Raw genomic sequence first — 115343 nt, 5'->3', positions numbered from 1 at the left:
ACCCCGGTGAGCACGCCCGCCAGATCGGAGAATGTGGGATCGTTGGAGCTGATACGCGCCACCCCCGGAGCGAGCGCCCTGTCAAGGTATATGAATCCGTCCGCTTTTGGTTTCATAAAATGGAAATATATTCCTCAAGAGCGCCGACAAAAGAGTCAATGTCCTCCCTTGTGTTATAGGCAAAAAAAGAAAGCCGTATTATATCCTGCACGCCGGCGGCCATAGCGGCGAGGTCGGCGCAATGCCGCCCCGTGCGCAAAGCGATAATCCTGCCTTTCAAAGCATGGTTCAGATAAAGGTTGAAATCAACCGGGGAAAACCCGGGCTTGGCGGAAGCCAGCGGGATTATGGAGCCGAGCCCCAGCCGGGTCCGGTCGCCTTCCACGCGCACGGCCTTGATCGGTAAAAGTCTTTTCAGCCCGTAAGCCACAAGGTCCGCCACGCGCGCCCGTATGGCGGGCATGCCCGCTTTTAAGAGGGTGTCTATGGACGCGGCCAGCGCCACGGCGCCCGCATAATTCTGGACCCCCGGCTCAAAACCCTGGTAGCCGTTCAAATACTCAACGCGAAAGCCGCCGGCCGCTCTTGAAACTTCACGCAAGGTACCGCCGCCCACTTTACCGTGAGCAAGGCGCTCCATCAGCGAGCGCTCGACATAAAGTGCGCCCGTGCCGAACGGCGCGCCCAGTTTATGCCCGGAAAAAGCGCAGGCGTCTGCGCCAACGGAACGGACATTTTCCGCGTGCGTGGGCAGGGATTGGGCGGCGTCTAAAAACACTCTGGCCCCGGATTGCTTTGCAAGCCGCGCGAACGGGACGGTATCGGTGAGCCCGCCGAAAATATTGGAAGCGCGGTTGAGGCATACCAAAGCCGTCTTCGCGGACAGGAGTTTCCGGTAAGCGTCCGGATCAGGCGCCCAGTTTTTGAGCGGGATAACCCTGAGCCGGATCCGGCCGCGCTTTGCCATATTTAAAAGCGGCAGAAAAACGGCATTATGCTCAAGCGGAGAAATTATTACTTCCTTTCGGGAGCCCTCAAAGGGGAACGAAGACAGGAATAGATTGAACGCGTCCGTGGTTCCCGCCGTGAAAATTATCTCCTCCGCCTGGGCCGCGCCCATAAAACGCGCCACGGTCCTGCGGGCCTCAAAGAACGCCTCCTCCACCGCCACCGCCGGCAGATGAGCCGAGCGCTTGCCGCCGCAAAAACCATTTTCAAGCAAAAATGCTTTCTGCGCTTCGGCAGCCGTCCGCATTTTAAGCGCGGTGCAGGCGTTGTCAAGGTACACCAGTTTCTTGCCCCCGAATCTGCCTGTAAGAGCCGGAAATTCTTTTTTAAACGAGGTATTTATTTTTTTCATTTTAATCCGCCGTAAATGTCTATATAGTCTTTTCTGGGTCCGGAACAAATTCCGTAAAACCCGCAGCCGCGGCACTCCGGCAGCTTCATTTTCTCGGCCAGATGGGGGCCGCCGGATCTTGCCTTCATTTTCAGGGCGTCCACGTGCGAAGCGTGATATTTTCCCAGAAAACAGGGCGGGATATGGTCCACCTCGCACTTAAGGCCAGCGGCCCCGCAAACCGCGAGAGCGCGCCGCAGATACGGAGCGGCTGCGGCGTATCGCGGAACTATTTTTTTTGCCAGGGCCGCCCGGCCGACCCCCTTTACAAAACTGAACTGGACCCAGGAAACCCCCTTCAGTTCTTTTACGACAAAAAAAGCGAATTTTTCCAGGCGCGGATAATTGAGCCTGGTGACCACAAAAGTAAGGCGCACACCGGCGCCCAGGGAAAGCATTTTTTTAACCGCTTTAAGGCGCCTTGCGAAAGCGCCGCGCGTCCGCGTAATTTTAAAATCAGCCGCCGGAGTATCGGCGGAGAAATTGACGTTAAAGTAACCGCCGTTCCCGGAAATTGTTTTGATCAGTTTCTGAAGCTCCGCTTCGGAAAACCCGCTAAAAACGCCGGAAGCGTTGGTCTGGATCTCCACCCGGCGGCCCAGGCGCGCGCAGAAGGCCGCGAGCTTGAGCAGGTCCGAAGGTTCGGCCAGGAACGGCTCCCCGCCTGAAATCTGGATAAGCGGGTCTTTTACGCAGGCGGCGGATTTGAGCCAATAAGAAAGTTTTTCCTCTTCCGCCGGGCCGCTTTCCTTTTCCCGCGGATATGAGCAGAAAACGCATTTCTGGCAGCACCTGGCAAAAAGATGCAGCAGCGCCATCAGAGGACCCTCTCTTTTGTTTTAAGCCGCCAATAATAGCGCCCGCGCTCAAAGACGCTTTCCACAAGACCTTTTTGTTCAAGGCTTTGCGCGGCGTTCAGCACGGAGTTGCCGTCGGAGCAATCCCGGCAAAGAACGATATTTTTTGCCAGCTTAAGGACGGTCGCGGTTGAGGCATGACTTTCTATTTTCAATATTTCAATGAGGCAGAGTTCGTTATCGGAAAAAAACACGCGCGGTTTTTCGCGCTTCGGAACCGGCACGGAACGTCTCTTAATAACCGGCTTTCCGCCGAAGGCGGGCCCGCCCCGCCCTTTTGGATTTAAGCTCAGCCCAAAAGGGCGGGGCCCGCCGGGTTGTGCGGCGGTAAAATCCTCAAGACCGAATATCTCCGCGTAATGGGCGTCCACCCCCGCGCAGCGGCGCCTCAAGCGGCAGTTCCGGCAGGCGGGGGCGCGCACCTTGGCCCGGTTGGCGGTAATGTCCAGATCGCTTTTCCCGCCGGCCGGGTCGGTAACCACCGTATTAAAAAGATCCAGCCCTATAGCCAAAGACTCGCGGCCCCTCAAAAAGCAGGGCGGCACGTTCAAAAAAAGGATTTCACGCTCCAGCCCCATTTTTTTCATAAGTTCCGCGGCTTCGGCAAAATATTTTTTACATTCTCCCAGGCTTACGCCCAGCCCGTCCGAATGTTCGGCCATGCCGCCGATATAGACCGGGTAAATAACCACAAAGTTCGTTATTCCCAGGTCCAGGAATGAACGGATTATCTCCGGCAGGCGGTTATAGTTCAGGGCGTTGACCAGGATATTATTGCCAAGGCGTATTTTAAGTTTGCGCAGGTTTTTGACGCCACGGACGGCGGATTTATAGGCGCCGGGCACCCCCAGCAGGCGGTCATGCTCGGCCGGCTTGTCCGAGGTCAGCGAAAATTTGCAGAAAGTAAGCCCGGCGTTCACCAGGCGCCGGCAGAAAGCGGGGTCGGCGAGTTTTATGCCGTTCGTCTGGACCCTGATAAAATCAAACCCGACGGACTTGGCGAGCGCGATAACTTTCAGTATATCCGGGCGGATAAGCGGCTCTCCGCCGGTAAGTCCCAGGCGTCTGTATCCGCTTTTATAAGCCCCGTAGATGTTTTCTGCCGCAAGTTTGAAGTCGGCGTTAAGAGACTTGTCAAAGGAGCCCTGCGAGCAGAACATGCAGCGCGCGTTGCAGTTATAATTCAGTATCAGCTCGTAACACTTTAAATTTTGCTTTTCAGACATATTCGTTTCCCGGCATAGGACCTAGTAGAAAGATTGCCATAAGCTTTACGCCGTAGGACATACGGCTGTTCCAGCCGCGCCATAGGCCGTATGCTTTAGGCCATATGCAAATTAAGGAACTCCTTACAAGCTTATCGCTTACGGCCTACGGCGTATGGCAACAGAAGCGGCAGCTTTTCTTCATATGGCTTATGGCAGTTGTTCTCTCACTTTATCGCCTTCAGTTCCGCGTCGCCGTAATGTTTCAGATACTCGGTCCATAGCCCCTCGCAGGACATGTAAAAAGCGCAGCCCGAACACCTGCGGGTTTTTCTTCTGGCCAGCGCCTGGCGGGAAGCTATGGCGTCGGTATTTTTAAAATCCGGGGCCCAGTGCTCGGTAAAAAAAAGCTCCCGCTCGTTTATTTCGCTTATTTGTTTCTCGTAGCCGCGGAAGTGGCAGACCGGCACGTAGCGCGCGTGCCAATGAGAGAAACCCGCCGCCCGCCCCCTGTCAAGAGCTCTTCTCATTTGCGGGGCGGCCTCGGAGATCTTCGGAACCAGTTCCTCGAAATTATCAAAAGCGCCGCCGTAATTCGGGTCCACAAAAATGTACTCAACGTTCCTTATGCCGCGCTTTATGTAAAAATCAGCTATGCCTTCCAGATCGGCGAGATTGGGACGGACCACCGTGGTATTGCCGTTGATTTTTTTAAAACCGAGCCTCCTCAAATTTTCAATGCCGCGGCAAAGCTCTGAAAAGCTGCCCGGACTTCTGGTAAGCCGGTCGTGCGTTTTGGGGCCGGAGCCGTGCACTGAAAAAATAAGCGAAGTGATCCCTGAATCGACTATTTTTTCGGCGGCGGCCGGATCCGAAAAAATCCGGCCGTTAGTGGCCGCCGCTATGGATTTTATGCCGAGACCCGCGGCGGTTCTCACAAGCAGGGGGAAATCCGGCCTTATGGTCGCCTCCCCGCCTATTATTTCAAGCACATCCGCCCCGAACGCCCTGGCGGAATAAATTTCGCTTATCAGCCTGGCGGTGCTTTTTTCGGGCAGCTCTCGTTTATTTGAATCCACGCAGAAGCGGCAGCGGTTATTGCAGCTGTATCCGGTAAACAAAACGATCTTAAGCATTTTCTTGTTTTTTTTCGTCATTTAAGCAAGCCTGCCAGATTTCTGTTGAGGACGAGCGAGATAACGGCGCCTATGAAGATCCAGAGCGCGAAAGGCCTGCCCCTGACCGTTTCGACCTTTGGCGACTGCACCGGCATTTTTTTCAGCCAATCGCGCAAAAGGTCCGCCTGTTCGGCGCTGAGCCCGTCCCTGAAACAATCATCGAACGCCCCGTTAAAAACCGGGTTTTTTCGCAGTATTGACGTCTCTTTCGTTGACAGTATCACTCCCGGAACGATTTCTTCGTCCGACAGATAGACCGCGTCTTTTTTCTCAAGCAAAAACTCAAAAATAAGCCGCCCAAAAATAAGCAGAAGGCCGAAACGCAGCACATTGGATGCAGCCGCCAGCGTCATGGTCAAAAGCCTGGCCCTGAAAAAAAGCAGGCCGGCTCCCAGGTAAAGCGCGTAAAACGCCGCGCTTACGAAAGCCCAGCGGCGGCTCCCGAAAGCCGAACTCACCTTGTCCCAGAGGAAAAAAAGAAAGAAATACAGCACATCCACCCGCGAGAACAGCCTGGAAAGAAATCCTCTTGACTCGATATTCAGCAGCTGCTGAAGCAGGAATAGCGCGGCCAGGTTCAGGGCGTAGGCGGCGGACCGGACTCCGCCGAGGGAAGAAAACCTTTTTTTGAGGTCCGCGAACATTTCACTAAAAAAATCGGAGGGGGAAGCCTTGGCGAAGCCGGATGCGATAAAACTGCCCACGGCGAAAAAAGCGGCCGAGAGAAAAATATTTATAAGCAGCATCAGAAACAGGTAATGCGGGAAATTGCGCATCTGCGGGTTGATAAGCGGCAGCGCGCCCGCTATCACCATAAAGAACTTGGCGTCTCCGGCCGGCCACACCTCGCTGTACCAGAGGATCATGGACGCAAGCACGCTCCAGAACATGTGCGCGCACCAGAGCGGGTAGAAATTCCAGGTTTGAAAAACCGGGATCCGGCCTTTGTAACCCAGAAAAGTCATTACGGCAAGAAGGAGAACGGCCGCGCCCAGCATTTTAAAGCCCAGGGCTATTTTATCGTTCGGTATTTTTTGGGAAGCCAGATCCTCCCGCACTACCGACAGGCTCCAAACCAAAAAAACCGCCAGAAAAAGATAAGAAATAGTTTGCATAGGCACAGACTGCAAAATACGATACTGCCAAGAAGACAGAATTCAGAATACAGAAGCCAGAATAGTGGAAATTTTCTCTACTCTGTATTCCTCATTCCTTAATGCTGACTCCTGACTACTGACTTCTGAATTCTGACTTCTTCTGCTTTAACGCTTTCAGCTCCCCGCCGCCGAAAGCTTTGTAATATTCGAGCATCAGCCCCAGGCAGCGGGACCGGGCTGAGCAGGAACCGCAGACGGCCGGGTAAAGCCTGTCTTCTTCGGGAAGCGTGACCCGCGCCAGTTTTCTTAAAGAAGGGCTTAAAACACAAAGCGGGAAATGGTATAACTTGAAATTGGCGAACCTGGCAATAAGCCCTTTCGCTCCGGCAACGGCTTTGGCTGAATCTTTAAGTTTTAAAGCCACCAGGCCGTGGTTTTTTTCTGAAACGCCTTCTATCTCGTAATGAATGGCCACGACCGTGTACCGGGCAGTGTCAGGAAACTTTTTAAGCAGCAGCCGCAGGATCCCTTGAAAGGTCCTGACCGTGAGCCTGTGCAGAACCAGCCTTATTTCGATATCTCTTCCGGGAGCCATAGAGAAAAGATTTTCAAGGCCCGTCATGGTTTCGATGAAACTGCCCGTAACCCCGGTAATACCGTCATGGAGAGCCGGGCCGGGGCCATGCACCGGAACTATAAAACCGAAGGGAGGACGGGCTATTTTCAGAAGGCTTGCGAGAAACCTCCGGTCCGCCAGGCGCCGGCCGTTGGTAAGCAGGTTAATGGGTGTTTTAGGCATCCTGCGCCTGAAATAAGCCAGCAGCTTGAAAAATTCAGGGTGGATGGTGGGTTCCCCTCCCGTAAGATTGACATAATCCGCCTTATCCGAGTTTTTCCAATAAATATTGCGCTTCCCCCCAAGGTAACGCTCCAGTTTTTCTATCTGCAGTTTAAGCGAGTATTTATCGATTGAGCTTCGGGCAAAATAGGGCATATTAGTGCACATCACGCACTTATTATTGCACTTGTTCCAGAAAGCGATATCGGGCATATGAAAAAACCAGAAGTCAGAATTCAGTAGTCAGGAGTCAGAATTAGGATGACAGAAAAGAGAAAGTTTCCACTATCCCGGCTTCTGAATTCCGACTCCTGAATCCTGTCTTCCTAAGTAGTAACAAAATTATACTAAATGCCCATACCTGTGGATAAAAAAGGCCAAAACCCGTGATTTAGCCGGAAACATCTGATTGGACACGATTTTTATTTAAATCAGCCGAGACAGGGTGGCAGTACATAATGAAGCGGAATAGAAAATCATGTTTTCATCCGGCGAAATAAAAAAGGCCGGGTTTAGGACCCGGCCTTTTTTATTTTTTCCGATAACTTTTAATGCGCGTCCCTGCAATAGGCCGGCGTCATTCCGCCGCCGACGCATGCGCCGAATCCGGCTTCCGCGCTTTTACAATAGGCGGAATTGAGTCCGGTTTCCACACAGGCGCCGTAACCCGCCTTGGCATCACGGCAGTAGGCGGCATTCAGCCCGCCGTCAACGCAGGCGCCGAACCCGGCTTCGGCATTCTTACAGTAAGCGGGAGTCAGGCCTTTGGCCACACAGGCGCCGTAACCCGCCTTGGCGTCAAGGCAGTAGGCGGCGTTCAGCCCGCCGTCAACGCAGGCGCCGAATCCGGCTTCGGCATTCTTACAGTAAGCGGGAGTCAGGCCTTTGGCCACACAGGCGCCGTAACCCGCCTTGGCGTCTTTACAATAGGAAGCGGTCATGCCGCTTTCAACGCAGGCGGCATAGCCGGAAAGAATTTCATTTAAAGCGGTTTTTCCTGCAACTCCCGGTTTCGCCGGTTCGGCCGCAGGCTGGGGCAGTCCGGCCGGAAAATGCGTTTCAGAGATCTGCTTCGCGGTCAGATAAAACCGTCCCAAAAAAGTGTTTTCGGCCGCCCCCGCCGTTTTTACTCCCGCCGCTATAACTAAGATAAGAGCCGCGATCGTTAAGAGCGGCGCTTTTTTATATCCGTTCATGTAGTCTCCTTGTTCTGTCCCGAGCGAACTTGTTCAAGGATAATGATAGCTAAATACCGGGCTGAGGCGTATGATTCAAAAGTCCTAAAGCAGCCTGGTCTTTGGACCCATGAATCAACATAAGGATATTGTTGCAAAAGCCATATAGCGCGGCATATTTATGTAAAATAGTATTTTACCGGAGAGTTTCCACGTCAAAATGACAAAAAAAACCGATGTATTGATACTTGGCGCCGGAATTACCGGCCTGGCCGCCGCGAAATATCTGAGCGATAACGGGAAAAGTGTTATTGTTATTGAAAAATCTCCGTTCACCGGCGGACTTGCCCGCACCGTAAAGCGCGGGGACTGCTCTTTTGACCTTGGCGGCCACAGACTTTATTTCAGCGACCGCAAACTTGAAAAAGAGGTGGAAAACCTTCTTGGTCCCGAAAACCTGATAAAACAAAAAAGAAAAAGCCGCATACTATTAGGCGGACGCTTCCTCAACTATCCCCCAACGCTTGCCGAAGCGGTTTTTCACCTGTCACCCGAAGTGATATTTTCCGCCATTAAATCCCCGGCCGCGGGATTTACCGGGGGAGCCTCGCTGAAAGACTGGATCATCGGCAATTTCGGCGGCAAAATACACGATATTTATTTCAGGGATTACACAAAAAAGGTCTGGGGGCTTGAAACTTCGGAAATTTCAGCCGCCTGGGCCGAAGCCAGAATAGGCAAAACCAGCATGCTTAAGATGGCGGCGGACCTCCTGCCGGGCCGGGCCCGCGCCAAGGAGAACGCCAGGATTTTCAGTTATCCGCTGAAAGGCATAGGCGAGCTGCCAAAAGCCTTTGTCCGCTCTTTGGAGGGGAAGGCGGAAATTACAACTTCCGCCTGTCCGGTAAAATTCATTAAGCGGGGTTCAAAACTTACCGCCCTTGAGTACACGCATAATAATACGGCCGGCACGGTGGAATTTAATGACGCGATCTCGACAATACCGCTTTGCGACTGCGGCGCGCTGCTCGGCCTTGAAAAAGACCGCGGCTTCCAAAAACTGCGCTACCGCGCCCTTTTAATAGCGTTCGTTCTGCTTGAAAAGCCGGCGGCTTTTGACGATCACTGGCTTTATTTTCCGGACAAAGATATATTTTTTTCTAGGGGCTGTGAACTCTGCAATTGGAGCCCGTATTTTAAAAAAACCGCCTTCTACCCCATGACCTTTGAAATTTTCTGCGACAAAGGCGATGAAACCTGGACCGCACAGGAAAGCCATATAAAGGAACTGCTTCTCTCCTCTTTCAAAAAGATAAAGGGGCTTGAAAAAGCCGCTATAAAATATTTCACCATGGAAAAGCTGGATAACGCCTATCCCCTGCTTTACAGCGGTTACGAAAAAAGCCTGGCCGCCGCGATCGCCGGACCGGCGGCTTACTACAACCTGAAACTCGCCGGCAGAAGCGGAACGCATTCTTACTTTGACCTCGAGGAATGTCTGAAAAGCGCCAAAGCGGCGGCCGAAGCTGTTATTAACCTGAAACCTTCAGTTGACTGAAGGTTTCGGGTTAAATAGTTCCCGCGACTTTCCGAGCTAAATATGAAGATAACCTTTATCCATAACGGCTACGAAAGTCTGGCCATAGAGTCGCTTTCGGCCGCGCTCAAGAAAGAGGGGTTTGAGACCAGTCTTGTAATAGATCCGCTGCTTTTCAATGAACCGGGTTTCTGGCGCATAAAACCTCTGGCGCGCGCCTTTGACCTGCGCCGCGAGGCTATGCTCCGTTTGGAAGCTGACAGACCCGACCTGGTCTGTTTCTCCGTTTTCACAGATACCTTCCAATGGGCGCTGGGCTGGGCCCGGACGGTCAAAAAAGAACTGGGCGTGCCGGTGGTGTTCGGCGGCATACATCCCACCAGCGTGCCGGAAAAAGTCATCACGCGGGACTGCGTGGATTATGTCTGCGTCGGCGAGGGAGACCGCGCCCTGCCCGAACTGGCCGCGGCTCTGGCCTCAGGCCGGGAACCTTCAGTTCCGAATATCTGGCGGAAAAAAAATGGCGCCGTACTGAAGGGGCCGATGGCCGCGCCGGAAAACCCCGACTCGCTGGAATTTCCGGATAAAGAAATCTTTTACGGGCGCTATCCGTTTTTCAACCATGGCTACCTGGCCGCGGCCGGCCGGGGCTGTCCTTTTTCCTGCGCCTACTGCGCCAACAGCGTCTACTCCCGCCTTTACGGGGCAGGCTACGCCAGGAAAAGGAGCCCGGACCGGGTCATAGAAGAACTTTCCATGGCTAAAACCAGCTGGCGGCCGGGCTTCATACATTTTGCGGACGAAGTCTTCAACTGGGACACAGCCTGGCTTGAGACCTTCCTCCCGCGTTACAAAAAAGAGATACACCTGCCGTTCTCCTGCTTTATCTACCCGGACTTGCTGGACGCAAATAGCGCCCGGCTTCTAAAAGAAGCCGGGTGCTTCAAGGTCCAGCTCGGAGTTCAGACCTTCGACGGCGGACGCCGCAGGGAAATACTTAAGCGGACATCGGATAATAAAAAAATAGCCGCCGCCATAGACCTGCTCAGGCGCGAAGGTGTGTACACCGTCTGCGATTCCATTTTAGGCCTGCCGGGAGACACAGGCGAAGATCTGTTGAATCTGGCCGGTTTCTACGCGGAGCACACACCGGACCAGAACGAGGTGTTTTTTCTTAAATATTATCCCGGCACCGAGTTGACCATAAAAGCCTCGGAAGACGGTCTTTTGAAACCAGAAGAGCTCGCGGCGATAGAAGCCGGGGAAGGACCGTCCGGCATCATCAGCCGTCCGGCGGATACGCGGCCGGAGCTCAACAGGTTTTTCAGCCTGCTGCTCATGCTCCCGCTTATCCCCGCCGCCATGAAAAAAAGACTCATCAGAAGCGCTTTTTTAATTAAATTGCTGCCTGGCAATATTCTCCTTAGAATAATGACCCGCCTCCTAAGGCGGCCGGCCTATGATTTCAATACCGGGCAGTTCGTCCGCATATATCGCTATTTCATGGCGCTCAAGTTCAAGGGATTATGGCAGAAACTGTTCTAGTCACCGGAGCCACGGGCTTTATAGGGCGCGCGCTCGCCGCGCGGTTGACGGGCGGCGGCATTAAAGTAAGATGCCTCGCGCGCCGCGGCTCCGATACGCGCGCTCTCAAAGCCGCCGGCATGGAATGCGCGGAGGGAGACCTGCTGGACACGCTTTCGCTGGAAACGGCCGCGGCGGGAGCAAGCGCCGTTTGGCATCTCGGCGCGCTGGTAAGACCAAAGGGATTTCTTGTCTCACGCTTGAAACTCGAGAAAAAATTTCAAACCGTCAACGCTTCCGGAACGGAAAACATGGCCCGCGCGGCGGCCGCGGCCGGGGTCAAACGTTTTATTTACTTCAGCTCCGTCTCGGCGGCCGGCCCCGGCGATAATATAAAGGAAGAAGCCGAACCCCGGCCCCTTACGGCCTACGGCCGCTCAAAACTGGCCGGGGAACTGGCGCTCCGCCGGGCGGCGGCAGAAACCGGTCTGGATTTCATCATCCTGCGCCCGGCCATGGTATACGGGCCCGGCGCAGAAAGATGGACCGCCCTTTTCAAAGCGGTCAAAGCCGGCCTTGTTCCAATGCCCGGCGGAGGGGACAACATCATTTCCATCTGCCGGCTTGAAAGTCTGCTGGACGCGGCGTTCCTGGCGGCGGAAAAAGGCGCTTCCGGCTCCGCTTTCAATATAAGCGAAGGTTCCATAAAACTGAAGGACCTGGCCTCCATTCTGGCCGGGCTCATGGGGACAAAACCCGTTTACCTGCATCTGCCCACTCAATTTCTGGGCGCCGCAGTAAAGCTGGCCGACCTCAGCCTGGGGGCATTGGGACTGGCCCTGCCCCGTCTTAATCTGCTCGCGGACTACCCGTGTTTCAAGGAAGCCTGCTCCAACTGGTCGCACGACACCTCAAAACTGCGGGCGCTGGGCTGGAACCCGCCGGACACCCGGGCCGCTTTGGCCCTGACGCTTAAGGGGGGCGGTTTTATATGATACGGCTTATACCCGTAGACATCAGCCCCGCGTTTCCTGAAAAGGAAGAAGCGGTACCCTACTGCTGCACCCCTGCGTGGGCCGGCCTCTGCCGGGATGTCTTCGGCTACGAAGTAAAAACTTTTTCCATTGAACAGGACTCCGGGCGGATAGGCGGGTTCATGTACGCCGTGGTCCGGTCCCCCATATTCGGGACCAGGCTCGTCTCCATGCCTTTCTCCGACGAAGGGGCGCTTTGGTTCAAGCCGGGCGCGATCCCGGACGCGGACGGCTTGACGACGGTAAGGGATGCCGTCACGGAAGTTCTGGACAAGGCCGCCCGCGAGACCGGAGCGGACTACGCGGAGCTCAGAGGAACGGAAATTCTTTTTCCGGCCGGGGAGAAGGATGAAAGGTTCATCCGCGCTTTGCCTTATACCCGCTTTGTGCTGGATACCTCAGCGCCTTATGCCGCCCTGCGCGAACGTTTCCACATAAACCTCGTCAAGAACCTCAGGAAAGCCGACAAGCATGTCACGGTGACGGATACAAGGGACCCGGCGGAGGTCAAAGCCGTATATGATATTTACGCCCGGCAAATGCGCGAATTCGGCTCTCCGCCGCTCCCGGCTGAATACTTTGGGCGCCTCATGCGCGAAGGGCTGGGACGTCTGTTCATCGCCCGCGTGAACGGCAGAGCGGCGGCCATGCTTTTCACTTTGGAGCACAACGGCGCGCGCTTCGCGGATATCAACGCGGGGCTGCCCGAATTTGAGGAGTTCTTCCCGAAGATAAGGCTCTTCGACGAGACTATCCGCTCCGCCTGCGGCGGAAATTTCAGCGCGTATGATCTTATGCGGACGCGGCCGGGCTCGGGGGTCCATGAGCACAAGAAAAAATGGGGCGGGAAAGAATTTCCTATACGGTATTATTTCAGGCAGTACAAGCCGGGCGCCAACATATCCATGGACCCGGAGCAGAAACGCTTCGCCCCCGCCCGGTTCCTGCTCGCCCACATGCCGCTGCCCCTCCTGAAAAAACTCGGCCCAATCATCCGCCGCCACGCCGGAAAATAATTTAATTAAAAAAAAGAAGCCAGAAGTCAGAATTCAGTAGTCATCTGACTTCTGCAATGAGACACCCTGCAGTTTAAGCGCGATTTGTTGAAAATTTGGCGGGGTGGGTTATATTGGAGTTAAATAAGTCGCGATTCACTATTTGGGTGGCGGGGGAGCTGGGTTAGTAAAAACACATCTTCAGAAGCCAAAACTAACGTGACAGACCGTTGTCGTAGTCCTCTGCTACACTATTTCCACAGCCGCACTTTCACTTGTAAAGTATAAACAAGTCAGTTATTGGTAAAGTGCGGCTGTGTAAATATTTGCGGATTCTGATAAAAGCGCTGTTTGCCGGGGGTGCAGCTATGTTTGCGTGCGGAGCTCCTCATAAAACATTTCACCATTCAGCCGGCGTCTCATTCCCGGCGACACCCGGCTACCGCGCCAGCGATCCGCGCGGCGCAATCCTTAACCGCATCGTCACCGACAACCTCCCGGAGTTTAAACTGTGGATGCGCGACCACCAGCCCGACCGCCGGCCGCGACCGCATCCCGCTGTGATAACCGCAATGGAAAAGTTCACCGAATGCGGGGATATGCGCTTCGGCGCCGTCCGCTTCCGCTGCCCCGACTGCGGCCGCGACATGTTTGTGGCGTTCTCCTGTAAGCGCCGCGGCCTGTGCCCTTCCTGCGACGCCAAGCGGGCCTCCATAATTACGACGGACGCCTCCGACCGCCTGCTTCCCCCCGTCCCCTACCGGCAGTGGGTGCTGGTAGTGCCCAAGCGCCTGCGCTGGTACCTGAATCAGCGCTCCGACCTGCCGGGCGAGCTGTCCCGCGTCTTCGCCAAAGAGATATCCCGTTTCCTGCGCGGCAAGGCGTCGGGCACTCCCATCCAGCTTCATTTCGTTCAGCGCTTCGGCGGGGAGTTGAACCTGCATATCCACATCCACGCGGTGGTTTCGGACGGGGTCTTCAATCCTGGGGAGGACGGCAAACTATGTTATACGCCGGTCTGTGGCCCGACAGAAACGGAACTCGCGGCCATCACCGAGGCAGTGCGCAGGAAAGTTATCAGGCGCTTGCGCAGGATAGGCGGCCTGTGCGCGGAGGCGGCCGAACAGATGCTTTCCTGGAAGAATTCCGGGTTCTCTATACATGAAGAAGTGCGTATAGAGGCCAACGATAAACAAGGGCGCGAACACCTGCTCTATTATTGCGCACGGCCCGCATTGTCGCAGGCGCGGCTTGTTTATTCCGCAAAAAGCAAAACGGTAATTTACCGCACGGACGCGCGGGGCGGCAGGTCCGAACTGCTTACAATGTCGTCGCTGGAATTTCTGCGCCGGTGGGGATTGCTGATGCCCCCGCCCAACAAGAACCTGGTGCGCTATTATGGGGCGCTCGCGCCGCACTCGCCGCTTCGGGGCAAGGTCGTGGCTAAAGCGGCGGATGCGGCGGTAAAGGCGCGTCGGCGTGAAAAGCTGGAAAAAACTGTTGAAGGGGCGAAGAAGAAAGCGCGGTCCTGGGCCGCCTGCTTGGCGCGGGTGTTCGAGGTGTTCCCGCTTATATGTCCCAAATGCCAAAAGGAATTACTGCCGGTGGCGGTGATATTCAACGACCATGAACTTATACGGATTCTAAAGCATTTCGGCTTGCCGACTGATTTCCCCAGGTTCCTGCCGGTTCCCACAGAAATAGCCTGCTCTTTTGCTGAAAGCCCCTTACTCCCGCCAGCCGGCCGCTTTTTTTGATATTATACCTCTAATAACCGCCGCGGCAAAAATTTTGTGCGATTTTAGCGGCTCGACTCCCGATAATATTGCATTATGTTTCCTACATTAACCGCGCGCTCAGCCTGTTCGGCTACAGCTGGGTGATGCCCGCCAGTTTCTTCCAGTCGGTGAACCCGCTGTTCATCCTGATACTGGCGCCGTTCTTCTCCAAGCTGTGGGTGCGGCTCGGAGAGGCGCAGAAGGAGCCGCCGAGCCCGATAAAGTTCGTCTGGGGCCTGGGGCTGCTGGCCATCGGCTTCGTGGTGATGATAGCGGCCGCGGCGGTTTATCAGCAGTCGGGGCCGGTCAGCGTGATGTGGCTTTTAGCGGCCTACTTCTTCCACACGATGGGCGAACTGTGCTTGTCGCCGGTGGGGTTGTCGCTGGTGACGAAGCTCGCGCCGGCGAAATTCGTATCGCTTTTGATGGGAACGTGGTTCCTGGCCAATTTCGCGGCTAATTTCGTGGGCGGCTTTTTCGCGGGGAACTACGACGCGATGAATCACACGCTTTTCTATATGATACCGACGGGGACGGCGGTGGGGGCGGCGGTCCTGCTGCTCCTTATCACGCCGCAGCTGAGGAAATGGATGCACGGAGTGCATTAACGGCAGTGGTCAGTGGCTAGTGGACAGTAGTCAGTAACTGGCAGCTTAACATGGACATCCGGCTAAACGCCGGATGTTTTGTTTTATGCGGGATGTAAAGTCGCACGGGTTCGCGGGGGCGTGCGGCGGGGTTTTGCCGGCGCGCTCTCAATGGGCTTTATGGGGAAACGGCCTGCGCCGTTTCCGCCGGCGATGAACTCGTCGCGCACACAGTGCGCTCCTCAAACATTCATCGCCGGTCGCCTAATGATAGCGACTTCGCTGCAACGGCTTGGCCGAAAGCCCAGGTCGCGCGCCGGCAAAACCCCGCCGCCCGCCCCCGCTCCAATTTCCGCCTGCCGTTTCCCCTCGGAAACGTTCTTATTTATTTTTTTATTTATCCCCGCCCTGGAGATACTTCTTCCCCCACCCTTAAGGTCGCAGCCAACCTGATAAAATATTTTTGCATTCCACGTGCATTAAGCTGACCCATCACGCACTTAATAGCACCGCCCATTATTCCGTTTTAATTAAGAATCGGAAATGCGGGGAACTGTTTTTACACGAACACTTAAAACGCTTCAATAACACATAATCAAATGCCATTACCGGAGATATTTTTTTACTCATTTCAGATAACCGAAGCGCGCTCCCAACACAACTCTTCAACTCATTCGGGTCAAGCACATGCAAGAAAGATTTAGTCTTAATCATGAATGGTTTTAAGACTTCTACTCCGAATTCTGAAACCTCGTCAAGCAGGCTTAAATCCGGGATAAGCACAATGCAATGAATGGGCTGCTTCCGATTAAGTTCTATGTCATTGCCTTTTAAATCTGTAACCCTGTTTCCTGCATGAACGTTCCGACAAGCTCCTTTCAATTGAGAAACTGCCTTCACCAGATGTTTATAAACACCATTTATCAATTTGCACCTATTCGGGACATTATCCCTTGCGAATATCGTCAAGCTCTTTGACTCTACTAAAAAGCAACCCTCCTGATAATTAACCATAATATCAGACAACTCCCGTGGTTTTCCTGACTCATAAACCACTGGATTTTTAACAGCTCCCGATAGGGAAAGATTATCAAGGAACCAGACCCCAATTTCTTCTTGTTGATTCCCCTCTTCTCCAGTAATAATAGACAATCGACTATGACCTCCGCGATTCGTCAGATAATAATTATTGACTTCGTGCCAGGAACACTTCTCCGCAAGTGAAATCACCACCAATTTTGAGGAATCCTGCGCCTGCCCCCTTGAATTATCCAAAATTTTTCCCACCGTTGACTCATATTTTTCCAACATATTCGCAGGGCACAGGTTTATGCCAGATAATAGCCCGCACATTGAATCTTGTTTAAAAACGAACTTAACCGGCGACCAACAGACATTCGCTGTCACCTCATTGAATAAGTAAACCGGACATGCTGAAGCCTGAAGAAATGCGCAAATAGAATCCAATTCTTCTTCCCTTTCAACTATAGACCAGATGACAGCTGGCGCCACAGGATCATCATTAATTTGCACGCCATACATGAGGTGATTATTGGGAGATAGAACCGAGAATACAATTGCAAACTCTTTTTCTCTTATCAAATACTTTAAGATTTGTGAGTTCGCTTTAATAATTAAGGAGGGTTGCAGTTTAGAACCATCTAACTCCGACATGACAAATCTCACAATTGAATGCGCCCCAGAAAACTCTTTGTGATAGTGTGCAGACAAGATATGCATTTATAATTTTTCTCCCGAACTACAGCAGGGCTTTTTGGGCTAGGGCGTGGAGATAGGGGTCGGCTAGGGCTACGAGCTTTTTTCGGACTACGCGGGAAAAATATTCACGCTCGGTCTTGGTCATCTTTTCTTTGTTGAGGCGCTTGTACAGCAGGTCCTTCTGACGCGGGGTCAGCAGAAGCGAGAGGTAATACTCTCTTCTGAAATCTTCGTTCAGGTTCAATTTTTCCTTTTCCGTCATTTGTTTGGCCAGGCGGCTGCCGACCACATACTCTAAAAACGTTTTTTTCAGCCTATCCCAATCAAGCTGCCGGTTCCCGAACGGAAGCGGCTGGTTATTGCGGGTCTTTTCTTGCACCAGGTCCCAGGCTTTCTGATATTTCGGATCGCTGAAACCGCTCCAATTCTTATATCCCAGATCATACAGATCGAACAGATACCGGGAAACTGCGACCAGGGTCCAGAAACGTTCATGGGACTCCGGTTTGGAAAGTAATTTCTCGACAGTTTCCATGTTCAGCCTGGATTCTTTCCCCATGACGCAATGAGCCAAAACGACGGGGAAACCTTCTAGCAGACGCGTGTCTTCGCTTTCCGCTAAAGCGGCCAAGACCTTGTTAGGGTCGGCTTCGCCCTCCGGCTGCAGCAAAGGATAGCCGAACCGGGCTAAGGCCGCGAACAATTCTTCAGGGTTTTCCGGGGGCATAATTATTGACGCTTAACCTGGAAACTTCTGTTGAAGTTTCCCGCCCGCATAGCGGGCGCCCTTCGGGAGGCATACACCTCGTCGGGCCGGGCGCGCATAGCGCTGGGCCCTCCGCCCGCTTCGCGGGGAATTCCTCAGTATAATTATGTTCCTTGATCCTGCCAATGAAAGCCATTCTGAACTGAGGAATTCAGGTTAAGCCGGAGCAGCAATCCTTCCAGGTTTTGCATCATCCTTTCCGGATTAACATCATACTTGGCATGCTCCGCGTATCTATCCTTCAATTTTTTCAAATCAAAGCTTCCAGTCCTGAACTCTATGAGTTTCAGGCAGTCTTCAATGTCCACCGAGGTCCCCCTGAACATTTTAGTGATGATAAGGTCATAATCATTAAGAGCGCCCACAGAGATCTTTTTGAAACTTTTGATAAAAGTATGATTCTCCTGTTTCAGCGGCGGCTCCAGAAGCCCGGTTACATAAACGCGGTCACCCCGGAAAAGATCAAAAACAAAACCGTTTTCCCTGGACCAGCCGGTTCCTGTAGCCTGTTTATAACCCAGTTTTCTCAATGTTTGTACCAAGGCCCTATATTCCTCTTCAACCGGCACTATAAAATCCACATCCTTGGTGGAGGCCTTAATCCCCTGTATCGTTAATGCGGTCCCCCCGCACGCGATCAAATGCACTTTTTGCGGGACATATTCATCCCAGCCTTCCAGAATACCCCACAATTGCTCGTTGCTTATTCTATATTCTATCATACAATATATTGTATACCTAAGTGCACCTTATTGCATATTATAATGCAATATGCTCTATTTGTCAAGACCTATTCCCATCAGAGGTTATCGGGGGCCTAATTTTGATTCCGCCTCACGACGGACACCCTTGCCTTTGGCCGGCGGCAGGTTCTATTGACCCCCGCAGGGAACTTTTCCGCCGGAGGCGGACCCGCTTGCCGCCGGTCGTTTCCGCCAGAAGACGTATCCGCCGGTTTGTTTGGCGGATGGAGGGACGGGCTGCCTGGCGGGCATCCCCAAGCGTGCGCGCGCGCCGCGCGCACCAAATGAAAGCCCCCCCTCTCCAGGGGGGGCTTATGACAAACACTCCGCTTAAAACTTCACCCGTCTGATAACCTGCCGCTGCGTTAGTCGGTCAGGTCGGTGGGGTCCGCGAACCGCTCCCTCATCGCGGTGACGTCGGCCAGCGTTCTGTCGTAGTTGTTGTCGCGGTTGTTGAACATCGAGTAGTTCTGGGTCACATCCGGCTCGCCTTTAACGCGCTTGTCGGAGTGGATGTAGATATCGGAAGAGATGTCCTTGGTGTCCACCATCTGAATGACCACCTTCAGGAAGTCTTCGTACTTCATCTCGCCGCTGGAAGCCACCTTGGCGAGCTGTTCGGACTGGCCTTTCCAGGAGGACTCTTCCCTGACGCTGGAGATCTTCTCGATGAACTTGGTGGCCGCGCGCGCCATGGTGCTGACAATATTCAGGGGATTGGTGGAATCCTGGGAATTATCGAAGGAGCTCACGCCAAGCCGCTTCTGCACGGCCCTGTAATCGTATTTCACTTCGCCCTTATCGCTTACGGTGAACAGGTCCATGACCTTGTCAACGATAGCCGATTCCGTTTCCCGCATGACGTTCATATAGGCTTTCATGATCATCTGGGGCGCGGAGAAGACGATGTCCTGCACCGCTTTATCCGAGAACACCAGCTTGAAGGACATTACCACGGCCTTGTAGGTCTTGGTGGGATCGCTCTGGCTGCCGCCGTCGTAGTTATTGTGTTCGACCGGGGGCAGCGGCGGGAAGAGCACGGCGGCAGGGATCATATTCTCCGCGGTCGTGCCGTCGCCTTTCATGCCGGCGTATTTCAGCACGTTATTGGCGTTGTCCACCAGGCCGCGGGCCCTGTAATCGCCCTCGCCGATCAAGCCCTCGTACTGCTGGTAGAGAAGGGCGGGATTGGTGACCTTGCCGTCCGCCGACTCTTTATTTATCACATACATGTTCTTCTCTGAATTATGCTTGATCTGCGTTCCGACGAAGGGGATGTTCAGGGTCTCGCCGTTGGAAACGCGGGTCGCCTGCTGGACATGCACGGTGTCGCCGCCGTTCTTAAGCGTCTGGTAGCGGTGGTATACCGTAGCCCAGCTTTTCTGATGGTTGTGTATGACCGGGATGTTGATATTGAAGTTATCGGTATGCCCGTTGTAATGGTCCGAACCGGCGAAAGTGGCGGTCGCGGTTATTATCGAGCCGGTCTGGGCCGCCATGTCCTCCAACTCGCCCACGCCGGCGCGGCCGTCGGCTTCTTCTGCGAAGGAATCGAACTTAAGGCCCATGGCGATGAACTTGCGGATAGAATCGAAATCGCCCTGCAGGAACTGCACCACCTGCTCCACCTGCCCGGCGTCGTTGGGGTTCACGTTGAACTCAAGCAGCAGCTTCTGCCCGGTGGTCCTGACATGGCTGTAGGCCAGTTTGAAAGCTATCATCTTGTTGATCTGGCTGGCCAGCGAGCGGTCCACGGCCTTGGAGAGAATATCCTCGCCTTTCAGCAATCCGATATCCCCGGCCGGGATCTCGTACGTGTTCGCGGAGACGCCCACGCTCTTCACGGTCACGTGGTCTATCCTCAGGCGCAGCCTTATATTGTTCTCGTCTATCCTGTAGAGGCTGACGGAGGGCCGGCGCTCTTTGGTCTCGCCCGCGCCTATGGAAATATTTACCACCTCGTTCACGTTAGCCCCGATGCCTGCGCTGATGCCGTAGCGCACGGTCACGGGCAGCTTCCAGATCTCGCCGATCTCCATTTTGGAGATCCGTTTGGCGGTTACGGGGAGGACCGTTTTCATTTCATAAAGCTTTACGAGGGTCGTCAGCTGTTTGCAGTAGCGGTTGTCCTCAAGAGGCCTGACCACCATCGATCTGCCTTCCACGCCGCCGCTGACGGAAACCCCGAAGGAACCGACATTGGGCACCTGAAGCACTTCATGTCCTATGGTCGCGCTGAGCTTGACCTCTACCTGGTCTATCAGTGCCAGGCGCTGGTCGGGATACTGCTTCAGCTGCCGCTTGATGCCGCCGCCTATGCCGATCACGTTAACGAGCGTGGTGTTCTTATCAAGCTGGATCTGCGCGCTCTTGCAGAGCTTTTCTATTCCGCTCGTGCTGAGGTTGGACCAGAACGTAGTGAGTTCGTTGGAAACAGGGACCGTGGAAGCGACCGGTGTCCGCTCATCGGTGGAACTCTTGGCCTGGTCCATCAGTTCCTGCGCCGAGAAACCGCCGCCGCGGGAACCGTCGAACGAGAGGTCAGAGGCGTATGCCCCGAGGTTGGTGAAGAGTGAGATCAGAACCGCTGCGCTGAGTATGGGGAGTTTTGTCATGCAAATAGTATACAGCGCCGGCCGGAGTTCCATCAGTGGCTTAGGGCCTACTTTCGCGGAATTTTACAGCCCATGCGGTCTAGGCCCCGCCGGCTAGGCCTTTCTGGGCCCTTCGGTCCAGAACCCGCGTAAAGCAAGGGATATATTAAATAGGGGGTTCCATATGATAACAGCGTATTTATATGAATGGCGCAATGAGAACTTTCAGTTGAAAGGTTCGGCAGGCTCCCTAAATTCCAGTCGAAGGATTCCCGGAGCATAGTCCCGGCGCGGCCCGGCCGGAAGGCCGGGGAAATAGATCTCATACGGAATTGGGGGTTCCGTCGTCATACGGCGGTAATTTTAGAACTCCCGGTTCAGACTATTGACGCGCCCGCCCCGGCCGACTGAACTCCCTCCACCGCCACGCCTTGACCTGGGTTTTCCCCCGCCCGGCCGCCGCTCTTTTGCTGAAAGCCCCTTACTCCCGCCAGCCGGCCGCTTTTTTTGATATTATACCTCTAATAACCGCCGCGGCAAAAATTTTGTGCGATTTTAGCGGCTCGACTCCCGATAATATTGCATTATGTTTCCTACATTAATAAAAATGCAACGTCACACATAGCAACGATGTAGCTATTTTTTAAGGAGTCTATATGAATAAACTTATTATTGCTTTTGTTTTTATTACTGTCGGTATGAATTGTCCGATTGCGGCGCAATTACCGAGCGGAGACAATAGCAGTGGAAAAGACAAGCTAGAGAGTGAAGTAAATGAATCAACAGAAACGATAAAGCAGGAGTATATAGAAATCACCGGCGGGGAAACGGAAAATCAACGGAAAAGCGAAGTGAAATTTATCTCTTCCCAAGGCAAATTAATAAAAAGCATAAAACCCAGTTCTTCTGTTAAAAAGCAAAAAGACAAATGGCTGAATGAATATGAGGAAATCAGGGATGCGCAAAAAGAGACGGGGTTGGTGATGATTAACAGAACCAGGCAGCTTATGCCTTATGACCCCAGAAAGGAAACATACGGCAGGGATAGCGCGTACAAAGGGGAATATTGGGACAAGGAAATAGAAACTTTAAACGCAAAAGGGGAAAGTCTTTTTAAAAAATCTTTCCGGACATACCCCGGCGCCGATTTAATGACCACTACTTACTGGCGGAATGCTTTTGCCGGGGATACCAGCCACTTTTTTGTCTATTACCGCGACGAGAAAGGCGGCGGGAACATAGAGATTTACAAGGCCACCGGAGAACTGGTGGCGCATGGCAGGGCAGAGCATGATATAGACAAAATAGAAATATCCCCCGACGGCAGTATGGCGGCAGGATATGTTGATATGTACGACCAGGAGGGAGAACCTAAATATATTTTCCTTCTGGATGTGAAAACAGGAACAACTAAACTCGCAAAAGCTAGCGGGAAAATTAATGGCAGACAATGGGATTCATCCTTTTATTTCAACCCTAACTTCAAATCTAAAGCATGTATTAATGTTTGGATTGTGCCAAATTATCCGAATGAGAAAGTTAATGGTTGGGATGGGTACTTGGTTTTCAATGAAATCCCTGAAAATCTTTCTATTCTTATGAAGCAGGAGAATACAAAATGAAGCGGATTTTTGTTTGTCTTGTTTTTGGCCTTATCGCCAATGGGGTTGCTCAATCTTTAGAGCCGCCTGTCAACTATGACATAACATCGGACTATGGTCCGCGTGATGTGACAAACGGCACCTGGTTTCATGAAGCAATTGACTATGCCGCGCCCATGTGGACGCCGGTTGAGGCTGTGGAAGAGGGAAACATATCGGACATAGGCTATCAAACCCCGCCGGAAAACGGATCATCCGGCGGCTGGTATATAAAAGTCAGCACCGGAGCCAGGACCTGGGCATATCTACACTTGTCCACAGATGTGGCAAATGATAATCCCATATCACCGGATACCCAGTTTGAGATAAAATTTGTCACTTTAGAAAACGCCGCTAATCCAGTAGACATTAAACACCAGTACGTATTTATATTTTGGTTTAACCGGGGTCTTAAGAAAGCTCAAAAAGTATTAGCTTTTTTAGAACCAAATAAAACTTGGTATGTTTATTGACGCGCCCGCCCCGGCCGACTGAACTCCCTCCACCGCCACGCCTTGACCTGGGTTTTCCCCCGCCCGGGCCGCGGCAAAAATTTTGTGCGATTTTAGCGGCTCGACTCCCGATAATATTGCATTATGTTTCCTACATTAACCCAGCCGCGTGCCATACGCTCATGATATTGGCGGGTTATCTCCTGCTCGGTCTTATTGGAAGAGTCAAGAAACTTGGTTTCACCATGTTTGCGGATATAGTCTACACCGCCGCGTTGCTTTATATCAGCCAGGACTTTCTTTAATTCTTTGTTGCGTGTCTTGTCGGTGGTGGTAGCGGCCTCAGTTTTAATGTCGAGCAACACCTGCTTCGGGTCGGCGGTGGCCCATTGCCGTAGTGTTTCAAAATCTTTTTTTGTTACCTCATCGGCCTGGCCGGTTTTAATAAAATCGTGTACCTGGGTAAAATAGTTGTGGATCAATTCATGGATAACGGTGGATGCGTCGGCATCGGGGCCAAGAGTGATAAGGCGCTGAATGGGGTCGTAAGAACCGCGGTAATTATTACCTGGGGCCCCCTTGCCGATAACATTTTTTTCTGTTATACTATTAGTGCCTTCCGGATGACTGGCAATGGCTTCCAGCGGCACCGAGGTTCCCTCGGGAGCATGGATGGTGGAACTACCGCCCACCCCGGAAGGTTTCTTTTTTTCCCATACAACTTTAAGATTCATTAACAGAATGAGGACGTCGATTGAGAAAGTTCCCACCATTCTGAATTCTGGCTGCTGAATTCTGTCTTCCTGATTATTAATTTACGGCTTCTTCCAGATGAGGTAGGCGAAGATGCCGTGGCGGACTTCGGTGACCGCGCCGGGTAAAAGAGCCGCGTAGCGGCGGCGGAATTCGTCAAAAGAGAGCGGGATTTCGCGCCTCTTGTGGCGCGCTACGCGCGTGTTTAAAAAGAAGGCCTTCAAAAATGCCCGGAAGAGCCGCAGCGGGTTGTGGCGGAAAAGCATTTCCAGGTAATACCGGAGTGCGGTAAGTTTGGGCTGGTCGGCGACGGCGTCTATTATCACCAGCGTTCCGCCCGGCGCCATGCTGTCGACAATGTTCCTCACCGCCGCCTCCGCGTCACGGACATGGTGCATCACCGAGACCGCGATAACCGCGTCAAACTCCCCTTTTGGAAGCCCGCCCTTCTCGATATCCAGCTCAAGAACTTCGGCCTGCGGCATTATGGAAAGCGTTTCTTTGGCCGCTTTGGCCATGCCTTTGGAAGAATCCACCGCCACAAGTTTAGCGGCCTTGCCGAAAAGAGCCCTGGCTCTGCGCCCGGTCCCGCAGCCCGCGTCCAGAACTTTTTTGCCTTCGGCAGGGAGCAGTTCCAGCAGGTCCCTGTTGTGTATCTCTTCCACCCAGTCCACATCCCGGCCGTAATCGCCGGCCCATTCGTCCCATTCTTCGGGGTCGTTGGGGGACGACGCCAGTTCGGCCGGATGCGGCCCGGGGCCGGGCCTCGCAAGAACGGGGCCGAAAACCTCGCGGAACCGCGGAGAGTTCATCGGGCAATCCACACTGGAATCAAGGGAGGAGAACATCGCCGACCCCCACATCCTTTTAACGATGCGCCGCATGGGCTCCTCGCGCACGTTCCCAAAGGAAAGCGGCATATAACAGCAGGGCTGCACGTCGCCGTACGGCGACACGTAAAAATGCGTGCGCCTGGCACAGCTGCACATGAAAGCGCGTTCGGGCGATGTCAGGAAAACGGATTCCCAGTAAACATCCTCGGACAGGCGCGAGCGCAGAAGGGCGACATCCTCGGGCCCCAGGCCGACATCGTCCCGTTTGAGCCAGCGGCCAGCGCGCAAGGGCGAAAGCACCCTGGTCCTGACCTTGAGCGAGCGGGCGATGGCAAGAATGCGGTCAAGGCCGCCGTCGCGCAGGCTTGAGCCCGTGGCGTAGGTGGAAAGGGACACGTCTATGCCGGCGTCCCGGCAAAATTCTATCGCGTTCAGGGCGGCGCGATAGACCCCCGGCGTCCGGCGGAGGCGGTCGTGCTCGGCCTCATCGGCGCTGTCAATGCTCACGCCTATGCGGTCGAGCCCGGCGCCTGCCAAGCTGCGAGCCATTTCCCTGTCTATCAGTATGCCGTTCGTGTCCAAAGTCACCAGTAAACCCAGCGACTTGGCGGCCTCCACCATTTCTAAAAGTCCTTTTGCCAGCAGAGGTTCCCCGCCGAAAAAATAAACCCCTCCGGCGCCGAGCGCCCCCGCCTGCCTGATAAGCTCAAGAACTTCTTCCTCGCTTATTTCCTTCCGTTCCAGGTCGCGGTAGGCGGTGGTGCCGCAGTGCACACAGCGGCACTGACATTTGTAGGTAAGGCCGATCATCACGGTAGCGCCGAAGAGAGGATAAACGCGGCGTACGACGGGCTGCAGCCAGCGCTGATAAGCCTCTATGAGGGCCATTACCGCCCCGTTGTTCAAGTGTGGGCGCAAACGCGCTCCGACCTGTTTTTTGACAAGGCGGTTGAAGGCTGTGGCGATGGAAAATGATGTTTTCATGTGCGGAAGGCCGGTCGGCCCGTTTATTTTATCATTAATGCCGGCGGCCTCATTTTTCCGGGAGAGTATTCACGGCAAAAAACAGAATTTTCCGGAAGCCGGTATTTTAAATCTTTCAGCCTGCCTGAAGCTGTAATCCTCTTTTTCAAGGCCAAGCCTGTCCGCTATATCCGCGGCCGTCGCTTCGTCCCCCCGCGCATTCCCGCCGCATAATAATATCTCTTTTTTTCTTTCTTTTTCTGCGATGACCTGAAAAAAAGGCAGGTCGGCCGGGAAAGTCCGGTCTATCACGTCCGCCTCATAGAGTCTCTCTCCCCGCCCGTTCCCGATAAATTTATCCTTTCTGCCGGATATTTTAAGCATCGATCCGCGCCGGCCGCAGGCGCAGGCCCTCAGCGCGGTTTCGCCGATATCTCCGGTACCGTAGCGGAGCATGGGCATAAGCCGGTTGTTGAAATCGGTCGCAATTATTTCTTTTTCCCCGCCCGTTTCCACCAGGTAATCGGCTTCGTTGATATGCAGCCAGCCTCCGGAACCGGCGCAGCCGAGCGCCGCATAGCCGAGTTCGGTGGAGGCGTACATATTGAAAACTTCGGCGCCGAATTTTTCCCGCGCCTCTTTACGCACCGTTTCGCCCAGAACCGTGCCCACGGTCAGCACCGCTTTCAGGCGTTTGAAGACAGGCGCGGGACGGCCCCGCAGGATCTTGAGGACGGCCATCAGCGCGTCGGGCCTGGTTATTATCAGCACGGGGTTTTCATTCAGCGCTTTTTCAAGCAGGGCGCGGGGCGCGCCGGGTTCGTAGAATATGAGGCCGTCATAATATAGATTTTTTCTGTTATGGAACAGCCGGTAAAGGACATACTGCTGGAAGAACTCAAAAAATATTTTTGAAAAAGCCCGGCTTTTGAACATTGCGCCCAGGTTATTGAAATAGCCGTATTCCGCCGGGTGAAAGGCAACGGTCTTCTCCCCCATGCGCCAGCCTGTTGTTTTCAGGACTGCCAGCAAAACCGCGTATCTTTTTACCACCGCTTTCAGATCCAGCGCGGTCTCAACCTTTCCGGCGCGCCCGGTGCCGCCGCTTTCAAGACGGGCCATAGGGCGTCTGTTGCCGAGAAGATTCATTTTTCCGGCCAGGTCTCCGCGGCCGAGGCGGGGCAGCTTACCGAGCTCATCCAGCGAGGCAAGTCCGCCGCGCCCGACGCCCGCGGCCGTGCAGGCCGCGTCATACTCCCGCAGATGCCCGCGCGCGTGAATAAGAAGCCTGTTCAGTTTCTCAAGCGGCGCTATCCCCCCTCCGCCGAAAGTCCCGGCTGTTTCCTCAAAATCTGCCGCCAGCAGGCCGCCGGTCTTGAATATAAATTTTTCTCTAAAGTTCATGTTATGCTGACAAGTCCCTGACTGATGAGACACCGCCACGTTGCGCTTTTCCCTTCAATGGCAGCCTGTTAGTAAGAGGGTAAGGGACGCTGCTTCTTAACTTCCTGATTATCACTTCCTGAGGTTATGTCTACAATTCATGAAGATAGTAAACAGCGTCCCCTGATACTGATATGCGGTTTTTCCCCGCCAGGCGGTCACTCACTTACTAAAAATCCGCCAACTCCCGCCGCTGGCCGCTTTTTTTGATATTATACCCTTAATGACCGTCGCGGCAAAAATTTTTGGCGATTTTAGCGGCTCAACTCACTATAATATTGCAATCTGTTCCCTACATTCCAAAAAATGCTTTCCTGTCCTTTTTCACTTTCCGCGCTGATACCCTCCCTGTCTTTCCACCGGCATCTTGCATATGTGCCGGACGGGTTTTCCGTGGTGAGTGCGGCGATTTTTAAAATGTCATAGACAGCACAGGATTTTGCGCTTTTAATATGTTTCAATTGTTTTGGACGGTACAATGAAACTTATTTTCCACCCGCTGTTTTTGAAACATGAACTGGCCGGCCACCCGGAAAAGCCGGAAAGGCTGTCACTATTGAAACTCGACAATTACGTGGCGGCGGAGAACGGTGAAAAGTATCTCTCGCTTGCGCATGAGGCCGCCTACATCAAAAAAATAAAGGGCATGTCGCTCGCAATAGCCGCCGACGCCACGACGCCGCGCAGTGAACCGGGCAAAGCGGAACACCTTGACTCGGACACTTATGTAAGCAGGGACACTTACGAAGCCGCCTGCTATGCGGCCGGCGCGGCGGTACAGGCCGCCGGTACGGGCGGATTCGCGTTAACACGGCCTCCGGGGCATCATGCGCCTTACGGGGGATTCTGCATCTTTAACAACATGGCCATAGCGGTGAAGACGGCAGGTAAACGTACTTTTATAATAGACTGGGACGCGCACCACGGCAACGGCACAGAGGCGTTATTGAAAAATGATAAGAATGTTATGTGTTTCTCTACGCATCAGGCTCCGCTTTATCCCTGGACCGGACTGCGCAGCAGAGGGAACGCCATCAATATCCCTCTGAAAGCCGGCGCCGGCGACGAGGATTATCTGCGGATCGTTGAGAAAAAATTGCGCCCCGCTCTGGAGGCCTTCCAGCCGGAGCTTGTCGGAGTGAGCGCGGGGTTCGACAGCTATTACAAAGACGCCGGTATGTTGACCAATTTGCGGCTTACTCAAAAGAGCTACGAGGCCGTCTGCAAGGCTATAGCCCGCTATAAAGTTTTTTTCCTGCTGGAAGGGGGCTACAATCCCGAAAGCGTAAAAGACGGCGTAGAGACTGTTGTCCGCCAATTCACTTGATCAAAATCCGCCAAAATCCCGAAGGATCAGCCGGCGATCTCTTTTTCAAAGAAGACCGTTGATGTTTCTTTATCATGCGTAACAATAAAATCGCGTTTACGGAAAACTGAAATCATCCTTTGATTTTCGGATGTGGTCTGGGCCACTATTTTTTTAAGTCCCCATTTTTTTGAGATATCAAAGCAGTAATCAGTAAGGATGCCGCCCAGCGCCTTGTTCTGCCATTTATCCGTGACCAAGATAGCGTACTCCACATTTTCATGCTCGATGTTGGCGATAAGCCTGCCGACGCCTACAAGCTTCTTTTTTCCGTCCTCAACGATTTCGGCCACTATAGCTATCTCGCGGTTGTAATCGATATAACAAAACCTGGCGGCCACTTCGTGGGACGCCCAATGGAAAAAATAATTAAACCGCGAATAAATAGATTCCCGCGAACAACCGCTCAGGAATTCAAGCCACATCGGCTCGTCTTCAGGCCTGATAGGGCGGAAGGTCACTTCTTTTCCCCCTATCAGGACCGGCCGGGAAACATACTCCTCCGGGTACGGGACGATAGCCAGGTGGGAATATTTTTCGATATTCATCGCTGTTGAATCCGTCACAATGCGCGCATCAAGGGCAATAAGCCCATCCGGCGCGACAAGCAAAGGGTTAATGTCCAGCTCCACTATTTCCGGGTAATCAGCCGCAAGATATGATAAGCGTATGATCACTTCAATTAACTTATCCAGGTTGACGGGCTTTCGGCCGCGATAGCCGTTCAATAAAGGCCATATCTTAAGCTCCTCAAGCATCCTTCTGGCTAATCGTTCGTTCAAAGGCGGCAGGCCGAGCGAAAGATCGGCGAAAAGTTCCGCGGTGGTACCACCGGCGCCGGCCAGGATCACCGTGCCGAACACCTTGTCTTTTTTGATCCCCAGAATAAGCTCGATCGAATCGGACATCCTGACCATCGGCTGCACCGTAACGCCCTCAATAACAGCTTCAGGCATTTTCTCCGCAACCCCTTTCGTGACCGCATGAAAGGCTTTTTCCGCCTGTTCATCGTTCCGTATATTCAGCATTACCCCGCCGACATCCGATTTATGGCTGATCTGCGGCGAAAGGATCTTAAACACCACAGGATAACCGATGCTGCCGGAGACGGACGCCGCCTGCGCCGCGGTCCGGGCCGTCTGGGGAATAGTCACCGGGATTCCATAGGCTCTTAATAATTTTTTGGAATCCTCTTCGGAAAGCGCCGCCGCCCGGCCTTTCAGGATGGCATCGAATTCTTTGCGGATCTTTTTCCTGTTCAGGGAGAATTCAACGGGAATATCCCTGGGGGTCTCATACAAAGTTTTCAGGTTCCTGGAATAGGAGACCATCGTCATGAACGATCTGACAGCCTGTTCGGGCGTTTTATAAGACGCGACTTTATACTCATTGAGGACCCTGATGCCCTCTTTCATGTGATATCCGCCCAGCCAGCAGGCGAGGACCGGCTTTGCGGTGCCCGCCTGCAGCTCGCCGATCGCTTTCGCGGCAAGCGCCACGTTCGTCATGGCCTGCGGGGTAAGGATGACCAGAACAGCGTCCACGTTCTTGTCTTCCAGCACGATCCGCGCCGCGTTCGCAAGCCGTTTATAGCGGTCATCGCCCAGCACATCCACGGGGTTCCCGCGGGACCACATCGGCGGAAGGAGCTCGTTAAGTCTCGCCATGGTTTCGCCTGAAAATTGCGCGAGGGTCCCTTTGGCCGCGATCAAAGCGTCGGTGGCGATAACACCCGGGCCGCCCGCATTCGTGACTATGCCCAATCTTGCGCCCTGCGGGATCTTGTCCCTGCCTATCAAAGCGGCGCAATCGAATATTTCCCCGAGGTCATAGACCCGCGCGATGCCCGTGCGCTGGAAGACCGCGTTGTATATGTTGTCGGGGGAGGCGAGAGCCCCGGTATGAGAGGCGGCGACGGCGGCGGATTCGGGGAATCTTCCCGCTTTATAGACTATGATGGGTTTGGTCCTTGCGAACGCGCGGGAAGCGGATACGAATTTGCGCGCGTTGGAAATTGACTCAATATAAAGAAGAATGAATTTTGTGGCCTCATCCATTCCCAGGTAATCTATCAGATGGCCGAAATCGACATCTATGGTATTTCCCAAAGAAATGAAGGTTGAAAAACCTATATTTTCATCCCTTGCCCAATCGAGGACCGAGGTGCAAAGAGCCCCCGACTGGGAAATAAAAGCGATATTGCCTTTGTCCGGCATCAAAGGCGCAAAGCTTAAATTCAGGTTTAAAGCGGGCACAATGATTCCAAGGCAGTTAGGGCCGATGATTCTCATCCCTGCATACTGCGAGCGGATAGTTCTTATTTCTTCTTCCAGCTTTATTCCTTCTTCTCCGCTTTCTTTAAATCCCGCGGACATTATGATAATTCCCCTGATGCCGTTTTCGCCGCAAGCCTTCACCCACGCGGGAACCTTTTGGGCGGCGGCGCAGATCACTGCGAGATCGGGCTTTTTAGGAAGGCTTTTAAGGTCCGGGAAACAGGAAATCCCCATTACGGCTTCGCTCGTTTCATTAATGGGATAAACGACCCCTTTAAAACCGCCGCCGACAAGATTTGACAAAACCTTGCCGCTTACGCTGTTTGGATTAATAGAAACGCCTATTAAGGCTATCCTCTTCGGCCTAAAAATACAATCCAGAGTGTGAATACTCATTTAGAATATTATGCGACAATAAGGGGCGGTGAGCAAATTTTCATTGGCACATAGCCGGGAGGACGGGTTACAAAAAGCCGGTTGTTTCAGTTGTAAACCAAGGGCAGGATTTGGTCGCGGGGCCGGTTGCGCCGTCGCTCAACCGGCCCCGCGACCGGGCACCACTCCTGACAGCCATCCGGCAGGAAAAAATGTTTAGGTCATGGGGACGTTGCAAGTTCCCAACTGATAAAACACTACCTTATTTCAAGAGCAGGCGTTTCTTCCGCTTTGTGTTTGTTGAAATTCGATAATCGGGCGGCGCTCAGCGGAAAATCGCCGGAAGTAAACTCGGGGATGTTATAACTTTTAAAAAACCCGTCATAAAAGCCGGGGTCTTCCTGCGGCAGGATAAACGGTTTTGAAGCTTCGCCCCGGCTGCTGAAGTAGGAAAAATACGGCCGGGTAAAAACGCCGTCTTTTCTCCTGCTCGAAAAAACGATCCAGCGCCCGTTGGACGACCACGAATGATAACTCTCGGCCTCGGCGCTGTTAATAGGCGGTTTTTCAACTTTCCGGGTCGCCAGATCCATGAGATAAATGTCCGCTTCCTTATGCCAGATGAAAAAGTTCCCGTAATCGGCCATCGTAAAAAGCAGCCAGCGCCCATCGGGCGAAATCCGCGGCAAAGCGGCGCTTTTATTTATGGCGGAGGCGTTGAAAACCGTTTCGGGAGGGCCGAACGTTTTCGTCGCCAGATCGAAAGCTCTCCGCATTAAGTTATAGGCCGGCCTGGTAATGTCGTCCACATTTCCGTCCTTCCTGAATGTTTCCGTCTGCGTATAATACAGATACTTTCCGTCGGGCGACCAGGACGGATAGGTTCTAAAAATATTGTCTTTCGAATAGAAAACAGGGTCGGAGAACATTTTGTCTTTTTCCACGTCATAAAAAACCAGCGAAGACCCCAGATCGTACACTTCGATATATTTTTCCCCTTCGACATGAAATTTCTGCAGAATATCGTTGCTGGAAAAGGCTATTATCTTTCCGCTTGGATGCCACGAAGGATACACCGCCCCTTTTTTCATGCCGGGAGCTTTCAGGTTTTTCTTGCGCAGCCGGTTCTCGTGAAAAATAACGGTCCCGCCGTTTTCTCCGCGGATATGCAGCAGCATGTCGTTGCCGTTCCGGCTGTTGAACGCATGGCAGTTTACGCAGGCGTTTTCGGTGGAAAGGTTGTCGAATAAAGCGGTTTCGCGGAAATTGCCCAGCTGCCGCCGCATTATGGACATACGGCTCCAGGTGCTGTAAAGCGGATAGATCAGCCGGTAAGTCAGGCTGTCGTCAATCGCCTCCTTCGCCACGTGCAAAGCGATGGGCGCGTATCTTATCCAGCCGGAGCTCTCAAGGGCATAGACCTGAACCCGTATATCTTTTCCGACGCAGGCCTGCAACAGCCGTTCCCAGCGTTTCTGGTCGAAAAACACCTTGTTGCTTTCCACTTTCGCCCGGAATCCGTTTTCCGAGCCGCATTCGGCCTCCGCGATAAACTTTTCACCCGGCTCTTTTATCATAAAGTTCAGGGGGGCGATATTGGGCGGGATCATTATCGCATCATAATCGGGAGAGATCCGTGGCGCCGTTCGTATAACCACGTACCTGTCGGGCAGGCGCTCCTTGCACGCGCAAAGCCCCAGCGCAGCGAAAAAAACGAACGATCCAAAACAGAAATGTTTACCGGCTGTATGGTTCATGGCTGCGTACTCCGCGTTTTACCGTGAAAAAACGTTGTGATAAAAAAGGGTGTCTCCGTACCGGTCGAATAGCTTCTTCCTGTAACTTTCCCTGTTTTCTCCGTTGATATCCCGCATTTCTTTCAAAAAACCCGCATTCCGGCTGGAGATCTCCCGATCAATCGTAAAACGGCGAGCCGTCGGATCGGCCGGATTGGTCATTTGATAAATCAGGATCGCCTCCTGAAATAATCCGGGAAGTTTCTCATAATGATAATTCTGGATTTCCGGAACATAGTATCGGTAAAACGCATTAATTTCATTACGTAAGATCAGGTGGACGCTTAACGCCTCAAAGATGTTTTTATCGCGCGGATACAGGTCATGATATCGTTCGAGGTTTTCCAATAGAGCGCCGCCGCTGAAATAATGGCCGAGTTTGGGCGCCGGCGGGGTTTCTTTCATAAAAAACCGGGGCAAGGCTTCCATCCGGAGGTTGTAATCCCGGTCTTTACATACCTTCCGGACCCATTTCCGGTAAAACAGCGTGCGTTCCAGTTTTTTGAAATACATTTCGGCCGCGGCAGGGTGGCCGGATAAACTAAGCGAAAGCGCGATTTTTTTGGCGATGAAAGGCGTTTCATCCGCAAGACTTTGCGACGCCTCGACAAACCAGTAATGGGTTTCGTTCGGAAGCCCCAGATAATAATAGAACAACCCCCCGCATTCGTCCAGCAACCAGTCGACAGGGTATGGATGCTCCGCCCAGCCTATATCGAAACTTTGATCGTATTTCAAAGCGTCTTCGGCGAGGCGGCCTTTATTCATCAGGGCGATATCGGCGAATAAAGTCAACAAGGGGGACAATCCCCTGTTTTCATTACAGTGTTTCAAAAGCAAATCCCATTCTTCCCTGTCGGCATACTTCAAAGCGATGATATTTGCTTTGGCGGCCTTGTCGTACGTCTGATTAAAAGAAACCCCCGCAAACAGCGTCAGGAACAGCCATGTCAGAGCCTTATAAACCGCCGGTTTTCCCGGGCTTTTTATTTTTGGAATAAAATACGCAACCAGCGGAATTGCCGGAAAAGACCCTAACAACGGCAGCATCATGGGGAAAAGCACGGATTTAGAGGAGAAACTTCCCGTCAGCATATTCATCGCGCCGGGGGAAAAAACAAAAAGCGCGTTCAGCGTATAGGGCGCCAAAATGTGTATAAGGAGGTAAAGTACGCCGTAGAGTTTGGCCGTCCTGTTTTCATAAATGAGCGAAACGACAATAAGAAAAGCCGACAGGAAAAGGAGGGTCAGCGTAAACAGCCAATGAAGGAACGGAGCAAGCAGCAGATAAACGATTATGCGAACGCCCGGTTTGCGGATCGAAATAAAGAGGCGGGAAAGCAGAAGCGCCAGGAGCGCCGCAACGGCTATTTCCAGATCGCAGCTAAAACTCCTGTTCAATAAAGCCGCATACGCGACGCCGATGAAATAAGAAAAACCCAGATCGTCCGGGCGGCGGGAAAGCCTGCAAATAATGGAGCGGGCGGATACGACGGTTGAAAGAGTCAGGGCCGCCAGCAACAGGGCGCCCAAAGGCAGATAATAGAAGAACTGGGCTATGAATGACGACACATAATACAGCATCCCACCCCATTCAGCCAGCGCGCCGAGCAGGTGATCGCGGCCGAAGTAAAAACCGGAGTGGATCTCGTTAAAAACAATAATGTGAGGCGCAACAAGCCCGAAAAAAGCGAAGAGCAGAACGAAAAAGAAGACGTCCCGGCGGATAAACGGCCGGTTAGTAATTTTTTCGGCGGAAATTTTTTCCATAGCGTTCTAAAGCATTTCGGCTTGCCGACTGAACTCCCTTAAGCCACCGCGTTTGACCCGGCTTTTCCTTCGCCCGGCCGTGCCTCTTTTTTTGAAAACCCTCTTACTCCCGCCAGGCGGCCGCTTATTATACTTTAATGACTGTGCACCGCAAAAAGTTTGGGCTGATTTTTGCCGCTCAACTAATGCTAATCACCATTATGTTCCTAACATTCACAGGCCCAAGTATAATATTTTCTTCCCGGCAGCAGCTTCCGGATGCGCCTTGCGCCAAGCCGGATCCCTGGGCCAGCATTTGGCTTTTTCGCGGAACAGCACGTTCGTGGTCATAGCGGTTATCACTGGTTGCGCTTCAAGGTTTTCGGAGCCCTTGAATATGAAAGGAAGATGCTCGCAGGGGGCAAAGCTTGAGTCAGGCAAAACCATTATTTTATAGGCTGAACACAGTTCGCAGTCTATCAGCGCGGTCCGGTCCAGAACCGGGCCCCGGGCGCGGAACGCTATGTCCGCCACGGCCTGCCGGTCCGAGAGCTCAAGACGCAGTTCTTCGAATTTGTCCGCCCAGCCGCCCGACGCCACCGGCGGCAGGACCCTGACGGCCCCGGCCCCCGCGGCAAAGGCGCGCGCAAGCAGTTCTGAGAGCGTTCCGTCCGCGGCGCTTCCGCGCGTGGCATAACACGAGACCATGCATTTCTGCCCCAGCTCCCCGCACAGATTCAAGGCTTTAACTGCGGCCTCGTGGCAGCCGGGAACTTTTCTGACGGAGTCGTGTATTTCCGGCAAGGCAGAATCCAAGCTGATATTCAGACAGGCAAGTCCCGCATGCTTCAGTTTCATAATCAGTTCTTCGGTCACACCGATCCCGTTGGTCTCCACGAACACCGTCATGCCGGAGTCCGCGCAAACGGCGACCAGCTCCGCAAGGTACGGGACCAGAGTGGGTTCTCCGCCGGTAAAATGTATCCTTGGTATGCCCAGCGCAGCCAGTTCCCTCGCTCTTTCAAGCGCCCGGGCGCGCTCCATTGTTTTTCCAGCGAAGAACCCGCTGAAAGTTCCGGATGAACAGGCCGCGCACGAGCATTGGCAGCTGAAAGTGGCGGCAAAAACGGCCATACCCGGCACTCTCCTGCCAAGCAGTCTGCGCTTGAAAATATAAGAGGCGTACCTGGCGGCTCTTTTAAAATTAAGCAGCCCGGCCAGAAATAGCGCCCCTTTTGAACGAACGAACAGCCGCTTTGCCGCGGCGGCCGCCGGCTGAAGAAAGGCACGCCCGAAATATAACCGAAAAAAATAGTGCAGGAAATAGCGCAGGCTGCCGGCGAGCGAGAAGTTCGGATATGGGTTCGGGTTGCCTTCAAATTTTGCGAGCAACCCGCGCAGCGCTATGACAGGCAGGCGCAGACTGAACGCGGGAAGCAGTTTCCAGAGATCTCTGGCAAGCATCGCCTGAACCGCTTTTCGCGGCAGCAGCGAAGCGAGAAAAACCATGTTGCGAAGCCTTGCGCGTTCGGGCGTGTAACTGTGGCCGCCGTGCCCGTAAGGGACCGAAAATTCCCCGTCTTCCACGGCGCGGGCGGTTTTTTCCGAGACGAAGCCCTCCTTGCGCGCATTTTCAAGTATAGCCGTGCCGGGATAGTACCGGAGCCAGTTGACGTCATGGAAACCGGCGGGGTTAGCCGCCGCGAAGGCGGCTATAGCTTTCAGTTCTTTTGTATCCTGGCCCGGCAGCCCGAAAATAAAGTTGGTGTAGGCGAAAATATCCGCGTATTTCAGCAGGCTGAGCGCTTGTTCGGCGGCTTCAATGCTTTCCGCGCGGCCGAGGCATTCGCGGCGAATGTCTCCGCTTATGGTCTGAACGCCCATGTTCACAGCGGTGGCGCCGGCCGCTTTCAGCAGGGCTACAGTCCGCTCGCCGGCGTCAGCGGGGTGTATATTGCAAAAGAAGGGCAGCCCTATTTCTTTAGGATAGACCTCGGCGAACTCCCGCAGCCAGGCGAGGTCGGAAATAAAAAGGTCATCGCAGAATGAGACCCGGCGGAAGTCCCGGGTTTTCGCCGCAGACCGCAGTTCGGCTATCACGTTTTTTACGTTGCGCCTCCTGAAGAAGCGGTCCCGGCAGCCGAGGCGGGAAAGGACCCGGCGCATTGCGCTGTTATGGCAGTAGGTACAGGCGTTCGGACAGCCCCGGCCTGTGACTATGGAATAGGTATCGCGCACAAAACCCGGATATTCGCGGTAAAACAGATCTTTATCGGGAAACGGCAGCAGATCCAATTCGTTTTCAAGGCGGACCGGCGTTTTAATAGCGGCGCCGTCCTTTTTGCTCCAGATATTGTCAACACCTTCGGGGGGTTGCCCGCTCTCAAGGCGGTCGGCCAGCTCTACGATGGCCCGCTCTCCGTCGGCGACGCAGAGAAGATCGACCTCCGGCCTCCGCAGAACGGCTTCGGGAGCGGTGCTCGCGTGAACGCCGCCGAAGATCACAGGCACAGCGCTCAGGCGCTTTATTTCGCGCGCGGCAGCGAGCGACCACTGGAAATGGTCGGAGTCGGCGGAAAAACCTATAAGCCCGGGGTTCATGGCGAGCGCCCGCCGGGCGGCAAGCTTGGCGCTTTCCGGCTCAAGTGAGGGCAGCCTGAGCCTGAGCGAATCGAACAGCAGGGGTTCATAGACCAGCGCGGTTTCATGCCCGCGCGCCTTCAGGGCCGAGGAAAGATATTCCAGGCCCAGGCTTTCAGTAGCTGCGCGCACGAAAACGATCTTCATAGACATTTCACAACTGTCCGGGACAAAACCTCAGTTTGTTATTCGGGTTCGGGCCGAAAGCGGATTTACCCTTCCGCCACGTAGGAAACCCTCCCGTGGTTTCCCTCCAACTTGAAAGTTGGATCCTCCCATCCGCTATGTGGCTCCAGGGTAAACCCGCTCCCGGCCCTCCTGCGGTTTATTTAATACGCCCGGCCTTATATAAATAATGTGCACCACCCTTCTTATGATAAAGCGTAATTACCCGCCCATCATATAGAAAGATTATAAGTATCTATAATTTTAGCATAGCGTCAATAGCGCCGGGCTTAAATCTTGCGTTTGCCGTTTGCCCGGCCGCCGGCCTTCAACCGGGATAACTGGAAGCCGGCGTATCACTGTGTTATAATAAGGCATGGGGAATCCTCCATCGGTAAATTTCTTTCCTTATAGATAAAAACCAATGAAACTCACTCTCATCCAAGTGCCGTGGACCTTGGCCTCCGAAGGGGAATACGCGGCGGTTTACAGGACCTTCACGAGCTTTCCCCCTCTCGGGCTTATGAGCCTCGCGGCTTGCATGGAAGAAGCCGGCCACTCCGTGGACCTGATAGACCTGGAAGTTGAGCCGATGCCGTTTGAGGACCTGTGCGCGCGCATCAAAAATTTCAGCTCCGGCATGATCGGTTTCACCGCCACAACCCCGGTTTACCCGGTGGCGGTTTCTTACGCGCGCCGGTTGAAAGATCTGTTCGGTCTTCCAATCGTCATCGGCGGCGCCCATGTCACAGCGCTCAGGGAAAAATCCCTTTCACCCGACATGGACTTTGCCGTATTCGGCGAAGGCGAAACGACCTTTGTGGAACTGGCGCGGGAGTTCGAGGGCGGGCACAGCTACGCCGGCGTGCAGGGCCTCGCTTGGCGCGAGGGGCCCTCGGTCCGGGTGAACCCGCCACGCCCTTTCATTGAGGAACTGGATTCCCTTCCGTTCCCCGCCCGCGGCAAGGTGGCCCCTTCACGGTATTCATTCGAAGTCCCCGGCATTGGAATAGTGCCGGTATTTCTGGCGGAGCTCTCCCGCGGCTGCCCTTTCAAATGCGTGTTCTGCGGCGAAGGCGTCTATAACGGAAGAAAGATACGGTCCCGGTCCCCGGCACGCGTCGCGGAAGACATGCTGGACGCGAAAGCGCGTTTCGGCGCCGCGCATTTTGGTCTTGTGGCCTCTACGCTTACCGCGGACCGCGGTGTTATGGAAGGGCTTTGCCGCGAGCTTATACGACGGAAAGCCGGCCTCACTTTTGAGGGGCAGACCCGCGCGAACCTTGTGGACGAGCCATTGCTGGCCCTGATGCGGGAAGCCGGACTTGTGCGGCTGAACTTCGGCCTTGAGAGCGTGGACCCGGACGCGCTCCGCCTTATGCGCAAAGGCGTGGAACCGGAAGAAGTCAGTACCGCGCTGCGCCTCTGCCGCCGGCTGGGAATTTCCACCACCGTGGCTTCCATGCTCGGCAATCCGGGCGACACGCGGAAAACCGTGATGGCCACGGCGCGGTTCGTGCGCGCCACCCCGGAAATACGCTACTCGCCCTTCGCCATAGCCGTTCCCTATCCCGGAACCGAACTTTACCGGATGGCGGAACAGGGCCTGCACGGGCTGAAACTTTTGAGCGGTGACTCCTACAGCTTTTCACGCTATACCGGGGGCATTATGGAGGTGAACGGCATGGGGCCCGCGGAGCTTACCCGGCTTCAGCGCAGAGCCATGCTGGTCGCTCACTCCACCCCTTCGAAGATACTGGGGCTTTTGAGACATTTCGGTGTAAGCAAACTCCTGCGCATCGCCTGCCGGACGTTCTATGGAGAAATCAGACGATTGTTCGGCGCAAAAGAATAAACAGAATTCAGAATGGCGGAATTTTTCTCGTCGCTGACATCTTTATTCTGACCACTGAATTCTGGCTTCTGTCTACTTGGCATACACCAATGTCCCCTATGATATAATACCCTAATGCTTTCCGGTATTTTAAACAAGGCCACTTTCAGGCTGCGCTCCCTCACCAGGCGTTTTTACGGGACGCGCTGGTTCATCGGTTTGACCGCCTTCTATTTCCGCAGCGCCCTCCCTCTTATCCGCAGATTCACTCCGCTTTACGGAGTGACCGCCATACTCTCGCTCAGCTACCGCTGCCAGTGCAGCTGCCCCCATTGCGGCGCCGGCAAATACCCGAAGCAGGCCGAAGGCGAACTGAGCCATGAGGAAATTTTTAAATTTATAGACGACCTGGCCCGCCTGGGCGGAGCCTGCATCCACTTTTTCGGCGGCGAACCGCTGATGGCGCCGCGCCTGGCAGAATACGTGGCCCGGACCAAAGCCCGCGGCATGATGGCCACCGTGGACACTAATGGCCTGCTTCTTAACGAGGCGATGGCGCTAAAGCTGAAGGGAGCCGGCATAGACCTTATCCGCGTCAGCCTGGACAGCCCGCGCGAAGAAGAACACGACGCGCACCGCGGAATAAAAGGCTGCTGGCGCAAGGCGACCGAAGGCATGCGCCTGGCCGTGAAGCACGGCATACCCTGTTTCATGTCTCTTTACGCGACCAAAGAGAACCTGGCCAGCGGGGATTTTGAGAAGATGGTAGCCATGGCCCGGGAAATGGGCGTGGGCGTACGCTTCCTTTCCGCCATACAGAGCGGCCGCTGGAAAGAAAACGAGGAAGTCCGCCTTTCGGAGCCCGAAATAGAAAAGCTGCGCGGCCTGCTGGCCCCCGATGTCTGCTGGGAGACGGAATTTCTCCAGCACAAGAACGTGCCGTTCTGGTGCAACTCCATGCTGGGCAATAAATTCGACGTTTCGGCCTATGGCGAAGTGCTGGCCTGCGCCTACCTGCCGGCCGGCTTCGGAAATATCCGCAAGGAGCCGCTGGAAACCATAGTTAAGCGCATGTGGAGCTCCAAAATGTTCAAAGAGGGCTCCAGGCATTTCGACTGCCCAATGAACGACCCGGATTTCATAAAACGCCACGGCCATTTATTGAAGGGCTCGTACGACAAAACCTGCTGAACCGGAGCTTTGATCCATGCCCATGCCGCCGCCGGGAAATTTCCTCTATGTGACTACTTTCCGCCGCGTTCTGCGCTCTTACGCGGGACATCCGCTCGCCGTGCGACTACTTTATTTAGCTCTCAGGAACGGCCTCCCGCTGGCCCGTAAAATAAAACCGCTCTTCGGCGCCACGGCGCTGGTGGCGCTTACCTACCGCTGCCAGTGCTCCTGCCGCCACTGCGGCGCGGGCCTGTTTAAAAAGGACGGCGAGAAAGAGCTTTCAACGGAGGAAGTGCGCGGACTACTGCGCGATCTGCGCGCGGCCGGCGGCAGCGGCGTGCATTTTTTCGGAGGCGAGCCCCTGCTGGCCCCGGATGTGGTCGGTCACGTGGCTGAAGGCTCAAGGCTGGGCCTCAAAGTCACGGTGGAGACCAATGGCCTGCTGCTGGATGAAGCCTTGGCCGGGCAGCTTGCCCGCGCCGGAGTGGAGAGCGTGCGCGTGAGCCTGGACAGCCCGGATGAAGCCTCGCACGACAAGTTCCGCGGCGTGCCGGGAGCCTGGCGCAAGGCCGTCTCCGCTCTGCGGACCTGCCGTGCGGCCGGGATACGCACCCTTATAAATTATTATGCCAGCCGCGAGAGCCTCAACTCCGGCGAGTTCGACCGCATGGCGGATCTGGCAGTGGAACTGGGCGCGGGCCTGCGCGTGCTGCCGCCCGTTCGCGCGGGACTCTGGAAAGACCGAGAGGATATACCTCTTACTAAAGAAGAAACGGACCTGCTGCGCTCGCGCCTGCGCCGCGGCGTGGCCTGCTGGGGCTACGAATTTCTGGACCGGCCGGGCACGCCTTTCCGCTGCCACACGCTGCTGCACAGCACCTTTGACGTCTCCGCCTACGGCGATATTCTTTGCTGCCCTTACCTGCCCGGATCCTTCGGCAATATACGCAAAGAGCCGCTTGCAACGGCGGTCAAGCGGATGTGGGACGCGGACGTTTTCGCCCCGGAAAAAGACTTTGACGGCTGCCCTCTCAACGCTCCTTCGTTCCAGGCGCGGTACGGTGAACTGCTGAACGGCGGAAAAGGCGGCGCCAAATGACGAGACCGCGCGCTATGGCCCTAAGTTTTATAAGGATTTTTAAGCCGCTTTTCGGCGCAACTATAATGTTTTCAGTCACGAACCGCTGCCAATGCGCCTGCGCGCGCTGCGCCGTGCAAGGCGGGGAAAACGCAGCCGGGCCGGAGCTGGCCGGCGAAGAAATAAAAAAACTGATAGCTGAAGCCGCGCGGCTGGGCGCGCGGGAAGTGAGCTTCTTCGGCGGGGAACCTCTTTTGCGCGAAGACCTGCCGGATATGATCCGTTTTACGCGGGGCCTGGGCTTGCGCGCCACCCTTACTACCAACGGCTTATTGCTGGACGGGGCGGCCGCCGCCAAATTGGCGGAGGCGGGTCTGAACAGAGCCGGTATAAGCCTGGACGACCCTTCGCCGGAAGTTCATGACCGGGAGCGCGGGGTTCCCGGCCTCTGGGAAAACGCGGCCGCCGCGGCGCGGCAACTCATAAAGCTGGGCGTGCCGGTGGATATTTCTTTCTGCGCCACTAAGGACCGTCTGTGGGACGGCAGGGCGGCAAAAATGGCGGAGATAGCGGCCAGGTTTGGCGCGCGCCTGCGCATTCTTTCGCCGATGAGAGCCGGCCGCTGGGACTCTAAAGCTGACAAAGTGCTCACCGCCGAAGACCGCAAAATTTTGCGCGCTTTGCTTACGCCCGGCAAGGTTCACTGGGTACTAGGGCAGGTGGACAGCCCGGACGCCCCTTTTGTCTGTTCTTCTTTTGACCGTTGGAAAGTGGATATTACCGCGACCGGTGACGTAGTGCCCTGCACTTATTTCCCGGCGCCGTTCGGAAATATCCGGAAGGAAAGCCTGCTGAAGATAGTAAAACGCATGTGGGCCTCTCCCTTGTACAGGGAATTCAAAGGCACCGAAGACTGCCCCCTCAATGACCCCGCCTTCCGCTCACACTGGGCGGATCTGTTTAAATCTCTTTAAGGCTGAGGGCTTAAGGCTGAAGGCATACCCAGCGTGGACTATTTTTTATTGGACAGAGAAAAGCGCAGCAGGTTGAGGGCGAGGCCCGCGAGTTTGCGGATGGTGGCCCAAGGGTCGGTGCGGCGCAGAAGGCGCAGGAAATTACCGGGGTTTTTGAACGCTTCGGCAAGCTTCACCTTAAAGAACAAAAGCGGGAAATTCACGTCTTTCAGATCCTTTGAGACATAGGCCCGCTCGCCAAAAGAAAAACTGGAAGGCAGGAAGTCTTCGGTTATCTCCCCCGCCGCTACCAGGCGCTCAAAGGCCGCCGTGCCGGGTATCGGCTGAAAAAAGAGCAGCTCGGTATAATCAAAAAGCCCGCGCTTCATAAGGGCCAGCGTAGCGGCCAGGTCCGCGCGCGTTTCCCCTGGATAACCGATAATAAAAAATCCGCGCGCCCTCAAACCCGCCGCCCGGATATCCTTAAGTATCGGTTCTATCTCCGAGGGGACAAGACCCTTGTCCATCAGGCCCAGCACTTTGGCCGAACCGCTCTCCGGGGCCACCACCAGATGCTCCCATCCGGCTTTCTTCATAAGCCGCCACAGCTCCGAATTGCCGTTCTGCATGCGGATGCCGTTGGGAGCGCCGAAGCGCAGTCCCGGAATATTCAGGCGCAGGGCCGCCTCGCAGAACTCGCGCGCGTGCGCCTGGTCATGCGTAAAGTTGTCGTCTATAATATTGAACCACTGTATGCCGAAATCTTTGTGCAAAGCCTCTATCCACCGCATCACATAGGCCGCGCTGAAACGCCTGACGCGCCGGCCGTTCACCGCCGCCACGCCGCAGAAAGCGCACACCCCGGGGCAGCCGCGCGTGGTCTGTATCGGCGCGCTGGGGCGGTTGTCGCTGAAAAGCCGGTAGCCCCGGCGCAGGTATTCTTCCAAACGGATAAAATGGTAATCGGGCAGAGCGAGGGAATCCAGGTTCTCGACTAAAGCGGCGGGCGGGTCGACAAGTTTGCCGCCTTCGCGCCGCGCGAGGCCGGGCACTTTCCCCCAGTCCGGAGAAGGCGAGCCAAGTTCCTTTATAAAATCCGCAAAGGCGAGATCAGCTTCGCCCTTTATAACAAAATCTATTTCGGAATGCTTGAGCACGCCTTTGGCCCAGGCGCTGGGATGCGCCCCCCCCGCCACTACCACGGCCGCCGGAGCGGCTTTTTTGGCGGCCCTGACGGCCTCGAGCGCCTGGCAAAAGTTCATGCCGTAAGCGGTAACGCCTATCACATCCGGTTTGAATTCGGCCACGCGCCGCGCAAAGTTTTCGGGGGCGGGCCGGTCCAGCGCCAGATCAAAAAGCCTGAAGTCGCAAAGTTCAGCGGGGGTATTGGCGACTATGGAGGCGTAGGGCAGGGGCAAAGCGTATGCCGGCTCAAGTCCGCGGGGCCAGATGAGAGCGACGCGGGTTTTCATGAGCGGCAGGTTCCGGCGTCAGACGATTCCCGTGAGATTTTTAGCCTAAGGCGGGTCATATTTGTATTTAGACTTTACAAAATCGTTGCAAAAGCGTAAAGGCCAAAGCGCATTGGAGTTCCCGCCGGCTCGGGATTATATATAATGAGCCATATATATTTTTGCGCCGGAGATCCGCTGAGCAGGGCAACAAAGCCGCGGGAACCGGTTGCCACAGCTTTCTGCCATGAACACATTAAAAGCGATTTTAATAAAGTTTTCCGGACAAGAGGATTTGGGAACGGGAGGGCCTTCAACTTCCGCGGTCCTTTTGTTCGCAGCGGCCTTGTCCGTCTACGCCGTTCTGGTCGCGAACCCCCCGTCTTTTGACCCGAAGTATTCTATTTACCTGGACATTTCCTGCGTGTACTGGATACAGGCCCTCGTGGATCCGGGACTGTTCACGCACGATCCTGTCAGCGCGTTTTACAGGGCGCATCTCGGTCAGTTCAACCCGGAATCGCTATGGGTCTGGATAACTTCCCTCTTCATGCGCCTTGATCCCTGCACGCTGGGATTGAAGTTCCTCTCCGTGCTGTTGTGCGTCTCGGCGGCCGGACTGGTGCGGCGCCTGGCTAAAGATTCTCCCGCGCGGGCGGCGGCCGGCACAGCCGCGATACTGTTCACGCCGTATTTCCTGTCCATGGACACTTTCTACGGGGTTCCGCGCTGCTACGGCCTGATGGTTTTCCTGGGATTCGCTCTGTCGCTGGAAGAACGCCGCTTCCTGCTGTTGCCGGTCTTCATCTCTCTGGGCTTCATTTTTTATCCCTCCATGGCTGTTATGCTTGCCGCTTCCGCCGCGTTCGCGCCTTTATTTTTCAGGGACTATTTCCGGGAAAAAAGACTGCTGCCGCGCTACCTGGGCGCTCTGGCCGCCGGCGCCGTTTTCTGTCTGCTGATTTTGAGCAGGAGCGTGGCGCTCAAAAATGCGGCGCAGGTTTTCAACTCGGGGACTTTCCAGATCTCCAAACTTTACCAACTGGCGTCCTCACCCCTGAATACGCTGAACCCTCTGGACATAGTCCTGAACTTTCTGTTGGATATCAACGAACACGGCAGTCTCTACTCTATCTTCACGTTCCTGCTGGCCGCCATCAGCGCCTACGGTTTTCTGCGCCACCCAAAACGCCCTTCCATGCTGCCCAGGGCGGTGCCGGTGATGCTTACAGGAGCTGGCGCCGCTTTCCTAGTCCTTTACTTCATCCATCCCATTTCAGCCTCGCGGCAGACCACTTTTATAGTCCCACTCGCCCTGGTCTTCCTGGCGGCGGAAGCCCTGACAAGGCCGGCGGGGAAGAACTTGAAACCGGCCGCGCTGGCCGCTATATGCGCTGCGCTTTTCATCATCCTGCATCCCTTGTTCAATGAGAGATTGTCCTGCCGCGCCTATCAGCCCGTTTACGAATATTTGGAGCGCGTGCGGGGAGACGCGGTCATAGCGGCCTACCCCGGAGGCATGCTGGCGGAAACTATTCCAGTTTTCGCTAAAAAAACGGCCTTTTTCTCGGATGATTTTGTGGACCAGCAGATACTGCTGCTGAATAACCGCGATGAACTGCAGCGCAAACGAAGGGCGCTCCTGGCTGCGCTTTACTCCTCAACGGAGGCTGGCGCGCTGGAGCTGTCGGAATTTTACGGAGCGGATTATCTGGCCTTTGAACGCAGATACTATAAGCCCGCTTTCCTTGAGAAAATAAAGAACTCGGAGTTCCCTCCCGACAAAGATCTTGCCGGGATGCTGAAGGGCGGGACAGATCCCGCGGCCTTTTACCTTTATGCGCGTGAGAGAGCGGCGTTCACCTGGAAAAATGAGGGCAGCGAAGGCTTCATCCTGGACCTGCGCTCGTTAGGCCGGAAAAAAGCGGCCAAAATAAGCGCGGGACGCTAAACTAATCATGCGTAAATTTATAATTGGATCATTTCGGCGGGCGGAGTAAGGCTGACAGATTTTCAGCAGGTTCCGCATTCCCCGTCCGGGGAATGCCCGCGGCTTAAATAGCCGTTCTTTTCCAGTATCCCTTCCAGCGAGTTCTCCCTGACATTACCCATGGAAGTTTTGGAAATATAACACATTTTGACGTCGCCGGAAGCCGTGACATAAACGCTCATTTTCCTGAGCATGGTACATTCCATCGCGCCGGTAAGGAAGTCATAAAGCGGACTTTCGGAATAAACGAAGGAGCTGTCCAGATATTTTCGGAAGAAAAGCTTCTTATTTTCCGCGGAGAGAAGGCTTCTGCTCCTGCCGCCCAGCTTGCCGGCGTAAACGGGGAAAAGTACCCTGACACCCGACGCGCCCAAGGACCTGGCCGTACTGATGAGGGCTTCCAGCCTGCCTTCGGCTATGGCCTTGTCGGTTACATACGTGGAAATGACACAGGGGATACCGGCGGCCGCGCAGTTTTTTACGGCTTTCAGGGCCGCGTCGAAACAGCCCTCATATTTCCGCAGGCGGTCGTGCCTTCTGGCCTCGGCCGAGTCCAGGCTCACGTTTATATTGGAAATGCCGGCCTTTTTCAGCGAGGCCGCAACGCCTTCGGAGAGCAAAATGCCGTTAGTGTCCAGGGAAACGCTCAACCCCAGGCCGCCGGCCCAGGCGACCAGTTCCGGAAGGTCTTCCCTGAGGAGCGGCTCGCCGCCGGTGAAGCCTATCTTGGGCGCGCCCAGGCTATGCGCGCCGGAAATAAGCCTCTTGATCTCCGCGGTGGAGAGTTCGGTCCCGCCTGTGGAAAATTCGCTGGCCGAGCAGTGCACGCAGCCGCACTGACAGCGGTAAGTGGGGGCTATCATCACGGTCATGGGCACGCGTTTCCCCAGGGCGTATCTTTTAAAAGCGAACCTGGCCAATTGCGGGAAGATCCCCGGGGCCGAGGGCCTTATGAAGATCCTGTACAGGAGACGCAAGCGTTCAATATGTCCAGCGATTCTCATTTTTACTTTTCCGCCCGGTTTTAAACTGGTGGCTGAATATAAGGGCGACTCCCCATAGCACTCTTTGTATCTCGCCTAAAGAAGTCAGAGAGAAAAATCTTTTTAATATATAGCCGGGCCTCAGGTAGAAGCCTCTGGTGAAATCTTCCATCAGCGAAAGAAGTTCGGCCGCCGGCACGGCGCTCATTGCCACCAGTGGCTCTCTTTCGGAATAAACCGTTATATAGTCGGCGCCGTAAACATGGTCAATATCTATCCTGTGCTCGCGCACAAGGGTAGCGAAAAGCTCGCCGCCCACACTTGGAACATAGACCGAGAACATGGCATAATCCGGGTCCAGTTCTTTGGCGAATTTGCGGGTCTTTTCGGCGGTTTCAAGGGTTTCACCCGGAGTGCCCAGAATGAAAGCGGCGTTGACCCTGATGTTGTATTTGGAGGCAAGCCTGACCGTATTCCTCACGCTGTCAAGCGAGATGCCTTTTCTCATCCTGTCCAGCATTTCCTGCGAACCGGATTCCACGCCAAGCAGCATCCTTCTGCAGCCGGCGCAGCTCATTTCTTTAATAAGCTCGTCCGTAGCCGTGTCGGCCCTCACATTGCAGTTCCAGTAAATTTTAAGCCCGGCTTTTTTTATCAGGGAGCAGATCTCCCTGACATGAGCCGGGTCGCAGGTAAAGGAGGGGTCTTCGAACTGAAATTCCCTTATGCCGTAATTATCATAAAGGCTTTTCATCTCGGCTACAACGTCGGCCGGCGCTCTTTTTCTGAGCCGTCCGCCGTAGCCGTAGTGGTGGCTGCAGAACGTGCACTTATACGGGCAGCCGCGCATGGTAAGCACGGAGGCGGCCCGCGAAGAGCTGACCGCCCTGGTTATGCCCAGGTAATACTTTTTAAAATCCACAAGCTGATAGGCCGGCCAGGGGATGGAGTTTATGTCCGCGATAAGGGGCCGGGGCCGGGTACGCACGGTTTCCCCGGCAAGCCGGTAAGCGAGCCCGGCGACGCCGGAAATGTCGCCGTTCTTTTCAACGCAACCGGCCAGTTCTAAAAAAGTTTCTTCCCCTTCTCCCGCGACGACGAAGTCTATCGCCCCGGTTTTAAGGCAGGCGTCCGGCAGATAGCTCGCGTGGATGCCGCCCGCCGCTATCTTAACGCCGGGGAAATTCTTTTTTACAAGCGCGGCCAGCTTGGCCGTCACCTCGAAGTTGGCTGTGTAGGTGGCAAAGCCCACGAGCGACGGGTTGAAGTCTTTTATCTGTTTTATTATTTTGCTGTCGGAAAGCTGCTCGGCATAGAGGTCAAGGATTTTAACGTCATGCCCGTTCTTCAGCAGGTAAGCGGCTATGTACATCAGGTTCAGGGGGGGCATACAGCCCCGGGCCCTTGTCTGATATATGCCCATGTTCTTTAATCCGGGCGAAATAAGAAGGATGTTCATAATTTCGGTACTGCTTGGTAAACAGAATTCAGTAGTCAGTAGTCAGAAGTTAGAATAGGGAACCATTCGGCGATCTCATTCTGGCTACTGACTTCTGGCTTCTGGCTTCTTGAGTAAATTCCCCAGGGCCTTAAGCCTGCCGGCGAGATCTCCGGCGCTTCTTACCGAGGTAATTATATTAAACAAACGCGAAGGCCTGAGATAATATCTGAGGTAGGCCCGCCTGCAGAACTTGAGCAGGTCCGAGCTTTCAGCCCCCCGCACTTTTATCAGGGGCTGGGTATTGTCGTAGCTGTCGCAAAGCTCGTCGTCTCCGGCCAGAAGCAAATCCCTCTCTTTGGCTTCGGCGTAAAGCCGGGTGTCGAAAAAGGGGTGCGCGAAGGCGAAAAAGACATGGTCGGTGTCTATCTCCATGATGTTTTTCAGCGCCGCTTTCATGGAAACCGGCGTCTCCCCGGGGTAGCCGAACACGTAATAGCCTCGGGTCTCTATCCCCGTGTTCCTGGCGGCCAGAACGGCCTCGCGCGCCCGGCTCATCTTAAAGCCCTTCCCCATAAGCCCGCAGGCCCCATCGCTCGCCCCGTCTATGCCGAAAGCTATGGAAACGCAGCCGATCTCTCTCATTTTTTTCAGCAGTTCGCCGTCCACCAGGTCCACCCTGGTCATGCAGGACCAGGTCAGGTTCAGCCCGTTCTCTTTTATCAGGGCGCACAGTTTCATAACGCGCTCCCTGTCAAGAGTGAAAGTGTCGTCCTGGAAACTTATCTCCCGTATCCCGTAATCTTTTATCAGCCACAGTATTTCCCCAAGGGTTCTCTCCGGGGACTGGGCCCTGTATTGGTCCCCGAAGACGCTTTTGGAGCAGAAGCCGCACGTAAAGGGACAGCCCCGGGAAGTGACCATGCTGGTGACGGGGAACCGTTTGTAGCCGAAGATAGCGGGCCTGTATAATTTCAGGTCCACCAGGTCCCTTGCGGGCATCGGGAGTGTGTCCAGGTCAAGGGGAGCATATCTGGCAGCGGTTTCGCCCGAGCCGCTCCTTTTTTTTAGGACCAGGCCGCCAATGCCGTCCGGGCCGAGACCTTTTGCAAGCCTTACGGCCAGTTCGGCAAAAGCCCGCTCCCCTTCGCCCGCTATAACTGCGTCAAAGCCTTCCTTCTCCAGGCACTGGGCCGGCCTTGCCGTGGCATGGGGCCCGCCGGCCGCCACGAAACAATGCGGGAAAATTTTCTTTATCGCGGCCGCCGCGTTGGCGGAGCTGGTGAAAGTTCCCGTGTAGACCGTTACACCGGCCAAGTCCGGCCTGAAAGCTTTTACCTCGGCCTCAAAATCTTCCGCGCTCAGCTTCAGGGCGGGACAGTCTATGACTTTAAGTTCGGCCTCCGGCAGCTCTTTTCTAAGATATGCCGCTATGTAGAGCAGTCCCAGCGGCGGCAGGGCCATGCCGGCGCCGGCCAGCGGATTATACCGTGAAAAGGAATGCGGCGGGTTTATCAGAAGGATTCTCATCGTGTTTGCTTTGTAGGAAACATAAGAGCCGTTATCGCAAGTCCGCACTAAACCTTCCCTCTCTAAACTGGTCCAATTTCCAGGGGGAAGGTCACCCTTTACCCTTTGTAAAGGTCAAAAGTCAAGACTCCTGACCCAACCCCGCTAAAATAATAGGGTACTGTCCCTATTTTCCTCTATTTTCCTTAACCCCCATTACCCAAGCAGCCCCTACTTTAGGCCAAAACCCCTTAAGATCAGCCCTCATAGTATTGATTTCTAACTGCAAGTCATTATCACCTAAATGTTCTGCAACCCGTGTAGCCAGGTTTTGACTTGAGTGAATCAGTATCCCATACATCATAAATTCATTGCGCCAAGATATTTCCCTCTCCACAAGATCTTGAATAAAAAGGAGATTTCCATGCAACATGTGAGAATACCCACTATATATGGCCACCTCAGAGTTATATCCACCAAAATCTATCGGCGTTATTTTGGCTTGGAGGGATGAAAGATATTTCGTGTATTCTTGCCTTATTTTTTTTATCAAAATGGAGTCTCTCAATTTTGAATTCGCTATTTGGTCATACAATTTCCTTTCTATAGTTGTTAAGCAATCTTTCTCTTCGGCGTATAGCTTTTTAAATTGTTGGTGATATTCAGCCTCTGATAGTGAGGCGTAATCAACCAGCATCGACAAAAGTTTTACTCGTTTTTTATCAGTCGCCGAAGTTTCATTAGAAAAAAGGACATCAGCTCTCTTTAACCCCAACTCAAATATCGTCCTATAAGCAAAAGGCAGAAATCTTTCAGTCTTATGTTTGACCGTAGCTTTTATCAAGCCTATAAATGTTTTCAGAAACATATGCTCATATGTCTCATATAGAACACGATGTGACACAAATTTACTGGGGATTAACAGTCCGGATTCTAGTTGAACGAGCCCAGTCCTAATTTCCAGTTTCGCGTCGAAATATTTAGAACGTTTGGAGATGAGTTCGCATTCTTTCTCCAGAAGCGAACATATTTGCAGATAAAATTTATCGAGCTGAACAATGATTGCCTTCATCGGTATTAGTGGACACGGAGGAACGTATTCGTTTGCCTAAACAGTCATTAATCCATCTACGTCCCTTCCCCCTATACTTGTCAGTATCTATATACCTTCATTCTACCAAAACAAAACCGCCGGGACTCTCCCCGGCGGCTTAAATATTCCCGCTTCTTTTCAATAAAGGTCACAAGTCAAGACCTGCCCCCTTTATCCTATCGAGTTAATTTATGCCCATAAATATGTGATTTCCCCGCCCAATCTCAAAAAGGTACCTGGTACCTTTTTCCGGCCTGCCTATTCTCCGTTTTACTGGAGGTAGCTTTACGATTAACTTTACTAATACTTTACGTATTTTAGCGCGATTTGGTCTGTGTGCAGGACTAGGCGGATTATTTGTTCGCTAGTCTATGTAGAATTTTTCGGTAAGTGTTAATAAAACTATCAATTACAGCTTCATCGTCGTAGAAAGAGGTACTATCGTGACCATCTTCTTCTCTTAATCCACAAAACCTTCTTGTCTGTTTTATTGTATGGGGGCTTACAGTGGCGGTGGTCCCTTGGAAAGAAATACTTCCAATTTTATGTTCGGTCGTTTCGATCTTTTTGCTAAAAAGCTTTTGGTGTGTTTCAAACTTAATTATATCGATATGCCTTCCATCCTGGTTTTTCAGGCCATAACCATGTTTCTTTAAAATTTCTTCAAGGCGCCTATATGTGATAGGTCGCTCCCCACGTTTAACAGTATCCACACGCTCTTTTAAGTACATGTCTATTGCGGCAACCTCGGTGTCTTGGGAAGATGCGGAGCGACACTGGGTCTGTTGTTTAGGATGCAGAGTGTTGATTAATGAATGTGTGGCAATGTTAATTATCATGGCCTCCAATTCTTTGTGTGATGTGCCTCGAATCGTAAGTCTATTTTTCTCCAAATGTGCTAATAATGACACTAATGCAGTTCGTTTATTGCCGTTATGAAAAGGGTGATTGCAGCATATGCCAAAAGTTAACGTGGCCGCATTTCGAGTAGGGGTTGAGTATTTATCAAAAGCCCCAAACCCCGCATGTTGCCTGGACACTGCGGAGGACAACATGTTCATGTCTTTTACTCCTGGGGGAAATATGGGATTAGGTGTGTTTGCAAACTCGTCTACGAGTAATTCATGGATTCGAACAACTTCTTGTGTTTCAAGGGTCTGAAATTCCATAGATTAAATTATATAACTTATAAAAAATTACTTCGTAAAATAACGATTTTCCAATGATATAATACTATTCTAGAAATACGGAAATACGGGACGCTGCACGATAACTCGATAACTTTAAACCCCTTGTAAACCCAAAGCATTACAGTGAGGCAAGAATAATCAAGTTATCGTGCAGCGTCCCCAAATTCCGCAATTCCCCTTTTGCGTTTTGGCGGAAGGCTCCGTCACTTCCCCCGTCTCCGGCCGAAGATATGCATAAAGCCCCAGGCCAGATATTTTGCCTCGGCCAGGGATTCAATAGCCAGGAACCGCTTCAGCAGATAACCCGGCCTGGAATAAAACTTCTTATTAAAGGTTTTCATCAGCTTCACAAGCTCTTCCGCTTTCAATTCCGACATCTCCACCACGTCTATCTTTTTTGAGTAGGCGGAAAGGTAATGGGCGCCCCGGTAGCCGGGCACGTCTATCTTGCCCTCTTTGACCGCCTGCTCAAAAAGCTTTGAGCCCACCACGGGCGCCAGCACGGAGAACATAGCGTAATCCGGGTCCAGCTCCAGGGCGAAGTTGAAAGTTTCCATGGCGGTCTCGCGCGTTTCGCCGGGAAGGCCCAGCACGAACGAACAGTTTGTCCTGAGACCGTGCTTCCTGGCCAGTTTCACGGCGTTCCTTACCTGGTCCAGCCGGATATCCTTGTTGGCGGAGATACTCCCGAGCAGTTTCTGGGAGCCCGATTCCACCCCGATAAAAATCCTCCGGCAGCCCGCCCGGCGCATGACGGCGAAAAGCCCGTCCGAGGCCGTGTCGGCCCGCACGTCGCAGTTCCATACCACGGGCAGCTTGTGCTCGGTTATCAGAGCGCATATTTTTTTCACTCTGGCGGGGTCGGCAGTGAAAGTGCAGTCCTCAAAACGGAATTCGGTGACGCCGTACTTTTCCGCCACGTAAGCCATTTCCTCCACCACATTTTCCGGGCTCCTTAGACGCACCCGGCAGTTGTAGCCGTAGTGATGGCTGCAGAAGCTGCAGTTGTAATTGCAACCCCGCGCGGATAAAATGGAGGAGACGCGCCCGTACCGCACAGCCCGGGTCGGCGGCAGGCGGTAGAGGTCAAAATTTATCAGCTCATAAGCCGGCCAGGGCAAAACGTCCATGTCCTCAATTATAGCTCCGGCCCCGGTGCGGGCGGGGGAGCCGTTCTTCCGGTAGCAGATGCCGGCCACCCCCGAGAGGTCATCTTTCTTTTCCAGCGCGGAAACGAGTTCCGAAAGTACCGCTTCGCCTTCCCCCATTACAACCGCGTCCGCCGGGCATTGTTCAAGGCAGATCTCCGGCAGGTAGCTCGCGTAGAGCCCGCCCAGAACGATATAAGAGGAGGGCAAAAGCGCTTTTATTTCTTTTGAAAGCGCGTAAACTTCGTCCATGCCGCCGGGATACGTGGCAAAGCCCGTTAAAAAAGGATTGAAATTTTTGACCTCCCGCAGAGCCTCTTCTTTCGGAAGCGGACCGGCGTAAAGGTCCAGTATCTTAACCTCATGGCCCGCCTTCTTGAGATACGAAGCCAGATACATCAGGTTCAAAGGCGGCATCAGGTTCTCAAGAGCCCGTTGGGCCGGGCCCATTTCCTGGGGAGGATTTATAAGAAGGACTTTCATGCGCCTGAGCCCCCGGAATGTTTTCTTTTGTAGATATCGCAGCCCGCGCAGAGCCGCTTCTGCTTGTTATAAAAAGACAGGCTCCGTTTTTTTTCGCTTATTTCCGCCAGCGGCTGGCGCGCCAGGTTCCCGAAAGAGATATCCCTAAGATAAAAGCAGGGCAGCACATTGCCGTCCACATCAATGAAAATATGGTCATCCGTAGTCAGGCAATACCTGTCCCAGGCCGAGGCGAGATCCATAAAAATATTGTAGGAATTGTTGTTCACGCAGCGGAGCCCGGATTGGCCGGCCAGGCGCGCCGCGGAGCGCACTATGCTCCTCTCTTCCCGCAGGGAGGGCCGCCCTACGGGGGGCTCGCCCTTGAAGGCGTGCAGGTCTATGCGCATCAGTTGTATCTCGTCCGCCCCGGCCCCAGCCGCGAACTTTATCACTTCCTCAACCCGCTCTTTTGAGCTTATCAGGGTCTGCACCCTTATTTTAAATCCCCCGGAGGCTTTCATTTCTTTCAAAAGCCCGAGGTTTTTCCGGATCTCGCCGGTAAAGGAGTGCAGCGGACCGCCCGCGTCCAGGCTGTCTATGGAAACGCTCATCCGGTTTATTATCTTTTCCGCCGCCAGGTCCGCCATGAGCGTCCGGTCGAAAACCGAAAGGCTGGTGGCAAGGTTCAGGGCGGTATCGGGAAAAGTTTTTTTGGTGAGCCTGAGTATCTCTTTAAGAGCCCCGTTACAGAAAGGCTCTCCCAACCCCACAAAATTAAGATACCCGGGCTGTTTGCCTGCGAAAGCGAGTTTTATACCGGAGAGGACTCCGGTAAAAAGCTCAAGGCTCATCGTTCTTTCGGAGACCCCCAGGGGAGACCTGAAACACATGGCGCATTTCTGGCCGCAGACGGTAGACACCTCGATGGTTATGTCGCGGGGAGGGTAAGCGTAACTTTTTGAGACAAGCCGGATAAATTTAAGGACCTTTTCTTTGAGCGAAGTTTCAAAATACATATAAGGTAGTGGAGTGTCCCGCAAATAGCTAGACCTTTGACTGACCGAGTTTTGGAGAGAAACAAGGAACGAAGAGCACGCATAGCGGGACACTACACTAAGCCGTTGTCCTTGTACCAGCGGGCGGTCCTGCGCAGGCTTTCTTCGCGGCCCACCGCCGGCTTCCAGCCCAGCTTTTTTATTTTTTCATTGCTGCAGATCCAGTCGCTGCAGGGCACTTGGGCAGTGTTCAGGCGTATATCCATGCGCATGGGGAAGAACCTGAAAAAGAACAGGCGCTCCAGGGCTTCCTTCACGAATAAACCGCTGTAGATAAGCCACATCGGCACATAAAAACCGGACAGCCGCCCGTCTATCCCGGAGGCCAGCCCCCCGAAGAACTCCCTCATGGTCAGCGGGTCTTCCACCACAAAATATTTTTCACCGTACGGCGCCTTTTCGGCCACGAACATTGTGGCGTCTACCAGGTTCTCCACATAAGTGAACGGCACCGAATTATTCCCTTTGCCGAAAAACGGGAAAATCGAGTATTTCAGGAACTTGAACACCATGGCCATGTTGAGGTTGCGGGGGCCGTAAACGGAGCCGGGGCGCACCACCTTCACCGGGAAGCCCTCTTTTTTGTGCAGTTCAAGCAGGTATTGTTCCGCGTCATACTTGCTAGCCCCGTATTCAGTTTCGGGCAGGGCGTCGCAGGTCTCGTCCATCAGGGAACGCACTCCGGCCGCGGCTATGCTGCTATAGTAAACAAATGTTTTAACTTTGCCTTTGGAGAGGTCGGCCAGGTTCCTGGTGCCGATGTTGTTAACCTTGTCGAACTCTCTGGCGAGACCCGTCCTTGAATAGAACCAGTGCTGCGGGCGGACATTGGCGGCCAGGTGGAATACCTCGTCCACTCCGTCAAGAGCTTTGGCCAGGCTTTCTTTGTCCAGCAGGTCGCCGTAAAATATCTCGGCGCCCAGACCCCGTATATAGTCCAGGTGCCGGCTGTCCGTCTGCACGAAAGCCCGTACCTTCCTGCCCGACTTTATAAGCGCTTCCGTCAGATGGGAGCCGATAAAACCCGCCGCGCCTGTGACTAAAGTTATCCCCATGTTCTACACCCCGGAGCTGAGTCCGCCGCAATGAAGGAGCAAGGTAAATAATACAATATCCGAGGTGGGGTTCCAAGCGCAATTCCCCTATGAAACGACGAAAAAAACGGCCGCTGTCCCTGTTTAATTTATAGAATCTTATTTATATGAAAGTTATCATTATCGGGGGAACTTCGGGGCTGGGCAGGGCTCTGGCCGGGGTGTTCCTATTCAACAAGTGGGAAGTAGCGGTCACGGGAACGCGGGATGAGTCCATAAAGGATTTCAGCGCGCTATACCCCGGCGTCACGGTCAGGAAGATGGACCTCTCCGACCCTGAGAAAAGCAGAAAAGATTTTCTGGAACTGGCCGAACAGCCTGGCGGGACGGACGCCGTTATTGTAAGCGCCGGGCATTTTGAATGGGACCGCAAAACCGACTGGGAAATAGAGAAGAAAGCCATAGAGATAAACGCCCTCGGCTGCGCCGGCGTCCTGAACGCCGCTTTCGGATATTTTCTAAAAAAAGGGTCCGGGCGGCTAGCCGGGGTCTCCTCTATCGGAGCCATCAGGGGCCACGGCGCCTGCCCGGCTTACAACGCCTCAAAGGCTTTTATCTCCAATTATCTTGAGGGACTGCGGCAGGCGGCGGCTCTCTCCGGCGCGGATATCTCCGTGACCAATGTCATACCCGCCTACATCGCGGGAAAAGAGGAAAGCTCGGCCCGCGACATATTTAAGGCCGTACTGAAAAAGCGCCGGAACGTGTACACCCCGTCGCGCTGGAGGTTTTTGGCCGCTCTTTACAGGAACATTCCGGACCTTCTGCACGAAAAAATGGCCAAGTGGCACGACCGGCTCCTGAAACCTTTCAAATAATTTATGGGCTGCCTGCTGTGCGGCGGAAGCCGCCTGAAAAAGATATTCCTGTCCAAAAACTCGGGCATAGTTAAATGTCCGGACTGCGGCTTCATGTCCAGGTATCCGTACAATGGCTGCGTTTCCGCCAAATGCGCGGCCTGCCCGGACAGGTGCATAGACAGGCTTTCCGACCCGGCCTTCCTGGAAGCCAGGCTGCGGGTGGACTCAAAAAGGGCCGGACGGATAAAGAAGCTGACGGGCGGAGACTTCTCTGAACTTAAAATCCTGGAACTTGGCACGGGACTGGGCTGCCTGGCCTCCCAGTTGGCGGGCTCCGCCGGCCAATATCTGGGCACCGAACCCTCTTCCGTTTTCCACGGCTTCCAGCTTGAAAATTTCAAAAGCCTTTCAGGGAAAGTTCTAAACACCCTCCTGCCAGGGGCCGAATACGAAGAACATTTTGACCTTTTGATAGCGGTGGACATCCTGCAGTTCACCGACAAGCCTCTTGATTTCATGAAAGAGGCCAAAAGCTTCCTGAAAAAAGGAGGGCTCTTCTACCTGGAAGTTCCGGACGAATCGCTTTTAAGGCTGAGAGCGGGCGCAAGGAAATTCCTCGGCCTGTACAAAGGAGAGCCGGTACATCACGGCCACATCAATTTTTTCACGGAAAGCTCGCTCCGCTGTCTGATTGAGCGGTCCGGCCTGAATATAGAAAAGATGAGCCGGCTGAGCATAGCCGGGGACGAAGACAGGCTGTTCCTGACCATAAAAAAAGAGCTCCCGTTCTATTTGAAGGCCATGTCGCTTTGCGCCAGGCTGACCAAAGCGGACCTGCCACTGGGCCTGGGCAATACTGTCTGCCTCTGCTCCAGGCGGGAATGAGAATATGTTTACTTTCTTGAAACCGGAAAAATATGAGCGGAATATTTGACCCCTACCGCATTGACGCGCTGCTGGCCGGAGAGGAAGCGGCCGAGGCGCGTTCGCTTGAACGCATGGGCGCGGAACGATATATAGCCGGCCTGGGCCGCGACCTGGCCCGGCTTTCCGGCAGAAAACATTGTGTTTTTACGGACAGCGGAAGAGCCGCTATTGCGGCGGGGCTGGCGGCGCTGGGCTCGGGGCGCGGAAAAACCGTGGTTTTAAACAATCTCACCCACCATTCGCTGCTTGAAGCCGTACTAAAAAGCAAGGCCAGACCCCTGCCTGTGGAAGCAGGGCCCCGAACCTTAAACCCCGGCTCCGACAGTTTTAAAAAACTTGCCAAAGACGCAGACATACTTTTATTGGCGCACATGTTCGCCTGCGGCGGCGATGTCAGAGCTATAAAAACTCTTTGCCTTGAGCGCGGCATAAAAACGCTTGAAGACGCCTCTCAGGCCATAGGGCTGAAATACGCCGGAAAGCCTTTGGGAAGCTTCGGTGACATAAGCGTTTTATCTCTTTCCCCGTATAAACCGGTTTCCCGCATGGGAATAAAAGCCGGCGCCTTATTATTTGACGACGACAAATATTACCGGCTCCTCCCCCCCGGCGCGCCGGAGCTCCCGCCCGGCCTTGAAGCCGCAGCGCCAATGCTGAAGGTAAAGCTGAAAAATCTCCCGCTCATTCTCCTTGACCTGAAAGGATCGAACGCCCGCTTCAGGGCGCGCCTTAAAAAAATACCGCAGCTGCGCCTCGCCGGCGCCGGAGCGGCCGCGCAGGAAATACCGTTATTCGTGAATAGCGGGTCCGCGGCCGGTCTCTCGGCCTTTCTTGATAAGGCGGGCATAAAGCCTGAAAGGAAATACACCCCTTTCCACACTCAACTTGGGCTTGCCGACAGCTCATACCAGGTAAGCGCACTTTACCGCGAGCGGGCGCTGCACCTGCCGGTTTATTGTAAAATGACTGAAAGCGAAATTGATTATGTCTGTAGCGCCATCGAAAGATTTTTCAAAAAACGCCGGGCCTGACCCCACCACCCGCTTCGGGACCACAAGGGCCCGCCAAAGTCGGGTAAGCAGGTGGTGGGGTGACCCGCGCTATATAGCCATTGACCTCACTTACAGGTGCGGCTTCTCCTGCCCTTTCTGCTTTGTAAAAACCAACAAGCTGCGCTCCGGCCCCGGAAATGAGCTGTCCCTGCCGCAGCTCAGGGCGTTTATTGATTCTCTGAAAGGAAAACCGCGCCAGTTCTACCTCACCGGCGGAGAACCGCTGCTGAGAAAGGACCTTTCCGGCATAGTTTCGCACATAAAGAAACAGGGGCATTCAGTACTTATAACCACCAACGCCTGGCTGCTTGACCGGCAAAAAGCCTTTTCCCTGGCAAAAAGCGGAGCCGATGAAATTGTGATCTCCCTGCACGGGCTGCCGCACGAGCACGACAAAATTACCGCGGCAAACGGCTCTTTCTACCGCGCAGCGAAAGCTATCCGCCTTCTGCGCATGGCCGGCAAAAACGGCCGCCCGGCCATAAATATATGGTGTACTATAAACGCTGCCAACCACGCGCGGCTTCACGAGCTGTATATATGCGTCAAAAAGCTCCGGCCCGACATAATAGCCTTTAATCACCTGGAATTCGCGCGCGCCGCGGACATTAAAAAAACCGGCGCTATTTTAGGGAAGGTAATAAAGCTCGAACCATCCCAGAGCCTGCTTAGGGGGCTAAACAAGGCCGCGCTCTGGCGCCAGCTACTTGAAATAAAAAAAGAAAAAGACCCAAAAGTTAAGTTTTACCCGGACCTGGCCCTGAAGGATTTTAGAAAATGGTATTCTTCCGGCGAATTAAAAAGGAAAAGCGGTTGCTGCTCCGGCCAATGGAACTCTCTCTGGCTCTCCCCCGGCGGGGAAGTTTTATCATGTCAGCCGCTCGGCCTTAAATTCGGCTCCATAAAAGACAGGGCTTGGCGCAAGGTTTACGATGGCCGCGCTTATAACGAATTCAGGGAAAAGCTGCTCGCCGCCGGCGGCTTTCTTCCGGTCTGCTCGCGCTGCGGGCGCGTGCCCTACACAGGTTCCTGATTATGCTGAACGCCGTTTCGGTTGACGTGGAAGAATGGCACGACACCGTGCTTTTCGGCAAAAGTGATGAACTGCGCGGCCGGCTCACGGCCCTGCCGGAAAACACGCTGGAAATACTTGAGCTTTTCGACCGTTTTTCCGTTAAAGCCACTTTTTTTATTCTCGGCTCAGCGGCTCAAAAATATCCCGACACGGTAAAAGCCATAGCGCGCGCCGGGCACGAAATAGCCAGCCACGGTATGACGCACGCAAGCGTTAACTCGCTCAGCCTGGAGGAATTTGAAAAAACCGCGGCGGACTCAAAAAAACTGCTTTTTGATATCTCGGGTTACGCGCCCGTGGGTTACCGCGCCCCCACCTTCTCCATATATTCGCGGGAACGGGCCCATATGGAAATACTTCAAAGAGCCGGGTACAGCTACGACTCAAGCCTTTATCCGCTGAGAATTTTTTCGGGCAGAAAAATACCCCGGGGGCCGCATGAAATCCTGCCGGGGTTCCGGGAATACCCGCTTTCGGTGGCGCGGTGCCCGCTGCCGCCCGTCCCCTTTTTAGGCGGAACTTTTTTAAGGCTGCTGCCGCTTAAGTTTATCCATGCGAACCTGCGCCGCCTTAACTCCGCGGGCCTGCCCGGAATGCTGTATTTTCACACCTGGGAGATGGACCTCAAGGCGCCGCCGGTCCCCGCCTGGAAGCGGGCCGTACAATTTTCAAACCTTTCAAGTGTGCGGGAGAAAATAGAGCGGCTTTTTGGCGGGTTCAGCTTCTCAACGGCGCGCGAAGTGCTTGACGCGCGGAGGACGGAATTTTCCCAGAAATGACGTGGTCTTAATAGGCAAAAAGATACGCAGGTCTTTTTCCTTGCTGAAGCTTGTCCTGAAATCCCCAAGGAAAAAGTTTAAATTATAGGGCCTGAATTTAAGGGTTAAGATCCGGACCATTTTTCTGATCAGCTCTTTATTCTCGTGCCCGAGCTTATCATAAAGGCACATCAGCAAATACAGATGTTCATTCCCTATCGCCCTGAAAGTCGCGATGGAGTCTATTTTACCGGCGACAGCTTTCGTAGACTCAATGATTTGTCTGTTTTTCTCCTCCCACTTCAGCCCGCCGACCTCGTCAAATTTTAAAGAGTACTGTTCCACGATCCGGTACAACGGATAAAAAAAGTTCATGAACTGCATGGGCGGATAAGGGACCACCTTAACCCCGAATTTTTCCTGTTCACGGTAGAATCTTGAATTGGGATATAAATAAAAAGGATTAAGCGTGTATATGTCCACAAAATCCTTAATACTGTCTATGGAATTTACGGTGGCTTCCACATCCCTCGGGCTCTCGGTGGGAAATCCCGCGATCAGTTCGATATGGTTCCAGATGCCTATTTTGTGGGAATATTCAAGGTACTTGCGGGCCTTCTCGACCGTAACGCCCTTTTTCACATAATCCAGCAGCCTCTGGCTGCCTGTCTCCACTCCGAACGTCAGCTTTACGGCCCCGGCGGCCTTCATTTTATCGAGCAGGCGCTCGTCCATCATCCTCAGGTTCGCGCAATCGAACCATTTAAGGTTTAATTTGTATTTGATCATCCTGTCACAAAGCTCTTCGGCGAATTTATAGTGATTGTTAAAAGAGGAGTTCACAAAATAAATTCCGGTGGCGCCTTTTTCTTTCAGTCCGGAAAGTTCGTCTATGATCTGATCCGCGGATTTCATATCCGAAGGCAATTTGTTGTTGTTTTCACAAAAAGCGCAGGCGCCGGTGCAGGTAAGCTCAAAAGCATACGGCACAACCAGGTATTTTTTATCATTTTTGATCAGTTTTTTGATAAAGGGGAAATTTGAATTATAGCTGGCAAACAATTCGCGGTCGCGGACCCTGTATTTTTCAAGGATATGATCCTCATAATGAGGGCGCGGGGCATAAGGCCTGCGGATCCCGTCGCCCTGATAATTCCGCAATTTACCGCCTTTTCGCGCGACAGTTCCGACAAGGCCGGCCTTTTCTCCGGCCGCGTCCTTTAAGATCTCCAGAAGAGCTTTTTCCCCCCATTCGGCATATACGCCATAGTCAAAACAGGGATATCTCCTCATCAGATAAAAAAACGCCTCTTTCGGCAGGCCCCTGTAGCCGATGACCGTTTTCGCCTTGAATTTCTTTTTGACCGCATACGCCATCAGGGCGGAAAAATTTATTATTAGCGGCTCCGCTCTTATATCGACCAGCGTTATCCCCACAAGATCGGACCGTTTAATATCCAATCCTTTAAGGAACATCTCCCCTATCCGGTCATATTCAGCCAGGAGTTTTTTTGAGGCTTTGCCGTTTACGTATGAACCCACGGAATCTTTATCGTATAAAAGAGACAGCTGTTTCCGGCTGAACAGATATTGTATTCTGTCGAACCAGTCTTTTTCCGCGTCAATTTGAAAAACCTCGTGGCCGTTTTTAATTAAAGCGCCGGCAAGCACGGCGATGGTCATGTTCGGCGGAGGTATCGGCTCCGAGATCTTCTGTTCCCCGGGTGGATATATCAGGGTAACTTTGAGCGGTTTTTGAGGCGAGTCCATATCAATAAACCGAAGGCTGGTAAACTATCCTGTCTATATTCCCGTTCTTCACCGGCTTTCCGCCGTCCATAAAATATCCGCAGTTTAAAAGGCGCAGCGGCCCGGGCATAAGCCTGCTTGTCAGCTTTTTCCCCGCTCCAAAGCAGGTATAGCGGCATTTTTGGTCCACCCAGTGTTTTTCCCATGGACAAAACCGGGTGACGGCCATGTACGAGTACGGGATATGGTAAGTGCAGGACACCCCCTCGAACCGGCCGTACCTGACCGGCAGGTCCGTGGAGTCGGCCTCTATCCGTGTTATCCCGTTCTCAGCGAGGAACCTGGCTATGAAAGCGTCGCGGGAAGATTTCAGGACATTGCCCAGTATTCTGCCAAGGGAAATTTGCGCCTTGGAGGAGTATTTTTCCCGGATCAGATGTATAAGCCCCAGGTCGTTGGCCACTATCTCCAGCCTGCCGTCCCTGCCGGAATATTTCCGTATTATCGCCTCTATACCCCTGAAAGACCTGTCGGTCAGGAACGGGGTTACGAGGACCACGCGTTTTTTAAAGGTCTTTAAAGCCCGGCCGAACTCCTCCGGGCCGGGGAGCAGGTTCCGGCAGAATTCGCTGCCGAGGTATATCAGATCGTTCTTTAAACCCGAATACCTGGCGAAGAAGCGCCTGCCGTTCAATATTATTCCGGTCTGCATTATTTTCAGCCTATGGCTGTGCCGTATCGCCCCACCACCTGTTTATTTGCCGAAGGCAAATCTCAGATTTGCAAGCGGGTGGCGGGGTCAGGGGCTATGTCCCGCTCTTTTGGATTAATGTTCAGCCCAAAAGGGCGGGGCTATGCCCTTCAGACGGTCAAACCCTGCTGCTGCTGTAAACGTTTTTAAAAAAATTCCTGAACTCTTTGCGCGAAACGCCGCCGTCCAGCAGGCAAAGCAGGCGCCTGGCATCACCCAGGAAGCTCTTCAGCCCGTTGAAATCCAGCGTGCGCGGTATCTTCAGGTATTGAACTCCGGCCCGGTGGCCGTCATACATTATATCCGCAAGCCCGGAAGCGTCCGGGGAAGGCATGGTAAAATAGCCGCCTTCGCTGTCAAGGCGTATCTTGCACGGCTTATAATCCCGGCTCCAGTCGCAGAATTTGCACAGCGGGTCCACGTTCTGGCAGAAGTGGCTGGGGTAATAGAACATTTCGGTCTCTATGCCGCACTTGTTCTTTATTATCTTCCCGGCCTCGGCGGGGGGCAGGTGATAGGGTAAGATGACCCTTTTTACGTTGTATTTCTTGAAAAATTCAAGCGTCCTTGAGTTGAAGGCCAGGGCCAGGCTGCTGAGTATGTAATAGCTCTTTACCCCGTAATTCTGAAGGTACTCTATCAGCGACACGTCTTTTACCACCAGCCCCCCGACGCCGCGCTCGACGATCTTTTTCGCCTTTTCCGCCAGCTTCGGGTATTTATCCGGGGCGCCGGCCTCGTTTATCAGCAGCAGGGACCTTTTCCCCTTCTTTTTAGCCAGGTTTATGATCTTGAAGAATTCCCTTTCGTCCCGTATGGACAGGGAATCCCGCCTGTGGTTCGGGATGTCCACGAGGCCGCAATAGATCTCGTCAGCCCCGTTGGAAAAAAGCCATTCGGCCTCTTTGAAATTTTTCGCCCCGGCCACTATGATCATAATGAAAAGGTAAATAAACCGAAAATTTCCGCCTTTGCGAATATTATATAACTATTAAGAAAATATTAATCAAAGCATAAATAGCGGGCTATGGTCACAACTCAATCTTCAATGGTAAAATGTAAAGAACGGCTGTTTTAAAGGCAAACTCTCTCATGTACACACGAATAGACATAAAGATCACTTTCAGGTGCAACAATAAATGCGATTTTTGCGCCCAGGGACACAAACGCGATATGTACGCGGACCGCACGAAGGCCCGCGTTTACGCGGAACTGGCCGCCGCTTATAAGAAAGGCGTCCGCGGCGTTGTTTTTACCGGCGGGGAACCCACGCTGCATTCAAATATAATAGACTTCGTGGCAAAGGCCAAAAAGCTAGGATACAAAACCATACAATTGCAGACCAACGGCCGGGCTTTCACTTACAAAAGCCTTTTGGAAAACCTTAAAAAAGCCGGGGCCAATGAAATTGGCCCCTCCCTGCACGGGGCAAAACCCGCTACGCACGACGCCCTTACCCATTCGCCCGGCAGTTTCATTCAGACCATCACGGGCATAAAAAACGCGGCTCAGATGGGTTTCAATGTGATAACCAACAGCGTAATAACTTCCCTTAATTACCGCGAGCTGCCGGAGCTGGCTTCAATTCTGGTTTCCCTGGGCGCCAGCCAGTACCAGTTCGCGTTCATCCACATAGTAGGCACCGCCCTGGAAAACAAAAAATGGATAGTGCCCCAAAAAACCGACATAATGCCCTGGGTCAAAAAGGGCCTTGATGTCGGCATAAAAAACGGGGTTCCCTGTTTCACGGAAGCCATACCATTCTGCCTGATGAAGGGCTACGAAGCCTGCGTAGCCGAACGCATGATACCGGACGGCCCGGTGGCCGACGCGGATAAATTCATAGAAAACTACGGAGAGTACCGCAGAACGGAGGGCAAAGCGAAGGGCCCGCGCTGCCCCGAATGCAAGTATTTTGAAATTTGCGAGGGCCCCTGGCGGGAATATCCCGGAATTTACGGTTGGAAAGAATTCGTCCCCGTCACCGATTTTAAAAAGCGGCGAATAGTAAATAGAAAATAACGAATAGAGTAAGAAACTCCACCCCTAACCTCTATACGCTATTCGCTAACCGCTCTTAATTCATATGCCCAAAGACTGCTACGAGATAGTAACCAACTATAACTGCGACCTGCGCTGCCGCTTTTGTTCACAGGGGGATTTCAACCCCGCGCTTTTCAAGCCGCTTAAAACCGCGATAGCCGAAATTTACAAGGCCAAACAACTGGGTTACAGGCGCCTGGGGTTTTCAGGCGGCGAGGCGCTGCTCAGGCCCGAGCTGCCGAAACTGATAGGCGCGGCCAGACATCTGGGATTTAAATTCATAAGGCTTCAAACCGACGCCGTAAGGCTCTCCGACATGGCTCTGGCGAAAAAACTGGTGGACGCGGGGCTCACCCTCTGCAAGTTCACGTTCTTAAGCAGCAAAGCGGCGGTGCATAACCGCCTTACCGGAAAAAAAGGCTCTTTCGCGCGCAGTCTTGCGGGCTTAAAAAACATGCGGACCCTTAAAGCGGGCCTTGGGGTAAACATACTCATCAACCGCCTTAACTGCCGCGACCTTGTTGCCACTCTCGATTTTTTTCTAGACCAGGGAGTTTCAAGCTTTGTGCTGATCTACCCTATTTATACAGGGAATATGGCCGAAAACGCCGCCGAACTCGGGGTTTCCCTGGGCATTGCGGCGCCCGAGGCCATAAAAGCCCTGGACCGTTTCAAGGCCCTCGGCCTTATTAAGGAAATAAAAGTTTTGAATATCCCCCCCTGTCTGCTTGGCCCCTATAAGGACCGGGCCGCCGGCCGCTACAAATTTAACACCGTGGTTTCAACGCCCGCCGGAGAGTCGTGGGACCTGGACGAAAATGTAAAGCGGGAAAAAGTCCGCCTGAAAGAGTGCCGGGCCTGCCGGCTGCGGCGGCGCTGCTTCGGAGTTGACAGGCGCTATTTTGATTTTTTTCCGGCCGGCAGCGTTTATCCCGCCGGGGATCCGCCCCTCCCAAGGGGGACTGCGGCCTCCGCCCCCGGACGCGTTTACCTGAACAACATGGAAAAATGTTTTATGGAAATACTGAAAAAAGAAAGCCGCGTGTCCACAACGCGCGCGCTTGAAATAGCCAAAGGCCTGCCGCTCTGCCACGACTGCAGGGACGGCGCAAGCGTCCTGTCCACCGGTCAGATATTAATTAAAAAAGGCCTTGTCTCGCGCGAATTCAAGGGCGGAAAATATTTATGGGCTCTGAAATAAAACTTATAAAACCTATGGCGGGGGTAAGCGCGCTTATTAACCGGAAAGAAAGAACGCTATGCATCTCCGTGCGCCCCGGGCGGACGGAACTTGAAACCGCGCGCGCTTTCCTTTACGGGGCTCTTAATACCTATGAAAACCGTTTCAGCGTTTTTGTAAAAGGCGTCCCCTTCTGCTTCCTGCCGGATGCCTACGACCATATTTTGCGGCCGAAATCGTCCCGGCGCAAAGCGGCAAGGCTGGATATTTGCTCCCGCTGCCGCCTTAGCCGGCTTTGCCCGGGCCTTGAGCCGGGTTCTATTTTCCTGGGCCCGGCGGGTATCGGCCTTAAACCCGTCCTTGAAATCCCGCTGGAAATAGTTATTGAAGTGAACCGTCGCTGCAATCTTGCCTGCGCCGTCTGCTCCTCCGGTTCCCTTACCGCCAAGCTTTCGCTGCCTGAAATACGCTCTCATCTGGCGGCCGCGCGCGCGCTGGGAGTGAAAAACATCCGTTTCACCGGCGGAGAGCCTTTCCTTCATCCCAAAATTTTAGAGGCGCTGGCCGCGGCCAAAAAACTGGGTTTCTATGTGCTGGTGAACACGAACGCCACCCTGCTGGACGCCAAACTGATAAAGAAGGCCGCCCCATTTATAGACAATATACTGGTGTCCATGCAGGGCTGCGACGCCGAAAGCGAGGCCGCCGCCACCGGGACGCGCGGCCTGTTCTCAAAAAAAATAAAAAATATCCGCCTGCTTCGCCGCTCCGGCATAGGGGTTTTGCGGCTTGGAACTGTTATTTCAAAAGAGCTGATAACTAATTTTGAAAAATACCGCGCTTTAGCTGAAGGCTTGAAGGCAGAAATATGGGAGCTTTACAGGCCCATGGGGTCAAACACCAGCCTCCCGAAAGAATTCCGGATAACGCTAAAAGACCTGCGCCGCCTGGTCCGCCGCCTTGAGCCGCGCCTGGGGCTCAAGCCGCGGACACTTTTCGCGAACCCGGTCCCGTTCTGCCTTTTTAAAAAAAGGCAGGCCCCGCTTTTTCTGGGAGCCAGTTTTGACGACGGTCACACCCGCCTGGTGCTTGACCCGCGGGGTTTTTACAAGCCGAGCTATTACATTCAAAAAAAACTGGGCGCGGAACCCTTTAAAGCATGGAACAGCCGCCTTTTGAAAAACATAAGCGGCCCGGCCCGGCTTCGCAGCTGCCGCAGCTGCATTTTCCGATTAAGATGCCTGGGCGGCAGCCGTTTCATGGCCCGGGCGGAGAGCGGGAATTATTCAGGAAAGGACCCGTACCTTAAAGATAGTCACAAGTTGCAGGTCACAGGTCACAAGTGACGGACGGATAAAACAACAGATTAAAATATGATTAAAAAATTTTATCTGCGCGACGACGACGCCGGGGCCGCGAACGCGCGTTTTATGAAAACCTTCCGTCTGCTGAAAGCGGAGGGGATGGCGGCTTCATACGCCGTAATTCCGGCGGAGCTGAAAGAAAACCTTGTTGGGTTTTTAAAAGCCGAGGCCCGCGCCGGAACGGTTTTTGAAGTTCTCCAGCACGGCTGGACCCACAAAAACCGCGGTTCACGCTGGCTCAGGCAGGAATTCGGCAACCTGGCCCCGGCGGCCGCTCAGAAGCAAGATATTTTAAAAGGTTTCAAGCTGCTCAAGAAAAATTTCGGGAAGCTTTTTACTCCGGTATTCGTGCCGCCTTTCCATGTGTACAATATTGACACCCTGCGCGCCGCAAAAGCGGCGGGGCTTAAGGGATTTTCCGCCAGCAAAAGAATACCGGCCGGGGGCCGGGGACTTTTTTTTATAACCGCCAATATTGACGTGAATGTTTACGCGCCGGACGGACGCCCAATGCCGCTTAATTTGGAACGCCTGAAACAAAAGACCATAAACCGTCTGAAAAGCCGCGGCGACATATGCGCCTATTTTCACCATGATACTTTTGACGCGGCCAACTTCGCGGTTTTTAAGGCTTACCTGTCTTTTTTGGAAGCTTTGAGGGCGCGGGGGCTGATAGAATTTTCGCTTTTTAAAGAAGCGATTACGCAGATTAAAGATAAATTACACTGATTTCTCCCGTCTTCCACTACCGCCCCAAAGTGGTTGCCGGCAGATTCCCTTAGCGCTCCAAGACCGGGTTTTGAAGAAGAATCCCGTGGTCTTGCGCCGGCTCCGGAACGCGCCGGCCCGCATAGCGGGGCGGCTTGAACGGTCCTCGCCGTCCTAAATGATAAGGATTCGCTCCAGACCACGGGATTAAACCCTATAAGGAGCGCTAAGGGAACCCACCGGCAACCAAATGCTCTGTTGATTTTTTTATATGGTGTCCCCGCCCTTTTAAGGTAAAGCATAATTACCCGCCAATAATGAATAAGAGTTGTTTTGTATAAGCCGGTTGCGGCCGATGGGCGGGCAACCGCGCCGTATCATCAATAAGGGCGGGATTATCTATAACATAGCAAAGCCGCTACTATAATCTGCGCGGGTGACGGGGAACTGGATAAGCAAAACGCTCCGGAGCCCGACGCTTGCAAAGCGCGGAGGGCGAGGAAGCGAAGGGCGGACACGGTGTGTCCCGACCCTGGTTTTGCGTTCCAGCTCCCCGGCAGGCCCCGCGCCGACATAGGACAGGCCGCTGTTTAAGGTTTCAGGTGTCCCATTGCGGAAGTCAGGAGACCCTGAAAATATCAAAGCGGTGGCAGCAGCGCGCGCATAAATACGGCAGGCCGCCGGAAACGAACTTTTTCTTTGCGGCAAGTATTTTTTTCCAGCTGAAATCGTTCACCGAAGAAACTTTGCGGGCGGCCAGCACGCACATCCTTATTGAGCCGTCCGGCTCAATATTAACGCTGTCAAGAATACGGGCGCAGGAGCCTTCAGGCCTTATATGTCCGTTGTAATACGAATCGATCATTTCGCGTGTCATAAGAGGTCTGACTTCAAAATGGGTTTTGCCTCCGGCCGCAAGCGCGGAGATGCGCTTTAATCCGTCTCTCACAAGCCCCGCTTTCAACCTGTAACTTTCAATCACCGGAGTGATCGGAGCGCAGCTTCCCCGCGCCATCTCGTTTTTTTTAAGAAATTGCAGATTCTCAAAGATCACCCGGTCGGCCCCGGCTTTCACCGCCGCGCTGAAAACCGCGGGCAAAAAGCCGGCGTTTTCCCGGTTAATAACGCAATTTACTATCACCTCGGTTTTCCCGCGGGCGAGAGCGCTGAAAGTTTTCATGTTTGAAATTATTTTTTTATAGGTTCCTTTAAGCCCCGTGATCCTGTCGTGCGCGGAGGCAGGACCGTGCAGGGAAAAAATGACATAATCAGGCGGATTTTCTAGCAGGCGCAGGGCGGCGCGTCTGTCGAGGAGCAGGCCGTTGGTATTTATCCCGCAGTCATGGCCTTTTTTCTTTGCCAAAGCAGCTATTTCAAAGATATCATCCCTTAAAAACGGCTCTCCTCCGCTCAGATAAAAATGGGTTTTTTCACGGAAGCCTTCAATAAAACCCGCGATAGTTTTAAAATCCATTTCGGGGCCCGGTTTGTTTAAAACCCCGAAATGGCGGAGATAGCAAAAATCGCAGGCAAGATTACAGCGCCAGGTAAGCTCCAGCATGACCGTTTTTATTTTTTGCATGGCAAAAGATAATCCAGCGTGTTTTCAAGCCCGTTAAACCAATTTGAGGGAACGGGATCGCCGCTTGAGCCCGTCCCGGCCATAGCGCGTTTAATTTCAAGGGCAAGGCCCTTCGGCGTCAGAGTGCAGTAGTCAAGAACCGCGGCTCCGCAATAATCACGCAAAAGCTCCGCCCTGGCCGCTTGATCGCTATGCTCCCTGCCCGGCGAACCTTCATATGGGATAAGCACGGCCGGTTTGTTGAAATAAAGCATCTCATAAACCGAGCCGCCGGCGGTTCCGACGCAAACCGCGCTTGAACCGATAAGGGAAAACAGATCCGGGCGACTTTTTTCGAGAGAAATGTTTTTTAGGCCGAGTTTTTTAATAAGTTCCGCCCAGCGCCGCATATGGAACGCGCCGGAAGCGGGGCCCGCGCATATTTTCATTTCAACTCCGGCGCCAAGCAGTTTTTTGGCGCGGATGGCGCAGGTAATTACGCGCGGAGAAGTGGAGCCGCCCCCGCGCTGAACCAGCACAAAACCGCGGGGCCGCGGCTTTATTTTTTCATGCGCGGGAGGCAGCACATAGCCGGTAAAAAAGACTTTTCTTCCCAGCTTAAGAAAAGCCCGCAGAAATTCTCCGGGAGAAAGCCTGCGCTCGCGCGCTATGTGCCTTGCCATGCGGCGCAGATCGGCGCCCCCTGGACAATGCACAAGGAGCTTGTCGTAAAACAAGGCGGCTTGAAACAATTCGCCGAGACGGGAGCTCGGATGAGTAAAATAGGGCAGGGGGACGCTTGCGGCTATTTTAATTTTTTTTTCACGCGCGTATGCGAGCAGTTTGCCGATTTCAGGCGCGCATTCAAGCCTGCCGAATGGAAAAAACTCGGTTATAAGCCAACAGGGCCCGAGCCTGCGAAGCTCTGAGCGCATGATAGCCTGGCGTTTTTTAAGGGATCTTTTTTTAAACGGCGGAAGGATAATTACGCGCGCCCGGCGGCGGAGGTCTTCAAACGGATAGCCCGCGGCCCGCTCGCAGAAAAGAGACAGATCTTCTTTTTTTAAGCCCCGGCCCCGGAGGCCTGAAATAATGCGCAAAAGGTGAACGGCATGGCCTATGTCGCGGTTGGAATTGAAATAATAAAAAGCGAACTTCGGCCGTCTGATAAGCATAGCCCCGCGCTTTTGGCGCAGCGGGCCCCGCACTTTGGGTTCGGCAGGTTTGGTCGTAAATTTATGTCCGGCTTGCATGGTGTCCGTTCTGCGGCCAAAAGAGCGGGGCAAGTATTGCCGAAGCACGGAAAATTAAAAGGTGATAGAAACTAAACTTAACCCGAATTCTTCAATTGAAGAATTCGGGTTAACAAAGATACGGGGCTCCCGGCCCCCGGCCCTAAACCCTATCCCCTGCCGTCCTAGTACGAGCCGTGCGAGCCGTGCGAGCCGTGCGAGCCGTGCGAGCCGTGCGAGCCGTGCGAGCCGTGCGAGCCGTGCGAGCCGTGCGAGCCGTGCGACGCGTGCGAGCCGTGCGAGCCGTGCGAGCCGTGCGAGCCGTGGCTCTGGTGGCTTACATGGCTTGAGGCGGTGAAATAATTGCTGTGGAAAGTGGTCTGCGCGGCCGCCTGATCCACCATGGCGGCCCCAAGAATTCCCAAAGCAATTCCGGTTTTCACGATATCCGCGTCCAGCATTTTCCCCTCTTCGCTGTTCAGGAAAAGGCCTATATTTTTCTTTATGCGTGATTTTTTATTGGTCATAAAAATACCCCCGCTGTTATTTGCCCTTTGTGGCGCGGATGCTCTTATTTATGTCTTCCATGGTCTTTTGTTCTTCCTGATGCATTTTTGCCTTTTCCGTCTTGAGCCTTTCTTTTTCGGCAAGATCCATGGCTTCTTTTGCCGCCCACGCCTTTGCTTCTTCCTGCGTAAGTCCCGGCGGGCCCTTGACGGTCTTAATAAGCTGGGCAAGGTCTCTGCAGTAAGCGCGGCTCAGTTCTTTTAAAATGCCGCCGCAGGGGGCCTCGGTCCTTAAGATATAGGCCCGGCAGAAGTCTTCATCTGTCCTGGGACATTTATCGGCTTTCCCCGACTGTATCGCTTTATAAACCTCGTAGCGCCACAGGCATTGAGAATCTCCGCGGCAGTCGTTTCTGCCGGCGGGAAAGAATTTCCCGCACATTTTCGCCTGTTCAGGTTTAACATTTTTCATCAGTATTGGACAAACATTTTCCATGCCCTTGGCGGCCGCGTCGCAAAAATCCGTGCCGGAAATAGACGGGATATTTTCAAGGGCGCCCTCGGCGACCGTCAGCTGGCAGGGTGAATTGTCCGCGCTTTTTCCGGCCATAAAACCCAGAAAAGCGATTTCCGTATACCCCTTCCTGCAGGCGTAGTCCGGGCTCTGTTCAAAAGCGATCTTTACCTTCCCGCTCGTTCCATCGGCGGGCAGATTATCACAGAACGACACGTCATGCCTGGCAAAGGCGGCGCAGGTAAAGTATTTGGAGAGCAGGCTGTAAATCTGCACACTTTCCCCGGCAGAGAACCCCCCCGTAGGGAGAGCGGTGCCCCATATCTTTCCATGGCTGCTGAGAATGTCGTTCATCGCCCCGTCTTTGCATTCTCCCCGCTGGAAATCTTCCCCCTTGATAGTGGGCAGAGGACCGTAGGTTGAGGATGCCCCGCCGGCTGCCGGCATAGTGAGGGGGTGCTGCGCGTCATACGCGGAGACGGCGGGATTTCCGGCCGGCAAGGCCACCCCCGCGGTCCCTGAGCCCCCGGTCGCCGCGGGCGGCGGGATAACGCCCGCCTCTTTCTTTTTAAGGAAATACTGCAGCACCAGCATAACGCCTAAAATAAGAACGATCGTCAATGCTCCCCATTTCTTCATTTTTTTCCCCCTGACTTGATTTTGTCGCCGCAGGCCGCAAGCAAAGCCTTGGTCAGCACTATACGCGCGAGCCTTGAATTTTTACGTCCCAAATCCATACGGCATTGCTGGTTCAGGGCCTCATTTATGAATTCCCCTCTCAGAGCGGCCATGCTCTCCTCTCCGTCGCCGAAAACCGCCATTGTGCCTTGCGCCGTTTTTTTCAAACTGACGCCCAGCCGACCCGAAAACACTACAGCGGCCAGCTTTACCGCCTCAGGAGAGTAAAACCGCGCGTCAAAAAAAACGCCGTTCGTTTTTATTTCTTTCTTTTTCACCGTAATCCCTTCTTTATCACTGTGATCTCTTCCCTCATTTTTCCACCCATGAGCGCAGAACAGCGCCGCTTTTTTTGTCGCGCAGGGAGAGGAAAACGGTTTCAAAAATGCCCTTAAGCGCCGCGCAGCGCTCGTTCGAGGGCATGCTCCCCCAAAGGGACCCCTGAGCCTCGTAGTTATACACGGGGCACACTCCGCAGAACGGCTTATAAACGCACCTGAAGCAAACTGGCTGGATCTCCAGGTTCGAGGCGGCGGCGCAGGCTTTAACCGCGGGGCTGAGTATCACCTCCGCGTACTTGCTTTTAAATACATTGCCCGCCTTGAACAGCTCATCCCCTTCCCAGGCGAGCATCCGGCCCTCGTCACAGGTATAGATATCCCCGTTGTAGTCGTAAGCCAACTGGCCTATCCCCGCTCCGCACGGGCAGCGCAGATCGACGAACATCGGGTCGTCCTGCCTCACTATTTTTTTGAGCATCATAACCGCCATTTTTTCTTTTATCGCGGTACCTTTGAGGTTGAGCTCGATTATATACGCAAGGCTGTCCCTGTAAAATTTTACGAATTCCTCGGCGCTGTAGCCTATAGTGCCCCAAAGGTTCTTGGCGTATCCTATGGGCGCGAGCGACCTGACAAAAATATAATCCATGCCGAGCTTCACGTATTCGTCGATTATTTCTTTGTGCCTGCCCAGCGAATACTTGGTCACGGTAAGAAGCGCGCTCGGCCTGAAAACCCTGTTTTCCCCTTTCTGTTTCTCGCTTTTGGCGCTAAAATACTTAAGCCACTTTACCGTAGGTTTGTAAGAGCTGCCTTCCGCATAAAGCCTGTTTCTGTTATGCAGCTCTTCGGGGCCGTCAAGAGAAGCGCAGACGGAAACTTCATTGGCAATGAGGAAAGCGGCTTTTTCTTCGGTCATCAGGCTGAAATTGGACACCAAAGCCAGCCCCAGCTCGCGGCCCTCGTCTTTTTCCTTTTTCCGCGCGTAACGCACTGTTTTTTCAACCGTCTTCCAGTTCAGCAGGGGCTCGCCCCCCTGAAATTCAATGGTTATGCCGCGGCTCGGGCTTTCAAAGGCGAAATCCACGCTTTTCTTAGCGGTGGGCCAGCTCATGTCGGTGCCTTTTGAAGCCTGGTTAATGGCGCCTGACTGGCAATAAAGACACTTGTGATTGCAGCGCAGCGTAGTTACAAAAATGTGCAGCCCCGGCCCCGCCTGCAAATGCGCCTCTTTTCTCTTGCACTTGAGCGAGAGGTCATCAAAATTAAGCTGCGTTCTTATGAAACCATTTTCAGAAAGTTCGGCGAAAGAGGGATTTCCCTCCTTTAATCCGCCGCCAAGCAGGCTCCGGAAATCTTTCTCATTAAGCCAAACGCTGCAGCCGGCGTCATTGGTAAGCAAAACCCGCCCGCCAAGCCTTGCCCAGTAGAAATGCGGCGGCTTGGTTTCGGAAATTTTCTTATTTGCTTTTGCTTTTAGAGCGCTTTGAATCATTTTTTTCTTCCCAGATCCTGGTTATGCCGAGAGGATCGCGGCTGGAGGCCTTTTTGGACTCCTCTTTCAGCTCGTTCTCCACCTGCGCAATAAGCGCGTCCAGCTCTTTTTCCTGATCGGGGCTAAGCCCCGAATCCTTGGGCTCCGGAGCCTTTTCCTCGTAAGAGAGCGCTTTAAGCAGCATGAACTCGCGAAGCTCCAGGTTGAACTTGAAAACAGCCTCCCTGTTATTTTCCTCCTCAAGTCCGCTTAAAAATCTTTTTTTTAAACCACCTGAATCCGCGCGCGCCCCGTTTTTCGGCGCCAGTTCCACCGTCGTTTCCGCCCTTCCCGACGGTTTTAAAAGAACATAGGCCTCACCGCTAAGCGAATAGCCGGCGTACCTGACGGATTCAACACTATGTTTTTTGGTGTCAACAAGTATTTTTACGCCTTTTTCCATTATTGTATCCTGCAGCAATTCATTGTGCCGGTACGGTCGCCGGTAACGCACACCCCCTGCGTCCATCTGCCGGGGTCTTGAAGAACTCCACCCGTAAAAAGCATGCCGCATACCCCAACGCCGCCGGCATACCAGCCAAAAACCCTTTGATTGCCGTTGGGACACCAGGTTGTGCCGCCCACGCCGTAACCAACCTGCTGACACACGCCGGTGATTATACCGCCAATAGCGAGGTTGTTGCTGACAGTCAGGTTGTCCCAGATCCCGACCTCCCTGTTTCCGCCTGCGGAATTATTGCCCACGATCATGAGTTTCCTGAAGCCGGAAGCGTCGTTATAGATCGCCGCCCCTCCGTCACCGGTGCCGTAGGCGGCCCAACTCATATAATTAGGGGTCAGCGCGTAGGTGCCGCCTATTCCGCCATTTGTTACCGTCAATTTATAGGCGGGACCGGCAGTCCCGACCCCCACACTGCCCCCCGCAGTGACAACGAATGAATTCACTCCCGAGCTATTGACCTGAAATTTCTGCACCGGAACCCCCCCCGAGCCCAGACCGATGCCCACACTGCCGGCGTCGCGGGCAAGCAGGGTCTGATTGGTGGTAAGCAGGCCGACATAGCCGCCGTAGGGGGCCGGATAGTAAGTGGTAAGCGTCAGTGTTTCCGAGCCAAGCGACCGCGGGTGAAAACACAGGAAAGCGAGCGTCAGGACAAAAAGGCAGCGCTTTTGGGTCAGTTTAAGTTGTAAAACCACAACTTTTTCATTTTCCATAAGCCCCCCTGGTGTTACCGGGTAAAAGCCGGACAAACAAAGTACCCGGATGGTTTTTTCCATGCGGGTCTTGATACTTTATAGCTTAATATATAAACGCGGGCTTTTCAAGGGGCATTTACGAAGTGCAGCGATTTTATCTGACTGACGGCACAATACCCCCCAAAGATTTACCTGGCCGCCGCCCAAAGCGCTATTTCTTCCATTAACGGCGCGCCGGCGCCGGAGAACATATTGACTCCATGGCCTGACACGCCCTGCCGGAAGACGGCTTTTTCGCTATGGGCGGGCGCGGAATGCCCCGCCGGTTGTTTGGAAGAAGCGGGGAGCTTTTGAATCCGGGCCTCCTCAAAAAGGCGCATGGAGCTTTGCCAGGCATAATAATCGTCGGGGGAGGCCGCCAAAAGCAGGGAAAAAGGCAGGGGCCGCAAAAAATACTCCTCAATACCAACCCCGGCGTAAACAAGTCCCGGTGAAAGCATTATTACCGCGGCCGGCTTAAGCGAATGATCAACCGCCGCTTTTAAAGCCAGATTCGCCCCCACGCTGGCGCCGCAAAGCGCCGTTCTCGAAGCGGGGATTTTTCTTTTTTTCAGCCAGTCAACGGCGGCAGCTATATCTTTGGCGGCGGCATTCCAGTCCCCGGGGCCGAAAGCCCTGTAATCCGCTTTTATGCCCGCGCACTCAAGGCTTTGCCCGTGGCCCCTCAGGTCAAGCGAAAGCCAGCCCGCGCTCCGCGCTTTAAGGATTTTTTCAAAGGCGCCCCACTCGCCCTTATTTGAGCCAAGGCCGTGAATATTGACAAAAACAAGTTTCCCCTTGGCGGGAGCGCCGTAAGAGGCGGCAATAAGGCAGCCATCGCTGGTTTTAAATTTCACCTCTTCACCCCGCGCGGCGGTCAGACAAAACAGACATAGGCACAAGGATAGCAGGGTAGAGGGGTTGGCGCATCGGGCAGAGGATAAAATAAAACAAGACTTTGTAAGCATCTTCAATCCCTCTTTCAGCCTTCAGCCTTACTCACGGGGATTTTCCGATCGGAGACAGTTGAACAGCCGGCCGGCCAGCGTACGCGCTCCCGCGAAGCCGAAAAACGGCTCGTCGCTGAGACAATGATGCCCGTACGACGGAAAACCCAGTTCGGTTAAAGGCAGGCCGGCGGACAGGCCTTCCGTAGCCGCGAAGGAATTTCCCACCGCCAGGTCCGGTTTTAAATATCCGCCCAGGCCCTTTACAACCGCCGCCGCTTCTTCCGTGTCCGGAGAGAACAGCAGTTCTCCCGGAAGCCGGACGCTGTCAAGCGGCCTGATGAAAGAATCTATGAGGGCGCAGCTAACGCGCATCCCAAGTTCCGCGGCGTATGCGGCGAAGGCCGCGAAAAGGTAAGGATCTCCGGCGTAAATTATGCTGCGGTGGGCCAGCTCTCCCAGGGCCGGAGCTATGGCTTTGGCCGCCTGTTTTTCCAGAACTTTCACGGCCGGGGGAAGCCCTCCCTTCATACCCGCGGCGCGCCGCACAGCTTCAAGCCAATGCGCGGTACCCTGAAGCCCCAGAGGCAGGCCTGTTTCCACAAGTACCGCGCCGGACCTGGCGGCAAGCCGGGCGGCGGCCTTGCGCCCGTAAGGCAGGGAAACAATTACCCCGGCCTCAAGCGCGCGGGACAAGTCCCCGAAACTGCCGCCCGAAGGGAAAACGCAGGAGAGTTCCAGCCCGCACAGTTCAAGCAGGCGCCCAAGTTCTTCGATATTGGCCGCGTGGTCGCGCTCATTGCGGTCCATTAAATACCCCACGAGCGCCACAGACCGCTTTCTTTTTTTGACCTTGCGCGCCGGCAGCGCGCGGGCTAAAGCGTCAAGCGACAAGGCGTATCCTTCAAGCCAGTCCGCCTCAAAAGATCTGGCCGGCACGTCCACCACCGGGACGCCGCTTTTTACTCCGGCGGCAAGACCCTCATAATCCATGCCGGCCAGTTTCAAAAACGGCAGCCCGGTCGCCATTATCACGGCGAAGTCGCCGGCGCCCGCCACGCTTTCAAGCAGAGCTGAAAATTTTTTTTCCGGGTTATTCCCCTGCGGCAGCGGCCCCGTCATAGTGCAAATGACCCTGTGCCTGCCCTCCGGCGAAAGCAAAGTGGAATTCAGGTCGTGATTGCCGGCCAGAAAATCTATTTTCGGCATAACACAGTTAAGCCCGTCCACCACTACGCAGCAGTCCGACACCGCGTTGGCGGCCAGGTAAATGCCCAGCTGGTAGGGCATATTAAAGGCCTTTTTAAACCTATTTTGACGAGAGGTAGCGTTCATTAAAATTCCATTCGCAAAGTTCAAGCAGGCGGCGCCGGGTTTCAAGCGCGCCGTCATAGCCCGGCTCGAAAAGCGCCGCGGAAAAGGGGGTTTTTCCGGCTGAAACCACGCGCGGGTCGCTGCGTATGTCCGAATAGACCAGGCGAAGCGCGGGGCCCGAGCGCAGCAGGGCGGCCAGTTCCCGCGGCGTTTTAAAGAATTCCGCGGATAAACGCCTTCCCGGCAGAGAAGCCTTCAGCGCGGAAATATCCGCCCCGGTCTTTCCATAAGAGCCGCCGCCCGTTATAAAAAGGCGGACCTCGAACCCGGCTTCCGCCAACACCGGCAGCACCGGCACCATCCTGAGCGCGGGACTTCCGGACAGCAGGCCCGTTTCTTCGGCCGCGAGTACGAAACAAACCGCGTAACCCCGGGCGCGGCGCCAAAGCTCCAGCGCGGCCGCCTTTTGGGCCGCTGAAGGGCCGGGCGTTATTTTTTTCCAGCCCAGCGCGCCGGCTACGGCGGCAAGCCAGGCGTCGGTGCCGGCGAAACCGTAAGGCGCCGGCGGCAGTATCCACTTCATGCCGGCTTTGTCGAAGGCGGGTCCAAGCACCGTGTCGGGTTCTGAGAGCACCTGTAAGCGCGAAGCCCGCGCTGCTCCGTAAAAATCCGGACCCGGTTCTCCCGCCGATATTTCCAGGCCGGCAAGCAGGGCGGACATGCGGCCGGCTGATTCGCCGAAATCTATAAGATTGACGTCGCGCGTCTTCCCGGCTTTCCCGCGTGACAGCCTGGACGCCATAAACTCCACGCGCACGGCGGCTTTGGCGGGGCCGTGCTCACCAAAACTGTTATAGTTCTCAAGCTGCACCTTCACATTTTTCTCGCGCTCAACCCTGCGCGCAAAAGCGCGGACGTCGCTGGATAACAATATGGGGGAGCAGCCAACGTAAAATTCCACCAGCCCCCCCGGACCGGCCTGGTCCGCCGCGCGGTAAAGCGATTCAAGCATCTTAGCCTCGTCGCCAAAAACGGCGTCATGGGCCTGGAATTCTGTGTTGACCACGAACGCGTCGCTCTTCGGCAGCAACGGCCCGCGGAACTGTCTGCCGGAACATTTCAGTCCGGCGTTCTCGCTGAATATGCCCAGCGCCCCGCCCGCGCAGCCGCTGAAACGGCATTCGCTGTCTCCGTGTTCCACCATAACGGAACCGGGCGGTATGCGGGCGTTCACCCCTCCGCCGGGGAAAATGAAACGCTGCCACTGCCCGAAACCGATGTGCGGGCGTTTGGGCGTGTCGGGGGCGGCCAGAGTCTTATCCTCCGGGCCGCCGAAGGCTATCAGGGCACCGTAAAAATCTTTCATGCCCGTAAAAGTTGAAAGCATGTCGTCAAAACGCAGGGAGGATAATTGCGCCGCCGCGTCCAACAGTTCGGCGTTAGAGGCTCCGGGGTCTTTACCTGCCGATGGATGAAAGCATACGGCCCAGTCGGAAAAGCGGGGCATGCCTTCCTGCGCGGCGGAAGCCGGAGCGATTACGGTCTTGAAAACGCCTTTTGAAGATTTCCAATCGCATATTATCTGGCCGCCTTCCATACCGGAAGGTTTAAAACCGGCCGCCTCAAAAAGAGAAACGGCTGATCTGTGCGCTTTGGTCTGTGACCCGCGCCCTGTGACTTGAGACTTGTGACTTGAGACTTGTAACTTGTTTTGTTCCCGTCGCCCTTCCGCGAAGACAAAAAACTCTGCGTCCGGCATGGCACGCGGCGGGGTATCCGGCGCGCCGGCAGTCCTTAGGGCTGAACAAAGGCGCACCGCGCGCAGGGCAAAATCACTTTTAGGGAAGGCCAGCGCCGCGGGACGATGTTCGCGCTCAGCCGCGGCCACGGCGGGGTCCCTTAGTATCACGCCCAGCACGCGGGTGTTAACGATGCCGGCAAAATCCTCCGCCATGCGCACGCCGTCCGGGCTCTTGGCGTTCACCGCCAAGCCCGCCAGATAAACGCCGTTGCGCGCATAGTTGTTTATCATCATTATCAGTTTATTGGCCGCGTAAAGGGAAAGGATCTCTTCCGAGGTCACAATAACGGCTTTTTTCGCGAAGCCCCGCCTGAGCGGCGCGGCAAACCCCCCGCAGACCACATCTCCCAGCACGTCAAAGACCGCGGCGTCGTAGCCGTCTTTTTCCATCAGGGCGCCGTCTTTCATGGCGTCGAGCATGGAACCGATGCCGGTTCCCGCGCAGCCCACGCCGGGCTGGGGGCCGCCGGCTTCTATGCAGTAAACGCCTTTGACGGCGGATGGGTAAATGCTTTTGCGCAGAGCGGATTCATTGCCGCCGCCAGACCTGTCTGCAAAGGGCGGTATGTGTCTGCGCATAAGAGAAAGGCAGCAATCCATCTTCGGGTCACAGCCGACATGCAGCACCTTCCGTCCGCCGAATGCAAGTATCACCGACATATTCGATGCGATGGTGCTTTTGCCTATGCCGCCTTTGCCGAAGAATACGATGCTTTCCATGGGTTAATTTAATCTGATATTGTGCTCAGTCAAGGGGCTAGAGGTCAGAGGACAGGGGTGAGGGCAGGAGTTCCTTATAACTCTATCTTCTACCCTAAACCCCTAGCCGCTAACCTCTGCCTTTATACAGCATACATGGTATAATAAAATTCAGCGATATGGCGAACCGTGAACAAAAAACCGGCTGGATAAGCGAGCAGTCCTGCGTCAGCATGGCCCACACCTGTAATCTCTACTGCCTTTACTGCCATAATCCGCCCGACGGCGCAAAAAAAAACCCTTTAAAAACGGCGGCCCTGATAAAAACCGCGGGGGTAAAAGCCGTAAGCCTTGAAGGCGCGGGCGAGCCTACGGCCAGCCCGGATTTTTTCACCTGGATAAAGGCGCTGAAAGCCGCCGGCGTGAAAAATTTCATGCTTTCCACCAACGCCGTGGCGCTCTCCGACAGCGCTTTCTGCCGGAAAGCGGCCGCTGATATCGATTTTTTTACCGTCAACTTCCCCTCTCACCACGCGGAGGTTTACGCCTCCGTCACGCGCAGCGTAAAATTCCCGATGGCCCTTAAAGGCCTGGCGAACATCAAGGCCCTGGGCGCCGAGGAAAAAATACGGTTTTTCCATATCATCTCAAGCGAAAACTACCGCCTGCTGCCCGAGTTCGCGCTCTGGACCATGAAAAATTTTCCGCGCGCCGCGTTCGTAAATTTCACTTTTGTGCGCAATAAAGGCCGGGCGCTGAAAGCCCCCGGGATAGTGCCGCGTTACTCGCGGGTTTCGCCGTTCATAAAACTGGCGCTGGCAAGGCTCAAACTTAAAGGCCGCAAGGCGGTGGTGCAGAATATGCCGCTTTGCGCGCTGGAAAATTTTGAGGGGTTTTCGTTTGAATTCCAGCGCTGGCGCCGCGGCGACAGGGTGCTTGAAGGCGGCATAGATCCCAAAGCGCCGCATCCCGCCTGCGCGCGCTGCAGACTTGAACCCGCGTGCTGCGGAGCCAGGCCGGATTACCTGAAAGTCCACGGCGGCAAAGAACTTAAGGCTTCAAAAAAAGACCCCTTCTCCATAAAGCCGGAAAAATTTTAAGAGGAGATTACGGCGATAGCGAAGGAGATTACAACGATGAAGAAAGTATGGCAAAGATGAGCGGTCACTATAATCTCTATGAGTATCACTGTAATCGCCGTTTTATCGCCGTAATCTCTTTACTGTAATCTCTCCTTTATGAAGACCATTTCCTGTTTTTCGAGCCTGGAAGAAATAGGTCCGCTCGCCGCCGCGGGAGCCTCGGAGCTTTATTGCGCGGTAAATCCTCTCCCCTCTTTCCGGGAAGCTTCGGCGCTCAAAAACCTCGCTGAATTCAGACGGGCCGCCAGCAGGGCACGAAGCCTTGGGCTGAAGATCAGCCTGGCCGTGAACGCCCTGCGCCTGCAGTGCAGCGTCCCCTCGGCGCAAAGGCTGGCCGCCCTTTGCGCCGAGGCCGAAGCCGCCGGCGCGGACGCGTTCATAATTTCTAATATCTCCGCGCTTAAAATATTCGCGGACTACAAATTCAAGCCGAAGGCGGCGCTGCATTTAAGCTCCGTACAGCCCTGCTTTAACAGCGTGGCGGCCGCTTTTTTTATCCGTCTCGGATTTTCGCGGCTGATACTGCCGAACCAGCTGGCGCCGCGCGAAGCCGGAGCGCTGCTGCGGCTTTGCCGGAAAAAAGGGGTTGAAACCGAAATTTTTGATTACCGGTTTTTCGGCTGCGCTTACATAAACGGCCGCTGTCATCTGCACCTGCCCGAATATCACACGCTGAAAGCCAACGTGCCGGACGGCTCGCTTTGCCGCGTCAATATCCCGGTCGGCAAACACTTGAAACCGCTCTATCCCGGAAAAGGCGAAACGAACGCGGCGCTCGCTAAAACCGCAGCCAGAAGGCTGTCCGCGAGACTTGCTTGCGGCGGTGCCCCGCGCATGGCCAACGCCGCCGCTTTTTTCGATTTTTTAACGGCGGGCGTGAACTACCTGAAATACGGCACCCGCCAGGATCCCGCCGCCGTTAAAACCCGCAAGGTCAGACAGATGCGCGATATGGCCGATATGGCGGAAAAACTTTCAGCCGACCTCGGGACCGAAAAGGCAAGGGATGTATTTATAGAAAAAATGACCGCCTGGAAGGGAAGTTGATTATGCCGCTCGAACACGCCATACGGCTCGGGACTATGAGCTTTTCGGACCTGGAAGAAACCGGCGCCCTTGAAAACGCGCTGGACCGCTTCAGCTGGTTTTACCTTGGAGGCGAGTTTTGCGAAAATCTGCTTGAAGAGACCCTTTGCGGCGACATAGTCCGCTTCCAGAAAAAAGGCAAAAAGGTCTGCCTTTTAACACCTCCTTTAAGCGAAAAAGGGGTGTTCAAGCTGAAAAAAATTTTTTCCGTCCTTCGCGCTTTGGAAAAATCGGGAAAAGCGGATTTTTCACGCCTGGAACTGAGTATCAATGACTTTGCCGCCCTGGAACTTGCCCGCGCCTGTAAAATCGCCGTTAAGATATCCGCCGGAAGGATCTTCTACGAAAATGTTGTCGATCAGTCAAAAAAACACGTGGGGGTGATCAGCCGCCAGGCCCTTGATCTCTTCAGCTCGCTTGGCATAAAACGCTACGAGGTTTCCGTAGCCGGAAGGGACCTCAGTTCAAATTTCAACAGCAGGATCTATGGTCTCGGAAAGCTGGATTTCAACCTTACGTTTTACTACCCCTACTTTAACATGACCACCACCCGCGCCTGCCTTGTAGGGATGCAGGATATAAGGCCGCATCAGTCGATAGAAGGCATAAACTGCCTCCGCGAATGCCGCGCCTGCACGTTTGAAGTAGCCCACCCCTGGATAAAGGAAAAACTTCTGATACGGGGAAACACGGTTTTTATCGAATTCCCCGGCAGGTTTTATTCTTCAGAAAAAGAGCTTGAAAAAATACGCGTCGACCGCCTGGTCTATTGCCCGTTCCCATAGGCAAGAGCACAAGCACACAAGTGCACAAGAGCACAAATCACAAGAGTGCGGGGATACAAGACGCAATTCTCTTTCAGTTGCGCCGTGTGCCCTCACGTCTTCTTTAGCCTCTTGCTTGTGACTTGTGATCCTATGTTCTTGTGCGCTGTTTACAGCAGCTCCGCTACCAGGGACGCCAGCTGGCTGCGCTCGGTTTTGGTGAATGTCAGGTGGCCGTAAAGCTTCTGGCCTTTCATGCGGTCCACTATATAGGTAAGGCCGTTCGAGGCGATGTCAAGGTAAGGGTTGTCTATCTGATAGGGGTCGCCGGTTACCACCACTTTGGTGCCCTCGCCCGCGCGGCTTAGTATGGTTTTAATTTCATGCGGACTCAGGTTCTGGGCGTCGTCCACCAGCATGTATTGTTTCGGCAGCGAACGGCCGCGTATGTGGCTGACGGAGGCTATTTCGATCTTCTCGTTCTGCAGGAGATATTCAAACTTCTGCATGGAGTCCTCCTGGTGGCGCTTGTCCATTATTATCTCAAGGTTGTCGTAAATGGCGCCCATCCAGGTGGAAAGTTTCTCTTCCTTGGTGCCGGGCAAAAAACCGATGTCGCGCCCCACGGGCACCACGGAACGGCAGATGATCAGCCGCTTGTAAATATTGTCGTCAACGGCTTTCTGCAGACCGCAGGCCAGCGATATAAGCGTTTTGCCCGTGCCCGCCGTGCCGATAAGGGTTACCAGTTTTACATTATCGTCCAGCAAAAGCTCCATGGCGCAGCGCTGTTCCTTGTTCATGGGCCTGATGCCCCAGGGCGACGGTTCGGGATTTAACGCCCGTATTACCGAACCGTCCGCAGGGTCACAGCGGCCTATGGCTGTTTTTTTGGGGTCTTCCTTAGCCCTGAAAATAACGAATTCATTAGGAGCCAGGTCCGCCGCTTCGTTTTTTACGGACTTGTCTTTGTAAAACCTATCTATGACGGCGGAGCTTACCTCCCGGGGGCTGAGGCCCGGATAGAGCTCGTCCACTTTTACTTTGCCCGCCTCGTAATCCTCGGCCTTTATCCCTACGGCGTCGGATTTCAGGCGCAGGTTAATGTCTTTGGTGACCAGCACCACATTGTTTTTTTCTTTGGCAAGCCAGAAAGCGCTGTTAAGAATGCGATCATCCATCTCGTTGAGCTTAAACTCCGGCGGAAGCACCTGCAGATGGTCCAGCTCTATTTTCAATATGCCGCCGTTTTCAAGTTTAACGCCGACATTAAGCTTGCCCTTGGCGCGATACTCGTCAAGACGGCGCGAAACCACGCGCGCGCTCTTGCCGCGCTCGTCGGCCGCGGTTTTAAAGGTGTCCAGCTCCTGCAGAACGGAAATAGGTATTACAACGGTGTTGTCGTCAAATTTGGTGAAAGAAAGCGGATCGTGAATGAGCACATTGGTGTCCAATATGTAAGTTTTTTTCATCGTGAACCTTCCATTTTTCCATGCCTTTCGCGTTGAACAGTAAAATTATAGTCTATTTGCGCATGAAAACAAATAGCCGCCGCGCAATACAGCGATGGAGCGAAAAAGATGAGGGACAGACGGTTTCACCGGCTTTCCAAAACCGCGGCTAAAATTTGTATTATATATCTTAATTATTCGGAAGCCGCCCGTTCCGCTAATGCGGCTCCATAAGGATAAGCCGGAAGCCAAAGCCCGCCCCGGCCGCCAGCTATGCGCTTAAAAAAGTTATCGCCCTCTTTTATCTTTTGCTTCCCGGGCAGCCGCAAAAAAAACCGTTTGAAACCATTTCAGAGGTTTTCACGTAATCCATTATAAGATGAAAAAACATATACTGCTCCTGCTTTTACCTTTCGCTTTCGCTTCTTTCTCCGCCGCCCAGGGAACGCCGGCCCCGGCCGCAGCAGCAGTTTCCGCCGGCGCCTCAACCGCCCCCGCTTCCGCGATAGCCCAGCCGGTTCCCGTCGAGATATCTACGGAAACCCCTGTTGCCCCCCCCTCACAGCCGGTCGCGGTCGTCGCGGACAGCGCCAGTACCACATCCGCCGTTTCGGCCCTCCCCGGCCTCGCCGCCTTCCCCGCCGCTGAAACAACAGCGGAGAAGAATAAGGGCCCCTGGGAAGTGTATGAGACCGCCGTGAAAGGCGCCATTAATGTGAAACCGAAAGTTGTGCTGAAAACCGGCAAAGCTAAAAAAGGCGCTCTTTACTACACTGACTACGTTAACTCGGACATTGAGTCTATTTTAGGCCTTGGCAGCATGGAAAATGTTTCAGTGGATATCGCGGAACTTCCCGACAAGCCCTCGGCGGCCAAGTTCAGCGCCCTGTCGGCCTCAAGCGCGACCGCGCGCATCACTTACATCGTCTCGGAAAAACCGATGATAAAGGAAATAGCGCTGAAGGGCAACAAGGAACTTTCAAAATCCTCCGTAAAAAATGAGATGTCCCTGAAAGAAAAAGATTTTTTTGACGAACTGAAAATGCGGGAAGACCTCATAAAAATAACCGATAAATACCACGAAAAAGGCTTCATAGACGCCAGGGCCGATTATGAAATCCGTTACGACACGGCCGCGCGTCTCTGTTTCCTTACTGTGTCGGTGAGCGAGGGCAAAAAAGCCAAGGTGGCGGAGGTAAAACTGGAAGGAGCTAAAGCTTTTAAGCTCAAAAAACTGGTGAAAAAGCTGAAAAACCGTCCGAAAAAGATTTATTCTCCGCAGGATTTCGACGCGGACCTGAAAGTTCTGGAAACCTATTACAAGAACAACGGCTACAGCGATTTCAAAATAACCTCATCTTCCGTTTCGTTCAACGGGGACAGAAGCCTGGTTTTCATAAGCATCGCCATAACTGAAGGCGCGCGGCAGCGCTTCGGCGGCACTTATTTTTCCGGCAATACCGTTTATCTTTCAAAGGACCTCGCCGAGGCCGTGGCATACCGCGAAGGCAAGGTTTTCAACCAGGACAATTTTGACGAAACACTGCGCGCCATCCAGGATAAATATGCCGACAAAGGCTACCTGAAGGCCCAGATAAAACCCGCGAAAGTGCCGAACGAAAAAACAGGCGGACTGGATATTGAATTCGGCATTACAGAAAACAACCCGATCTATGTGGATCACGTGGATGTGGAGGGCAACAAGGCCACCAAAACCTATGTGCTCAAGCGCGAAATAACGCAAAAAGAAGGCGAGGTTTTCAGCTCCTCAAAAATAAGACGCAGCCAGGAAAGGATTTTTAACCTGGGTTTTATCGACGATGTGAGCCCCGTGATAAACCCCACCTCCGATCCGGACAAAGTGGACCTGGTTTTTGATGTCACCGAAGGCAAGCCCGGCATGCTTACGGCCGGCGCCGGGATCTCCTCTACGGACGGGCTGGTGGGAACGCTCTCTCTGTCGCACCTGAACCTTTTCGGGCGGGCTTACAAAACCTCCCTGTCATGGAGCTTCGGTAAAAGGGTGAATGATTATACCCTTAGCTGGTCCACCCCCTGGGTGGGAAAACACCCCATGACGCTTGGCGTGGATCTTTACAATACCCGCCGCTATAAGCCTTACCAAACCACGCTTTCCGCCTATACCGAGCAGCGCACCGGCGGCAGGGTGACGCTCGCCCCAAGATTCCAGGACGACAAATACACCCTTACCACTTCCTACACCTATGAAAAGGTGAGGATATCGTCAGTGGAAGCGCAATACGCAGGAGAGCTGCCCGAAGGCACCAGCGTGACTTCCTCAATTTACGTGGAATTCGCGCGCGACACCAGGGATAATGTGTGGGATCCCACCCGCGGCTCGCGCATAGCGCTGGGGCTTGATTTTACCGGCGGACCTTTTGGAGGGGATGAGAACTATTATAAGCCGAGCCTGACTACAACTTATAACCTCAAGCTTTTCTCCATAGAAGATTATCCGTTCGTGCTGGCGGCATCGAACCGCCTGGGTTACATAGCGCATTTCGGCTCCACCCGCAGTGTGCCCGTTACGGAACGTTATTTTATCGGCGGCGCCGACACGATAAGGGGTTACTCGAACAACGGCCAGATCGGCCCGCCCAACGGCGGCAATGTTTACGACATACTGAATATAGAGTTTAAAATCCCGCTCGCGAGGGAGCACAAGCGCACCATAGTGCAATGGGCCTTCTTCTTTGACCTGGGCAATTCCTGGAACCACTTCAACAATGTAAACCTGCACAGCGGCTCAGGCGTGAATACCCTGAAAGCGGGCGCCGGTTTCGGCATCCGTTTCACCACGCCGGCTTTCCCAATAAGGCTTGACTGGGGTTACGGCTTTAACCACAAGCCGGGTGAGCAGCGTTCGGATATTTATTTTACGCTCGGGAATTTGTTCTAGCAATTTAATAAAGCGGGTGGAAATTTATGGACATGCGAACGGGGATGAGAATGAAAGGACGTGCGAATAACCGCGAATTGAGGGAATATCCGGACACATTTGTATTGTTTTTTATTCGCGCGGCCGTTATGATATTCGCATGTGCCGCGCTAACCCTTTTCTCCGCCCCACGCGCGGCGGCGCTTGAACTTTCACTTGAAGAAAACAAGGGAGAATCCGGCACCATAGGTTACGTCGATATAGACCGTGTTTTCAAGGACTTTTCCGGCACCTCAAACGCCAGGGAGGAGTTTTTAACCGAAATAAAAAAGAAAGAAGACGCCCTGAATATTAAAAAACAGGCCATTTTTTCCCTGAAAGCCGACATAGCAAAACTGAAACAGGAACACGCATTCGCCCTTACTTTGCCCGGCCTCATGCGCCAGGCTGAGGAAATATCCGCCGCGGTCGCCAAAGCCGCCGAAAATGCAAGCCCGCAGATTTCAACACAAACGGCTAACGACGCAAATCCTCAGATTGCCACTTCCACCGCCGCCGTACAATCCTCAACACAAACAACTAAAGCCGCGAACCCGCAAATTTCAGTCGCGGACAGCGCCAGTGGCCCGCGACAGGCCAGTGTCACAGTCGCGGACAGCGCCAATGGCCCGCGACAGACCAGTGTCACAACTTCCACCGCCGCCGTACAACTTTCAACACGAACAGTTAAAGCCGCAACCCCACAGATTTCAACAGGGGCGGTTCAGGTAAACATATCAACTGCTGACATCGCCAGTGGCACCGCCCTGGGGCAGATCAATGGACCAACCATCGCGGTAAATGCCATCCTTATTTCCACCGCCTCCTCCACTGCGGACGAGGTGTTCCCGTCGACCGGCCAGCCCGGACTTGCCGGCATTGACATGCCCGGCATCAGTCGCGTGCCGCTGAATTACTTCAAATTTTCCGTTTCGACCTCAGCCGCGGAAATTGATGTCGTTATAACCGCCAAAGAAGCGGAACTCTCAAAAAAAGAAGAAGAACTGCGCCAAGCCCAGCACCGGACCGAGCGGGAACTTTTGGAATATGAAACCCACAAAAGCGAGATAATACTCGGCCGGATTTATCTGGCTCTTAAAGAGCTGGCGGTGAAAGAGGGCGTGAGCGTGGTAGTGGACAAGCGCAATATCCTTTTCGGCCATTCCGCGGTTGACCTGACAGATAAACTTATTAAAAAACTTGAGGAAAGCCCGATATGAAATTAACGGCTGAAGCCGTGGCGAAACTGACCGGCGGCGAGCTGCGCGGCGCAGGCATCAGCGCCGAAATAACGGGCGCCGCCCCGCTTGACAAAGCCGGTCCGAAAGACCTCAGTTTCCTGGCGGACGCCAAATATGCCGAGCTCGCCGGGCGTTCAAACGCCGGCTGCCTGCTGGCAAGCCCGACGGCGGCGGAGACGCTTAAGAATTTTCAGGGAACGTTGATCCTGGTTAATAATCCCAAGCTGGCTTTCAGCCTTGCGCTTGCGGCGCTTGAGAAGGAACTGCGCCCCCTTAAAGCGCGTGTTTGCCACCCTTCCGCCATTATCTCCATAACAGCGCGGCTTGGAAAAGATATTTATATAGGTCCGTTAACCGTAATTGAGGATGGCGCTGTTATCGGCGACAGAGCTTATATTGACGCGCAATGCTTTGTGGGCGCCAAGGCTAAAATAGGCTCTGACGCCCGCCTTTACCCGGGTGTAAAAGTGCTGGACGGCTGTGAAATAGGAGAACGCTCAATATTGCACTCCGGCGCCGTTGCGGGCTCCGACGGCTACGGCTATACGCCCGACGGCGGATTGCATAAAAAAATCCCCCAGATAGGCAGGGTAATTATTGGTTCTGACGTTGAAATAGGCGCCAACACCGCCATAGACCGGGCGGCCCTTGAAGCCACAATAATAGGCGACGGGACAAAAATAGACAACCTGGTGCACATCGCCCATAATGTGCGCGTCGGGAAAAATTGTCTTGTTCTGGCGCAGGCCGGAATAGCCGGCTCCGCCGTTATAGGGGACAACGCCGTCCTCGCCGGCCAGGCCGCTGTTTCAGACCACATAACCATAGGCGACAACACGGTGGTAATGGGCAAAACGGCCGTTATCTCGGATTTGGGCCCCAACCAGATAGTTTTTGGGCATGTCGCAAGACCCCACCTGCAGGCCATGAAAATAGAGGCCCTGCTTTCAAAACTTCCGGAAATGCACGCCGCCATCCGCAAAATAAAAAAACATCTGGGAATTACCGATGTTTCGAAAAACGATCAAAAATAGAATAACCCTTGAAGGAACGGGCCTTCACAAGGGAACCCCGGCACGCGTAACTTTCCTGCCCGCCCCCGGCTCATCAGGCATACGCTTTATAAGCCCCCTTTTTTCCAGCCCCATACCGGCCCTGCTTGAAAATGTAAGCGGCACGGCGCGCGGCACCAATATAGGCGACGGAAAAAACATTCTTTACACTGTTGAGCATTTGCTTTCCGCAGCCGCGGGCCTTGGCGTGGACGATCTGGATATTGAGATCTCCGGCTTGGAACCTCCGGCCATGGACGGCTCGGCCCTGCCATTTGCCAAAGCCCTGCTTGAAGCCGGCATGAGGGACAAGCCCGGTTCGAAGCGCTCATACGCGCGCCTGGCCGCGCCGGTGGAATTTTCAAAAGGCGAAACCAGGTACCGCGCCGAACCCGCGGCTTCCGGCGCTGCCTTCAGGCTGGTTTATGAATACCCGCACCCTCTGGTGGGCAGGCAGGCGGTGGAGTTTTGCCTTTCACCCGAAATATACCTCAAAGAAATAGCCCCGGCGCGCACCTTTGCCTTCAGCCACGAAATAAAAGCCCTGAAAGCGGCGGGCCTCGCTTTAGGCGGCTCGCTTGAAAACGCCGTGTTAATAGACGAAACGGAAATACTCGCTCATAACGGCCTGCGATTCGCCGACGAATTCGCCAGGCACAAACTGCTGGACCTTATCGGCGACCTGGCGCTGACAGGTTTATTTTTTGAAGGCCTTATTATCGAAGCCGAACGTCCCGGACACGCGGGCAATGTCAATTTTGCTAAACTGTTAGTAAATCATAGCGCAAGAGCGCTATGATTGCCATACGCTTTAAGCCATACGCCATAGGCTTGTTAAGGAATTCCTTAAAAGCTTATGGCCTAAAGCATACGGCCTATGGCAAACAATATCTCGTTTAAAGGTTGATATTATGAATGAAATCAAGCCGCCGTCCCGTAAACCTGTCAGGATCATTCTCTGCGAGGAAATTTTAAAACTCATACCGCACCGCTATCCCTTTCTGCTGGTGGACCGGGTAGAGATCACCGAAGAAAACAAAAGCTGCATAGGCGTAAAATGCGTCTCCGCCAACGAACTTTATTTCCACGGCCATTTCCCGCAAAAACCCATAATGCCGGGGGTGCTGATCATTGAGGGCATGGCCCAGACAGGGGCGGCGATGATGATGGGCCTTCCGGAAATCAAGGGCCATTTCGCCTTCCTCGCAGGCATAAGAGCGGCCAAATTTCGCAGGCAGGTGGTGCCCGGAGAAGTGCTTAAATTTTACGTTGAGATACTGCGCTTCAAAGGCAGCGCGGGCAAGGTGCGCGGCCGGGCCTTTGTTGAAGACGAGCTTGCGGCCGAGGCGGAACTGACCTTCGCGGTGGCTTAAGGCTGAAGGCTGAAGTTGAAACGATTATCTTATAAACCCCGTACTTTGGCTCACTTTTGGGAAAAAATACGAGGTAAACTTTAAGCCTTGGTCCTTCAGCCCTCAGCCTTCAGCCTGGATTTTTTACGGAGACATAAAATGCCGACCAAAATACACCCTACGGCTGTTATACATCCCAAAGCCCAGATAGACAAGGATGTGGAAATAGGGCCTTACACCGTAATAGGCGACGACACCCGGATAGGATCGGGCACTTATGTCGGTCCGCACTGCATAATAGAATTCTCCACCATCGGGAAGAACAACCAATTTACCGGCGCCGCCTACGTAGGCATGCCCCCGCAGGACTACTCGTATCACGGCGAGCACACCCGTTTCACCATGGGCGACTCGAACATTATCCGCGAAGGCGTTTCACTGCATCGCGGCTCACACGCCACAAACCTCACCTCAATGGGCTCGGGCTGCATGCTGATGGCCAACTCCCATGTGGGCCACGACTGCCGCCTGGGCGACAATATAATAATGGTAAATTCCGCCGCCGCCGCCGGGCATGTGCACATCGGCGACCGCGCCCTCATCTCGGGTCTTGTCGGCATACACCAGTTCACCCGCATAGGGAAGTTCGCTATGCTCTCAGGCGGCGCCATGGCCAACCAGGACATAATCCCCTACGTTATCGCCCAGGGCGACCGGGCCAAACCCGTGGGCTTGAACCTCGTAGGGATGAGGCGAAACGGCATATCCCGCGAAAGCATAAAATCCATAAAACATGTTTTTAAAACGCTGTTTTTCGGCGGCCTGCTCCTTAAAGACGCCATAGCCCGCCTGCGCGGAGAAAAACTTCCGCCGGAAGCCGCGCTTATACTTGATTTCTGCGAAAGTTCCAAGCGAGGCATAGCCCGCCCGCGCCGGGATTTAAAAGCTCTCTCTGAAACCGCCAATGACTGATGATAAAATAGGCCTGATATCCGGCGGAGGCTCTTTCCCGCTGCTGTTCGCGGCTGAGGCTAAAAAGGCCGGACGGAAGTTATTTATCGTAGGGCTTCAGGGCATTACCCCGAAAGAGATAGAAAAGTACGCCGAGGGAACCGCTTATTTTAAGCTGGGCCAGATAAGCGGACCTATTGAATTCTTTAAAAAACACGGCGTTACAAAAGTTCTGATGGCGGGCTCAGTGCCGCATGTCTCGATCTTCGGGGGGATCATGCCGGACCTGCGCGCCGCAAAACTGCTTTTCAAACTTAAAGATAAAAAAGCGAACGCCCTCCTCGGCGCAGTCGCCGAAGAACTTGCCGCTGACGGCATAGAGCTTGTAAATTCCGCCACTCTGCTGGAACATCTTCTTATGAAGCCGGGCCTGATGGCCGGCAGGAAACTTTCAGGCGACAGCCTTAAATGCGCCGCGTTCGGCTGGAAAGCCGCGAAGACCCTGGCCGCCCTGGATATAGGCCTTACCGTGGTGTTGCGCGACCGTATAGTGCTGGCGGCCGAAGCCCAGGAAGGCACAGACGCCTGCATAAAACGGGCGGGTGAAATTTTCCTCCGCCTGCGCGAGCAGGGGCGTAAAGGCCCGGCCATGATGGTTGTTAAGGTGGCCCGCCCGGACCAGGACATGCGCTTTGACCTGCCGGTTGTGGGCGCGCCCACGCTGCGGAACATGAAAGACGCCGGCGCGGACACGCTGGTGATCGAAGCCGGAAAAACGCTGATACTCGGCTTGGAAGACTTTCTGGCCGCCGCCAAAGAGACCGGGGTAACCGTTTTTGGCGCCGAAAACGAACAGTCGTTTGGGGAAGCAAATAGCAAATAGTAAGAAAGCAAATAGTGCGATTAAGGAAATTTTTTATTCACTATTCGCTATTCGCTTTCTTACTATTCGCTCCCTATTATGAACGAGCTTCTTTACAAACGCTCACCCGCACACACCCTGCTTTCCTGGCTTGCCTGGCTTTACATACAACTGATAGGCCTTACCTCCAAAATTTCAATAAAAGGCATAAAAAACCACCCCGGCACGGCAATTTATGCCCTCTGGCACCGCCAAGAAGTATTGATGATTTACCTGCACAGGAACCGCAGTATCTGCGGCTTGGTCAGTAAGAGCAAAGACGGAGAATATATGGCCCGCATACTGAAGCGCTTCGGCTTTACTTTTGTCCGCGGGTCCACCACTTCGGGCGGTTTTATGTCGCTGCGCGGCCTGATAAAAGCCGCGCGCGGCGGCTACTCAATAGCCATCACGCCCGACGGCCCCCGCGGGCCCGTCTTCAAGGTGCAGCCCGGCGTGGTATATCTGGCGCAGAAAGCAGGCGCGCCGCTGATACCGGTCGCGTGCGCCCTTTCAAAAAAGAAAATTCTCCCCAGTTGGGACCACTACCAGTTCCCCCTCCCCTTCGGCCGCATCCAGGCCGTTTACGGCGCGCCGTTTGCCGTGGCGGAAACCGACGATGTAGCAGCTAAAGCCGCGGAACTTGAAAACATCCTGAATACGCTCACCGCCGAAGCCGAAGAGCTCCTGGCCAACGAATGCAGGCTGAAGGCTTAGGGCTGTGACACTGGCCTGTCGCTGGCCTATGGTGTTGTCAGCGACTGAAGGCTGAAGTTAAGAAAATTATCTTATAACCTCTAGCTCGATCCTTCAATTGAAGGATTCGGGCTAGTAAATTATTGAATATTAAACGCGGCAAACATATCAATGGAGCGGGTGACGGGGGTGTGGGTGAAAAAAACCCTCCGGAGGCCGAGACTTGCGCAAGCGGCGAGACCGAGGAAGGGAAGGGCGGGCACGGTGTGCCCCGACCCTGGTTTTTGGAACCCACTCCCCCGGCGGGACCCGCGAACTCGTTAAAAAATTCCCCTATAAACCTAAATCTTTTTAGTCCTCAGGCTTCCCCTTTTTTTGCAGCTGCTGTTCGATCAGATCCCCGAATGAACCCATAAGCTGAGGTTCCGATAGATCCCGCTGCTGGTACTGCTTCAAAGTGGCCGCTGTTTCTTCTTCCTCGCGGCTGACATCGGCGGGAATAAGCGAAATCTTCTTGTTTTCCCGGTCCACCGACTCCACGCGCACCTCAATGGACTGGCCCGCCTTCAATACCTCGTCCGGATGCTGTATCCGCCTCTCGCCGCCCAGGCGGGAGATATGTATAAGTCCGTCCACGCCTTCGCCCAGCGTGACGAAAGCGCCGAACGGGACAAGCCGGGATACAATACCTGTGTGATATGAACCGGGGATCCAGTTTTGCGCGGCCATATCCCAGGGGTCCGGCAGCGTATCTTTAAGACTGAAGGAAATTTTTTCGTTCTCCCAATCCAGGCTTTTGATTATCACCTCCACCTTCTGACCGACTGAGAGGATGTCGCTCACGTTTTCAGTCCGGTTCCAGGCTATTTCCGAAACCGGCAGCAGGCCTTCCACGCCTCCTATGTCGACAAAGGCGCCGAATTTCTGCAGGGAGGTCACGGTCCCTTTTATTCTCGCGCCCTCTTTCAGCGTTTCTTTAAGAACCGCTGTTCTTTCCTGTCTCTCACGCCCCAGGATGCCTTTGCGGGAAAGGACGATATTCCTCTCGCCGCACTCTATTATTTCAAACATCAGGACCTTTCCCAGATAACTTTCCTTGTTCTCCTCCCGCCGCAGCCCCATCTGCGAGAACGGGCAGAAAGCGCGCGTTTCCCCGCTGATGCTGATTTCAAAGCCGCCCCTCATTTCTTTGGCTACCGTTCCCTCAACGGGAACGCCGTTCTTCCAGGCGTCTTCAAGCTGGGCGCGGGCAGCCGGGCCCGACCCTATTTTCGTGGTGAAGCGCATTTCGCCGTTCTCCGAAAACATGAAGTAAGCACGGACCTTGTCGCCTTCTTTTACGGTCAGATTGCCGTTTTCGTCCTGCAATTCTTTCCTGTCCAGATACCCCTCGCCCTTCCCGCCCACTTGAAGGAGCGCCCATTCCGCGGTTATTTTTACTATGGGGGCCTCTATCTTCTGTCCCGGTTCCAGCCGGTCCGTTTCCATAGAGTTATTATTAAACATTTCGGCAAAATTTTCTTCTTTTTCCACCCCATCAGACAGGTTATTGTTATTCATATTATCCTCATTTCAGCGGCATAGGTAAAAGACACACTGGTATTTTACATAATAACGAAACATAACCCGCTCCCGTCCCACGGCAGGGCCGGTTTATTTTATATGGAATCACAGGGAAACATTCAGATACTTATAGAAGCGGCGCACGATAGGGTGGAGGCCTGCCGCCGGAGTTTGCCCGCAGCGGCAAGGGTACTTTTCTATTGCACACCGCGGCTTTTAGTGCTAAATTATATTAATCCGCAGGAAACCGTGCAATGAAAATGAACAGGATATTTAGACACCGAAAAGGCCAGAATACGGTGGAATATCTGCTGATGCTGGCCGTTATAACAGGGGTGGTGTTGATCACCGGCACGGCTCTCAGAAGATACATACCCCAGCTATTTGCGCAATTACAGACCCTTATAAGCGGCGCGGCCCAAACTCTCAGTTCTCCCACGGACAACGGCAAATAAGGGCTCGCGGCGTTGACTTTCCCCTGAAAATTGACCCCTCATAAGCGCGCTGAAACTCCCGGTCCCCGCGAACCGATCCCGCCGGCATTTTCCAGCCCCGGCAACTTTAAGGTTATTAAAGTTTTATACAATAGTTTTATGCGTGTTAATTTTGCCGGTAAATGTTTTTTTGCCGGCTTATTGCTTATCTCCCGCGTCCCGGCTGTTTTCGGGGCGGAGTTGTGCGAGGGACTTCCCGGGGGCCAGTCCCTCGCCTGCGCGGACGGCGACTCCTGCGAGTCCTTCTCCGGAGGGTGGAGGTGCCGTCCGTGGAACGACGCCCGCAAAGCTTATAAGCCTAAAATAATAGATGCGAAAGGAGCCGCCCCCCGGGAAATGCCGGGGAATCGCGGCGGCGCCTGCAAAGGCGGGATGTCGCTCTTCAAGCCCGCGCTTTCTTCCGCCATGAACGTTCAGGGCCCGGACGCGAAGATACATTACTATACCAAAGCGCTCGCCCTTTGGTCGCCCTGCGACGGCCCTGAAACCAAAGCCAACGCCTACACAGGCCGCGGCTCGGCCTACTATCTAAAGGGGGAATACGACAGGGCCGTTGAGGATTACAGCGCGGCCATCGAGCTGAATCCCCGCGACGCCGCGCCGTACAACAACCGAGGGGACGTTTTCTACATGCAGAAGCAGTACAGGAGAGCTATAGCGGATTTTGACGCGGCCCTCAGAGTGCAGCCGGATTTTAACGACGCGCGCAAGACCCGCGACTCCGCGTATCAAAAACTTGAAGAGGAAAAGAAGGGCCGCCTGCAACGCGGCAGGCCGGGGTGGCTGGGCCGGCTGCAAAATATCAGCGGAAAGCCATTCAACGCGCCGGCCAGGCGTCCTTCCAACCTGCCGCCCCGGATACAGCCGGATGTCACACCCGTCAGCCTCCGGAACACGGCCGTTGCCGGTCAGACCGCAACAGCGGACACGCAAAATGCGCAAAGCTTCTCCAGCTGGTCCAAACCCTCCCAAAGCCTCACCTCCCCGGAGACGCCAGTCGACCGGGCTGAAACCGGCCGTTCGAAAGCCGGCAAACCAGCCGAAAATGACTGGATACTTTATTGTGTTGCGGGATTTTTTCTGCCGGCGGCTATATTCCTCTGCGTCACATACCTGACTTTCAAGGACGATCACGCCAGGATACGGAAAGAGCTGCAGCCCCTGGCGACAGAAATGAACGTGGACATACACTGGATGTTCTTCGGCTTTTTCATGCCTCCGGAAAGCGAGTTCCACGGCAAGCTTTTGATAAGTCTGGCCATATACTCGGCGCTGGGTTCACTGGCCGCCGGTTTTATTTTCTTCAACTTCCCCCTGGATAACGTGATAAAAATACTGGCCGGGCTGCTGATCTCGGGCACCGTCTCCTGTGTAAGTGTTTTAGCCTCTTATTCCATGAAGGCCGAATCGGTCCGCAGGGACGATAATTCAGGGGAAGTTCAAGCCGGCCAATTTCCCCCAAGTTTCCACCCGGACAAAAGGCCCTTCCCCGGGGAAACGCGCAATTTAGCCGGGCCCGCAGCCAAGCCGGAACCTGTAAAAAGCGCGGAGCCGGACGCCACTTCTTACCGCTCCGTGCAGATCAGCAACCTCATGGAGGCCGGAAACTATAAGGAAGCGCTTGAAACTCTTTCCCGGAAAACCACGTTTAAGATAGATGATGCGGACAGGGCCAGGCTCTTCGAAATATATATACGCCTCGGGGATTTCTCCAGGGCAGGCAACATCTTTGAGTCGCTCAAAGGGAACAGGCTGCTTACGGAGAACATCCAGCATTATGAAAACCTGGCCGTCCTTTGTCATGAGCACGGAGAAACCCGCTTGGCCCGTATAATTCACCGCGGCCTGTTCGAAGCCCTGAAAGCGTCCGTTAAAGCGGACGAGAACGCCTCCCTGTATTATAATCTGGCGGCATTTTGCGAGCAGAAGGAAGACGCGGAACTCGCGCGCGATATTTTCCGCTGCATGCTGGACGCCGGCTTAGGCGGCTATAAGGACGTTTCCGCGCGTTACGGAGACCTGAAGGCCAGACTTCTGGTTACCGTCGCGCAGCCCGCGCAGAACAGCGCGGCCGCAGGACAGCAATTTACCCGCTCCGGCGTTTCGCTTTTCGGCAAGGTGCTTGACAGAAAATACGAGATAAAAGGCGAACTCGGAGAGGGCGGCATGGCCACGGTCTATGAAGGCTGGGACAGGCAGATGGCCCGGAAAGTGGCCATCAAAAAAATGCATTCCTGGCTCAAAAAATATCCCGAGGAACACGGGAGGTTCGTGCAGGAAGCCAAGATAGTCAGCCGGCTACAGCACCCGAACATCGTGGGCGTGCAGGCGATAGTGGAACAGGAAGACGAAATATACCTGATATTCGACTATGTGGACGGCAAAACCCTGTCCGACCTGCTGAAAGAAAAAGGGCGTTTGCCGCTCCAGGAATGTAAAGATATTTTTAAAGGCGTGTGCGGAGCGGTCCACTACGCCCACATGAGCAACGTCATCCACAGGGACCTGAAGCTTGCCAACATCATGCTGGACAAGAACGGCAACGCCAAGGTGATGGATTTCGGGCTGGCGAGCGAACTGCGTGAAAGCCTCACGAGAGTGACCCACCAGACCACGTCCGGAACGCCCGCCTATATGGCGCCCGAACAATATATGGGGATAGTCAAGCGGGAATCCGACATTTACGCCATGGGCGTATGCCTTTACGAGATGCTGACGGGGAAGCTCCCTTTCACCGTAGGGGATATACAGAAGCAGAAGAACGAAAAGGAGTTCCGCGAGGTCAGCGGGATGCTGCCCTGGCTGCCGAGCGGAATTGACGAGCTTATAACCCGGGCGATGGAGCCGGAACCGTCGCAGAGGTTCGCCGACCCGATGGATTTCTTCGACGCCCTTAACGATCTGTAGGCCCATAGCCGCCTTGAGGGCGCGAATGGCTGTATCGGCAGGGCGGGGATTTATAAAAAATTAAATACTTCGTGCGCCGGGTGACGCCGGGATTTAAAAAACAGCCTCCTCATACCTCACATATCACCCGCACATTTAGTAGAATTATAATATAAGACCGGCCTCATGCCGGCAGCGGTTTATTTTGATTTAGAGGACACCATGGCTGAAAAAGAAAAGAAAATGCGTTTCGGCGTGACCGGCGCCGGAAAACTCGGCGGCTTCCATACGCGCACCCTGTCCAAAATGCCCGAAGTTGAACTTGTGGGTGTTTCCGACCCGAACCTTATGCGCGCGCAGACGCTGGCCTGGCGCTATAATTGTGTGGCTTACAAAAGCTATCTTGACATGCTCACACAGGTGGACGCCCTGGTTGTAGCCGCCCCCACGGAATATCACGCGGAAATAGGCGTTAAAGCCCTGGAAGCCGGCATCCATGTGCTGATCGAAAAACCCCTGGCCGATTCTGAAGAAGGCGCCCGCCGCCTGCTGGCCCTTGCCGAAAAAAACAATGTGGTCCTGCAGGTGGGCCATTCAGAGCGCTTTAATTCCGCCGTGGTTGAAACGCTGAAGCATGTAAAAAACCCCCGCTATGTCACCATAGAGCGCCTCGGCCCGTACGACCCGCGCGTGGCGGCTACGGGCGTGACGCTGGACCTGATGATACACGATCTGGACATCATCCTTACCATGATAGATTCCGAAGTGGCTTCCTTTGAAGCTATAGGCGCAAGCATACTTTCCAATCACGAGGACATCTCCAATGTCCGCATTAAATTCAAAAACGGCTGCGTGGCCGACATCACCGCCAGCCGCGTCAGCATGGAGAACTCCCGCCGCATGCGCATCTACCAGCAGGACGCCTATCTCTCGGTGGACTATGTGAGCGCCCGCCTTAAGATCTACCACAAGAAAACTCCGGTGGTAAAATCCCTGAAAGACATAGAGATACTGTTCCCAAAACTGGAAAAAAAAGAGCCCATAAAAGAAGAGCTTTATCACTTTATTGATTGCATAAAAACCTCCAAGACCCCGGCCCCCAGCGGAGAAAAAGGTCTTAAAGCCATGCGCCTGGCGCTTAGCATAACCGAAGCCATGAGGCGCTTTGAGGTTTCCGGCTCGCCGACGAATGAGCCCGGCCAGTCCCTGGCCCGCTCCATTTCCGATATCGGCCATGCCGCCGGCATGGTGGTTGAAGAAGGCCTGAAAAACGCCGGGATAGATAAGTCGTAAGACGGCAGCGGCTAGCGTATAGAGGCTAGGGGATAAGGTAGGTATAAGGAACTCCTTCCCCAACCCCTAATCGCCAGCCCCTGGCCCCTGATTTTATATGTCCAAAATCGCTCCCACAACAAAAAACATTCTTATAGTCGCCGGCGACCCGTCGGGAGATCTGCACGCCTCGAACCTGATCAGGGCGCTGAAAGAGAAAGACCCTGATCTTTCGGTCACCTCCATAGGCGGAGTGCGCATGCAGGAGGTGTCCTCCCATTTTATTTACAACCTGGTTTCTGTGGGAGCCGTGGGCTTTTCGGAACCCTTCAAGCATTTTTTCCTCTGGTTGAAACTGCTGAAGCTGGTGCGCCGCTATCTTGAGGAAAAACGTCCCGCCTGCGTTATAGCCGTTGACTTTTATGGCTTCAACCACCAGATGCTGGGGCTTGCGGCTCACCGCCATATTCCCGCTTTTTATTATATCAGCCCGCAAGTGTGGGCTTCGCGCCTGAGCCGGGCAGCCAAGCTCGCGAAACTCACGAAAGAGCTTTTTGTCATCTTTCCTTTTGAAGAAACCATCTACAAAAAGGCCGGGGGCAACGCCACTTTTGTGGGGCATCCGCTTTTAGACCTGCTGCCCGAGCCGGTGGAGAAAACTTTCCCGCCGCCGGACAATGCCTGGCAGATAGGCATATTGCCCGGCTCAAGAAAGACCGAAATTTCGCGCCATCTGCCTATTTTCCTGAACGCGTTCTACAAAATAAAGGCCAGCTGTCCGAACGCCAAAGCGAAAGTGTTTGCCGTGCCGGAATTTCCGGACGAAAACCTGGTGCCTTTCCTGGAACGGGCGGAAAAATACTGGTCAAAGGATATTGAAATAGTGCGCGAATACGGCTACAAAGAACGCGCCGCCCTGGACTTCGCTTTCACCTGCTCAGGCACGGCAACCCTTGAAAACGCCCTGCTTGGCGTGCCTATGGTGGTGGCCTACAAAGTGCCCCGTCTCACGTATGAAGTGGCGCGCAAAGTGATCAAGGTCCCCTACATTTCGCTCGTAAACATCCTGCTTAAAAAACCGGCGGTAAAAGAACTTATCCAGGAAAAGGCCACAGTTGAATTTCTGGCCAGGGAAGCCTTCGCCCTGTTCAATAATCCCCCTAAAATGGCGGCCATGCGGGCGGAATTCTCCGCCTTAAGGGCCATGCTCGGAACGCCTGGCGCAGCTACGCGGGCGGCGGAAAAAATACTTTCTTACCTGAATTAGGGACACAGGAACAGGATTCAAGATTTAAGATTCCAGATTTAAGATTTAAAATTTATGATTCAAAATTTAAGATTTAAAACTCCCCCTCTGGTCTTCAATCTGAAATCTTGAATCTTCAATCTACGCTTTGATATGTCCGATAAAAAACCCACGGCCCATGCGCAAGACCGCAAAAAAAAGAACTCTTACCTGGCTAAGGCCCTTTTCGAATACATAAAACCCTATAAGAAGCAATTTGTGCATGCGGCGCTTTCCATGATAATGCTTGCCGCGCTGCGCGGCGGGGTGGTTTATCTCATGGGCCCCGTAATACAGGGCGTGTTCATGGAGAAGAACCTGCGCATGCTGCGCCTGGTGCTTATAGGCCTGCCCATACTGTTCGCGCTGCGCATGACGACCGAATACATCAACGGCTACCTGATGAGCTGGATCGGCCAGAAAGCGGTCCAGCAGATCCGCGACGACCTTTTTACCCACATTCACCGCCTGTCCATAGAATTTTACTGGCGCAAGCGCTCTTCGGACGTGATGAGCCGGGTAATAAACGACCTGAACAATGTGCAGTCCACCGTGCAGTTCGTGCCGCTTTACCTTATCCGCGACACATTTACCGTGTCGGCGCTGATATTCGTTCTTTTCTACGTGAACTGGCGCTTCGCGCTTATCTCGCTTATCATCATACCTATCACCTCCTCCACGATGAAAATACTGGGCAGAAAAATGCGCAAGTCCAGCATGGAATCCCAGGTGATAGTGAGCGAGATCTCCCACCGTTTCCAGGAAAGCCTGCAGGGCATGACCGTGGTAAAGGCCTTTAACTACGAAGAAGAAGCCATAGCCAAATTCCGTTCCTCAAACAACGAATACTTCGGAAAAACCATGCGTTATCTGCGCGCCGCCGCCATGACCGGCCCGCTTATGGAATTTATAGGCAGCATCATCCTGGTAGTTATGATCTACCTGGGAGGGCACGCCATTTTTGAAGGCACCATGACCACGGCCGCTTTCTTTTCATTTATCGCGGCTTTCTTTACCGCCTACATGCCTCTTAAGAACATAGCGAACCTAAACTCAAACCTGCAATTGGGCCTTGCTTCCTGGGAACGCATTTTACAGATCCTGGATGAAAAACCGACCGTGACCATAGTAAATAACCCGAAGCCCCTGGGCACAGTGCAGGGCCGCGTGGAATTTGACAGCCTGGGCTACAAGTATCCCTCCCGCGACACGCAGGTGCTTAAAAACCTCAGTTTTACGATTGAGCCGGGGCAGGTGGCCGCCTTCGTGGGGCCGTCGGGCTCCGGAAAAACCACCATTATACACCTGCTGCTCAGGTTTTTTGACCCTGTCTCCGGCCGGGTTTTAATAGACGGGCGGGAGTTGCGCGAGATAGACACCAAAGAGCTGAAAGACCACATGGGCCTGGTGACGCAGGACACCATACTCTTTGACGACACCGTTTTTAAAAACATCACCATAGGCAAGCCGGGCGCCTCAATGGATGAGGTTATTGAAGCCGCCACGGCGGCCGACGTACACGGCTTCATAAAGGACATGCCGCAAGGGTACGATACCCGCCTGGGTGAGCGGGGCGTGAAGCTTTCCGGCGGACAGCGCCAGCGCCTTGCCATAGCGAGGGCCATAATAAAAAAACCCGAGATCCTGCTTTTGGACGAGGCCACATCAAACCTGGACACGGCAAGCGAGCAGGTGGTGCAGGCGGCCATAGAGCGTATTTTGAAAGGGCGCACGGTGGTAATGGTGGCGCACCGCCTGTCCACCGTCAGGAACGCGGATAAAATTTTTGTGTTAAAGCATGGTGAGCTGGCCGAATCAGGCAGCCATGAAGAGCTGCTGGCTAAAAACGGGGTTTACAAAACGCTGTACGAGGCGCAGAATTAATTTTGGAACGGCTCAAGTAGCCAGAAGTCAGAATACAGTAGTCAGAATGAAAACACCGGCAACGGGAACGGTTCCACTATTCTGAATTCTGAACTACTGAATTCTGTCTACTAATGCTGTAACGATAATTTTTATGATCTATCTTTTCAGCCTTATTGCCGTGGCCTTCACAATGCTTGGCGCGGGACTGACCGCCAGATTCGGCTCCGTGAACAAACGCCTGCTTTCGCGCACGCTGGCTTTTTCAGCGGGGGTGCTGCTGTCGGCGGCTTTCCTTGACATTTTCCCCGAAGCGTGGCGACTGAACCCCGGAGCCGCGGCCTACGGCTGCCTGATGGCGCTGCTCTCCCTTTTCTCGCTTGAAAATTTCACGGTAATCAATTCCGCCGGCGAATATATGGAAAACTGCGAAGTGCACGAACACGCGCTTGGCACTTTCGCGCTGGCCGCCATGACGGTGCACTCGGTGCTTGACGGTTTCAACATCGCCGTAGGTTTCAAAGCGGGTTCGCTTGCCGGCTTTAACATTTCGCTTGGCGTTATCCTGCACAAGCTCGCCGACGGCATAGCCCTGATCTCGCTCCTGCTTCATTCAGGCCGCACCGTCAAGCGGGCCGTGTATTTAAGCCTGCTGCTGGCGCTCGCCACGCCCCTTGGGGCGCTGATAGTGGAACCTTTTTTTCTGAGCGTAAACCCATGGACCGAATCCCTTTTGCTCGGAATCAGCGGGGGCTCTTTTCTTTATATAGCCATGGCCGATATTTTACCGGGGCTGCATAAAACCTACGACCGTCTTACGCCGGTTTTTTACGCCCTCGGCTACGGCGCGGTGCTCGCCATAACCGCTCTGGGGTAGGGAATAGGGGCGAGGGGCTAGCGGTTGGGGGAGGAATAAGAAACTCCTTCCCTCACCCCTGACCGCTGCCCCCTCTACGCTGATTTTATACTATGGAAATGGAAGACTTGCTTAAAAAATTCAAGGAATATTCCACGCAGGACACAACTCTGCTTGAGCTCGCCTGGAATTTTTCAAAAGACGCCCATGCCCAGCAGAAACGGGCCTCGGGCGACCTGTTCTTTACGCATTGCCAGGCCGTGGCGGAAATACTTGCGGGATTCCGGATGGACCAGGAAACGGTGGCGGCCGGCCTTATGCACGATGTGCTGGAAGACACAACGATAACGCCCGAAGCCATAAAAAAAGACTTCGGCCAGGAAGTCTGCGACCTGGTGCAGGGCGTCACAAAGATAGAAACGCTTAAATTCTCCTCGCGCGACGTGGCGCAGGCCGAAAACTGGCGGCGCATGCTGCTGGCCACGGCCAAGGATATACGCGTTATCGTAATAAAGCTGGCCGACCGCCTGCACAATATGCGCACGCTCAATTTTCTCCCGCGCGAAAAACAGCTTGAAATAGGCTACGAAACCCTTTCTCTTTACGCGCCTCTCGCCCAGCGCCTGGGGATGTTCCAGATAAAATCCGAGCTGGAAGACCTGTCTTTCAAATATATGCACCCCGACGAATTCAGTAGCCTCTCGGCCAAGGTGCAGCTGCGTTTCGCCAAGCGCGAGAAACTGCTTGAGAATTTCAAAGCGGAGCTGGAAGCGCACCTGGCCCCGACACAGGTCCCCTACCGCATACTTGCCAGAGCCAAAAACCTTTATTCCATATACCGCAAGATGGAAAAGCAGGAGACGTCCTTTGAGAACATTCAGGACGCTCTTGGCGTGCGCCTTATCACCGACACGGTTATAAACTGCTACGCCCTTCTGGGCGTGGTTCATTCGGTGTTCAAGCCGCTCGCCGGCTCATTTACGGATTATATCGCGGTGCCGAAGATGAACTTTTATCGCAGCCTGCACACCACCGTGATGGCTTCATCGGGCGAGCTGGTGGAAATACAGATCCGCACCGATGAGATGCACCACACTTCGGAATACGGCATAGCCGCGCACTGGCGCTATAAGATGGGCGAGGGCGGCAAGGACGCGCACTTAAATGAGAAACTCAACTGGCTGCGCCAGTGGATGGAGTGGCTGCAGGACCTTTCAAGCCCCAGGGAATTTATTGAAAGCTTTAAAACCGACCTTGAGCTGGACCAGATCTTTATCTTTACCCCGAAGGGCGAGGTCAAGTCGCTTCCCATGCACGCCACCCCCATTGATTTCGCCTACATAATACACTCCGAAGTGGGCAACACCTGCGTGGGCGCCAAGGTGAACAATAAAATGGCAAGACTCGACCACGAACTGAAAAGCGGCGACATCTGCGAGATACTCACCCGCAGGAACTCCGCGCCGAAAAAGGATTGGCTGGGTATTGTTAAAACCGCCGGCGCCCGCTCCCACATCCGCAAGTACCTGCGGGAACACGGCCAGGCCTTGGAGTAGAGGATGCATAGACGCGCAGCAATTTAGATGCGTAGCAAGAGCGATTTCTGTCGCCAGTTTATCCGCATTTCCACACATCTATGCCTCTATGCATCTGCGCATCTTCTTTATGAACTTCACGGAATTTTCGGAAATCACACCGGCCAAGGTTGACGCTCTGAAGGCGCGTATCGCCCGCCTGCAGATAAACCTGGATCTGGTGGAGGAAAATTTTATCCGCGGCTCCGGCCATGGCGGTCAGAAGATAAACAAAACCTCGAATACCGTGCAGCTAAAATACCCGCCGCTGGGGCTTATCGTGCGCTGCCAGCGCGAACGCCGGCGTTCGCTGAACCGCTTTATAGCTCTCAGGGAACTGGTGGATGAAATTGAAATAAAGGTTTCCCCCTCCACTTCCGGACGCCTGAAAGAATTCAAAAAACTCCGCAAGCGAAAAACCGACAAAATCCGAAAACAGCGCCTGAAGAATAGTGATTAATAAAAAAGCTCCTGCTGCCTTTTCCCCAAAAAGCGGCGGTGTTTTTATCAATTTTTCGGAGTCCCCTCTCCGGCCCGGCTTTTTTTTACCCCTTGCGCGCATCAGTTTTAGGCCTTATACTATTAAAATGCGCGCACTTTTAACGCTTATGTTCCTTTCAGCCGCCTTAACTGCGGGCGCGGCGGAGGATCAACGCGGGGAACTCTCCAAGCTCCTCGATGAGGGGCGTTTTCCCGCGCTGGCCGCCTTTCTGGACGCCAATGGCGGGCGCTGGGGCGGCCCGGCCGCGGCTTTCGCCGAGGAGCTGCCCGAAACCCCGTCCGCGCGCGAATCCGAAGTAAGGGATCTGGACCATCTGCTGCGCGGCGGCAAGTTGGATAAACAGGGAGAAAATATACGCCGCGAAGTGGCGAAACTGCCCGGCAATCAGTGGCATTTCGTCATACGGCTTGAGCGGGAGCGCCGCGCGCTTTATGAGAGGCTGGGCTGGGGGCCCGGCGGTAACATAATTCAGAATGTGGGGCTTCCCGTAGAGCCGCGCCTCTGCTCCGACCGCAGTGCTAAACTTACGGCAACCATGGCCCCGCTGGAGAATGACGGCCGCTTCCCCGGCTGGCACACCGAGGAGATAACAGCCAATATGATCTCCGTGTCGGACCGGCGCGGCATCCGCGACGACCTCTACGGAGGAGTGCACTGGGCGCCTTGCTTCGTCTATGACGACGGACACACCCGCGCCGAAATAGTGGCTGACGCCTGGGCCAACACGCTGGCGCCGGCGTATACCTGGTGGTATAACTTTGACAAGGGCACGCACGATTACCTTTACAAGGCCGGCGGCAGGGACTGGTGCGGGGAAAGGATACTTAATGACGCGGTGCAGGCCCAGATCAAGGCCAGGCGCGACGCCGAGAAAAGCGCGGCCCCGGCTGTGCCGCCCAAAAGCGGCACTCTGGACAATTTACAGGATTCCGCTCCTTTTTGACCCGGTTTTTACCGCAGCAAGGCCGCCGCCCGGCGGCCTTTTTATTTACCCCCGATAATACGAATTCAACCGGCAGATATGGGTATTATGTCCCCGATTTCTTAAGCGGATAAACACGTAAAGAAACGCAGGCAGCGGCGAAAGACAATAAAAAAGGCCCCGTTACCGGGGCCTTTTTTAACTTACGGCGCCTTTAGAACCTGCACGCCAGGGTGGCTTTTACGTCGGTGAACTCGTTCTGCTTAACGACCTTATTATCCCCCGTCATTTTGCGGGCGGAAACATCCAGAGACAGCTTCTTCCCTTTCAGCCCGACTCCGGCGGCCATCGCGTTGTAAAAGGTTTCCGCCTTGGTAATATCGTCCTGGAAGTCCATCCTCTTAAACGAGCCCCGCACGCCGAACCAGGGGAGCAGCCATACCTCGGTCCCGCCGGCGAAAGTGACCAAAGTAGTATGCTCGTGCGAGGCAAAAATATTATTGTTATAAAAGTCGGAGTCTATTTTCAGATCCTGCGCTTCTACTCCCAGCAGGAAACGGCCGCCAAAAAAGTGGAAGGCGGCGGCGGAGGATTTAAGCCTGTTTTCTGTTTGATTTCTCTCACTGAAATTTCCCTGCTTATACTCAGGGGTCATCATAAGCTTTTCATAATCAAAAGCAAGAGTAAGGGGAACAGCCTCGAACTTCCATTCGGCCCGCATGCCGAACTCCGTGTTATCGCCGGCGAAATCGGCTTTATATCCAAAGCTATTATAGTCGCCGGATAGTTTTGCCACGGAAGCCCGAAGAGCGGCTTTAAGGCCTTTGAACGGTTTTATCATCGCCTGGGCACCCAGTTGCGGCCCGCTGCGCTTTATGTCGAAATCGCTTCCGGAAATCTTCACACCCCTGTCCACATAATCCGCCGTGGTTCCAAGTTCAAAAATGCCGGCGCGCAAAGCCAGCGCGGCGCCGGCCGACTGATTCGGCAGTTCCAGCTTGCTGTCGGGGTCTTTGCCTTCGTTCATATTTCCATGCAGGCCCAGCCGAACACCTTCTCCCCCTAAGGAAAACCCGGCTCCCGCGGCGGTCTTTTCATACTCATCTTTACTGGAACTCCCGGAATACCTGGCCTTCTGCCGCAGATACGAACCCTCCGCCTCGAACGTTCCGAAACGGCCGTAAACTCCGGCGTCATTCCCGGAATATTCCTGGTCCTTGGCAGAGCCGCTGTAGGTGGTGCCTTTAAGAACGCCGCCCCCCGCTTTGAGCATGGAAGAGCCTGACCGTATATCCGCGCGGTTGTCGCCCCAATTTTCAAGCGTCAACTGGTCGCTCTCGTCATTCACCGCCAGTCCCATTTGCAGGGCTTCAACCCTGGCGCTGCGGAAGCGCTCGGTCCGGTCGCGGTAAGGCCTGACCATATACTGAAAATAATCGCTCCTTAACAGGGGATTCCCCACGTATTCCATCTCATCTATCTGGAACATGGGGATCCACATCGCGCGAACGTCAACGGCCCCGAAACACAGCGTCAACAAAAGCAATCTGACTATATTTCGCATTACATTCTCCTTAAATCTGTCTGAAGTTGGGAAAGCAATTATACTACTTTATTTCATTTATAAAACCTGACTGCTTCTTTTTGGAAGGAGAGCAGATCTCCGGTAAAGGCCGCCTCCGCCTTTTTGCCGGCCACCTCGCGGTAATCGGCGTCGAAAACCTTCACCCCTCCAAGCCTGTAGGCCTCAAGCGCCATCGTCAGGGTGCCTGTTTTTTTCACAATGGCCGCCGTGTCCCAGGAAAAAGCGGCCAGGAAGTCCCTGGCTTCCGGCTTGAACAGATCGGTTCCGCTGCTGTAATCGGAGGGCGGATTTTTAGCGCCTAAAAGCTTCAACACGCCGGGGGCCACGTCAAAATGGCTGGAAAAGTCCTCATAGGAGCGGGGCTTAAGCCCCGGCCAATAAAACACCAGCGGAACCTTTATCTCCTCCGGCGGATAGCCGTGATTATGGCCGTAGAGGCCGTGTTCAAAAAACGGCTCGCCATGGTCGCCGGTAACTATAACCGCCGTGTTTTTCAGGCCGCCGCCCGCGGAGAGCGCGTTTATTATCTTCATCGCCAGGCTGCTGTCGTAGTAAATTGAATTCTTGTATTTATTGAAGATCGGCAGAACCTTTTTTTTCTCCACGGTAAGATAGCTGAACGAAGAAGCCGCCGGCTTGAAACGCTCATACTCCGGAGGATATTCATAAGTGCCGTGCGAAGCGTCGTAAAAGATGAAAGCGAAATACGGTTTCTTCTTGTCCCTGTTCCTTGCGAATTCAATAAATTTTCCGGTTATTTCGGCGTCTTTATCCGACTTCCCTTCGGCCGCGGGCTCATCATAAACTTTGGAGTGCGGGATATCCACAAAGCAGGTCCTGTCAAATTCCGGAAAGCTCAGCTTGACGCCGGCGTAAAGCCTGAAATCGTAGCCAAGTTCCTCCAGCGCCTGGATCATGACGGGCGGCTTTCTTTCGGCCACGAACTGGAACCAGTAGCTGCCGTAAAGCCCGTAAATCAGCGAAAAGATGCCGAACCGGGTGCAATTCCCGCCGCTGTAATGGTTTTTAAAGACCACGGCCTTTTTTGAGAACGCCCACAACTCCGGCGTTACCTCCGGGTTCATCATATCGCCGCGGAAGGAATCGATCACGATATACACGATATTCGGCTTGTCTGCCGGGGCGAATTCAAGCGGTTTTTTCGGGTAATCAAGCCTTGAAGACTTCACATCCAGTTTAAAACTCACCGGCTTATCCAGGCGTGTATGGAAATGCTTCTGTATGAACGTCCGTGCGGTAAACGGCTGGTAAAGCGGGAATAATTTGGCGTTCCTGGTTATGTTCACAATGTCATAGGCCGAGCCCCAGGCGAACAGAAGTTTATCAAGCAGCAGGAAAAATAACAGAACGCCAAGTACTGATGCCAGCCGCTTTTTAATAAATCCGGGGCCGGCGAGGTCTTTTCGCGCCGCTTTTCCCGAAAGCCTGTAAAACCACGCCTCAAGCGCTATCAGGCCGAGAAGTATGGCAAAAAACAGCGCCTTCATCCAGAAGCCCTGGTCAAGGGAATTCAGCCCGCCCGGGGTGAGAATAAGGTTCAGCACCATGGGATTTATGTGCATCTTGAAAATTTTATAAATGGCCGCGTCCGTCACCAGGGCCAGCTGGAAAACCGTGATCAGGCCCGTGAAAACAAAGCGGGCCGGTTTCAGCCAGAAAACCGCCAAACCGAAAAGCGATAAGGCGGCGTAAAACATGAAAGTGTTTGAAATAAGCGCGGACCCGGCAAAAAACAGCCCAAGCGGGTTTGAGCCGGCGAAAAACAAATAAAAAGTGCTGAACAGCAAAGACAGCAGGAAATTAAGGGCCAGGTAGACGCTCAGGCGGCCATAGACGGGGGTTTTCATAGTGACAAAACTTGAAGCACGGTCTATAATGATATAATGATTCTATAAAATTATGGACCTTAAGAATCTTGCCGTTTTTTTGAAAGAAAATTCACAGCCCGCTTTCAGGCTGACCCAGATACGAACGGCGGTTTATAAAAATTTCGCCTCCGGTTTTGACCAGATAACCGTGCTGCCGGAAGCCCTGCGCTCCAGGCTTAAATACGATTTCCGTTTTTCCTCCCTTACCCCGGACAAACAGCAGGTTTCAAAAAGAAGGGACGCCGTTAAATTTTCCTTTTTGCTCAAAGACGGCCTTAAAATCGAGACAGTGCTGTTAAATCTGATGGCGGAAAAATGGAGCCTCTGCGTTTCCACCCAGGCCGGCTGCCCGGTGCGCTGCCCCTTCTGCGCCACCGGCCGGAAAGGCCTTAAACGCAACCTTTCCCCGGAAGAAATAACCGACCAGTTTCTGTCGGCGGCCGCGTATTTAAAAGCCGAAAACGCGCAAAAAATACACAGCGTGGTTTTCATGGGCATGGGCGAACCCTTCCTTAACTACGACACCGTGGCCGCGGCCATTAAAACCATTATAGACCCCGCCCTGATAGGCATGGGGCAGCGGCATGTGTCGGTATCCACGGCCGGGCATGTGCCCGGAATAAGGCGCTTCGCCAAGGATTTCCCGCAGATAAACCTGGCGGTATCGCTGCAAACCGCCGACAACGGGCTTCGCGACGCTTTGGTGCCCTTAAACCGTAAATATCCGCTTCCCCAGATCGCAAAAGCTTTAAAGGACTATTTGTTCGTCACCAAGCGCCGCGTGTTTTTGGAATATGTCCTGCTCGAGAACGTAAACGACAGCAAAAGCTCCGCCAAAAAGCTTCTTGACTGGCTTAAAGACGTGGAAGCGCTTAAATATTTCAATGTAAATCTCATCCCCTACAACGAAACGGGGGGACAGTTCAGGAAACCGACAAAAGAAAAAGTCCGTACTTTTCACGAGTATCTGCTTGAACTGGGGATTCCCGTCACCCTGCGCAAAAGCCTGGGCGAAGACATAGACGGCGCCTGCGGACAACTAGCCGGAAAATAGGATCCGCGCCGCCGTTTCGGATCAACTCTGGAAGGGATGCTCAGGTTCGCCATACCGGAGCCGCATGAGAGACTCGCATTCAATAATAAAATACTTGACACTGGGCGCGGCGATAGCGCTGGCCAACTTCCTGGTCTACCGGCAGACAACTTCTTTCGCCCCGGTACATCTGGACGAACAGCAGCTCCTGAGCGACAAATGGCGGAACCTCAAAGCCGGCAGATCCTTTCCGGACGCCTTTAAACACGATGTCTTTAATCTCGGAACCGGCGCCTTTTACCGCCCTGTCCTCACCCTTTCCTTCATAGCGGACGCCCGCCTTTCCGGAGACAAATTCGATCCGGCGCCCTTTCACCGGAGCAATCTGTTCCTCCATATTTTTAACGCCCTGCTGTGCTTTATTCTGCTGGCGCGGCTCGCCTACGGGGCGGAACTTGCCGCCGCGGGCGCCATGCTTTTTTCGCTGCACCCGGCGCTCGCGGCTGCTTCCGGATGGATCCCCGGGCGGAACGACTCCCTTCTTTTTGCCTTTTCAGCCCTGGCTTTGCTTTTTTTAACGGAGGCCGCCAAACGCAGGAACGCCGGCTTATTTATACTCCACCTTATTGCTTTTTTCCTCGCCCTGCTGACGAAGGAAACAGCCGCCGTTCTGCTCCCTCTCTTCCCCGCCTGGATCTATGTTTTCCACAGGGACTCCGCGCTCTCCGGAAAATGGAAATTAAAAGCGGCGGCGGCGCTGGGCTGGATATTTTGCGCAGGGCTTTATTTATTTCTGAGGACCGGCGCGCTTAAGGGCGGTCCCGCGAATCTTTTATCGAATACACACGATCTTGTTTTTAGAACGGCCTCCTATGCCGCCTTCGTTTTTGTCCCCGTTAATATCCCGGTGTTCGCCTGGTTCAGCGACCTGTCACCCATGCGGATAATACTTGCCGATACGGCAGGCCTTATCCTGCTGGCCGCCGCATGGCAGTCGCGGAAAGGAAAGCTGCTGCCCTGCGCTTTCGCGGCATTTTGTCTTTTCATCCTTCCTTCGGCATTCTCCGACCGGTTCCTGCCTCACAGGCTGTACCTGCCGGTCTTTTTCTTCGCGCTGGCGGCAACTGAAGCCGCGCGGATATTTTATCCCGCCAAAAGAGCGCTGACACTGGCTGTGATGGCGGCTTCGGCCCTTTGCCTGGCCGCAATAACTTTTCATTCTCTCCGCCGCTTCAAAGACCCTGATGTCTTCTGGGCTGACGCGTACGCGGTCTCCCCTTCCTGCGGAGAAGCCGCCTATGAACTCGGTTACTCCGCCCAGTTGCGCGGGGATATGGCCGGCGCGGAAAAATATTATCTGAAGGTCATTACCGGCAGCCCCTCGATCCCGGACGCGCGCACCAACCTGGGCGTCATATACAAACAGGCGGGACGCTACGATGAAGCGCTCAGGCTTTACGAAGACGAATTAAAACTTACTCCGGGGAAAGCGATAGTAATAGAGAATATCGGCAATCTGATGGCGGCAAGGGGCGATTACCCGCGCGCCATTGAGTATTATAAACTCAAAATAGCCATTGAACCTGAAGTGCGCAAAACTTACGAAATCCTTGTTTTCTGCTTCCAGAAGACCGGAGACCTGAAAGAAGCCGACAAATACAGGCGCATCGCCCTGACTTTAAAAAATCCGTAATCAAAATAAGACTACTGAGTGTTTTCCGCTTGGAAGAGCCCCCCGCCATTCGTCTGAAACACACCCCCTGCCGCCGCCAAATGCGGGGCCATTTGTCTCATTGGAAATGGGTCCTTGGCCCCATGCATATGCCGACGCTCAGTGTTATACTTTAAACAGAAGCTCAAACAACACACGGTGGATGATTATTAAGAATTTAAAAAGTACAAGAAAGTATAAGCAGGAGAACTTATGAAAACAATAATGCCCCTCATTTTGGCTCTGGTTCTGGCACCGACATTTCTTATGGCGGCTCAGCGCGACGCGGCGCCCGCAAAGAAGGCCGGTTTTAACGATGCCGCAGGCTCTTTCTTACAACTGCAAAACTGGGCCCCGGCCGCGCAGGATTTTACGGCTATTCCGGCGCCAACGGCGGTTCCGGCTGAGGAAGACCAGCCTTGGGCAAATGGGTTGGATAAGGGACTCGGCCTGAAGGCTTCGTACCCCAGCGGTTCTATGTGCTGCACGTCCAGCGAAGAGTGCGGCAGAACAAAAAGCGAAGGATTTTCGGTTTTGGGCGTCCGTTCGGCGGATCTGCCCAACTTACAGTCCGCGCTCCTCGCGTTCAGGACTATAACCCAAAGCCGGTGGTACCTGACTTTTCCCGACGGCCGGGCGTTGACGGATGGGAGTGTAGGCAGCCTGTTCATAACACGCAAGAGCCTGATAGGCGCTTACAAGTTCGATGTTAAAACCATGTCCGTTGACGTCACCTGGAACGCCGATCCGTCCGTCAATTTGCCTAAAGCGGGCGTGTTTAAACAAAAGATAAGTCAAATCTGTTTTGCTCCGGATCGGGTTATGGTCGCCTCCGGACTCGTCAAGCTTGAAATCGGCGCCCAACCGCGCTCCACTTTAATCCAGCCTTCCCCGAACAGCGGCACAGACACGCCGGTGGTAAGACAGGGCTACATGCTTTTCACGGACTACGGCCAGTATTTGGCCAGTTCGGACGGCAAGTGAGTGAAAGGTGCAAGCTTTTCCCAGGAGGGCTTTTAAAAAAACCTTTACGTTTCTTAATCAGCAACCCCTCGCAACCCGCATCACTTCGTCCACAGCATCTTACTTCGATTAAACGCTTAACCGCTCTTCCTCATACGGATATAATTCCAAGTGTATATTTCCCGACTTCCACAGGCCCCCTAAAAATCATCGTCTCTTCATTAGTAACCCTCTTGAAATCCGGGTGCCTCACGTGTGAGAGGGAGGAATGTTTTTATCAGGCAGCCGGCCTTACGGGTTATCAGGGCCTGTCCAGCTCTTTTGGCTTCGCGGCAACAGTCAATTATACAAGGTGGAGCTAATTAGCCATGGTTCCTGGGCCAAAAGGGCTGGGCCTGCCGCCGGACCGGAACGCGGGGACAGCCGTCCACACCGTGGCCGGCTTCCATCACTCACCTTCGGCGCTTGCGTAAGCCTCAGGTTCGCGAAGGCCCCGCTAACCCGGTTCCGGCGGCACCCGCTCCATTTATTCAAGGGAGAAACTTGTTGTAAAAAAGGGAAGAGTCAAAGGGCGGCGGTGTTTTCCCCGCGCGCTCCTTAAAGGGTTTAATCCTGAAGTCTGGAGCGGATCGCTCCGCGACGGTGAGGACCGTTCAAGTCTGAAAGCATTGTCTTTCAGACGCGTTCCGGAGCCGGCGGAAGACTTCAGGATTCTTCTTTAAAACCCGGTCCCGGAGCGCGCGGGGAAAGCGCCGGCGCCCGTTCCCGC

The 115343-nt window shown here is 54.0% G+C and carries 92 protein-coding genes (1 of these 92 running past the window's edge); 46 read left to right on the top strand and 46 right to left on the bottom strand.

What is annotated here, in order from left to right; translation table 11 throughout:
- The 8 genes from NTX59_08135 to NTX59_08100 form a co-directional block, all read right to left on the bottom strand.
- Positions 1-116: the 5' portion of a hypothetical protein gene (locus NTX59_08135; protein ID MCX5785644.1), read on the bottom strand. Its footprint begins 904 nt before the window's first position; only the first 116 of its 1020 coding nucleotides appear in the window; the start codon lies at positions 114-116; its stop codon lies off the left edge, out of view.
- The gene (locus NTX59_08130) at positions 113-1360 is read right to left on the bottom strand and encodes an aminotransferase class V-fold PLP-dependent enzyme (GenBank protein MCX5785643.1); all 1248 of its coding nucleotides are present in this window, start codon (positions 1358-1360) and stop codon (positions 113-115) included. The genes NTX59_08135 and NTX59_08130 overlap by 4 nt, the downstream gene beginning before the upstream one ends.
- Positions 1357-2217, bottom strand: coding sequence for a radical SAM protein (locus tag NTX59_08125; GenBank protein MCX5785642.1), 861 nt, complete (start codon positions 2215-2217; stop codon positions 1357-1359). The genes NTX59_08130 and NTX59_08125 overlap by 4 nt, the downstream gene beginning before the upstream one ends.
- Positions 2217-3482 (bottom strand): radical SAM protein, encoded by a 1266-nt coding sequence (locus tag NTX59_08120; protein ID MCX5785641.1) that lies wholly within the window; start codon positions 3480-3482, stop codon positions 2217-2219. The genes NTX59_08125 and NTX59_08120 overlap by 1 nt, the downstream gene beginning before the upstream one ends.
- A gap of 206 nt (positions 3483-3688) precedes the next feature.
- Positions 3689-4618 (bottom strand): radical SAM protein, encoded by a 930-nt coding sequence (locus NTX59_08115; protein ID MCX5785640.1) that lies wholly within the window; start codon positions 4616-4618, stop codon positions 3689-3691.
- The gene (locus NTX59_08110; GenBank protein ID MCX5785639.1) at positions 4615-5754 is read right to left on the bottom strand and encodes a hypothetical protein; all 1140 of its coding nucleotides are present in this window, start codon (positions 5752-5754) and stop codon (positions 4615-4617) included. The genes NTX59_08115 and NTX59_08110 overlap by 4 nt, the downstream gene beginning before the upstream one ends.
- 115 nt (positions 5755-5869) lie before the next feature.
- Complete coding sequence (locus tag NTX59_08105) at positions 5870-6787, bottom strand: radical SAM protein (GenBank protein MCX5785638.1); 918 nt, start codon at positions 6785-6787, stop codon at positions 5870-5872.
- A 335-nt stretch (positions 6788-7122) separates the two neighbouring features.
- Positions 7123-7770: a hypothetical protein gene (locus NTX59_08100; protein ID MCX5785637.1), complete on the bottom strand. Its 648-nt coding sequence runs from the start codon at positions 7768-7770 to the stop codon at positions 7123-7125.
- Between the two features lie 199 nt (positions 7771-7969).
- Here NTX59_08100 and NTX59_08095 point away from each other — a divergent pair, with 199 nt between their 5' ends.
- From NTX59_08095 to NTX59_08070, 6 genes are all read left to right on the top strand, one after another.
- A complete protein-coding gene (locus NTX59_08095) occupies positions 7970-9307 on the top strand; it encodes an FAD-dependent oxidoreductase (protein MCX5785636.1) in 1338 nt (445 codons plus the stop codon).
- Positions 9308-9349: 42 nt separating this feature from the next.
- Entirely contained in the window at positions 9350-10831 is a 1482-nt protein-coding gene (locus NTX59_08090) for a B12-binding domain-containing radical SAM protein (GenBank protein ID MCX5785635.1), read from the top strand.
- Positions 10813-11805 carry an NAD-dependent epimerase/dehydratase family protein gene (locus NTX59_08085; protein MCX5785634.1) on the top strand — a complete coding sequence of 331 codons (993 nt, stop codon included), beginning with the start codon at positions 10813-10815 and terminating at the stop codon, positions 11803-11805. Before NTX59_08090 ends, NTX59_08085 begins: the two co-directional genes overlap by 19 nt.
- The gene (locus NTX59_08080) at positions 11802-12860 is read left to right on the top strand and encodes a GNAT family N-acetyltransferase (GenBank protein ID MCX5785633.1); all 1059 of its coding nucleotides are present in this window, start codon (positions 11802-11804) and stop codon (positions 12858-12860) included. The genes NTX59_08085 and NTX59_08080 overlap by 4 nt, the downstream gene beginning before the upstream one ends.
- Positions 12861-13207: 347 nt before the next feature.
- Positions 13208-14596 carry a transposase gene (locus NTX59_08075; GenBank protein MCX5785632.1) on the top strand — a complete coding sequence of 463 codons (1389 nt, stop codon included), beginning with the start codon at positions 13208-13210 and terminating at the stop codon, positions 14594-14596.
- A gap of 68 nt (positions 14597-14664) precedes the next feature.
- Positions 14665-15225: a hypothetical protein gene (locus NTX59_08070; protein ID MCX5785631.1), complete on the top strand. Its 561-nt coding sequence runs from the start codon at positions 14665-14667 to the stop codon at positions 15223-15225.
- Positions 15226-15720: 495 nt separating this feature from the next.
- Here the strand turns inward: NTX59_08070 and NTX59_08065 are convergent, their stop codons facing one another.
- From NTX59_08065 to NTX59_08050, 4 genes are all read right to left on the bottom strand, one after another.
- A complete protein-coding gene (locus tag NTX59_08065; GenBank protein ID MCX5785630.1) occupies positions 15721-16944 on the bottom strand; it encodes a hypothetical protein in 1224 nt (407 codons plus the stop codon).
- 19 nt (positions 16945-16963) lie between these two features.
- A complete protein-coding gene (locus NTX59_08060) occupies positions 16964-17650 on the bottom strand; it encodes a hypothetical protein (GenBank protein MCX5785629.1) in 687 nt (228 codons plus the stop codon).
- 143 nt (positions 17651-17793) lie between these two features.
- A complete protein-coding gene (locus NTX59_08055) occupies positions 17794-18411 on the bottom strand; it encodes a hypothetical protein (GenBank protein ID MCX5785628.1) in 618 nt (205 codons plus the stop codon).
- Between the two features lie 386 nt (positions 18412-18797).
- A complete protein-coding gene (locus tag NTX59_08050; GenBank protein MCX5785627.1) occupies positions 18798-21047 on the bottom strand; it encodes a hypothetical protein in 2250 nt (749 codons plus the stop codon).
- A gap of 635 nt (positions 21048-21682) precedes the next feature.
- On the opposite strand from NTX59_08050, the gene NTX59_08045 reads away from it, so the two are divergent.
- Together NTX59_08045 and NTX59_08040 are read left to right on the top strand one after the other, a co-directional pair.
- Positions 21683-22648 carry a hypothetical protein gene (locus NTX59_08045; GenBank protein MCX5785626.1) on the top strand — a complete coding sequence of 322 codons (966 nt, stop codon included), beginning with the start codon at positions 21683-21685 and terminating at the stop codon, positions 22646-22648.
- The gene (locus NTX59_08040; GenBank protein ID MCX5785625.1) at positions 22645-23139 is read left to right on the top strand and encodes a hypothetical protein; all 495 of its coding nucleotides are present in this window, start codon (positions 22645-22647) and stop codon (positions 23137-23139) included. The genes NTX59_08045 and NTX59_08040 overlap by 4 nt, the downstream gene beginning before the upstream one ends.
- Before the next feature lie 92 nt (positions 23140-23231).
- On the opposite strand, the gene NTX59_08035 is transcribed toward NTX59_08040, so the two are convergent.
- The 3 genes from NTX59_08035 to NTX59_08025 form a co-directional block, all read right to left on the bottom strand.
- A complete protein-coding gene (locus NTX59_08035; protein ID MCX5785624.1) occupies positions 23232-23891 on the bottom strand; it encodes a hypothetical protein in 660 nt (219 codons plus the stop codon).
- Positions 23892-23933: 42 nt separating this feature from the next.
- Positions 23934-25688 carry a radical SAM protein gene (locus NTX59_08030; GenBank protein ID MCX5785623.1) on the bottom strand — a complete coding sequence of 585 codons (1755 nt, stop codon included), beginning with the start codon at positions 25686-25688 and terminating at the stop codon, positions 23934-23936.
- A gap of 69 nt (positions 25689-25757) precedes the next feature.
- Positions 25758-27071, bottom strand: a complete 1314-nt coding sequence (locus tag NTX59_08025) for a hypothetical protein (GenBank protein ID MCX5785622.1) — start codon at positions 27069-27071, stop codon at positions 25758-25760.
- A gap of 517 nt (positions 27072-27588) precedes the next feature.
- On the opposite strand from NTX59_08025, the gene NTX59_08020 reads away from it, so the two are divergent.
- On the top strand, positions 27589-28437 hold the full coding sequence (locus NTX59_08020) for a histone deacetylase (protein MCX5785621.1): 849 nt from the start codon (positions 27589-27591) through the stop codon (positions 28435-28437).
- Positions 28438-28463: 26 nt separating this feature from the next.
- Here the strand turns inward: NTX59_08020 and NTX59_08015 are convergent, their stop codons facing one another.
- The 4 genes from NTX59_08015 to NTX59_08000 all read right to left on the bottom strand — a co-directional run bounded on the left by NTX59_08015 (position 28464) and on the right by NTX59_08000 (position 37459).
- A complete protein-coding gene (locus NTX59_08015; protein ID MCX5785620.1) occupies positions 28464-31148 on the bottom strand; it encodes a GNAT family N-acetyltransferase in 2685 nt (894 codons plus the stop codon).
- A gap of 236 nt (positions 31149-31384) precedes the next feature.
- Positions 31385-32884 carry a hypothetical protein gene (locus tag NTX59_08010; protein MCX5785619.1) on the bottom strand — a complete coding sequence of 500 codons (1500 nt, stop codon included), beginning with the start codon at positions 32882-32884 and terminating at the stop codon, positions 31385-31387.
- An 18-nt stretch (positions 32885-32902) separates the two neighbouring features.
- Positions 32903-34693, bottom strand: a complete 1791-nt coding sequence (locus NTX59_08005) for a DUF6057 family protein (GenBank protein MCX5785618.1) — start codon at positions 34691-34693, stop codon at positions 32903-32905.
- Between the two features lie 213 nt (positions 34694-34906).
- Complete coding sequence (locus tag NTX59_08000; GenBank protein MCX5785617.1) at positions 34907-37459, bottom strand: radical SAM protein; 2553 nt, start codon at positions 37457-37459, stop codon at positions 34907-34909.
- A gap of 442 nt (positions 37460-37901) precedes the next feature.
- Here NTX59_08000 and NTX59_07995 point away from each other — a divergent pair, with 442 nt between their 5' ends.
- The 4 genes from NTX59_07995 (at position 37902) to NTX59_07980 (ending at position 42536) form a co-directional block, all read left to right on the top strand.
- Entirely contained in the window at positions 37902-39332 is a 1431-nt protein-coding gene (locus NTX59_07995; GenBank protein MCX5785616.1) for a radical SAM protein, read from the top strand.
- A 114-nt stretch (positions 39333-39446) separates the two neighbouring features.
- Positions 39447-40502: a radical SAM protein gene (locus NTX59_07990; protein ID MCX5785615.1), complete on the top strand. Its 1056-nt coding sequence runs from the start codon at positions 39447-39449 to the stop codon at positions 40500-40502.
- A gap of 16 nt (positions 40503-40518) precedes the next feature.
- On the top strand, positions 40519-41583 hold the full coding sequence (locus NTX59_07985) for a radical SAM protein (protein MCX5785614.1): 1065 nt from the start codon (positions 40519-40521) through the stop codon (positions 41581-41583).
- Positions 41580-42536 carry a radical SAM protein gene (locus NTX59_07980; protein MCX5785613.1) on the top strand — a complete coding sequence of 319 codons (957 nt, stop codon included), beginning with the start codon at positions 41580-41582 and terminating at the stop codon, positions 42534-42536. Before NTX59_07985 ends, NTX59_07980 begins: the two co-directional genes overlap by 4 nt.
- 38 nt (positions 42537-42574) lie before the next feature.
- Here NTX59_07980 and NTX59_07975 read toward each other — a convergent pair whose 3' ends face one another.
- Positions 42575-43987 (bottom strand): radical SAM protein, encoded by a 1413-nt coding sequence (locus NTX59_07975; GenBank protein MCX5785612.1) that lies wholly within the window; start codon positions 43985-43987, stop codon positions 42575-42577.
- Positions 43988-44213: 226 nt separating this feature from the next.
- Here NTX59_07975 and NTX59_07970 point away from each other — a divergent pair, with 226 nt between their 5' ends.
- Entirely contained in the window at positions 44214-45917 is a 1704-nt protein-coding gene (locus NTX59_07970) for a hypothetical protein (protein ID MCX5785611.1), read from the top strand.
- Between the two features lie 62 nt (positions 45918-45979).
- Here the strand turns inward: NTX59_07970 and NTX59_07965 are convergent, their stop codons facing one another.
- The 8 genes from NTX59_07965 to NTX59_07930 form a co-directional block, all read right to left on the bottom strand.
- Entirely contained in the window at positions 45980-46960 is a 981-nt protein-coding gene (locus NTX59_07965; protein MCX5785610.1) for a radical SAM protein, read from the bottom strand.
- On the bottom strand, positions 46938-48398 hold the full coding sequence (locus tag NTX59_07960; protein ID MCX5785609.1) for a radical SAM protein: 1461 nt from the start codon (positions 48396-48398) through the stop codon (positions 46938-46940). Before NTX59_07960 ends, NTX59_07965 begins: the two co-directional genes overlap by 23 nt.
- Before the next feature lie 84 nt (positions 48399-48482).
- Entirely contained in the window at positions 48483-49907 is a 1425-nt protein-coding gene (locus tag NTX59_07955) for a radical SAM protein (GenBank protein MCX5785608.1), read from the bottom strand.
- A gap of 166 nt (positions 49908-50073) precedes the next feature.
- Positions 50074-50754 (bottom strand): hypothetical protein, encoded by a 681-nt coding sequence (locus tag NTX59_07950; protein ID MCX5785607.1) that lies wholly within the window; start codon positions 50752-50754, stop codon positions 50074-50076.
- Positions 50755-51332: 578 nt separating this feature from the next.
- Positions 51333-52148 carry a Fic family protein gene (locus NTX59_07945; GenBank protein MCX5785606.1) on the bottom strand — a complete coding sequence of 272 codons (816 nt, stop codon included), beginning with the start codon at positions 52146-52148 and terminating at the stop codon, positions 51333-51335.
- A gap of 224 nt (positions 52149-52372) precedes the next feature.
- Positions 52373-53800 carry a radical SAM protein gene (locus NTX59_07940; protein ID MCX5785605.1) on the bottom strand — a complete coding sequence of 476 codons (1428 nt, stop codon included), beginning with the start codon at positions 53798-53800 and terminating at the stop codon, positions 52373-52375.
- Positions 53797-54798 carry a radical SAM protein gene (locus NTX59_07935; protein ID MCX5785604.1) on the bottom strand — a complete coding sequence of 334 codons (1002 nt, stop codon included), beginning with the start codon at positions 54796-54798 and terminating at the stop codon, positions 53797-53799. Before NTX59_07935 ends, NTX59_07940 begins: the two co-directional genes overlap by 4 nt.
- Positions 54799-54890: 92 nt before the next feature.
- On the bottom strand, positions 54891-55892 hold the full coding sequence (locus tag NTX59_07930; protein MCX5785603.1) for an NAD-dependent epimerase/dehydratase family protein: 1002 nt from the start codon (positions 55890-55892) through the stop codon (positions 54891-54893).
- Between the two features lie 146 nt (positions 55893-56038).
- Between NTX59_07930 and NTX59_07925 the strand changes: the two genes are divergently transcribed.
- The 5 genes from NTX59_07925 to NTX59_07905 are packed head-to-tail and all read left to right on the top strand — an operon-like array spanning position 56039 to position 60564.
- Positions 56039-56749, top strand: a complete 711-nt coding sequence (locus tag NTX59_07925; GenBank protein MCX5785602.1) for an SDR family NAD(P)-dependent oxidoreductase — start codon at positions 56039-56041, stop codon at positions 56747-56749.
- Between the two features lie 3 nt (positions 56750-56752).
- Entirely contained in the window at positions 56753-57616 is an 864-nt protein-coding gene (locus NTX59_07920; protein ID MCX5785601.1) for a class I SAM-dependent methyltransferase, read from the top strand.
- Between the two features lie 32 nt (positions 57617-57648).
- Positions 57649-58689 (top strand): DegT/DnrJ/EryC1/StrS family aminotransferase, encoded by a 1041-nt coding sequence (locus NTX59_07915; protein ID MCX5785600.1) that lies wholly within the window; start codon positions 57649-57651, stop codon positions 58687-58689.
- Positions 58643-59743 (top strand): radical SAM protein, encoded by a 1101-nt coding sequence (locus NTX59_07910; protein ID MCX5785599.1) that lies wholly within the window; start codon positions 58643-58645, stop codon positions 59741-59743. Before NTX59_07915 ends, NTX59_07910 begins: the two co-directional genes overlap by 47 nt.
- A gap of 2 nt (positions 59744-59745) precedes the next feature.
- A complete protein-coding gene (locus NTX59_07905) occupies positions 59746-60564 on the top strand; it encodes a polysaccharide deacetylase family protein (protein ID MCX5785598.1) in 819 nt (272 codons plus the stop codon).
- On the opposite strand, the gene NTX59_07900 is transcribed toward NTX59_07905, so the two are convergent.
- From NTX59_07900 to NTX59_07890, 3 genes are all read right to left on the bottom strand, one after another.
- The gene (locus NTX59_07900) at positions 60511-62313 is read right to left on the bottom strand and encodes a radical SAM protein (protein MCX5785597.1); all 1803 of its coding nucleotides are present in this window, start codon (positions 62311-62313) and stop codon (positions 60511-60513) included. The two genes, NTX59_07905 and NTX59_07900, sit on opposite strands and share 54 nt — an antisense overlap.
- Position 62314: 1 nt before the next feature.
- Entirely contained in the window at positions 62315-63004 is a 690-nt protein-coding gene (locus NTX59_07895) for a hypothetical protein (protein MCX5785596.1), read from the bottom strand.
- 157 nt (positions 63005-63161) lie between these two features.
- Positions 63162-63980, bottom strand: coding sequence for a U32 family peptidase (locus tag NTX59_07890; protein ID MCX5785595.1), 819 nt, complete (start codon positions 63978-63980; stop codon positions 63162-63164).
- A gap of 155 nt (positions 63981-64135) precedes the next feature.
- On the opposite strand from NTX59_07890, the gene NTX59_07885 reads away from it, so the two are divergent.
- The 4 genes from NTX59_07885 to NTX59_07870 all read left to right on the top strand — a co-directional run bounded on the left by NTX59_07885 (position 64136) and on the right by NTX59_07870 (position 68359).
- Positions 64136-65065: a radical SAM protein gene (locus NTX59_07885; GenBank protein MCX5785594.1), complete on the top strand. Its 930-nt coding sequence runs from the start codon at positions 64136-64138 to the stop codon at positions 65063-65065.
- Between the two features lie 64 nt (positions 65066-65129).
- Positions 65130-66287, top strand: a complete 1158-nt coding sequence (locus NTX59_07880; protein MCX5785593.1) for a radical SAM protein — start codon at positions 65130-65132, stop codon at positions 66285-66287.
- The gene (locus NTX59_07875; protein ID MCX5785592.1) at positions 66272-67612 is read left to right on the top strand and encodes a radical SAM protein; all 1341 of its coding nucleotides are present in this window, start codon (positions 66272-66274) and stop codon (positions 67610-67612) included. Before NTX59_07880 ends, NTX59_07875 begins: the two co-directional genes overlap by 16 nt.
- A gap of 27 nt (positions 67613-67639) precedes the next feature.
- Positions 67640-68359 (top strand): polysaccharide deacetylase family protein, encoded by a 720-nt coding sequence (locus tag NTX59_07870; GenBank protein MCX5785591.1) that lies wholly within the window; start codon positions 67640-67642, stop codon positions 68357-68359.
- 598 nt (positions 68360-68957) lie between these two features.
- Here NTX59_07870 and NTX59_07865 read toward each other — a convergent pair.
- From NTX59_07865 to NTX59_07815, 11 genes are all read right to left on the bottom strand, one after another.
- Positions 68958-69920, bottom strand: coding sequence for a radical SAM protein (locus tag NTX59_07865; GenBank protein MCX5785590.1), 963 nt, complete (start codon positions 69918-69920; stop codon positions 68958-68960).
- Entirely contained in the window at positions 69908-71152 is a 1245-nt protein-coding gene (locus NTX59_07860) for a glycosyltransferase (protein MCX5785589.1), read from the bottom strand. The genes NTX59_07865 and NTX59_07860 overlap by 13 nt, the downstream gene beginning before the upstream one ends.
- A gap of 164 nt (positions 71153-71316) precedes the next feature.
- On the bottom strand, positions 71317-71658 hold the full coding sequence (gene hxsA4 / locus NTX59_07855) for a His-Xaa-Ser repeat protein HxsA4 (protein MCX5785588.1): 342 nt from the start codon (positions 71656-71658) through the stop codon (positions 71317-71319).
- Positions 71659-71674: 16 nt separating this feature from the next.
- Positions 71675-72790 (bottom strand): hypothetical protein, encoded by a 1116-nt coding sequence (locus NTX59_07850; protein ID MCX5785587.1) that lies wholly within the window; start codon positions 72788-72790, stop codon positions 71675-71677.
- Complete coding sequence (locus NTX59_07845) at positions 72787-73107, bottom strand: hypothetical protein (protein ID MCX5785586.1); 321 nt, start codon at positions 73105-73107, stop codon at positions 72787-72789. Before NTX59_07845 ends, NTX59_07850 begins: the two co-directional genes overlap by 4 nt.
- Positions 73108-73141: 34 nt before the next feature.
- Entirely contained in the window at positions 73142-74605 is a 1464-nt protein-coding gene (hxsB, locus tag NTX59_07840; protein ID MCX5785585.1) for a His-Xaa-Ser system radical SAM maturase HxsB, read from the bottom strand.
- A complete protein-coding gene (locus NTX59_07835) occupies positions 74571-75047 on the bottom strand; it encodes a hypothetical protein (protein ID MCX5785584.1) in 477 nt (158 codons plus the stop codon). Before NTX59_07835 ends, hxsB begins: the two co-directional genes overlap by 35 nt.
- A complete protein-coding gene (locus tag NTX59_07830) occupies positions 75047-75820 on the bottom strand; it encodes a hypothetical protein (protein MCX5785583.1) in 774 nt (257 codons plus the stop codon). Before NTX59_07830 ends, NTX59_07835 begins: the two co-directional genes overlap by 1 nt.
- A gap of 170 nt (positions 75821-75990) precedes the next feature.
- The gene (locus NTX59_07825) at positions 75991-76698 is read right to left on the bottom strand and encodes an alpha/beta fold hydrolase (GenBank protein MCX5785582.1); all 708 of its coding nucleotides are present in this window, start codon (positions 76696-76698) and stop codon (positions 75991-75993) included.
- Positions 76699-76836: 138 nt separating this feature from the next.
- Positions 76837-78078: a hypothetical protein gene (locus NTX59_07820; GenBank protein ID MCX5785581.1), complete on the bottom strand. Its 1242-nt coding sequence runs from the start codon at positions 78076-78078 to the stop codon at positions 76837-76839.
- A 19-nt stretch (positions 78079-78097) separates the two neighbouring features.
- On the bottom strand, positions 78098-80623 hold the full coding sequence (locus NTX59_07815) for a hypothetical protein (protein MCX5785580.1): 2526 nt from the start codon (positions 80621-80623) through the stop codon (positions 78098-78100).
- A gap of 158 nt (positions 80624-80781) precedes the next feature.
- Between NTX59_07815 and NTX59_07810 the strand changes: the two genes are divergently transcribed.
- The 3 genes from NTX59_07810 to NTX59_07800 all read left to right on the top strand — a co-directional run bounded on the left by NTX59_07810 (position 80782) and on the right by NTX59_07800 (position 83615).
- Positions 80782-81702 (top strand): radical SAM protein, encoded by a 921-nt coding sequence (locus tag NTX59_07810; GenBank protein MCX5785579.1) that lies wholly within the window; start codon positions 80782-80784, stop codon positions 81700-81702.
- 138 nt (positions 81703-81840) lie between these two features.
- Complete coding sequence (locus NTX59_07805; protein MCX5785578.1) at positions 81841-82791, top strand: U32 family peptidase; 951 nt, start codon at positions 81841-81843, stop codon at positions 82789-82791.
- Positions 82792-82793: 2 nt separating this feature from the next.
- The gene (locus NTX59_07800; GenBank protein MCX5785577.1) at positions 82794-83615 is read left to right on the top strand and encodes a hypothetical protein; all 822 of its coding nucleotides are present in this window, start codon (positions 82794-82796) and stop codon (positions 83613-83615) included.
- Between the two features lie 149 nt (positions 83616-83764).
- Here NTX59_07800 and NTX59_07795 read toward each other — a convergent pair whose 3' ends face one another.
- On the bottom strand, positions 83765-85066 hold the full coding sequence (locus tag NTX59_07795; protein MCX5785576.1) for a PhoH family protein: 1302 nt from the start codon (positions 85064-85066) through the stop codon (positions 83765-83767).
- A gap of 358 nt (positions 85067-85424) precedes the next feature.
- Between NTX59_07795 and bamA the strand changes: the two genes are divergently transcribed.
- The 8 genes from bamA (at position 85425) to NTX59_07755 (ending at position 94197) form a co-directional block, all read left to right on the top strand.
- Entirely contained in the window at positions 85425-87965 is a 2541-nt protein-coding gene (gene bamA / locus NTX59_07790; GenBank protein ID MCX5785575.1) for an outer membrane protein assembly factor BamA, read from the top strand.
- Between the two features lie 50 nt (positions 87966-88015).
- Positions 88016-89203: an OmpH family outer membrane protein gene (locus NTX59_07785; GenBank protein MCX5785574.1), complete on the top strand. Its 1188-nt coding sequence runs from the start codon at positions 88016-88018 to the stop codon at positions 89201-89203.
- On the top strand, positions 89200-90258 hold the full coding sequence (gene lpxD, locus NTX59_07780; GenBank protein ID MCX5785573.1) for a UDP-3-O-(3-hydroxymyristoyl)glucosamine N-acyltransferase: 1059 nt from the start codon (positions 89200-89202) through the stop codon (positions 90256-90258). Before NTX59_07785 ends, lpxD begins: the two co-directional genes overlap by 4 nt.
- Positions 90233-91075: a UDP-3-O-acyl-N-acetylglucosamine deacetylase gene (gene lpxC, locus NTX59_07775; GenBank protein ID MCX5785572.1), complete on the top strand. Its 843-nt coding sequence runs from the start codon at positions 90233-90235 to the stop codon at positions 91073-91075. The genes lpxD and lpxC overlap by 26 nt, the downstream gene beginning before the upstream one ends.
- Before the next feature lie 112 nt (positions 91076-91187).
- Positions 91188-91649, top strand: coding sequence for a 3-hydroxyacyl-ACP dehydratase FabZ (fabZ, locus tag NTX59_07770; protein MCX5785571.1), 462 nt, complete (start codon positions 91188-91190; stop codon positions 91647-91649).
- Positions 91650-91787: 138 nt separating this feature from the next.
- Complete coding sequence (lpxA, locus tag NTX59_07765) at positions 91788-92600, top strand: acyl-ACP--UDP-N-acetylglucosamine O-acyltransferase (GenBank protein MCX5785570.1); 813 nt, start codon at positions 91788-91790, stop codon at positions 92598-92600.
- Positions 92593-93462 (top strand): UDP-2,3-diacylglucosamine diphosphatase LpxI, encoded by an 870-nt coding sequence (gene lpxI, locus NTX59_07760; protein MCX5785569.1) that lies wholly within the window; start codon positions 92593-92595, stop codon positions 93460-93462. Before lpxA ends, lpxI begins: the two co-directional genes overlap by 8 nt.
- Positions 93463-93540: 78 nt before the next feature.
- Positions 93541-94197 carry a lysophospholipid acyltransferase family protein gene (locus NTX59_07755; protein MCX5785568.1) on the top strand — a complete coding sequence of 219 codons (657 nt, stop codon included), beginning with the start codon at positions 93541-93543 and terminating at the stop codon, positions 94195-94197.
- Positions 94198-94527: 330 nt separating this feature from the next.
- On the opposite strand, the gene rpsA is transcribed toward NTX59_07755, so the two are convergent.
- Complete coding sequence (gene rpsA, locus NTX59_07750; GenBank protein MCX5785567.1) at positions 94528-95736, bottom strand: 30S ribosomal protein S1; 1209 nt, start codon at positions 95734-95736, stop codon at positions 94528-94530.
- Between the two features lie 263 nt (positions 95737-95999).
- On the opposite strand from rpsA, the gene NTX59_07745 reads away from it, so the two are divergent.
- From NTX59_07745 to NTX59_07705, 9 genes are all read left to right on the top strand, one after another.
- Complete coding sequence (locus tag NTX59_07745; protein ID MCX5785566.1) at positions 96000-96194, top strand: hypothetical protein; 195 nt, start codon at positions 96000-96002, stop codon at positions 96192-96194.
- A gap of 138 nt (positions 96195-96332) precedes the next feature.
- Positions 96333-99140: a protein kinase gene (locus tag NTX59_07740; protein MCX5785565.1), complete on the top strand. Its 2808-nt coding sequence runs from the start codon at positions 96333-96335 to the stop codon at positions 99138-99140.
- Positions 99141-99341: 201 nt separating this feature from the next.
- Positions 99342-100412: a Gfo/Idh/MocA family oxidoreductase gene (locus NTX59_07735; GenBank protein ID MCX5785564.1), complete on the top strand. Its 1071-nt coding sequence runs from the start codon at positions 99342-99344 to the stop codon at positions 100410-100412.
- 97 nt (positions 100413-100509) lie between these two features.
- Complete coding sequence (lpxB, locus tag NTX59_07730; GenBank protein ID MCX5785563.1) at positions 100510-101658, top strand: lipid-A-disaccharide synthase; 1149 nt, start codon at positions 100510-100512, stop codon at positions 101656-101658.
- A gap of 132 nt (positions 101659-101790) precedes the next feature.
- Positions 101791-103560 (top strand): ABC transporter ATP-binding protein, encoded by a 1770-nt coding sequence (locus tag NTX59_07725; protein MCX5785562.1) that lies wholly within the window; start codon positions 101791-101793, stop codon positions 103558-103560.
- Between the two features lie 133 nt (positions 103561-103693).
- The gene (locus tag NTX59_07720) at positions 103694-104416 is read left to right on the top strand and encodes a ZIP family metal transporter (protein ID MCX5785561.1); all 723 of its coding nucleotides are present in this window, start codon (positions 103694-103696) and stop codon (positions 104414-104416) included.
- Between the two features lie 92 nt (positions 104417-104508).
- Positions 104509-105951, top strand: coding sequence for a RelA/SpoT family protein (locus tag NTX59_07715; protein ID MCX5785560.1), 1443 nt, complete (start codon positions 104509-104511; stop codon positions 105949-105951).
- A gap of 109 nt (positions 105952-106060) precedes the next feature.
- A complete protein-coding gene (locus NTX59_07710; GenBank protein ID MCX5785559.1) occupies positions 106061-106429 on the top strand; it encodes a peptide chain release factor-like protein in 369 nt (122 codons plus the stop codon).
- Between the two features lie 127 nt (positions 106430-106556).
- Complete coding sequence (locus NTX59_07705) at positions 106557-107414, top strand: hypothetical protein (protein ID MCX5785558.1); 858 nt, start codon at positions 106557-106559, stop codon at positions 107412-107414.
- Between the two features lie 193 nt (positions 107415-107607).
- Here the strand turns inward: NTX59_07705 and NTX59_07700 are convergent, their stop codons facing one another.
- Both NTX59_07700 and NTX59_07695 read right to left on the bottom strand, forming a co-directional pair.
- Positions 107608-108957 carry a hypothetical protein gene (locus NTX59_07700; protein ID MCX5785557.1) on the bottom strand — a complete coding sequence of 450 codons (1350 nt, stop codon included), beginning with the start codon at positions 108955-108957 and terminating at the stop codon, positions 107608-107610.
- 53 nt (positions 108958-109010) lie between these two features.
- Positions 109011-110846: a sulfatase-like hydrolase/transferase gene (locus tag NTX59_07695; protein ID MCX5785556.1), complete on the bottom strand. Its 1836-nt coding sequence runs from the start codon at positions 110844-110846 to the stop codon at positions 109011-109013.
- Positions 110847-110898: 52 nt separating this feature from the next.
- On the opposite strand from NTX59_07695, the gene rlmN reads away from it, so the two are divergent.
- The 3 genes from rlmN (at position 110899) to NTX59_07680 (ending at position 114595) form a co-directional block, all read left to right on the top strand.
- On the top strand, positions 110899-111921 hold the full coding sequence (gene rlmN / locus NTX59_07690) for a 23S rRNA (adenine(2503)-C(2))-methyltransferase RlmN (protein MCX5785555.1): 1023 nt from the start codon (positions 110899-110901) through the stop codon (positions 111919-111921).
- Between the two features lie 64 nt (positions 111922-111985).
- On the top strand, positions 111986-113593 hold the full coding sequence (locus NTX59_07685) for a tetratricopeptide repeat protein (protein ID MCX5785554.1): 1608 nt from the start codon (positions 111986-111988) through the stop codon (positions 113591-113593).
- 231 nt (positions 113594-113824) lie between these two features.
- On the top strand, positions 113825-114595 hold the full coding sequence (locus tag NTX59_07680; protein ID MCX5785553.1) for a hypothetical protein: 771 nt from the start codon (positions 113825-113827) through the stop codon (positions 114593-114595).
- Positions 114596-115343: the final 748 nt, after the last annotated feature.

The sequence above is a fragment of the Elusimicrobiota bacterium genome, assembly GCA_026388155.1.
GTDB lineage: Bacteria > Elusimicrobiota > Elusimicrobia > Elusimicrobiales > UBA9959 > UBA9634.
This window is presented reverse-complemented; position numbering and strand designations above follow the sequence as displayed.

Excerpts from the sequence above, each read along its gene's own strand:
- NTX59_08130 (MCX5785643.1), bottom strand. The coding sequence starts at position 1,360 with ATGAAAAAAATAAATACCTCGTTTAAAAAAGAATTTCCGGCTCTTACA.
- NTX59_08125 (MCX5785642.1), bottom strand. The coding sequence starts at position 2,217 with ATGGCGCTGCTGCATCTTTTTGCCAGGTGCTGCCAGAAATGCGTTTTC.
- NTX59_08120 (MCX5785641.1), bottom strand. The coding sequence starts at position 3,482 with ATGTCTGAAAAGCAAAATTTAAAGTGTTACGAGCTGATACTGAATTAT.
- NTX59_08115 (MCX5785640.1), bottom strand. The coding sequence starts at position 4,618 with ATGACGAAAAAAAACAAGAAAATGCTTAAGATCGTTTTGTTTACCGGA.
- NTX59_08110 (MCX5785639.1), bottom strand. The coding sequence starts at position 5,754 with ATGCAAACTATTTCTTATCTTTTTCTGGCGGTTTTTTTGGTTTGGAGC.
- NTX59_08105 (MCX5785638.1), bottom strand. The coding sequence starts at position 6,787 with ATGCCCGATATCGCTTTCTGGAACAAGTGCAATAATAAGTGCGTGATG.
- NTX59_08100 (MCX5785637.1), bottom strand. The coding sequence starts at position 7,770 with ATGAACGGATATAAAAAAGCGCCGCTCTTAACGATCGCGGCTCTTATC.
- NTX59_08095 (MCX5785636.1), top strand. The coding sequence starts at position 7,970 with ATGACAAAAAAAACCGATGTATTGATACTTGGCGCCGGAATTACCGGC.
- NTX59_08090 (MCX5785635.1), top strand. The coding sequence starts at position 9,350 with ATGAAGATAACCTTTATCCATAACGGCTACGAAAGTCTGGCCATAGAG.
- NTX59_08085 (MCX5785634.1), top strand. The coding sequence starts at position 10,813 with ATGGCAGAAACTGTTCTAGTCACCGGAGCCACGGGCTTTATAGGGCGC.
- NTX59_08080 (MCX5785633.1), top strand. The coding sequence starts at position 11,802 with ATGATACGGCTTATACCCGTAGACATCAGCCCCGCGTTTCCTGAAAAG.
- NTX59_08075 (MCX5785632.1), top strand. The coding sequence starts at position 13,208 with ATGTTTGCGTGCGGAGCTCCTCATAAAACATTTCACCATTCAGCCGGC.
- NTX59_08065 (MCX5785630.1), bottom strand. The coding sequence starts at position 16,944 with ATGCATATCTTGTCTGCACACTATCACAAAGAGTTTTCTGGGGCGCAT.
- NTX59_08060 (MCX5785629.1), bottom strand. The coding sequence starts at position 17,650 with ATGCCCCCGGAAAACCCTGAAGAATTGTTCGCGGCCTTAGCCCGGTTC.
- NTX59_08055 (MCX5785628.1), bottom strand. The coding sequence starts at position 18,411 with ATGATAGAATATAGAATAAGCAACGAGCAATTGTGGGGTATTCTGGAA.
- NTX59_08050 (MCX5785627.1), bottom strand. The coding sequence starts at position 21,047 with ATGACAAAACTCCCCATACTCAGCGCAGCGGTTCTGATCTCACTCTTC.
- NTX59_08045 (MCX5785626.1), top strand. The coding sequence starts at position 21,683 with ATGAATAAACTTATTATTGCTTTTGTTTTTATTACTGTCGGTATGAAT.
- NTX59_08040 (MCX5785625.1), top strand. The coding sequence starts at position 22,645 with ATGAAGCGGATTTTTGTTTGTCTTGTTTTTGGCCTTATCGCCAATGGG.
- NTX59_08035 (MCX5785624.1), bottom strand. The coding sequence starts at position 23,891 with ATGGTGGGAACTTTCTCAATCGACGTCCTCATTCTGTTAATGAATCTT.
- NTX59_08030 (MCX5785623.1), bottom strand. The coding sequence starts at position 25,688 with ATGAAAACATCATTTTCCATCGCCACAGCCTTCAACCGCCTTGTCAAA.
- NTX59_08025 (MCX5785622.1), bottom strand. The coding sequence starts at position 27,071 with ATGAACTTTAGAGAAAAATTTATATTCAAGACCGGCGGCCTGCTGGCG.
- NTX59_08020 (MCX5785621.1), top strand. The coding sequence starts at position 27,589 with ATGAAACTTATTTTCCACCCGCTGTTTTTGAAACATGAACTGGCCGGC.
- NTX59_08015 (MCX5785620.1), bottom strand. The coding sequence starts at position 31,148 with ATGAGTATTCACACTCTGGATTGTATTTTTAGGCCGAAGAGGATAGCC.
- NTX59_08010 (MCX5785619.1), bottom strand. The coding sequence starts at position 32,884 with ATGAACCATACAGCCGGTAAACATTTCTGTTTTGGATCGTTCGTTTTT.
- NTX59_08005 (MCX5785618.1), bottom strand. The coding sequence starts at position 34,693 with ATGGAAAAAATTTCCGCCGAAAAAATTACTAACCGGCCGTTTATCCGC.
- NTX59_08000 (MCX5785617.1), bottom strand. The coding sequence starts at position 37,459 with ATGAAGATCGTTTTCGTGCGCGCAGCTACTGAAAGCCTGGGCCTGGAA.
- NTX59_07995 (MCX5785616.1), top strand. The coding sequence starts at position 37,902 with ATGAAACTCACTCTCATCCAAGTGCCGTGGACCTTGGCCTCCGAAGGG.
- NTX59_07990 (MCX5785615.1), top strand. The coding sequence starts at position 39,447 with ATGCTTTCCGGTATTTTAAACAAGGCCACTTTCAGGCTGCGCTCCCTC.
- NTX59_07985 (MCX5785614.1), top strand. The coding sequence starts at position 40,519 with ATGCCCATGCCGCCGCCGGGAAATTTCCTCTATGTGACTACTTTCCGC.
- NTX59_07980 (MCX5785613.1), top strand. The coding sequence starts at position 41,580 with ATGACGAGACCGCGCGCTATGGCCCTAAGTTTTATAAGGATTTTTAAG.
- NTX59_07975 (MCX5785612.1), bottom strand. The coding sequence starts at position 43,987 with ATGAAAACCCGCGTCGCTCTCATCTGGCCCCGCGGACTTGAGCCGGCA.
- NTX59_07970 (MCX5785611.1), top strand. The coding sequence starts at position 44,214 with ATGAACACATTAAAAGCGATTTTAATAAAGTTTTCCGGACAAGAGGAT.
- NTX59_07965 (MCX5785610.1), bottom strand. The coding sequence starts at position 46,960 with ATGAGAATCGCTGGACATATTGAACGCTTGCGTCTCCTGTACAGGATC.
- NTX59_07960 (MCX5785609.1), bottom strand. The coding sequence starts at position 48,398 with ATGAACATCCTTCTTATTTCGCCCGGATTAAAGAACATGGGCATATAT.
- NTX59_07955 (MCX5785608.1), bottom strand. The coding sequence starts at position 49,907 with ATGAGAATCCTTCTGATAAACCCGCCGCATTCCTTTTCACGGTATAAT.
- NTX59_07950 (MCX5785607.1), bottom strand. The coding sequence starts at position 50,754 with ATGTTTCTGAAAACATTTATAGGCTTGATAAAAGCTACGGTCAAACAT.
- NTX59_07945 (MCX5785606.1), bottom strand. The coding sequence starts at position 52,148 with ATGGAATTTCAGACCCTTGAAACACAAGAAGTTGTTCGAATCCATGAA.
- NTX59_07940 (MCX5785605.1), bottom strand. The coding sequence starts at position 53,800 with ATGAAAGTCCTTCTTATAAATCCTCCCCAGGAAATGGGCCCGGCCCAA.
- NTX59_07935 (MCX5785604.1), bottom strand. The coding sequence starts at position 54,798 with ATGTATTTTGAAACTTCGCTCAAAGAAAAGGTCCTTAAATTTATCCGG.
- NTX59_07930 (MCX5785603.1), bottom strand. The coding sequence starts at position 55,892 with ATGGGGATAACTTTAGTCACAGGCGCGGCGGGTTTTATCGGCTCCCAT.
- NTX59_07925 (MCX5785602.1), top strand. The coding sequence starts at position 56,039 with ATGAAAGTTATCATTATCGGGGGAACTTCGGGGCTGGGCAGGGCTCTG.
- NTX59_07920 (MCX5785601.1), top strand. The coding sequence starts at position 56,753 with ATGGGCTGCCTGCTGTGCGGCGGAAGCCGCCTGAAAAAGATATTCCTG.
- NTX59_07915 (MCX5785600.1), top strand. The coding sequence starts at position 57,649 with ATGAGCGGAATATTTGACCCCTACCGCATTGACGCGCTGCTGGCCGGA.
- NTX59_07910 (MCX5785599.1), top strand. The coding sequence starts at position 58,643 with ATGTCTGTAGCGCCATCGAAAGATTTTTCAAAAAACGCCGGGCCTGAC.
- NTX59_07905 (MCX5785598.1), top strand. The coding sequence starts at position 59,746 with ATGCTGAACGCCGTTTCGGTTGACGTGGAAGAATGGCACGACACCGTG.
- NTX59_07900 (MCX5785597.1), bottom strand. The coding sequence starts at position 62,313 with ATGGACTCGCCTCAAAAACCGCTCAAAGTTACCCTGATATATCCACCC.
- NTX59_07895 (MCX5785596.1), bottom strand. The coding sequence starts at position 63,004 with ATGCAGACCGGAATAATATTGAACGGCAGGCGCTTCTTCGCCAGGTAT.
- NTX59_07890 (MCX5785595.1), bottom strand. The coding sequence starts at position 63,980 with ATGATCATAGTGGCCGGGGCGAAAAATTTCAAAGAGGCCGAATGGCTT.
- NTX59_07885 (MCX5785594.1), top strand. The coding sequence starts at position 64,136 with ATGTACACACGAATAGACATAAAGATCACTTTCAGGTGCAACAATAAA.
- NTX59_07880 (MCX5785593.1), top strand. The coding sequence starts at position 65,130 with ATGCCCAAAGACTGCTACGAGATAGTAACCAACTATAACTGCGACCTG.
- NTX59_07875 (MCX5785592.1), top strand. The coding sequence starts at position 66,272 with ATGGGCTCTGAAATAAAACTTATAAAACCTATGGCGGGGGTAAGCGCG.
- NTX59_07870 (MCX5785591.1), top strand. The coding sequence starts at position 67,640 with ATGATTAAAAAATTTTATCTGCGCGACGACGACGCCGGGGCCGCGAAC.
- NTX59_07865 (MCX5785590.1), bottom strand. The coding sequence starts at position 69,920 with ATGCAAAAAATAAAAACGGTCATGCTGGAGCTTACCTGGCGCTGTAAT.
- NTX59_07860 (MCX5785589.1), bottom strand. The coding sequence starts at position 71,152 with ATGCAAGCCGGACATAAATTTACGACCAAACCTGCCGAACCCAAAGTG.
- hxsA4 (MCX5785588.1), bottom strand. The coding sequence starts at position 71,658 with ATGACCAATAAAAAATCACGCATAAAGAAAAATATAGGCCTTTTCCTG.
- NTX59_07850 (MCX5785587.1), bottom strand. The coding sequence starts at position 72,790 with ATGAAGAAATGGGGAGCATTGACGATCGTTCTTATTTTAGGCGTTATG.
- hxsB (MCX5785585.1), bottom strand. The coding sequence starts at position 74,605 with ATGATTCAAAGCGCTCTAAAAGCAAAAGCAAATAAGAAAATTTCCGAA.
- NTX59_07835 (MCX5785584.1), bottom strand. The coding sequence starts at position 75,047 with ATGGAAAAAGGCGTAAAAATACTTGTTGACACCAAAAAACATAGTGTT.
- NTX59_07830 (MCX5785583.1), bottom strand. The coding sequence starts at position 75,820 with ATGGAAAATGAAAAAGTTGTGGTTTTACAACTTAAACTGACCCAAAAG.
- NTX59_07820 (MCX5785581.1), bottom strand. The coding sequence starts at position 78,078 with ATGCCCTACCAGCTGGGCATTTACCTGGCCGCCAACGCGGTGTCGGAC.
- NTX59_07815 (MCX5785580.1), bottom strand. The coding sequence starts at position 80,623 with ATGGAAAGCATCGTATTCTTCGGCAAAGGCGGCATAGGCAAAAGCACC.
- NTX59_07810 (MCX5785579.1), top strand. The coding sequence starts at position 80,782 with ATGGCGAACCGTGAACAAAAAACCGGCTGGATAAGCGAGCAGTCCTGC.
- NTX59_07805 (MCX5785578.1), top strand. The coding sequence starts at position 81,841 with ATGAAGACCATTTCCTGTTTTTCGAGCCTGGAAGAAATAGGTCCGCTC.
- NTX59_07800 (MCX5785577.1), top strand. The coding sequence starts at position 82,794 with ATGCCGCTCGAACACGCCATACGGCTCGGGACTATGAGCTTTTCGGAC.
- NTX59_07795 (MCX5785576.1), bottom strand. The coding sequence starts at position 85,066 with ATGAAAAAAACTTACATATTGGACACCAATGTGCTCATTCACGATCCG.
- bamA (MCX5785575.1), top strand. The coding sequence starts at position 85,425 with ATGAAAAAACATATACTGCTCCTGCTTTTACCTTTCGCTTTCGCTTCT.
- NTX59_07785 (MCX5785574.1), top strand. The coding sequence starts at position 88,016 with ATGAAAGGACGTGCGAATAACCGCGAATTGAGGGAATATCCGGACACA.
- lpxD (MCX5785573.1), top strand. The coding sequence starts at position 89,200 with ATGAAATTAACGGCTGAAGCCGTGGCGAAACTGACCGGCGGCGAGCTG.
- lpxC (MCX5785572.1), top strand. The coding sequence starts at position 90,233 with ATGTTTCGAAAAACGATCAAAAATAGAATAACCCTTGAAGGAACGGGC.
- fabZ (MCX5785571.1), top strand. The coding sequence starts at position 91,188 with ATGAATGAAATCAAGCCGCCGTCCCGTAAACCTGTCAGGATCATTCTC.
- lpxA (MCX5785570.1), top strand. The coding sequence starts at position 91,788 with ATGCCGACCAAAATACACCCTACGGCTGTTATACATCCCAAAGCCCAG.
- lpxI (MCX5785569.1), top strand. The coding sequence starts at position 92,593 with ATGACTGATGATAAAATAGGCCTGATATCCGGCGGAGGCTCTTTCCCG.
- NTX59_07755 (MCX5785568.1), top strand. The coding sequence starts at position 93,541 with ATGAACGAGCTTCTTTACAAACGCTCACCCGCACACACCCTGCTTTCC.
- rpsA (MCX5785567.1), bottom strand. The coding sequence starts at position 95,736 with ATGAATAACAATAACCTGTCTGATGGGGTGGAAAAAGAAGAAAATTTT.
- NTX59_07745 (MCX5785566.1), top strand. The coding sequence starts at position 96,000 with ATGAACAGGATATTTAGACACCGAAAAGGCCAGAATACGGTGGAATAT.
- NTX59_07740 (MCX5785565.1), top strand. The coding sequence starts at position 96,333 with ATGCGTGTTAATTTTGCCGGTAAATGTTTTTTTGCCGGCTTATTGCTT.
- NTX59_07735 (MCX5785564.1), top strand. The coding sequence starts at position 99,342 with ATGGCTGAAAAAGAAAAGAAAATGCGTTTCGGCGTGACCGGCGCCGGA.
- lpxB (MCX5785563.1), top strand. The coding sequence starts at position 100,510 with ATGTCCAAAATCGCTCCCACAACAAAAAACATTCTTATAGTCGCCGGC.
- NTX59_07725 (MCX5785562.1), top strand. The coding sequence starts at position 101,791 with ATGTCCGATAAAAAACCCACGGCCCATGCGCAAGACCGCAAAAAAAAG.
- NTX59_07720 (MCX5785561.1), top strand. The coding sequence starts at position 103,694 with ATGATCTATCTTTTCAGCCTTATTGCCGTGGCCTTCACAATGCTTGGC.
- NTX59_07715 (MCX5785560.1), top strand. The coding sequence starts at position 104,509 with ATGGAAATGGAAGACTTGCTTAAAAAATTCAAGGAATATTCCACGCAG.
- NTX59_07710 (MCX5785559.1), top strand. The coding sequence starts at position 106,061 with ATGAACTTCACGGAATTTTCGGAAATCACACCGGCCAAGGTTGACGCT.
- NTX59_07705 (MCX5785558.1), top strand. The coding sequence starts at position 106,557 with ATGCGCGCACTTTTAACGCTTATGTTCCTTTCAGCCGCCTTAACTGCG.
- NTX59_07700 (MCX5785557.1), bottom strand. The coding sequence starts at position 108,957 with ATGCGAAATATAGTCAGATTGCTTTTGTTGACGCTGTGTTTCGGGGCC.
- NTX59_07695 (MCX5785556.1), bottom strand. The coding sequence starts at position 110,846 with ATGAAAACCCCCGTCTATGGCCGCCTGAGCGTCTACCTGGCCCTTAAT.
- rlmN (MCX5785555.1), top strand. The coding sequence starts at position 110,899 with ATGGACCTTAAGAATCTTGCCGTTTTTTTGAAAGAAAATTCACAGCCC.
- NTX59_07685 (MCX5785554.1), top strand. The coding sequence starts at position 111,986 with ATGAGAGACTCGCATTCAATAATAAAATACTTGACACTGGGCGCGGCG.
- NTX59_07680 (MCX5785553.1), top strand. The coding sequence starts at position 113,825 with ATGAAAACAATAATGCCCCTCATTTTGGCTCTGGTTCTGGCACCGACA.